This is a genomic window from Mesorhizobium sp. M0074 (genome assembly GCF_040322975.1).
GTDB lineage: Bacteria > Pseudomonadota > Alphaproteobacteria > Rhizobiales > Rhizobiaceae > Mesorhizobium.
In genome coordinates this window covers 1-108,470 of record NZ_JAMYUM010000006.1, presented here as the reverse complement: position 1 = coordinate 108,470, position 108,470 = coordinate 1, and the positions used below count along the sequence as shown (strand labels likewise).

The window sequence follows — 108,470 nt, the reverse complement described above, 5'->3', positions numbered from 1 at the left end:
CTTGAGCGTCAGCGAATAACGGTCGCCATCCGGCCGCGTGACGTAGCCGCGCCGCACCAGCCGGTCCAGCATGCGGTAGAACTCGTTCGGGCTGCGGTCGAGCTTCTTGGCGATTTCCGCCTGCGTCAGGCCGCCGTCGACGCCGGCCAGCAGCTCGAGAATGTCGAGCCCCTTGTCCAACGCCGGCGCTCGATAGCGGTCGTCTTCCTCGTCCTCTGCCATTGGGCTTCTCCAGTGAATTTCACCTTTCATATACGCATAACGGCATTGCTTCCGGAAGAACTTTCGGCTTGACGATGCTATAAATGTTTTGTTTGTATATGAATGAAGCTGCCGATCAGCCCTCGCTATGGATCGACGCAGACTCTTGGGAGGATACCAATGACGAAACTGTTTTGCGGCCTGTCGGCCGGCGTAACGCTGCTCGCACTGGGTGCGAGTGCCCTTGCTGCCGACCTGCCCGGCAAATTCGACGGCGTCACCATCGACGCCAAGCTGATCGGCGGCCAGCAATATGAAGGGCTGTACGCACGCATCGGCGAATGGGAAAAACTGACCGGCGCCAAGGTCAACGTGATCTCGAAGAAAAATCACTTCGAGCTCGACAAGGAAATCAAATCGGACATCGCCTCCGGCAGCATCAACTGGTGCGTTGGGTCGAACCACTCGTCCTTCGCGCCGCAATATCCTGATATCTACACCGACCTCTACAAGCTGCTGCCGAAGGAGGAGATCGACGCCTTCGTGCCGTCGACGATCAAGGCCTCGACGCTCGACGGCAAGCTGGTGATGCTGCCGCGCGCGCAGTTCGACGTGTCGGCGCTCTATTACCAGAAGAGCCTCTACCAGGACGAAGCCAAGAAGGCCGCCTACAAGGCCAAATACGGCAAGGAACTGACACCGCCCGACACCTGGGACGAGGTCGCCCAGCAGGCGGAATTCTTCGCCAGCCCGCCCGATTTCTACGGTACCCAGTTCGCCGGCAAGGAAGAGGCGATCAACGGCCGCTTTTACGAGATGCTCATCGCCGACGGCGGCGAATACCTCGACAAGGATGGCAAGCCGGCCTTCAACTCGGAAGCCGGCGTGCACGCGCTCGACTGGTTCGTCAATCTCTACAAGGCCAAGGCGGTGCCGGCCGGCACCACCAACTATCTGTGGGACGATCTCGGCCAGGGCTTTGCCTCGGGCACCGTCGCCATCAACCTCGACTGGCCGGGCTGGGCAGGCTTCTTCAACGATCCGAAGTCGTCGAAGGTCGCCGGCAATGTCGGCGTGAAGGTGGCGCCGAAGGGATCGGCCGGCATTCGCACCGGCTGGTCGGGGCACCACGGATTTTCGGTCACCGAAAACTGCGCCAGCAAGGAAGCCGCGGCGTCGCTGGTCTGGTTCCTGACCAATGAGGACAGCCAGAAGCTCGAGGCGGCAAGCGGCCCACTGCCGACCCGCACGGCGGTGTGGGACTGGGACATCCAGCAGGCGGCCAACGATCCTTACAAGAAGGAAGTGCTGGCGGCTTTCCAGGAAGAGGCAAAGCACGCTTTTGCCGTGCCGCAGACACCTGAATGGATCGAAATCTCCAACGCCGTTTATCCCGAATTGCAGGCCGCCATCCTTGGCGACAAGACCTCCAAGCAGGCGCTGGACGACGCTGCCGCCAAGGCCACCCAGATCCTCGAGGACGCCGGCAAGCTTTGACCATTCTCCCAAGGGGGCGCCGCGCTCATCGAAGAGCGGCGCCCCCGAACTTTTTGCGAACCATGCGCAACACGCTTTGTCTTGATCCCAGCTCGCCGATGGCGGCCTTCGGTGTCCGGGCACCAACCAGAACCGGATCGCCATGAAAGGCTGGAGACCTTCGCCGCCATTGCTGCTCCTGCTGCCGGCGGTGATCGTTCTGGCGGCGGTGGTGGTGGTGCCGCTGCTGCTTTCGCTCTATTCCAGCTTCACGCCGTTCCGGCTGACCAGGCCGGAGACGTTCTGGGTCTTCATCGGCGCGCGCAACTACGTCACCATCTTGACCAGCCGCGCTTTCTGGGTCGCTTTTGCCCGCACCGTGGTGCTGCTGACGGTGGCGCTCAACCTGGAAATGCTGATCGGGCTCGGGCTGGCGCTGCTGGTGGAGAAGGCATCGCGCGGCCAGCGGATCCTGCGCACCATCATGATGTTTCCGATGATGTTTTCGCCGATCCTCGTCGGCTTCCAGTTCAAATTCATGTTCAACGACAATATCGGCCTGGTGAACAACGCCCTGCAGGGGCTCGGCCTGACTGACCGCGCCATCCCGTGGCTGATCGACGGCAATCTCGCCTTCATCGCCATCCTGACCGCCGAGATCTGGTCGTCGACTTCGGTGTTCGCGATCCTGATCCTGGCCGGGCTGCTGGCGATGCCGCGCGAACCGGTCGAGGCAGCCCGCGTCGACGGCTGCACGCCGTGGCAGACATTCCGCTATGTCACCTGGCCGTTCATCATGCCGTTTGCTTTCATTGCCATGACCATCCGCTCACTCGACGTCGCGCGCGCCTATGACATCGTCAAGATCATGACCGACGGCGGCCCCGCCGGCCGCACTGAACTGGTCTGGACGCTGGTCGCCCGCACCGCCTATGGCGATGCCAGGATGGGCCTGGCCAATGCCATGGCCTATTTCTCGATCCTGCTGTCGATCCTGTTCACCGTCTATTTCTACCGCAAGCTCGCCGCGGCGCGGACGCAGATCGCGGCGGAGTGGTGAGGATGGACCAGAACAGCCTGCATCGCGTCGGCAACAAAGCGCTCGGCATCGTTCACGGCATCGGACTGTTCCTGGCCATGCTGGTCATCTGCCTGCCCGGCATCTGGATCGTGCTGTCGTCGCTGCGGCCGACCGTCGAAATCATGGCCAAGCCGCCGGTGTGGATTCCGCAGCAACTCTCGCTCGACGCCTACATCGCCATGTTCAGCGGCGTCGGCCAGGGCGGCATTCCGGTGCTCGACTACTTCCGCAATTCGCTGATCATCTCGGTGACCTCGACGGTGATCGCCATCGTCATCGGCATGGCCGGCGGCTACGCCTTTGCGCGCTACCGCTTTCGCGCCAAGTCGGCGATGTTCCTCGGCCTGATGCTGACGCGCACGGTGCCCGGCATCGCGCTGTCGCTGCCGCTGTTCTTCGTCTTTGCGCGGCTCGGCATCATCGACACGCATTTCGGGCTGATCCTGGTCTATGTCGCGCTCAACGTGCCGTTCACCGTCTGGCTGATCGACGGCTTTTTCCGCCAGGTGCCGAAAGACCTCGCCGAAGCCGCTCAGATCGACGGCTGCACGCGCTGGCAGGCCTTCTGGCAGGTCGAGTTTCCGTTGGCCGGGCCCGGCATCGCCTCGGCCGGCATCTTTGCCTTCCTCACCTCCTGGAACGAGTTCGCGCTCGCCTCGCAGCTGACGCGCTCGATCAATTCCAAGACCCTGCCGGTCGGCCTGCTCGACTATACGGCCGAATTCACCATCGACTGGCGCGGCATGTGCGCGCTCGCCGTGGTCATGGTCATACCGGCGCTCACGCTTACCTTCATCGTCCAGAAACACCTCGTCGGCGGCCTCACTTCCGGCGCGGTGAAAGGCTGACATGGCAACCGTATCGCTCAAGAACCTCACCAAAAGCTACGGCCCGGTGGCGGTGGTGCACGGCATCGATCTCGAGGTCGCCGACCGCGAATTCATCGCGCTGGTCGGGCCGTCCGGCTGCGGCAAGTCGACAACCCTGCGCATGATCGCCGGCCTCGAGGCGATCAGCGACGGGATCATCGAGATCGGCGGCCGCATGGTCAACGACCTGCCGCCGCGCTCGCGCAACATCTCGATGGTGTTCCAGTCCTACGCGCTCTACCCGCATATGACCGTGCGCGAAAATCTCGGCTTCTCGCTCAAGATAGCCGGCGCCGCGAAGGAAGAAATGGACCGTCGCGTCGCCGAAGCATCCGGCATTCTCGGCCTCGACCAGTTGCTCGACCGCCGGCCGTCGCAGCTGTCGGGCGGACAGCGCCAGCGCGTCGCCATGGGCCGCGCCATCGTGCGCGATCCCGACGTCTTCCTGTTCGACGAGCCGCTTTCCAATCTCGACGCAAAGCTTCGGACGCAGATGCGCACCGAGATCAAGAAGCTGCACGCCAAGGTCAAGTCGACAGTGATCTACGTCACCCATGACCAGGTCGAAGCGATGACATTGGCGGACCGCATCGTCATCATGCGTGACGGTTTCATCGAGCAGGTCGGCACACCCGACGAGGTCTTCCGCCGGCCGCAGACACGCTTCGTCGCGGGCTTCATCGGCTCGCCGCCGATGAATCTGCATGAGGCGGTTGTCGACGACGGACAACTGCTGTTCGCCAGCGGCGAGAGGCTGCCTTTGCCCAGCCAGTTCAAGGCCAATATCGAGGCCGGCGACAAAGTCGTGTTCGGCCTCAGGCCCGACGACATCTATCCGACCGGGCATGGCATCAGCTCCGGCGAAGACGTCGACGTCCACCAGGTGGAGTTGCCGGTGACCGTCACCGAGCCGCTCGGCAACGAGACGCTGGTGTTCGCCGAATTCAACGGCAGCGACTGGGTATCGCGGATGCTCAATCCAAAGCCGCTGAAGGCCGGCGACCGGGTCAAGATGAGCCTGGACCTGTCGCAGGCCCATCTGTTTTCCGCCGAAACAGGCAGGACATTGCGAGGTTAACATCATGGCAAAAATCGAGAAAGTCGAACTGCGGATGGTCGACCTGGTGCCGAAGGTCAAGCGCACCGATGCCATCCAGAGTTTTGTCAGCCAGGAAACACCGATCGTCACCATCACCGACGCCGACGGCGCGGTCGGCACCGGCTACAGCTATACGATCGGCACGGGCGGCTCCTCGGTGATGCGGCTGCTGGCCGACCACCTTGCGCCGCGGCTGATCGGCCGCGACGCCGACATGATCGAGGCGATCTGGCACGAGCTGGAGTTCGCCACCCATGCCACGACGATCGGCGCGATCACGGCAATCGCGCTCGCGGCCATCGACACTGCCCTTTGGGACCTGCGGGCCAAGAAACAGAGGCTGCCGCTGTGGAAGCTGGCCGGCGGCGCCAAGGACCGCTGCCCGCTCTACACGACCGAAGGCGGCTGGCTGCATATCGAAACCGAGGCGCTGGTCGCGGATGCGCTGGCCGCCAAGGGCAAGGGGTTTCGCGGCTCGAAGGTCAAGATCGGCAAGCCGCACGGCTCTGAGGATCTTGCCCGGCTGACGGCGGTGCGCCGGGCGGTTGGAGACTCCTACGAAATCATGACCGACTGCAACCAGGGCTTTTCGGTCGACGAGGCGATCCGCCGGGCCGAGCGCTTGCGTGAACTCGACCTCGCCTGGATCGAGGAACCGCTGCCGGCCGACGACATTGACGGCCATATCCGCCTGTCGAATGCGACGTCGACGCCGATCGCCGTCGGCGAGTCGCTCTACTCGATCCGGCATTTCCGCGAATATATGCAGAAGGGCGCGTGCTCGATCGTGCAGGTCGATGTCGGCCGCATCGGCGGCATCACGCCGTGGCTGAAGGTGGCGCATGCAGCCGAGGCGTTCGACATACCGGTCTGCCCGCATTTCCTGATGGAATTGCATGTCAGCCTGACATGCGCCGTTCAGAACGGCAGATATGTCGAGTATATTCCCCAGCTCGACGAGCTGACCGGCAAGAAAATGCGTATCGAGGACGGGCACGCGCTGGCGCCGGACGAACCCGGCATCGGCATCGACTGGGACTGGGATGCGATCAAGGCGAAGAGCATCGCGGAATTCACCATGGTGATAGAAAAATAGGAGGCGGACATGCAGCGAATGGGAATGGTGCTCGGCCTCAAGCCGGAGAAAGTCGCCGAGTATGTGCGGCTTCACGCTGCCGTGTGGCCGGACGTCCTCAAGATGATTTCCGCCTGCAACATCAAGAATTATTCGATTTATCTGAGGGAGCCGGAGCACCTTTTGTTCAGCACCTTCGAGTACCACGGCACCGACTATGCCGCCGACATGGCGAAGATGGCCGCCGATCCCACGACGCAGGAATGGTGGGCGCTGTGCATGCCATGCCAGGAGCCGCTGCCGACCCGCAAGGAGGGCGAGTGGTGGGCGTCGATGGACGAAGTCTTCCATTATGACTGATGACATTTTCGATCCTGCCTCGCTTTCCCAGGCCTGGCTACAGCCGTCAAAGCCCAGGCCGATCGTGATTTTCGGCGCCGGCTCGATCGTCGGCGATGCGCATTTCCCGGCCTATGGGAAAGCCGGTTTCCCGGTTGCCGGGCTTTTCGACCCCGACCTGCCCAAGGCGGAAAAACTGGCGCAGAAATGGGGCGTCACCGCTTACCGGTCGGTCGAGGAAGCTGCGTCCATCAAGGGCGCCGTCTTCGATCTGGCGACACCGCCGGCCTATCATGCCGGCGTGCTCAGGGCGCTGCCCGATGGTGCGGTGGCGCTGATCCAGAAGCCGATGGGCAGCAATCTCACCGAGGCGACCGAGATCCTCGAAATCTGCCGCGCCAAAGATCTGAAGGCGGCGGTGAATTTCCAGCTGCGCTTCGCGCCGATGATGCTGGCGCTCAGGGATGCGATCGCCAAGGGCTGGCTCGGCGACGTGGTCGATTTCGACGCATGGCTGGCGCTGGCGACACCCTGGCAGCTCTGGGAATTCCTGTTGCAGGCGCCGCGCGTCGAGATCACCATGCATTCCATCCATTATCTCGACCTGATCCGGCAATTGCTCGGCGACCCCAAGGGGGTTCATGCCAAGACACTCGGCCATCCCGGCCATAAGGTTGCGCAAACGCGCACCAGCGCGATCCTCGACTATGGCGACACCGTGCGCTGTGCACTGTCGATCAACCACGATCACAAATTCGGTCGAAAACACCAGGCCTGCGAATTCCGCATCTGCGGCACCGAGGGCGCCGCTTACCTCAAATTAGGCGTCAACCTCGACTATCCGCGCGGCGAGCCGGACATTCTCGAAATCTACCCCAAAGGCGGCACGGACTGGATTGCGGTTTCACTCGTCGGCGCATGGTTTCCGGACGCCTTTGCCGGCCGCATGGCCAATGTCCAGCGCTACGCGTCGGGCGAGGACGCCGAGCTTGTCAGTTCCGTCGAGGACGGCTGGAACACCATGGCGCTGGTCGAAGCCGCCTACCGATCGAGCGCGGCGCCGGCAACGCCGATAGCGGCGAGGCCCTGACATGGAGCAGACTGTCTATTTCGAGGACTACCGGATCGGCTCGTCGCGCATGACCAGCGGGCGCACCATCACCGAGACCGATTTCGTCGTCCATGCCGGCCATACCGGTGATTTCTTTCCCCACCACATGGACGCCGAGTTCATGAAGACGACGCCGTTCGGCCAGCGCATCGCCCACGGCACGCTGGTTTTTTCGGTCGGCGTCGGGCTGACGGCCAGCGTCGTCAACCCGGTTGCCTTCTCCTATGGCTACGACCGGCTGCGCTTTATCAAGCCGGTGTTCATCGGCGATACGATCAGGACCCGCACCACCATCTCGGCCAAGGAAGACGACCCGAAGCGACCCGATTCAGGCCGGGTCGTCGAGCGCTGCGAGGTGATCAACCAGCATGGCGACGTGGTGCTGGTCGCCGATCACATCTACATCGTCGAGCGTCGCGACAAGCCGAGTTGAGCCTCGACGGATGGCACTGAAACCTAAAGACAAAAAAAACCGCCTTGCGGCGGTCCTCGGTCCGAATCAGCACCATACGCAAATTACTAGCATAGCTGCCGGCACAAAGCAAGAACAAAATGTGGCAACCGGACAAATCGCGACAGGTTGCGCTGCCCCTTATCGCCCTGCGAACCCCGACTTGCAGGACTTGGGTTCCGCGGAGCAGGCGGATAGAGGTGGTGCCGACATCGGGAATTGGTCATATCCGGTTGACCGGATATACCGGCTTGCCGCCGCGCAGGACCGATGCGACATCGGCAAACACCTTGTTGCGAACCTCCGCGTAAGACTGGGTCGAGTAGTGCGCCGCGTGTGGACTGACCAGGACAGTGTCCAGCGCCAGCAGCGGATTGTCGGGTGAAGGCGGCTCCCGCTCGAACGTGTCGATGCCGGCGCCTGCCAGATGGCCGCGCCGGATCGCGTCCGCCAATGCGACCTCGTCGACCAGGCCGCCGCGGGCCACGTTGATGAGTATCGCCCCTTCCTTCATCCGCGACAGGGCTTGTGCCGACATGATGTTTCTGGTCTCCGGTGTCGCTGGAACGTGCAGCGAGACGATGTCGGCCCTGGCCAGCAGCTCGTCGAAGCCGACCGGTTCGGCACCACCGGCCGCGATGCGCTCGGCCGGCATATGCGGGTCGTGGGCGATGATGTGGTAGCCGAAGACCCGCGCCCGCTCGGCAGTCAGCCGCCCGATCTGGCCGAAGCCGATCAGGCCGAGGATCTGCCTGTCGGGCCGCGTGATGCCGGCGCCGTCGGCCATTGCAGTCCAGCGGCCGGCGCGCACCGCGCTGTCGAACTGTTTCAGCCTGCGCGTCAAGGCCAGGATCAGGGCCATGGCGTGGGTGCTGACTTCAACCAGATTGGCGTCCGGCACGTAGGTTACCTGAACACCGGCACGGCTGGCGGCCTCGACGTCGATCGAGTCGAGCCCTACGCCGAACCGTCCGATGACCTTGAGCCTCTTCAGTTCCGCCAAAACACGAGCCGTGATCGGCTCCCGCAATACCATCAATGCGTCGGCGTCGCGGCAGTGTTCGATCAGGGCATCTTCCGTGAGCAGCGTCTTTTCGACAAATTCGACGTTCAAGCCGTCGAGGTAGCGCAGCTGCTCCTCCTCGACTGACAGCACACCGTCGGTCTTGATGATCTTCATGGCAAACTCTTGCTATGAGGCGCTGCGCGCCGAGGCGACGCCGGCGGCAAGGCCGGCCCCGAGAAACATCGTGTCGCTGGCCAGCATGTAGAAGCTGATGCCGTGCCGCGACCATTTGCCGACATCATCCGCCGAAGGGCGAAAGATGCCGACGGCCTTGCGGGCCGTGCGCGCCGCGGCCGCGATCCTCATAATCGCTGCATTGAGCTTGTCCTGGCCGGCCGGCCCCATGGCGTCGATCGAGACCGACAGGTCGCCGGGGCCAATGAAGACCACGTCGACGCCGTCGACCTGGACGATGTCGTCGATGTTGGCGAACCCTTCGGCCGTCTCGACCTGGATGGCGACCGTCAGGACCTCGTTGGCCGATTTGAGGTAGTCCGGAATCCTGTAGCCATAACCGGCGGCGCGGCCCGGGCCGACACCGCGGGCGCCGACCGGCGGGTACCGGCAGGCCATGACCGCCATGCGCGCTTGTTCGGCCGTGGAGACGCGGGGTACCAGGACACCCGACGCGCCGGCGTCGAGCGCGGCCGCCATCCACTCCGGCGTGTGGCCGGGAACGCGCACCATCGCGGGAATCCTGTGGACATCGGCCGCGCGAATCAGATCCTCGAGCCGTCCGCGGCCGATCTGCGAATGCTCCCAGTCGATGCACAGGAAATCGACCCCGCTGGCGGCGGCCACTTCGACCGCCACAGGGTGCGGGATGGCGCAGAAGGTGCCGATGAGGCGATCGAGAGAGATACATTTCTTGCGAAAGTCGTACATGAAATCTCCAGAAATTTTCGGCGTCGGCAAAAAACCTGTTTGCCTATGTGGCCCTTGACGAAGGATGCACGGCTTCCGTCGACATCGGAAAATGCCGGCTGCCGCCTGAAAACGGCGGAAAAGTCTTGTAGTCGGCGCGCATCTCCAGCCGCGCCGGCGATTGCAGCGCGTGCGTCAATGCCGCGGGACTGTCGAACATGACCCGATTGCGCTGCATATGGTCGATCCGCGGCCAGGGAAGCGAACCGCACCAATCCAGTCGCGACAGAACCTCGATGTGGCGAATGCCGGGAAAGCCCCGCATCAATTGCGGATGATGCGTCACATAGTGGTAGAGCCAGGCATTCATGTCTTCGGCCGGCCCGGGATAGTGGACAAGATAGCTGCAGGGGAGCCCGGACGTCTTGACGCCAGCGTCGTCGACGGGAAACGGACGCACGCACATTGCCTGTTGCGTCGGCCTCGAACCGGCGATGCTCGACAGCATACCAGGTGCGGCAAGCGCCTGCAGATGGCCGGACGGCGCCAGCGCCGCCTCCATGTCCGCCAGTTCGTCGAAATAGAGCTGGAAGCCAAAGACCGGCGGTGGACCATCGTTGTTGAACATGTCCGTCGCCACTTCGGGTAGATAGATGTTTGCAAGCGCAAGGCCCGGCGTTGAAGCAATCACACGCCGCACGGCGTCAACATCTTCGCCGGCGATGGCCAAATTTGCCTCGCGGTCATCGTGGAAGAAAGCAAGATAGGCAAAGCGCATGTGGACACCTGCTGGATCGAGTTCGACTAGATCAAATTCGGAAGAAAGAGAGCGATCTGCGGAAAGAGGACAATCAGCAGGATCAGCAGAAGCGTCAGCGCGATATAAGGCGCCGCAGCCATGGCAACCGTCTTGAGCGATGTGCCTTTCGGCGCAACGCCGATCATGATGAACAGCAGCAGACCAAACGGCGGCGTGGTGAAGCCGACCTCGTAGGCGAGCAGCAGGATCAGCCCGAACCATACCGGCTCGTAGCCGAATTGCTGGGCGATCGGCAGGAAGATCGGCAGCGTGATCAGCATCATCGAGACCTGATCCATGAACATGCCGAGCAGCAGGATGACGAGCACCATCATGAGCAGCATGGGATACGGTCCAAGATCGTAGCCGACGATGAACTGGATAAAGCCGTTGGAGGCGCCGGAGAAGGCAAATATCTGCGAGAACGTCGTCGAAGCCGAGATGATCAGGAAGGTCATGCCGGTGACCTTCATCGCATCGTCCAGCGACTTCCAGACAACCGACCAGCTGAACCGTCGGTAGACAAACAACAAGGCGAAGACGGCGGCACAGCCGAGTCCGGCCGATTCCGTCGGCGTCGCTATCCCAAGGATGATCGTGCCGACCACCATGAATACGATGACGCTCATCGGAATGATGTTTACGGCAACCGCCCTCACCTTCTCGGCCGCAGGGACGGCGGGCACCGGATAATGCGGAGCGGCGTCCGGATCGATCTTTGTCTGCGCGAAGATCAGGGCCGCGTACATGACAACGAGCAGCAGTCCGGGCAGAGCCCCCGCTATGAGCAGCGCGCCGACGTCGATTTGGGCCAGCGAGCCGAGCAAGACGGCCAGCGAGGATGGCGGGATGATGACGGCAAGGCTTCCTGCGCCAAGCACCGGGCCGTAGGCCATATGCGGCTTGTAGCCCCGCTTCAGCATCTCGGGCACCATCAGCGAGCCCATCATGCCGGTGTTGGCAAGGCTGGAACCTGACAGCGCGGAAAAGATCGTGCCGGCGGCGAGGACGACATAGGCAAGACGTCCGCGCAGATTGCCGACGCACAGGTCGAGCGCGTAGATGACCTTCTCGCCGAGGCCGGAGCGGAAGAACAGGCTGCCCATGACAAGAAACATCGGCAGCGGGGCAAGCGCATAGGTCGAGACAGCGTCGGAGAAGTTGGCGACCATCTGCGTCACGCCGATCGAACCGCCGAAGAACAGGTACAGCCCGATCACATTGGTGACGAAGAACGCGAAGGCGACCGGCAGCCCAAGCCCCATCAACAGCAGGATGGTGCCAACGAGCACGGCGAATGGAAACAGCCAGGCCACCGGTCAGAGCCCTTCCATTTCCAGCGGATCGAGAGTGTACAGCGTGTCACGGCCGAGCAGATATCTGAGCCATTCCACCGCCGAGAGATAGAAGGCGAGCATGATGGGCAGAAAGACCAGCCATTTCGGCATATCGAAACTGCGCGTTTCGTATTCGCCGCCCGCAACGGCACTTGTCAGCGAAGACAGAGCGACGCTGCCGAGGTAGAGGCTGACGGCAATGCAGGCGAGATAGACCAGCTTTTCAAGCACCGCCCTTGCCCGCACCGGCAGCGCCTGGCGCAGGAACTCGACGAAGACATGGCCCTTGCTGTGGACCAGCCAGGGCATCGGCAGGAATGCCGCGTAGAGCAGGCCGTATTCCGTCGCGGACACCGCCCAGGCAAGCGGCCTCAGGCCGAGATTGCGGACGCACACATCAGCAACCACCGCGACGATGATCAGGCCAAGCACCACTTTTGCCGCCGCCGCCAACGCAAGGCTCAGCTTCCCGATCGCTGCAAACAATCCGTCCATTTCCGACGACCCTCATGTCCACCTTGATGAAGGGCGCACCAGCGCCCTCCGCTCGGGCTACTGGAAGAATTTCTTCAACTGATCGATGTTGGTGGGATCGCGTTTGGTCATTCTCGCCCAGCTTGCCTGCGTGGCAGCCGCCAGGAATTTGTCGCGGCCGGCGCCGGTCAAGCTGATCACCTTCTGCCCGCCGCCGATCATTGCCTGTGCCTGCTTTTCGGACTCGGCGAGATTGGCGTCATAGCTCACGCGCTCGTATTCGACGGCCGCGTCGGCAAGCAGCTTCTGCGCCTCGGGTGACAGCGTGTCCCATTTCGCCTTGTTGATCGAGATCAGCACGTCGGTTTTGAAGAACTGCGGGTCGACACGGTATTTTGTGAATTTGTCCCAGCCGAAGGACGCATAGCCAAATACGGTATAGGCGTTGGCATTGACGACGCCGCGCTCGAGCGAAGTGTAGACGTCTCCCGGCGCTTGCACGATCACCGTTGCGCCCAAGGATTCAAGGAAATCGCGGTAGAGCGGCGACGAGCGGATCTTCAAACTGCTCCACTCGATGCTGCCTTCATCGTTGAGCTTAGGTTCGTCGACGGTGAAGACGTTGAAGCCCGAGCCCGCGTCGACATGCGCCAGCAGATGGGCATTGGCCTTCTTCTCGAAAATCCCGCTGATGAAATCCCAGCCGCCATTGTCGCGGACCTCCCACGGCGTCTTCGTCGATGCGGAGAAAACCTCGCCTTCGGGCACGAGTTCGAGGAACTGCCCTGCCGGTGTGTCGATCACGTCGATCAGGCCGCTCCTGAGCGCCGCGCCCTGCTGGATCGGCGGAATGACCTCCGGCCCGCCACGCACGTTGATCTGGACCACGCCCTTGCCCTTTTCGTTCACCTTCTGAACGAACTTCAGGAAGCTCTGGGCGTAGCCGTTCTGCGTCGGCGTAAAATGCACGGCGTTGAGGACGACCTCTTCGGCCGTGGCGATACCCGCTACACCCGACATGAGTGCAGCCAGAACAAGGGATTTCCAAATGCGCATTGCCGTACTCCCTCTGATAGTTCGCCCATGATCCGGCCCATGATCGGGCCGATCTGAAATTGCAATCGCCGCGCCGCCACGTGAACGGCGGTTAGTTGGCATCATCTCCTACTGTCAGGAACCGCCCATGCGCGTAGAAGACCGGCGATCGATGAGCGCGGTCCAGCGCAACGCCCGAGACGATGCCGATAACGATCATGTGCGACGCCCGCACAATGATTTCGGCCACCCGGCATTCGAACATTGCCCGCGCGCCGACAAGCAAGGGCGCGCCGGTTTCGCCACGCACCCATGATCCGGACGAGAACCGCGCGGCGCCCTTGGCTTTGGTCATGCCGCCAAAGGCACGCACAACGTTCTCTTGGTCGCCGGCGGGAAGATTGACCGAAAACGGCAAGTCTTCGCGAATGGCCGAGGCAAAGGTGCTGCCGCGGTTGACGCAGGCCAGCAGCGACGGCGGCTCGGCGCTGAACGAGCAGAGAGCCGTCGCCGTGATGCCGCAAAAGCCGATCTCGTGATGTTCCGAGGCAAGGATGGCGACCGAGCCCGCCACCGCCCGCATCGCCTGCTTGAAGGCGCGCGGATTGATGGCGTCGTGCCCATCCACCCACGGGGTCGGAATGGCGGCCGCCGGCATCAATTGACTCGAAGCCCGGCCTGGCGCATCAGCGGCAGCACGCGGTCGCAGAAGAAGGGCAATTCGTAGGTGTAGTTGACGAATGTAAGGGCGGCGCCGGAATAGCCCTGGTCCATGATCTCAGTGAGATCGTCGACGATCTTTTCCGGCGTGCCGATGAGCGGGAACGTTCCGGCACCGCCGGCGAACCTTTGCCGATATTCGGTGAAAGCCTTCGCGTCGTGCGAGTTCGCGAATTCCTTCTTCTTGCGCATGTGCTCGTCGACCGCACCCTCGTCCGCGCATTCCAGCGCGTAATGCCGGTAGTAGTCCTCGGCTTCCTGCTGGGTCTCCCGGCAGACGACGTGACAGACCGTATAGACGCCGACTTCGCGTCCGACTTCGGCCGCTCGGTTGGTGATGTCGACCACATGCGCACGGCCGTCGGCGATTTCGGAAAAAGTCGAAAACAAATAGTCGCAGTGGCGCGCTGCATAGTTGCGCCCTGGCGCGCCGAAGGCGGCGTTCATGGTCACCGGTCGTGGCGCCTGCAGACTTGGTGGGCGGCTGACGACCCCCTTCAGATCATAGAACTCGCCGCCGAAATCGAACGGCTCCCTCGATTGATAGGCACGCACGATGATGTTGATCCATTCCTCGGCTTGATCGTAGGTTCGATCGCCGACCGTCTGCCCGAACATGGCGAACTCGTCGGGGTTCCAGCCGCAGACAATGTTCAAGCCGGCCCGCCCATTGGAGATGTGGTCGACCGTCGCCAGCGCTTTTGCAGCCTGCAGCGGATGAACCAGCGGCACATGCACCGTCATGAACAGGCCGATGTTTTCCGTGGCGACAGCAAGGCCCGCCGCCCAGGTGAAAGTCTCGAACGACCATTCCCGCACATGCGTCAAACCGCCGAAGCCGCGCCAGCGGGCGATCGGCAGCAGAAACTCGAGGCCGGCGCGATCGGCGATGCAGGCGGAGTTGAGGTTGTCTTCCCAGCGGGCATGCCAGCGCTCGAGAACGGTGGTCATTGCCAGGCCGCCATCGGCGTTCATGGAAAAGACGCCGAGCTTGAACCTGTTCGGCCCTTTCAGCGGGTGCTGCTTCCTGATCATGCTTTCCCCTGCCGCGACATGCCCTCACCTTCACCGTTGGAGTCTTGAAACGGTGGGCTAAGCTTCATGAAACGCTCCTCGGCGTTCTGAATGAAGTGGGTCATGCGGTCGTAAGCGGCGACGGCGTCGCGCTTGACGAATGCCTCATAGATTGCGCGCATGCCGGCAACGATAACGGCCTGCGTCGGCTGGTGCGACAGCGTCCTTAAGCGGACGACGAGCACGTGGTCGGCGAACCTTGCAATCGTTTGGGAAAGGCGCTCGTTCTCGACGGCGCCGAGCCAACAATTCCTGAATGCCGAATTGGCCTGGAAAAAGCGGTCGGCATCGCCGGCGGCGGCCGCAGCCTCGGCCTCCCGAAGCGCGGCTGCCAGGGTCTTGAGGCCAGCGGCGTCAAGTGTCCGTGCGGCGTGCGCGGCGGCCCGTGGCTCAAGCAGGCGGCGGACCTCGAAGATGTCGGCGACATCCGTCGCGGTAAGCGTGGGCAGGGTGAAGCCGCGTGTGGTGCCGACGAGATAGCCCTCATGCACCAACTGCATCAAGGCGTCGCGGACAGGCATTCTGGAAATGCCGAGCTGGGCGGCAATATCGACGTCGACGAGCTTCTGGCCAGGCGCCAATTCGCCATGCTGTATCGTCAGCCGGATTTGTTGATAGACCTGGGCACGCAGATTGCCATCGCCAACCCGTTTGAGCTCTATCGTTTCCGTCATCCACGCCTTCCCATGCGAAGATTTCGTATATCGTTTGAGGCTGTGTTCTCGCAGTCGTGCCGTTTGAAATGCAGCCACGTGTCGGCAGAAATCGACCTATCAGCCATGTTCCCGGCTCAAGTGGAGCATAGGCTGGATCACCTGGCAAGATGTTTTAAGTTTATAATGTATACTGTTTGAGTTCGCTGTCCGGAGGGCAATGGATCGCGCCATCCGTGCTGCCGCGCCGCGCGACGGCGGGGACAGCTAACGATCCGCGCGGTTCGGTAAAAAACGTACAGACGTTTTTCCGTGACACATCGAAGTTGACGGATTTAACTAAAATTACTTGCGATCTGCGCGCGCCGGCACGCCCACCCCGATCCCCTCGCCGGTACGCATTACTGGATCGCCCGCCGTATCGAAAGGTGCGGCGGGCTTTTCGTTTCGTTTGGCGGGGAGGCGCTTATGCGAGACTTGCCCAGGAATATCGACGCCGACGTCGTGATCGAAATCAGCAAGCTGCTCGACGACCGGGCAAAGTCCGTGCCGGTGCCGGTGCACAAGCTGGCGGCGATGATCCGGCTGGGCGTCGAGACCCGTCTGACCGATCACTCGATCGAGGAGCTGATCGTGGAAATGGCCGCGACGCGGGGGCTTCCGATGCTGTTCGACTTGCCGGTGGTCGACAACGTCGTGCCGTTTGCCTTGGCGCGCCGTTCCCGCTGACACTTCGCTCGAACCTCACCGATCGTCGCGTCGCCGCCCGATTTCACTTGTCCTGATGCGCGGGCCGAGTGTCGCCTTTCTTTTCGGGGTCGTGGGTATGGTGGCTGTCGCGTTCGCCGCCGCCGCCGGAGACTTTGCTGTGGCTGCGACGGTCGGAGTCGGCCGGCGGCTTTTCGACGCTCAGCGGCTTCTTGGCGTTTTCGTGCGCGGCGCCGGGACCGCCCTGGCGGATGCTGGCAGGAGTCTTCTTCGACGTGGACATGACCTAGCGATCCTGGACGTTGCCTTGATGGGTGGTGTTGACCTTCGTATTGCCTTGCTGGCCCTGCTTGTCGGGATCCGGAACGGCTGATTGCGGTCCCTGTTCGGCTGCTACCGATTTTTTGTCACCGGCGCCCTTTGGGCTCAGATTCTTCGGCGGCACAGGGGGAGGTTTTGTGCTCATGGCGTTTCTCCTTCCGCCACCCAAACAAGCGGCTCGGGAGAAAGGTTCCCGAGGGTCCGACATTAACGGTGATTGCCGCAACGAGCCGGGTCCACAGGCCGTGGCTTGGGGCCGGCGGGATCCAGGATTATTTCTTGATGATGTTTCCGTTGTTCAGATCGAAGGCCTGGGCACCGAACGCCTGCCTGAAGAAATCCTCCTGCAGATCGCCCCATTCGCCGAGATAGGCGCCGCAATTGCTGCAATGGATCGGCGTCGAATCCTTCGGATTGTCGGGAATCTCCATCAGGATCGTCCCGCACGCCTTGCAATCGAGCTTGTCATCCAAACGGCGGCCCATTGGCACATGATCGCGCGTTTTCAGCCGTGCGCCAATTGTCGTTTTCGTACGGGGCTGCGAACGGTACGTTTCCACCTGCAGGCGGGCAGTAGGCTATCGGTCTGCCGGATTTCCGAACGCCGGATCGCGCCGCCTCGAATACGTCCCCACCCGCGGCAGCTCGTCTGGAAAGTCGACCCAGGGAAGCCTCATGTCCCAATATGCGTGGGCCTGCGGCGAAAACCGTTCGGGATGATCGAGGAAGCCGACCGCCAGATAGAGTTCGTCGGGCAGGCCCCGGTCGACATAGCCGATCGATGTTCCGCAATCCGCACAGAAGGACCGAAGCACGCCTGGGGTTTTCGAAAAGGTCTTCGGCGTGCCGGTGAGCAATGTGAATTCGGAAGGCCGATAACCGACCCACACCGACAGAGGGCTTCCTATCGCCTTGCGACAGTCGTCATCGTGATCGGAGCAAATCCAGAAAGGCTCACCGCGCATCTCCGCCGTTATGGCGCCGCAAAAACAGGAACCCGTTTCAGTTCGTGGCATTGCCTTGCTGCTGGATTTCATTGCTGGCCCTACGTCATTGCTGGCCTGGCATTTCGGTATTTTCCTTTGGGTTCTTCTTGATGCCGGCGGCAGGCGAGGTATCGGCCGGAGCATTGCCACCCTGGTTCTGTTCAGGGGCTCTTTTGAGCGGCGAAGTTCGCCAGCCCATATCGCCGTACAAAAAGCCAATCAGAAAGCCGACGATGATGATGGCCGAAATCACCATCGCAATTAACGCGTTACGTCGCTCCATTTCGCGCGGCTCCTTTCTTCGAGCCGAACAAACGATGGCGGAAATGGTTCCGGCGAGACGGACCGGCGTGACGGTACGGACCCAGCCCGGAACATTCAGCCTCACCGCGGGTTCGAATGAGTGCTCTTCCACAGGGAGTGGCTTGCATGAGACCCGCCGTAACCGATCGCATCGAAACCAAGAAATACGACCACCCGACAGGCGGCTGGGGATCGCTCAAATCCCTGGTCCGCAAGGCGCGAGGCGAAGGCCTGCTGTTGTCCGGGATATGGAGCACGCTGCTCAAGCAGAACAAGGCCGACGGCTATATGTGCGTGTCTTGCTCATGGGCAAAGCCAGCCCAGCCGAGGCCTTTCGAATTCTGTGAAAACGGCGCCAAGGCGACGATGTGGGATCAGACCAAGCTGCGCTGCGAACCCGCATTCTTCGCCGAGCACTCGGTGACGGAATTGCTCGATTGGCCGGACCACGATCTGGAGAAGCAGGGCAGGCTTACCGCGCCCATGCGCTACAATGCCGCCACCGACCGTTACGAGCCGGTTTCCTGGGACGATGCATTCCGCGACATAGCTGCCGAACTGCGGCGGCTCGAACCCAAATCGGTGGTGTTCTACACATCCGGCCGCGCCTCGCTCGAGGCCTCGTTCATGTACCAGCTTTTTGCGCGGATCTATGGGTCTTCGAACCTGCCCGATTCATCTAACATGTGTCATGAATCGACGTCGGTCGGCTTGCCGGAATCGATCGGCTCGCCGGTCGGGACCGTGCAGCTCGAAGACTTTGCGAAATGCGACATGATGTTCTTCTTCGGGCACAACACCGGGGTGACGGCGCCGCGCCTGCTGCATCCGCTGCAAGAGGCACGTCAACGCAACGTGCCCGTCTTCACCTTCAATCCCTTGCCCGAGCGGGGACTGAAACGCTTCAAGAACCCGCAAAACCCTGTCGACATGCTGTCGCCCGGGCCTGGCACCAAAATGTCCAGCGACTTCTTCCAGGTTCGTTCCGGCGGCGACATTGCCGCGATAACGGGCATCGGCAAAGCGTTGCTGGCGCTCGACGATGCCGCCCGCGAAAGCGGCAGGACGCGTGTCATCGACACGGCATTCATCGCCGAGCACACGCATGGCTTCGCCGAGTTCGAAGCCTTCCTGCGCAACACCCAGTGGAGCGATATCGTCGCACGATCCGGCATTGCGCAGACCGACCTGGAGCATGTCGCCGAGGTCTACAGCCATGCCAACGCGGTGATCGGCAATTACGGCATGGGCCTGACCCAGCATCGGCACGGCACCGAGAACGTCCAGATGCTGTGCAACCTTTTGATGATGCGCGGCAATATCGGAAAACCCGGCGCCGGCATTTCGCCGCTGCGCGGCCATTCCAACGTCCAGGGGCAGCGCACCGTCGGCATATCGGAAAAACCCGAGCTCGTGCCGCTCGACAAGTTCGCCGAATTCTATGCCTTTGAACCGCCGCGCGAGAAAGGTCGCGATACGGTCGAAACCTGCGAAGGCGTCATCGACGGATCGGTCAAGGGCTTCGTCGGACTGGGCGGCAATTTCGTGCGGGCCGTTCCGGAAACCGGCCTGGTCGAAAAGGCCTGGCGTGGGCTCGACCTGCATGTCGAGATCGCGACCAAACTCAACCGCAGCCACCTGATCGCCGGGCGGACAACCTATTTGCTGCCTTGCCTGTCACGGCTGGAAAGAGATCATCAGGCAAGCGGCGACCAAAGGGTGTCGGTAGAGGATTCCACCGCCTGTATCCACGGCTCGTTCGGATCGCGACCTCCGGCTTCGCCGCATCTGCTTTCCGAGCCCAGGATCGTTGCCGAGCTTGCCAAGGCGACAGTGCCGGGCAGGAGTTCGATCCCATGGGACGAGTGGGTTGGGGATTATTCCCGCATCCGCGACGAAATCGAGCGCTGCTACCCCCAACATTTCCGCGACTTCAACAAGCGTTTCCTGACGCCCGGCGGCTTCCATCGCGACATCAAGGCGAGCAAGCGGGTGTGGGAGACGCCGAACAAAAGGGCAAACTTCAAGCTGCCAAGTGGCCTTGAAACCGATCCCGACATCGATGTCGCCGGCCGCGATGTGCTGACACTGATCACGGTGCGCTCCAACGACCAGTTCAACACGACCGTCTACGGCTACAACGACCGGCTGCGCGGCATCAGCGGCACACGCATGGTGCTGTTGATGAACGAGAAGGATATCCAGCGCCTCGGTTTGAGCGCCGGACAGGAAGTCGATCTCGAAGCCAATGCGCAGGACGGTGTGGAGCGCTGCGTGCACGGGCTGCGCGTTACACCTTACTCGGTGCCGGAGGGAAATTGCGCCGGTTACTACCCCGAGCTCAACCCGCTGGTTCCTTTGTGGCACAGAGCCGAGAAGGCTCATGTTCCGGCGGTCAAATCGGTACCGGTGCGGATATTGCCATAGGCGTTCGTCGTTCGCGGCAGGCACGCACCACGCCGATGTGACCTGGCGCGACTTTCAAATCGCGACCTCAGCCGGCTCGCGCGAGTTCATCCACGGCATTCAGGATCGCACTCTGGCTCGCCGGCTTCTGCACGATCCTGCAAGCGCGGAACCCGGCCGGAATTTCGCGTTCACCAAAGCCTGAGAGGAAGGCGAACGGAACACCACGCGTCCGCAACGCTTCCGCAATCGGATAGCTGGTTTCGTCGTTCAACTGGATATCCAGTAACGCCGCGTCGACGCCGCCTTCGCCAACGAGCCGGAGTGCCGCCGTCACCGACGAAACAGGTCCAACCACCTGATGGCCGGCTTTGCGTAGGTAAGCCGCCGCATCGTCGGCGATCAGCCATTCATCCTCGACGATCAGCACACGCACCTTTCCGGTCACGACGAGCCCTCGCGGGTCAGAGGAAATGCGATTTCCGCCTCCAAACCATTTGAGCGGAAACTTGTTTCAACTCTTCCGCCCAGCCTATAGCCGATTTCTCCGCGCAGAAGGGTAAGGCCGAAGCCGCTGTCGGTTGGCTCCTTGATGCGGGGGCCGCCCTTCTCGCGCCAGACGAGCTTGAAGGTTCCGTCGGCCACCGACCATTTGACAACTATCCGCCCGGCAGGTTTCGACAGTGCGCCATACTTGGCGGCATTCGTCGCCAGTTCATGGATGGCCATGCCGAAGGAAAGCCCTTGTGCCGGCTTGAGATTTACCCTCCTGCCATCGAGCTCAAACCGTTCGGGGCCGAAGGGATCGAGTTCCTGACGCAGCAGTTCCTCGACGGAGGCTTCCGTCCAGCTCTCGCGCGAGAGCAGACTATAGGCTCGTGACATTGCATGCAGGCGCCCGATCAAGGCTTCAGCGAACTCCTCTTTCGATGCCGAGTTTTCACGGGTCCGGTTGGTGATGCTGGCCACGACCGCCAGCATGTTCTTGACGCGATGGTTCAGCTCGGAGATGAGCACCTGCTGACGCTCTTCCGCCTGCGCCAGCGTCGTCACGTCGATCAAGGTCACGACGACGCCCTGGATGCCGCCGCCTTTGTCCCGGCACGGGTTGATGCGAACCAGGTAGAACCGGCCCTTGTCGTCGCGCGCAAGGTGATGGTTCAGGGTCTCTCCCGTCTCGAACACTGCCTCGATGTGAGGCTTCAGCTCGGGATAGTCGAGCTGGCTCGAAAGATCGGTCAGCGGCCGTCCGACATCGGATGGGTGCAGATTGAAGAAGGCCGATGCAGCGGGGGTAAAGGTCCGCACCACAAGGTTGCGGTCGAGGAAGATGGTTGCGATCTCTGTGCTTTCGAACAGGTTTCTGAGATCGCTGTTGGCGCGGTCGAGCTCCTCAATCTTGCTGGTCAGCTCCGCGTTGATGGTGCTGAGCTCTTCGTTGAGCGACTGCTTCTCCTCCTTCGAGGCCTCAAGCTCCTCATTAGTCGACTGCGCCTCTTCATTGGCGGAGAACGTCTTCGTCTTATAGCTGGAAAAGTCGTGACCGGAATGGCCGCGCAGAGTGGGGTCGATTTCATCGGCGGCCCGACCCATGTCAGCCTTGTGCTCGCCACCCCCCTCGGCCAGCCCGTTCAGCACATTGAAGCCGCGGCCAAACGCCTGAAGCTTTGCGCCGATCTCCTCGGCGGGCGCTGCGATATCGATCAGGCCGCTCGAAATCGCGCTTTGCGGCATGTCCGGGTTGCGCGCGCCGGAACCGTTGGAGGCTTGGGCAATCGTCAGTCCGCCATGTTCCTTGATCGCCCGGGCGCCCAGCGTGCCGTCCGAATCGCCCCCCGACAGGATGATGCCTATGGCGTACTCCCCTTGGTCCTCGGCCAGTGCACGGAAGAAGATGTCGATCGGTTTGCGCTCGCGGTTAAGCGTGTTCGGCCGGCGCAGCGAAAGCGCGCCCTTACGGATGGTGAGGACGACGTTTTGCGGCATCACATAGACTTGGTCGGGTTGGACCGCCATGCCCTCCTCGGCGACGATGACCGGCATGCCGGTGTAACGTGCGATAACGTCATGCAGCAGGCTTTCGCGCTCTGGGCTCAGATTAGTGACGACGACGAACGCCATGCCGGTGCCGCCGGTCAGTCCTTTGAACAGGCCCTCCATCGCGGGAATGCCGCCGGCCGATGCGCCGACGCCGACAATGGGAAATCTTCCGTTCTGGAACACCATGCCACGCCTCGGTAACAGCCGCGGCTGCGAAACCGCCAAATCGGACCTCAGACTAATGCATGTCGCGCAAAAGTGTGCAGCGGTTTTGCGATAACGAGATGAATAAAAACAACAGCCTAAAGCGCGTCGCATGAGGCCGGCAAAACGCGACGTGCTTTAGGACCGGACCGAGCCTCAGGCCAGTAAATAGTCCTCGAACGGAACAAAGCACCGCCGGTGGGCATTAACATCCGGTTTTCGAGGCGGTTCCAATGGCAAAACGACCACCTGAGATAAAGCCGGCAAAACAAATCTCGTTACGTTCGCCGGATCTGGCCAAGGTCCCGGTATCCGAAGAAATCCCGCCTCGTCTGCTCGCGCGCGCGGAACGGTTGCAAGAGGCTTTGTCCCGTCATTTTGTACAAGTCCGCGCCGACAGCCGTGACTCCCGCAGAAAGAAGGAACAAAGAGGTGCGCGACCTGCAAGGCTTGCATATCCTGATCGTCGAGGACGAATGGATGCTGGCGGGCGATCTTGCACGTTATTTCAGCAAGATGGGCGCCGTCGTGCTTGGCCCCGTGGCGACGGTCGAACAGGCGTCGAAGCATACCGATGAGGCGGAAGCCGCAATCCTGGACGTCAATCTCAACGGAAGACGGGTATTCCCGATCGCGGACGAACTGATGCGCCGCGGCGTGCCGTTCGTGTTTTTCAGCGGCGACGAAGACATCGTTATTCCTGAGCGCCTTCGGTATGCCAGCAGCCTCAGAAAATCCTCGGACGGCCAGGCTGTTTTCGATGCTCTCTTCCCCTCCGAGCCCAAAGCATCAAGCGGAAATCTGGCGACCGAGCCGTCAGACGACGTATTTTCCCTGCTGCCTAAGCTCAGGCTCGCAGCGCGTCTGCTGCTGGGAGACGTTGACGCTTCCGACCGGCTGGTCGAGCGGACGCTCGAGCAGGCGATCGGCGAGATCGACAGGAGACGATCCGGTTCCTCCACCGAGGACTGGCTTAACGACATCATGCGAAACATCGTCAAGGCACGCGGAGCAAACCTGCTGCACTGACCATGCCCGCCGGCAACTAGTATCTCTGCACATGGATTATGACTCTTTGGCGGTTGGCTTTGGATAGGCCTTGGCCAATTTGAGGCGCGCCTGTTCGGTTGAGAACATCCAGTTGCGGCGGTGCTCCGCCTGGTGTGGCCTTCACCTACGCTCGGGGCATTCATGCCGAACGGATATTGCAGGGCTTCTCCGGCATCCTGCAGGTCGATGGCTATGCCGGATACAACAGACTGATCGCACCTGACCGTGTCGGCTCGGACATCCGGCTTGCCTATTGTTGGGCACACGCTCGCCGCAAGCTGGTGGAGATAACCCGCAACGGAGCAGCACCTATCGCCGAAGAGAGCGTCAAGCGGATCAGCGAACTGGGTCGGATCGAGGCCGAACTGCGTGGCCTTGATCCGGAGGCTCGCCTCGCCGGACGACAGGAACGATCAACACCACTGGTCACCGACATGCAGACCTGGTTCGTCCATCACCGCGCCCGTGTCGCGACCAAGTCTCCACTCGGCGAGGCCTTGGCGTACATCGCCAAATATTGGGATGGTTTGAAGCTCTTCCTGACCGACGGCCGCATCGAGATCGACAACAACAGCGTCGAGCGAACCATCCGGCCGATAGCCCTCAATCGCAAGAATGCACTCTTTGCGGGGCACGACGCTGGAGCCGAGAACTGGGCCACCATCGCATCGCTCATCGAGACCTGCAAACTCAACGCCGTCGATCCGCAGGCCTACCTGACCAATACGCTCACCGCCATCGTCAACGGTCACAAGCAGAGCCGGATCGATGAGCTGCTGCCTTGGGCTTACAAGGGGAAGTAATGTGGCCCCGAAGACTACAGTCGGCCCAAAGCGGACTTCGGAAGGTACGCAGATAGAGGATCGGCGAATGCCCCAAAGCCCGCACGCAGGGTGTGGACTCAGGGCGTTCCAGCGTCCTCAGTCTATGGCGAGAGAACTCGACAGTTCTCGGTACGCTTCGATCTGCTGCTGCAAGAGAGCAATCTTCTGCTCCGCCACCTGGATAGCGTCAGAGCCAGCGAGGAAGCGCCGTGGCAGTTCGTCCTGCTCAGCGAGCGTGATTAGAGCGCGTGCCAGCTTAGCGGGGTCACCGCCCTGCTTGCCGTTCTGGGACTTCCAGAAGGCAATCTGTGCCGTGCGTCGCTCGTGATAATCTTCGATCGCGATTTCCGCGTAACTGGTGGACTCCTCCGTCAGAAGCTCCGTGCGGAAAAAGCCTGGGTTGACGATCATCGTCTCGATGCCGAACGGACCGACTTCAGTCTGCAGCGCTTCCATCCAGCCATCGAGGCCAAACTTCGAAGCAGAGTAGGCTGTGCAGAATTCAAAGCCCATCAGACCTGCCGTCGAGGAGATCGAGACGATCTGGCCGGAGCGCTGCTTGCGCATGACCGGAAGGAACGCCCGCGTCACGATCATCGGACCGTCAAGGCTCGTGCTTAGCTGCAACTGCATCTGCTTGGGAGACAGTTCCTCGAAATACCCGGCGTAGAAGCTGGCCGCGTTGTTGACCAGCACGTCGATCCGTCCGAACCGCTCAAGGGTCGCCTGCGCGGCGGCGTCGGCGTCAGCGGCCTTGGTGACATCGAGTTTCACGACAAGAAGGTCGTCGGAAGCACCTAGAGCGTTCGCCACCTTGTCTGGATTACGGCCAGTCGCGACCACCTTGTGGCCGGCTGCCAGGGCCGCCTTGGCAATGTCCAGGCCGAGGCCACGTCCTGCCCCGGTGATGAACCACACTTTGTTACTCATCTCATGTGTCCTTTCATGTTGTCAGCCCTTCACCGATCTTGCGGCGCATGGGGCTGTAAGACAGTTGTTCACATCGCCTGCACGGTCGGGCGGACCAGGATCTCGTTGAGGGACGTCCGCTTCGGCCGGCTGAGAGCAAAGGCTATGATTTCGGCGATGTCCTGAGCCGGAATTGCAACATTGTCGCGGTAGTCCTGAGCAGACTTTTTGCTTTCCTCGTGTGTGATGTGGTCGGATAATTCTGTCGCCACCGCACCAGGCTCGATGACTATCACGCGGATGTCTGGCTGGAGTTCGACGCGAAGCGCCTCGGACCAGCCGTTGATCCCCCATTTGGTTGCCGAATAGGCAGCGAACCCGGCTGGAGCTACGCGACCTGCCACAGAAGAGATGTTCACCAGATCTCCCTTCTTGGCGCGGAGTTGGTCAAGGAAAACCTCAGTCACAGTCATGACACCCAGGAGATTGGTTTCGACCATCTGCCGATGCTCGGATCGCTTGGCCGATCCAAACGGCGCTGTGAGCATCACGCCTGCGTTGTTGACTAGAACATCGGCGCCGCCGAACTCCTGGACGCGCGCGGCGGCTCCAGCGATGGAGTCCCGGTCGGTCACGTCAGCCTGGATCGCGATAGCGCCTTCGCCGAGTTCGTCTGCGAGTGCCGCGACACGCTCGAGGCGCCGCCCTAGAAGGGCTACGCGATATCCTTCTGAAAGAAGCTCACGTGCCAGCGCCTCACCGATTCCGGAGGATGCACCAGTGATTACAGCGACCCGATTGTTGTTATTCATGGTAGTCCCCTTCGTTGTGCTCTCTGGCTGGCCCTACCGATCCGGAAAGACCGGAGCGAGGACCACAGAGGTGGCAGCGCCTCGGACAAGAAGCGCCGCCGGTACCCGGCTAGACTTCAGCCCGTCGGTTCTTGTGGGTTGGTCACCTGACCGGTGACATGCCGGTTCCGCCCTTGGAACTCGTTCCAAGTTTTGCGCCGGTATCGATCATCGCGAGCATTGGTGGGCTCAGACGCGCGCCCTGGACCGTGATCCGGGCAAAGCCGTCATCGATCTCCTTGACATCGGCCGCACTCAACTGGACCTGCAGCGCGTCCATGTTCTGGTCCATCTGGTCCTCCGTTATCGGGCCGGGAATGGGCACGATCCACGGCTTGCGGGCGAGCAACCAGCCAAGGGCGACCTGGCCGGGCGCAGCCTGATGACGTGCGCCTACACGCTGTAGCAGTTCGACCACCGGCCAGTTGGCGCGGCGGGCTTCAGGCGTGAAGCGCGGCAGGTTGGCCCGTAGGTCGGCAGGGCCATGCACGAACATGGGGGTGACAGTACCGGTCAGGTATCCCATGCCGAGCGGGCTCCATGGCACGAACCCGATGCCAAGCTCCTCGCAGGTCGCCAGAACCTCCACCTCCGGATCGCGGGTCCAGACAGAGTATTCATTCTGCACCGCCGTGACTGGCTGCACTTTGTGGGCGCGGCGGATGGTCGCTTCGCCTGCAGCGGACAGGCCGAAGTGGCGGACCTTGCCTTCACGGATCAATTCCTGCACCGCTCCGGCCACGTCTTCGACGGGCACGGTCGGATCGACACGGTGTTGGTATTGAAGATCAATGTAGTCCGTCTTCAAGCGGCGGAGCTGTTGCTCGGTCACCCGCTTGATATTGTCAGGGCGGCTGTTGACGCCTGTGACCTGGCCTTCGGGCGTGATGTCGAAGCCGAACTTGGTCGCGATGATCACCTGGTCGCGGATCGGCGAAAGCGCCTCGCCAACAATATCCTCGCCCAGGAAGGGTCCATAGACTTCAGCGACGTCGAAAAAGGTCACGCCCCGGTCATGCGCCGCCCGGATGATCCGCACGGCCTCCTGCCTGTTCGTGGGCGGGCTGTACATCCCGGCAAAGTTTTGGCAGCCCATCCCCATGGCAGAGACTTCCAGCGAGCCGAGCATGCGACGCTGAAGGTTCGATGACCTTGCACCTGTGGCTGCGGCACCCGATGTTGCCGTTTGAGCTCTCGACTCGGAAAGAGGCAGCAGCGACGCTGCGGCGATGCCTAGCCCAGCGGCGAACAATTTACGGCGGCTTGGCATCTCGGGAGCGCCTGTTTCGAAATCGTCTGCATAGTTCTTCATGGTGCTGCACCTCCACTGGGTTTGATCAACCTCCGAAACACATCAGCGTTTGCGGCTGTGTCTTCGTGAGTGAGCGCAGAATACGATGGCCGTTCCTTTCAAAAAATGGCATTCGGGTTGATGCGACATTAACCAGAGGTTCATAATGGACAAGGATCAGCTTGATGGGCTTGTGGCGTTTGCGCTTGTCGCCGAGAAGCGGAACTTCACGGCGGCGGCAGAAGCACTCAGGGTTTCGCCGCCTGCGATAAGCAAGATGATCAGACACCTCGAAACTCGCCTGGGCGTCACCCTGCTTACAAGAACGACACGAGCTACGAGCTTGACCGAAGCCGGGGAGAAATTCCTGCAACAGGCGGGACCGGCGCTGGATGCGATCCTTTCCGCTATGAAGGACGCGGGAAGCGCAGCGGACAAGCCTGCCGGTCGTCTGCGCTTGAATGTCCCGCAGACCGTCTATCCGAACTTCCTTAGGCCGCTGATCGCGACCTTTATCGAAAAGTACCCGGATGTGACGGTTGAGATCTTCTTCGAGAACGCGGCCACCAACATATTCGAGCGCGGGTTTGATGCAGGAATACGGGTGTCGGACATCCTTGCCAAAGATGTCGTGGCGCTCAAACTCTTCGGTCCCGTCCGATGGGTTGTGGCTGCTGCACCGGCCTACCTTGACAAGCATGGGCACCCTGAACATCCAAAAGACCTGTTGGCCCATCCTTGCATCTGCGCGGGAGCTGGCAATCGTGTGTACGATCGGTGGGAGTTCGAGAGCGACGGCAAGGAATTTGAGGTTCAGGTAAAGGGGCCGCTGATCCTCAATGATGTTCTGCTGGCGATCGATGCGGCCGTCGACGGCTTAGGGGTCGTTTACAGCCCTGAAGAAGCGATCAGCGACAAGTTGACGAGCGGCAAGCTCGAAGTCGTTCTGGACCACTTCACCGGGACAAGCTCGGGTGTGTACCTCTACTACCCGCAGCGGTCTCAAGTTCACCCCAAACTGCGGGCCTTCATCGAACATCTCAAAGGCCTGGAGAAGAGGTAGCGCGAGCTTCCTATTGGACGCAGCTTTCGCGTCCCACAGAACCGCTGTCAACGCGAAGAATATTGACGGCCTTCGTCACCTTGGTGCTGCGGATCGCAATCCAACAACGTCCGCTGTTGGCGCATTTGTTGCCATCTCCGTCACAGCGGCAGTCTTCGAAACGGCACAACGGCGTCGTGGTCAAGGTGCGAGGCAAACAGCGCTTACGATGCGCGTCGAGGAAGACGAACAGGTTTGCGGTGCGGTTGCGTTTGTACTCGCAGTCGTAGCGCTCCAGCCTTCCCGGCGCGGCCGGGATTGGCTGACGCACCTCGCCGATGAGTTGGGTCGGGCTTTCGTCGAAGCACACCACCGGCCGCTTCGGGTCCGGTGCCTCGGCATAGAGGTCGAGCACATCCTCCATGCGCGCGACATACTCCGCGTCAACCTTTGGAATGCACCACATGTCCTTGCGCCACGGCTTGAGATCGTTCTCGGCCAGGCGCCGGCGCACCGTCTCGCGCGCCAGCTGTTCGTGCTCGGTCAGCTTGACGAACGCATCGGCCAGCAGATCCAGTGTCCAACAGGCCCGACCCGGCGGCGGACTGGAGCAGGCGGTGGCCACCAGCAGGGCTTCTTCCTTGCCCGTCAGCTTGCGTTGCGCGCCTGCGCGTGGCTCTTCGCTGAGCGCCGCCTCTAGGCCCATCTCCACGAAGCGGCGCTTGGTGCGGTAGACAGTGGAGCCGCCGACCGCCACCGTTGTGGCAATGGTCTCGTCACTGCGGGCGGCATCGGCAGCAAGCAGGATCTGCGCCCGCTTGAGCTTGCGCGCCGGATGCTTGCCGCCTGCCAGCATGGCTGTGAGTTCGTCGCGTTCGGGTTGGTCGAGATCGACGCGATAGCGTACATTCATCCCGGAAGGCCTCCTTCGGTTGCGGAGGTTCCGGAAGAATCAGAAAATGAATCAATTAGGTGACGGACGGCCGCCAGACCGACCCCGCTTCACCGAAAAGCAGGGCCAGTACCTCGCCTTCATCCGGATCTACGGCCTGCTCAACGATCGCGCGCCGGCCGAACGCGACATGCAGCGCTTCTTCGGCGTCACCGCACCTTCCGTCCATCAGATGGTGCTCGCCCTTGAGCGCGCTGGATTGATCCGCAGGCAACCCAGCCTCGCGCACAGCATTGAACTGCTCGTCAAACCCGATATCTTACCCAGGCTACAACCCATCGAACCCGTCATTGCTGTGATATCAGGAGCACCCACTGCCAATGACCGAACAGGAAATGATTATCAACGCGTTGGGTGTCGCTCCCAGTGTTGACGTCGCGCTGGAGGCACGCCGGCGTATCGACTTTCTCGGCACGTATCTGCGTGCATCGGGGCTCAGCACCTATGTACTGGGGATCAGCGGCGGGGTGGATTCACTTGCCGCGGCCCTTCTGGCTCAACGGGCCGTTGAGGAACTGCGAACGGCTGGATACGACGCCAAATTCCTGGCCGTTCGGCTCCCGTATGGCAACCAGGCCGACGAGAGCGACGCCCAGCGGGCTTTGGACACCATAGGGGCGGACGAAGTGCATCGGGTCGACATCAAGCCGGCTGCCGACGCAATGCTAGATTCGATCAAGCGGGCTGGTGTCGAGTTCGGCGACGCAGGCCGCGAGGATTTCTTGCTTGGCAACATCAAGGCGCGTCAGCGCATGATTGCCCAGTTCGCGCTCGCCGGCGCCAGCCGAGGACTGGTCATCGGCACCGACCATGCGGCCGAGGCACTGATGGGCTTCTTCACCAAGTTCGGCGACGGCGCCGCCGATATCCTTCCTCTTTCGGGGCTAAACAAACGCAGGGTGCGAGCCTTGGCCGCGCATCTGGGCGCTCCGCCCGAACTCGTCGACAAGATCCCGACCGCCGACCTGGAGAACCTTGTCCCGCTTCGTCCTGACGAAGATGCCCATGGCGTCACGTATGAACAGATCGACGATTTCCTCGAAGGCAAGGAAATCGACGAGGCCGCGCGGACGCGGATTCTTCATGTGCATTCCAGCACGGCACATAAGCGCGCGCTTCCGGTGACAGCGATTGCGCTAACACTCTCGCCATGACGGCATTGGCAATAGTTCCATGATACCGTTTCGTGGTCAGCACCTCGTGGAGATTGCTTCTGCCATGTTGGCAACCGCATCGATGAGCACTTTGACGGCATGAACAGCCGGACCCTCGATAGCATTCCGCACTCTGGTTTGCTGCCTTCGAGCGCCTGAGCAGGTTGGCCGATCCGACGTAGGCGGCGACGCTATCTGCAAGCACGATCCTCACGTGAAAGGGTTCTTGCGTGAGGTCGCCGCCGCCATAGTCGATGATGCGCGTCGTCGCCTTTTCCAGGCGAAGTCTAGCCTCGGCGCACCCCGAGAGTTGGGAGGCATCCCTTATGACGAGGACGCGCTCGATCGCTTCCGTCGTCTCGAATAGTTCTGCGGCCAACGCGACATGCAACGCTTCTTCAGCGTCACCGCGCCTTCCGTCCATCAGATTGTGCTCACCCTCGAGCGGGCCGGATTGATCCGCAGGCAACCGGGCCTCGCGCGCAGCATTGAACTGCTCGTCAAACCCGATATCCTACCCAGGCTACAACCCATCGAACCCGTCGAATCCTCTATGCAGGGGTACTAGACGATGTTAGCCTTTCCGGCTGCGCTCGACGAACTTGTTGAAGCGGCTAGTCTTTCCGCCGCTGGTCTCATCCTGGTAGAGGAACGCCAGTTCGTTCTCATCGAAGATCCTGAAGAACTCGTCCCATTCAACGGGCTCGAACGTCTCTTCAGGCTCGCCGAAGTCGATGCGCAGTATGCCGCCCTCGCCCTTGGTGCGCACCACCGCCGGCCGCCCGTCGCGATCCTCGGCCCAACGGCGGATTTCGTCGTGATCGGTGGTCGTCTTCGATTCAGACATCGCAATCTCCCTTCGATTCCACCGCAGACCGCGAGACCCCCGCGTTGCCGGTCTGCCTCCACACAACCTGCAGATGCATCGCTGCCCGGCATGTGCGCGCGGTTGGTCGAACATGGCTCCTAACACCAAGCAGCCTTCGATGTTCCCACGCCTGGTTGAACCTACCCCGGCGAGCCTCCTGAACTTTGTTGAAGCAAGGGAACAAACCTTTCGCCCGGAAGTTTGGGGCGGCAAAGCCATTCGTATGAGGAGTTGTCGTGAAACGTATACTGGTCACGGGAGGCTGCGGTTTTATCGGCCGCCACGTCGCCCAGGAACTCGTTGAACATGGCTATGGGGTTTCAATTCTCGATGCGCTGCTGGATCAGGTGCATGGCGGCGAGGCAATCAGCCTGCCGGCAGGCGCCAAGCTGATCAAGGGCGACGTTCGCGATCGCGACGCCGTCACAGAGGCGGTCGAAGATGTCGACGCGATCATTCACCTGGCGGCTGAAGTGGGCGTCGGCCAGTCCATGTACGAGATCGCCCGCTATGTCGGCGCCAACGACCTCGGCACCGCCACGTTGCTGGAGGCACTGATCAAACGCCCGATCGAACGGATCGTCGTTGCTTCGTCGATGAGCGTCTATGGCGAGGGTCTCTATGCCACGCCGGACGGCCAGCGCATCGACAATGCAAGACGGCAGCCGGACGACATCCGCAGCGGCCAATGGAATCCCCTGTCGCCGGAAGGAGAAGTCCTGTTGCCGCTGCCGACCGACGAGCAGAAACCGGTCGACCTCGCCTCGATCTACGCGCTGACGAAATACGCCCAGGAACGAGCCGTGCTGATCTTCGGCGAAGCCTATGGCGTCGACGCGGTGGCGCTGCGCCTGTTCAATGTCTTCGGCGCCGGACAGGCACTCTCCAACCCGTATACCGGCGTGTTGGCGAACTTCGCCTCGCGCATCGCCAATGGCCAGCGGCCGCTGATTTTCGAAGACGGCGAACAGCAGCGCGACTTCGTTCATGTACGCGATGTCGCCCTCGCCTTCCGGCTGGCGCTGGAACAGCCTCAGGCGCGCGGCCACGTCATCAACATCGGCAGCGGGCGGGCCTACGCGGTCAGCGAGCTCGCCCGGCTGCTCGCCGAAGCGATGGGCGTGCCTGGACGCCAGCCGGAAATCCTCGGCAAGGCACGCTCCGGCGATATCCGCAACTGCTTTGCCGACATCTCCAAGGCGCGCGAACTGCTCGGCTTCCAGCCGCAGCACCGGCTGGAGCATTCGCTCGGCGATTTCGTCGCCTGGGTGCGTAACACGGTCGCCATCGATCGCAGCGCCGAGATGAAGCGGGAACTCGAAGCGCGAGGGCTGGTATCATGAGACCGGATTCACGCAATTTTCGCGAAGCGCCCGTCGCCATTATCGGCGGCAGCGGCTTCATCGGCTCGAACCTCGCCGACAGCCTGTTGTCGGACGGCGAGCCGGTGCTGGTCATCGACAATCTGAGCCGTCCCGGCGTCGAGCAGAACCTGGAATGGCTGACGCAAAAGCACGGCAACCGCCTCGCCGTCGAAATCGCCGATGTCCGTGACGCCGAGGCGCTCGCGCCGTTGGTGGCAGGCTCGAGGGCGGTTTTCCACTTTGCCGCGCAGACCGCCGTCACCACGAGCCTGGTTCGGCCGGACGAGGATTTCGACATCAACCTGCGCGGGACGTTCAACGTCCTGGAAGCCGCTCGCCGCAGCGGCAAGCGCATCCCCGTCGTTTTCGCCAGCACCAACAAGGTCTATGGCCGCCTCGCCGACCTTGCTATGCGCGAAGAAGACGGCAGATACGCGCCTCGCGACGCGGGCGTCCGAGCGCACGGCGTCGACGAGACGCGCGGCCTCGATTTCTGCACGCCCTATGGCTGCTCCAAGGGCGCGGCGGACCAGTATGTCCTCGACTACGCCAAGTCATACGACCTGCCGACGGCGGTGCTGCGCATGAGCTGCATCTATGGACCGCGCCAGTTCGGGACGGAGGATCAGGGTTGGGTCGCCCATTTCCTGCTTAACGCGTTCTCCGACCGGCCGATCACCATCTACGGTGATGGCAAGCAGGTGCGCGACATCCTCCATGTTGCCGACGCGGTCGCGGCTTATCGCGCCGTGCTCGACCGCATCGAGGCGATCAAGGGCCAAGCATTCAATCTCGGCGGCGGACCGGAAAACGCCGTCAGCCTGCGCATGCTGCTGAAGGAGATTCGCGACATAACGAAACGGGACGTTCCGATTCGTTACGACCGCGAACGCACCGGCGACCAACCGTTCTTCGTCGCCGACACGCGCGCGATCGAGGCGGCGCTGGGGTGGAAAGCGCACGTCCCGTGGCAAAACGGCATCCGCGACCTCGCCGACTGGCTGCAGCGTCATCGCCTCGACCCGCATCCCGAACCGGCGAGGTACGTGGCATGAGGGTCGCTCTGGTCAATCCGTCCTGGACGTACCAGGACAGCATCTATTTCGGCTGCCGCCAGCCGCATCTGCCGCTCGAACTCGGCTATTCGAAAGCGCTGCTCGAAGCAGCCGGCCACGAGGTGCTGATGCTGGACGGGCAGATCCAGAAGCTCGACAACGCCGCGCTCGCCGATCGCGTCGCCGCATTCGAGCCTGACATGACCGTCGTCAGCACCGCGCCGACCTACCTGTTCTGGCGCTGCGCACCGCCCGAGTTGCGCGTGCCGGCCGATTTCCTCAACCATCTTGCCGGGCGCGGCGGTCGCACCGTCGCCGTCGGGCCGCATGGCTCGGCGACGCCGACGCCGACTTTGCGCAAGCTTGGCGTCGACATCGTCGTGCGCGGCGAATGCGAGGAAGTGGTCGCGGAACTTGCCCGGCGCGACGACTGGAGCGCGGTGCCGTCCACCGCCCACTTCGAGGATGGAGAACTGGTCTCGAACGGCGGCGTCCATGCGAGCTCGTTCATCGATCACCCAGCGCTCGAATGGCCATCGGACTGGATTGCCGCCCATTCGCACCACCATCATCGCTTCGATGATGGTCAGGTCGGTTTCGGAGCGGAGGTCGAAGCGTCACGCGGCTGCCCGTACAATTGCAGCTTCTGCGCCAAGATCGATTTCCGCGATGCCTATCGCCGCCGGAACCACGAAGCAGTGATCGCCGAGATCGACCGGCTGATCGCACAGGGCGTCGGCTACATCTACTTCATCGACGAGATCTTCCTGCCGCAAAAGGCTTTGCTGGAGGCGCTGGTCGATCGCGATGTGAAGTTCGGCGTGCAGACCCGTATCGACCTCTGGAAACCGGAACTGCTGAGAATGCTCGGCGCCGCCGGCTGCGTCTCCATAGAGGCGGGGCTCGAAAGCCTGACTGTGGAAGGCCGCGCCATGCTGGCAAAACGCTGCCGTTTGGGCACCGAGGAGCTGGCCGCGTTGCTGGTCGACGCAAGGCGCCACGTGCCGTTCGTGCAGGCCAATCTGATCGGCGTGGTCGAGGACGATCCCGCGCTCGTCGATTATTGGCGGAAGCACCTGATCGACAACGGCGTTTGGGCCAACGAACCGGTGCCGCTCTATCCTTATCCGAGTTCGCCGAGCTACCGCGAACTTTGGGGCGAGCCGGACGATCTCGCCTGGGAGCGCGCGCATGAACATTACCTCGCATCCTTCCGAACGTTCAGCGACATCCAGGAGAAGCGGCCGCGTCCGCTGGCTGAATTGGAGGCCACATGTTGCGGACGCTGAGCCCGCCGCGTCGCATACTGATGACCGTCGATGCCGTCGGTGGCGTCTGGCGCTATGCGCTCGATCTGGCCAGGCAACTGGTCGCCGGCGGCGACAGCGTCGTGCTTGCCGGGGTTGGTCCGGAACCGTCCAGGCAGCAGGCCGAGGAGGCCCAGTCATTCGCGGCGCTGACATGGCTCAACACGCCGCCCGACTGGATGACCCGCAACGAGCACGACCTCGACACATTGCAGCAGGAGCTGCACCCGCTCATACGTGACTACGCCGTCGAAATCGTCCATCTCAACGCGCCGACGCAGGCCGCGGGGCTCGATGTGCCTTGCCCGGTGATAGCGGTCTCGCATTCCTGCGTGGTGACATGGTTCCACGCCGTCAAGGGACAGGCGGCGGACGGCGAATGGGCCTGGCAGAAGGACCGCAACCGGCGCGGTTTCGACAAAGCAGGCATGGTCGTTGCACCCAGCCGCAGCCATGCCGACATGCTCGAAACCTGCTACGGGCCGATCGCCCGCCTGAGCGTCGTCGGCAACGGGGCGCGGCCCGGCGCGAAGAGCGAAAGACGGGAATCGGTCGTTTTCGCCGCCGCGCGCTGGTGGGACGAAGGAAAGAATGCGGCGGTGCTGGACCAGGCCGCCTCCCTGACGCAATGGCCGGTCTTCGTCGCCGGCTCCTTGCAAGGCCCGGACGGCCAGCATGTTGGCTTCAGTCACGCCGTTCCCGTCGGACCGGTGCCACATGAGGAAGTGCGGTTGCTGATGGCTCGGGCCGGTATCTTCGTATCGCCGTCGCTCTACGAACCGTTCGGCCTGGCCACGCTGGAAGCCGCAATGTCGGCAACGCCCTTGGTGCTTGCCGATATCGCGACCTACCGGGAACTGTGGGACGGCGCGGCCCTGTTCTACGACGTGCGCGATCCGAGTGATCTCGCCAGCTGCATCAATGGCCTTTGCATTGACGCGCAGCGCCGGCGAGAGCTCGGTGAGGCGGCGGCGCGCCGAAGCCGCAGATTTTCACTGGCAAGGCAGGCGACCGCCATGCGCGGCGTCTACGACAAGGCGGCCCTGGCCACCATGGCGGATAACTGATTATGCGATTTTTATTCTACACCCATTCGATCGTTTCCGACTGGAACCACGGCAACGCACATTTCCTGCGCGGCATCATGCGCGAGCTGGTCGCGCGCGGGCACCAGGCGATCGCGCTGGAACCCGCCGACGGTTGGAGCCGGTCGAACCTGGTAGCCGAGAAAGGGTCCTTCGCGATCGAGCGATTCCGGAAGGATTTCCCCGAATTGATGCCGGTGACCTACGATGCCGCTTTCGACCACGAAGCCTGGATATCCGATGCCGATGTGGTGATCGTGCATGAGTGGACCGAGCCGGACCTTGTTGCGCGGCTGGGCAAGGCGAAAGCAACTGGCGGCCGTTTCACGCTGCTGTTCCACGACACGCACCATCGCGCCATCTCGGCCACGCAAGCGATTTCTGCCTTGCAGCTTGAACATTACGACGGCGTGCTCGCCTTCGGCGAGGCGCTGCGGGAAAGCTATCTTCGCGCCGGATGGGGCAAGCGGGTCTTTACCTGGCACGAGGCAGCCGATGACCATCTGTTCGAGCCCCATCCTGAAATCGAGCGCTGCGCCGACCTGATCTGGATCGGCAATTGGGGCGACGACGAGCGCAGCGCCGAAATCAGGGAATTCCTGGTCGAGCCGGTGCGTGACCTCGGATTGAGCGGCACTGTCCACGGCGTTCGCTATCCACGGCAAGCGCTCGCCGACCTTGCGGCCGCCGGCCTGCACTACGAAGGTTGGATCGCCAACGCCGACGTGCCGAAGGCGTTTGCAGCAAACCGCATCACAGTGCACATCCCCAGGCGTCCATACCGCGAAAGCCTGCCAGGCATCCCGACCATCCGTATGTTCGAGGCGCTCGCCTGCGGCATCCCGCTGGTTTCGGCGCCGTGGTCCGATGTCGAACGCCTGTTCAGGCCCGGCGTAGATTTTCTGTTTGCAAACAACGGTTCCGAGATGCGGCGTCATCTTCGCGCCGTGCTGCACGACGCGGATCTCGCCGCTTCTCTGGCGACATCGGGCCTCGAGACCATCCGCTTGCGGCACACATGCCGGCACCGGGCGGATCAATTGTTCGGCGTGCTCGCCGAATGCGGGCGCCGCCAAGCCGCCGACACGATCCTTGCAACGGAGGCCGCCGAATGAAGATTGCATTTTACGGGTCAAGCCTGCTGTCGTCCTACTGGAACGGCGCGGCCACCTATTACCGCGGGCTTCTCAAGGCTCTGGCCAGGCTCGGCTATGACATCACCTTCTATGAGCCCGATGTCTACGATCGCCAGAAGAACCGCGACATCGAGGCGCCGGACTGGTGTGCCGTCGTCGTCTATGAGGCGACCCCACAGGCGCTGATGCAGGTGGCGGCGCGGGCGGCGGAGGCAGATATCGTCGTCAAGGCGAGCGGCGTCGGTTTCGCCGACGACGCGCTGTTGCGGGCGGTGCTCGATCACGCCCGTGCCGATGCGCTCACCGTATTCTGGGATGTCGATGCGCCGGCGACGCTTGGCCAGTTGCGCGACGAGCCCGACCATCCGCTGCATCGCGCGCTGCAGGAAATCGACCTCGTGCTGACCTATGGCGGCGGCGACCCGGTGGTCTGGGCCTATCGGGCAATGGGGGCGGCCGAATGCGCGCCGATCTACAACGCGCTCGATCCGGAAACGCATCATCCGGTCGGCAAGGACATGCGCTTTGCCTGCGATCTCGCCTTTCTCGGCAACCGGCTGCCGGACCGCGAGGCGCGCGTCGAGGCCTTCTTCCTCGACCCGGCCGGCCTCTCCGCCGATCAGCGCTTCCTGCTCGGCGGATCGGGCTGGGGCGACAAGCAGATGCCCGCCAATGTCCGATGGCTCGGCCATGTCGGCACGCGCGACCACAATGCATTGAACGTCACGGCCAAGGCGGTGCTGAACATCAGCCGCGACAGCATGGCGGCCAATGGCTTTTCACCTGCGACGCGCGTTTTTGAGGCGGCGGGCGCCGGCGCATGCCTCATCACCGACGCCTGGCTCGGCGTCGACCTGTTCCTGAAACCCGGCGAGGAAATCCTGGTCGCGCGCGATGGCGAGGACGTCGCCGAGATCATGCAAAGCCTTAGTGCCGAACGGGCCAAGGCGATCGGGACATCGGCGCTTCGGCGCGTGCTTGGCGAACATACCTATACGACACGTGCCGTTTTAGCCGACGCCATCTTCAGGCGCCATTTCGAGCGTCCGACCGTGGAGGCGGCCGAATGACAAAGCCGCTCGACATCGTCTTTCTTGGCCTGTCGCTCTCCTCATCCTGGGGAAACGGCCACGCCACCACCTTTCGGGGGCTGCTTAAAGGTCTCCACGAACTCGGCCACCGCGTCACTTTTCTCGAACGCGACGTGCCGTGGTACGCAAGTCACCGGGATCTGCGCGATCCCGATTTCTGCGCCTTGCGCTACTATGAGACGACCGATGATCTTCGCCGCAATTTTGCGCGCTGCCTGCGCGATGCCGATATCGTGGTCGTCGGCTCCTTCGTTCCCGAAGGCCCTGAAATCATCGACGTCGTGGCATCGCTGTGCACGGGTCAGTTCTGCTTCTACGACATCGACACGCCGATCACGCTGGCAAAGCTTTCGACCGATGATTGCGAGTACATTGCCAGGCGGCAGGTCCCGTATTTCGACGTCTATTTCTCCTTCACCGGCGGGCCGACGCTTGCCCGTCTGACGGCGGAATTCGGCGCGAGGCGGGCCGAGCCGCTCTACTGCTCCGTCGACCCGGAACGGCATCACGGAACCGGTCATCCAATCCGCTGGGATCTCGGCTATCTCGGCACCTACAGCCCCGACCGCCAGGCGACGCTGGAGGCCCTGCTGTTCGAACCGGCGCGTCGCATGCCGGAGCGCCGCTTCGTCGTGGCAGGCTCGCAGTATCCGCGCGAAATCGCCTGGCTGGACAATGTGGATCGCATCGAACACCTGCCGCCGGCAGATCACGCCGCCTTTTACAGCCGCCAACGCTACACGTTGAACGTCACGCGCAGTTCCATGATCGCGGCCGGATGGTCGCCCAGCGTGCGCCTCTTCGAGGCAGCCGCCTGCGGCACGGCGATCATCAGCGATAGCTGGGCCGGACTGGACAGCCTGTTTCCAGAGTGGACGATCCACACGGCGCGCAGGACCGAGGACGTAATCGGTATCCTGTCCGGGGAATCCGACGGCGCCCGGCTTGCCATGGCCAAGCAGGCGCGCGTGCTCATCCTCGCAGCTCACACAAGCATCGCAAGAGCCCGCGAATTCGTTTCGCTGCTGGCGCAGGCCAAATCGCCACGTTCTGTTCTCGATCTCGACGTCGAGAGCGCAGCATGACCCGCAGACGGGAGAAGATAGAGATGCAGCTATCAAGAAAGGCGCAACGGACCAAGACCGTGCTTGTCGCCGGCGGCGCAGGTTTCCTCGGTTCGCATCTTTGCGAGACAATGCTCCAGGCCGGCTGGCGCGTGATCTGCGTCGACAATTTCCTTACCGGCCGCATGGAGAACATAGCATCGATCGCCGATCGTCCGGATTTTCGGCTGATCAAGCAAGACATTTGCCGACCGTTGGAGCTTGGCGAACCGGTTGACCGCATCTTCAACATGGCGTGCGCGGCCTCGCCGCCGCGTTACCAGGCCGACCCGGTCCATACGACGCGGACTTGCGTCATCGGAACGCTCAATCTGCTGGAGCTCGCCGCCCGCAATGGCGCCCGGTTCCTGCAGGCGTCCACCAGCGAAATTTATGGCGATCCCGAACAGCATCCGCAGAAGGAAGACTATGTCGGCCACGTGAACTGCATCGGCCCCCGGGCCTGCTATGACGAAGGCAAGCGCACCGCCGAAACCTTGTGCTTCGATTATTTGAGAATGGGAAAGGCCGATATCCGTGTCGCGCGCATCTTCAACACCTATGGTCCCAGGATGGATCCTGCGGATGGACGGATCGTTTCCAATCTGATCATGCAGGCACTCGAGAGACGGCCGCTGACGATATTCGGCGACGGGCTGCAGACCAGGTCGTTCTGCTACGTTTCCGATCTGGTCGACGGCTTAATCCGGTTGATGGAGGTCGATCCCAATCCGCGCCAGCCTGTCAATCTGGGCAATCCGGGGGAGTTCACCATCCTGCAACTGGCGAGCCTGGTGAGAGGCATGACCGCAACCAAATCGGACTTGAAATTCCTGCCGCTGCCGCAAGACGATCCTCGCCGTCGGCAACCCGACATTTCCCGCGCAAGGAAGCTTCTCGGCTGGTCGCCAAAAGTGCCGCTCAGGCAGGGTTTGGTGCGCACAATCGGCTATTTTGCCGAGCTTGAGACGGCGCAGATGATCGACAGAAGACGTCGAATTGCCGCCACCGTGCGTGCTGCATCAGGCCGGCTGCAAAACCTGCCGGCCTGAAGGCGGGGAGCGTCTGGCCGCTGCTTGGTCACGACGGAAAGCGCCGTCGTCTCGGATTTGGTCACTTTTTCTCGTCGCGGGAACAACCCGTCCAGCTTCTGGTTCTGTCAAGGTACCGGCATGGAGACGATTGTGCATCCGAAGCGATCCGCCAAAGACATCGAACAAATGGCCGCAAAGGAGACGGCTGCCTTCCTGCGGCGCGCCTCCATCACCTATCTGGAATGTTGTGTGAGCCTGATGATGACGCATCTTCAGCGCGAGGAGGTAGCGGCCATCCTCGAAAAGGAAGCGGATATGCTGCGCCGGCTGGACTGATCCCGCTCGAGCGGCGGCAGGTCGCCTTGGCTTTCCAGGAAACGAAGCAGCGCGGCAGCGTAACGTCTTGCCGCGGCCGCCAGCCGGATCTGTTCCCGATCATCGCCCGATCGCTCAGCCATGCTCCACAAGCCAAGCTGGAAGGCGAGATAGCAGGGCTCGTAGTAGTGGACCAGATTGGCATCGACGGGACGAGAGGTAGTCGCCTCGACAGCTTTGCACAGTGCCGCAGTCGCCGCGTCGGCGAGGCTGTACTCGACACGGGCGCCAGCAATGTCCCAGGCGATGTCCTGGCAGCCGACCAGATCGTGCGACCGACAATGGTCGAGGGCGTCCGTCTTGATCAGCGTTCCGCCGCGCGAAAGGATGAACTCCCACGGATGAAGCCGCCCGTCGATTTCGACCCGCTGCATGGTCTTTGGTGGAGCCTGTTTCGAGAACCAGTTCCGCAGCTCCGCTGCGCGGCTTTCGCCCAAAGCCTCGCTTGTATTCTGCACGGCCATGTCGGCAAGCGCCTCCAGCGAGGCGCCCGGTTCGGAGGCGGGCAGATTGGCTGCGCGCCAGGCCAGATAGCGCGCGAGATGAGCGACCATTTTTTCTTTCGAATGCCTTGCCCGCTCCAGCGTTGTACCGTCGATCCAGCGTTCAACGAGAAAGCCATGGCACAGCCCGGCGATGTCCGGGCCAAAGCCTGCATCGTGCAGCTTCCTGGCGGTCTCGGCCTTTTGCATTCCGATTTCGCCGAGGCCAACGAATTTGACCGACCATTTTCCCCGGCCCGCAAAAGCGAGGAACTTTCGCCGCTCGAAGCCGCGGTGAACAGGTGGCCAATGATCCAGCGAGCCATAGTGCAAGCGACGCCACTCTCCGGCGGATGTTTCGGTCAGGCTGGCCGCTGTGCGGCCGATCGTCCTGGCCACCCAATCCCGCAACGTCGGGACAGCGGATCCAGCAGGGAAAGTCCGTTCGAAATCCACGCTGTGTTTTTGGCAAACCGTCCATGCCTCCCGACTGTTCGTCGATGCCTCGGGGCCCGGCCCACCCGAATGGCTGGGGAACAGATGGATGCGCCCGGCATCGATATCCAGCGCTTGCAGCCATGCGACGACTGCGTGAAACGAGCTGCCGGACAGGCCCGGGCCCTCATCGACGACAGCGAAATGGGCCGATGGCCTTGTCCTCCAGCCGCCGATCAGTTCCGGATCGGCGGCAAGCCGCCTGCGAAACGGATGACCGGTCGGACGGACGCTGACGGGTGCCGGTGCGCCGATGGCTGCAGCCACCATCGCTGCAAGCCCCAGGCCGATGCTGCGGATGCCGATTACGCATGTGTTCGCATCGAGACCCGACTGCCGCGCGGCGACGAAATAGCTCTCCGGATAGAGCGCGTAATGGGCGTAGCCCTCGGCCGTGCCGATGAGGATTTCGCCATCGCAATCGAGTTCGGCCAGCATTCGCGGCACTTCGGCATCGACCGGGCCGTCGATGGCGAATCCGGCCGCCCACGATCTGCCCACGTCCCGGGCCAAGCCGACCAGGAGATTTGCGCCCGCGATCCGCTGTCGGGAATTCCTGTCCATGCCGTTGGCCTCGAATTCAGCATCGGCAAGGCCCTGGACCAATTCCGAGATCTTGATGAACAGGCCGACCAGGGCTGCGTGCCGTCCGATCCCGCTTGGCATATCCGCAATGTGCCCGGCCGCTTTGCAGGCCGAGCCGCGAACATATCGCGCGCTCTCAATTCGCTTGTGGTCGCCATAGACGATCATTGTCCCGTCCCGGTTGGCCTCACTGCACAACTCGGCGAGCGCTACTTTGATCCACCATCGGTTGCACGATTTTTGCAGCCGGCAAGGAACAATCAGCGAGGCAGGCGGTTTGGCACGAAGAACTTACCTTCAACAGCATAGGCAGCGGTTTCGTGGGATCGAAGAAAGTTCGGATCGGAATAGTCGGCGTCGGCAACTGCGCCTCCTCCCTTGTTCAGGGCATCACCTATTACCGCGACGCAAGGAGCAATGAGCCCATACCCGGGCTGATGCATGCCGATCTTGGCGGCTATCATGTCAAGGACATCGAAGTGGTCTGCGCTTTCGACGTCGCCAACGGCAAGGTCGGACGCGATGTGGCAGACGCGATCTACAGCGCGCCGAACAATACTTTCCGCTTTGCCAATGTAGCGCCTACCGGCGCCCGCGTCGAACGCGGACCGACGCTGGATGGCATCGGCAAATATCTGCGCGACGAGATCGTGGAGGCCGACGAGCCGGTCGCCAACATCGGCAAGATCCTCGCCGAAAGCGGCGCCGAAATCCTGGTGTCCTATCTGCCTGTCGGTTCGGAGGAGGCAACGCGCTTTTATGCCGAGTGCGCGCTCGAGGCGGGCTGTGCCTTCGTCAACTGCATACCCGTCTTCATCGCCTCGCGGCCGGAGTGGCGCCGGCGCTTCGAGCAGCACGGCCTGCCGCTGATCGGCGACGACATCAAGAGCCAGGTCGGTGCGACGATCGTCCACCGGCTGCTCGCCAACCTGTTCCGCGAGCGCGGCGTGCGCATCGATCGCACCTATCAGCTCAATTTCGGCGGCAACACCGACTTCCTCAACATGCTGGAACGCGAGCGGCTGGAATCGAAGAAGATCTCAAAGACGCAATCCGTCACCAGCCAGATCGACGTTCCCCTGGAGCCCGGCAACATTCACGTCGGGCCGAGCGACCATGTCCCGTGGCTGACCGATCGCAAGTGGGCCTATATCCGGGTCGAAGGCACAACCTTCGGCGGTGTGCCGCTGAATGCCGAGCTCAAGCTGGAAGTGTGGGATTCGCCCAATTCGGCCGGCGTCGTCATCGATGCGGTGCGTTGCGCCAAGCTGGCGCTCGACCGCGGTATCGCGGGCGCGCTGACCGGTCCCTGCAGCTATTTCATGAAATCGCCGCCCGAGCAGTTCACCGACGCGGAAGCCCGCCAGCGCACGCTCTCGTTCATCGCCGGCAAGGACGAGCCGATGCTCGATGCCGCGGAATGACGACGACGTTCTTTCTGGTGCGCCACGCCGCGCACGACAATGTCGGCTGTTATCTTGCCGGACGGATGGCCGGCGTTTGCCTCGGCGAAGCCGGCAAGGCACAGGCCTCGCATCTGGCAGACCGCATGGCACGCGACGCGATAGCGGCAATCTTCTGCAGCCCGCGCGAACGCACGCAGGAGACTGCCAATCCGATCGCGCTCGCCTGCAATGCCGGTGAGATCGTGATCCGCGAGGAACTCGATGAGATCGACTTCGGCACCTGGTCGGGAAAGACCTTCGAAGAGCTGAACCAGGATGCCGACTGGCGAGTGTGGAACGACCAGCGTCAGCAGGCGAGAACACCGAGCGGCGAGACCATGCTGGACGTGCAGCAACGCGTCGTCTCATTGATCGAGCAGGTCCGCGGCACCTACCAGAACCAGGGCGTCGCACTGGTCAGCCATGCCGACGTCATCAAGGCCGCCGTGTGCAAGGTGCTCGGCCTGTCGCTGGGAAACTGCTTTCGCTTCGATATCGACCCAGCGTCGATCACCACGGTTGTTTGGGGGGACTGGGGGTCGAAGCTGATCAGACTCAACGAAGCTGCCTGACGAGGAATTGCCGGATGCGCATGGTCATTTTCGGTCTTACCGTGACATCGTCGTGGGGCAATGGGCACGCTACGCTGTGGCGCGGATTGATCCGGGCGATGGCCGGGCTGGGCTGGTCTATCACCTTCTTCGAACGCAACACTCCCTATTATGCCGGGACGCGCGACCTCGACCAGTTGGATGGCGGCAACCTCGTCCTTTATCAGGATTGGGAGGACATCCAGCGCGTTGCCGAGCAGGCGATGAATGAGGCCGATGTGGTCATCGTCACCTCCTATTGCCCCGATGCCGTGAGCGCGTCGCGCCTTGCCCTCCAGGCCTGTCGCGGGCTGAAGGTGTTCTACGATCTGGATACGCCGGTGACACTGGCGCGGATCGAACAAGGTGAGCCTCCGGCCTATTTCGGGCCGGAAGGGCTTCGCGATTTCGATCTCGTGCTGAGCTACACGGGAGGCACCGCGATCGACGCATTGAAGTCGATGCTGGGTGCACGCCGCGTCATGCCGCTCTACGGCCATGTCGATCCAGAGCGACACCGGCCGGCTCCGCCCAGGCCGGAGTTTGCCGGCGACCTTTCCTATCTCGGGACCTATGCGGCAGACCGCCAGGTCGGGGTCGAGAGGCTGCTGGTCAGTCCGGCTGCGCGCCTGCCGGAGCGCCGCTTCATCATTGGCGGCGCACAATATCCGCAGGAATTCCCGTGGAGCGACAATATTTTCTTCGTCCGGCATCTGCCGCCGGCCGACCACCCCGCCTTCTTTTCATCATCACGGCTGACCCTGAACGTGACCCGCGAGGCGATGGCCGAAAGGGGCTGGTGTCCTTCCGGCCGGCTGTTCGAAGCCGCCGCTTGCGGTGCCGCGATGGTGAGCGACACATGGCCGGGACTGGAGGCCTTTTTCCGGCCCGGCGAAGAGATCGTCGTGGCGAACAGCACCGACGACGTGGTCGCCGCGCTCGACCTGTCCGACGCCGAGCTTGACGCTATCCGCCGCCGAGCGCGCGAGCGGGTGCTGGACGAACACACCTCGGCGCGGCGCGCGAAGGAATTCGACCGCATCCTGTCCGATGCACTGCACGGCTCCACGCATGGCGAGCCGTTGAAGGAGGCAGTTTGATGTTGGGCATCGTGCCCGCAGCCGGACGGGGAAGCCGCATCCAGCCGCTCGGCTTTTCGAAGGAGCTTCTGCCGGTCGGCAGCCGCATCGACGGCAACACCGAGCGGCCTTGCGCGGTCAGCGAATACCTGGTGCGCCGCATGGTGCGCGCGGGGGCCGACAAGATCTGCTTCGTCATCGGCTCGGGTAAGTCGGATATCCTCGAATATTATTCTGCCGGCTATGCCGACGCGACTGCGCTGTTTGTGGTGCAGCCCTCTCCGGTCGGCCTTTGCGACGCCATCTTCCGTGCCGCACCGCTCGTCACAGCCGATGAGACCGTTCTGGTCGGGTTGCCCGATACAATCTGGTTTCCCGAAGACGGCTTCCTGGCCCTCCCGGACGACGGCCTGTCCTTCCTGCTGTTTCCGGTGGACCAGCCGGAGTTCTTCGATGCCGTCGTTGTCGACCAGGACGACCGGGTGAAGCAAATCCAGGTCAAGCAGCAGAATGCCCAATCGAACTGGATCTGGGGTGCGTTCAAGATGCCCGGCCGCACCCTTCACCAGCTCGCCGCGCTGTGGCGGGAACGGGACCGGTGCGACGAATATATCGGCACGCTGGTCAATGCCTATCTCGCCGCCGGAGGCGATGCCTATGGCATCAAGGCTGGCACCGCCTATGTCGACGTCGGCACCTTCAACGGCTACCGCACCGCACTTCGCCTGCTTGAAAGCGCCGGCGGTACCAAGGACGACCAAGTCGCCATTACGCTGCCCGGCCACCAGCACGTCCCTGTCCTCGCAGGCGAAGGAGGCTAGCCATGCTGCATTCCGATGCCGAAATCCGCCGCCGTATCGATGCGCTCGGCCCATGGTTCCACAACATGGAATTGGCCGGCGTCGAAACGGCTCCCGATCATTTCCTCGGCAATTACCCCCTGATCAAATGGCGCAAATTCGCCGACGCCATCCCCGCCGATCTTTCCGGCAAGGCGGTGCTCGACATAGGCTGCAATGCGGGTTTCTATTCGATCGAGATGAAACGCCGCGGCGCCGGCCGCGTGCTTGGCATCGATTTCGATGAGGCTTACCTGGCGCAGGCGCGCTTTGCCGCTGAGGTAGCAGACTGCGACATCGAATTCCGGCAGCTCTCGGTCTACGACGTTGGCGCCCTGCATGAGCGGTTCGACATCGTGCTGTTCATGGGCGTGCTCTACCATTTGCGCCATCCCTTGCTCGCACTCGATCTGATCCGGGAGCACGTCGCCCGGGACCTGATGATCTTCCAGTCGATGCAGCGCGGCAGCACCAACGTGCCGGCGCTCGAGCAGAATTATCATTTCTGGACCCACGACCTGTTCGACCGGCCGGAGTTCCCAAAGCTGCATTTCATCGAGCATCGCTATGCCGACGACCCGACCAACTGGTGGATTCCCAATCGCGCCTGCACCGAAGCCATGCTGCGCAGCGCCGGCTTCGAGATCGTGCTGCAACCGGAGCAGGAGGTCTATTTCTGCCGCACCGGCGACGTGCCGGCCGGCGGCGCCGCCGTCTACCCGTCGAAAGGACCGATAAATGATTGAAGCCGCGATGATCTGGAACGAGCCCAACAACAAATCCCACTGGGATCCCGAGCTCGACCCCGACTGGAGCCGCTTCGCCAACATGGCAATCCTGGCCGCCGACGCGATCGCGTCGGAGAATCCGGCCTTGACCAAGGTTCTTGGCGGCATCTCGCCGATCGATGCCGGTTTCATGACACGGATGAAGGAGTTCGACGTGCTCGATCATGTCGATGCTGTCGCCGTGCACGGTTTCCCGCTCGACTGGAACCTCTGGCAGATCCACGAATGGCCGCAGAAGATCGGGGAGATTTCGGCTGTCACCGATCTTCCGGTATGGGTCAGCGAGGTCGGCGTGTCGACCTTCGGCGCCGAGGAGGTGCAGGTCTGGGGCCTGCGCCGGACCGCGGAACTGCTGATCGGCAACGCACCGCGCATCCAATGGTATAGCCTCTACGACCTGCCGCGAGAATGGGAAGCGACGACGCGCCATCGCGAGGCGGAAGGCTCTTCCTACTACCGCCATTTCTACATGGGCCTGCTGCGCCAGGACGGCACGCCAAAGCCCGCGCTCGAGGAATTCCTGCGCCACGCGCCGGCAATGGGACTGGTGCAGTGGTTCCATTTCGAAGATCACCGGCTGGGTGACGCCGTCGCCTGGATGAAACGGCTCGGCGTCACCAATCTGCGCACCGGGCTTTCCTGGGCCGACAGCTTCAGGCCGAACGCACTTGACTGGTTCGACAGGCAGATGGAGGCGTTGGCCGACTTCGACGTGACGGTCACCTTCTGCTTCACGCCGGAACACCGCGGAATGATGCCGCACCACAGCAGTCCGCCGCTGGTGCCGGAGGAATTCGCCGACTTCTGCGCGGCAATGACGCGCCGATATGCCGGCAGCATCGCTGCCCCTTCGGTCGGCAGGCTGCGCGCCTCCGCAGCGTGAGGAGCTTCGGCTCTCCAGCCATGACGCTCACCGTCCTCAACGTCGCCTATCCCCTCGCCCCGGTCGGGCCGGATGCGGTCGGTGGTGCCGAGCAGGTGCTGTCGATGCTCGACCAGGCGCTCGTACAGGCCGGACACCGCTCGATCGTGATCGGCTGCCAGGGCTCGAGCGCTGCGGGTGTCCTCATCGAGACGCCGGCCGAACCGGGCGTGCTCGATGAAGCGGCGAGGCACCGGGCACAGCGTGCTCATCGCGCCGCAATTGCTACCGCGCGCGCCCGTTGGCCAATCGACGTGGTTCATTTGCACGGCATCGATTTCGACGCCTATCTGCCGGGCGACGGGCCGACATTGGTGACCTTGCATTTGCCGCTCGACTGGTATCCGGCCGACGCTCTGCGTCCGGCGCGAAACGATCTGTGGCTGCATGCCGTATCGGCGGCTCAGCAAAGAACCGCACCACCGGGAGCCAGGCTGATCGGGCCGATTCCCAACGGAGTGGACGTCGACGCGCTGAGCGAACCGCAGGCCAAACACGACTTTGCGCTCGTGCTCAGCCGCGTCTGCCCGGAAAAGGGCATCCATCTGGCGCTGGACGCAGCCAAGAAGGCCAGAGTGCCGCTGGTCATCGGTGGCAAGGTCTACCCCTATGAAACGCACACAGCGTATTTTCGCGACGAGGTCGAACCCCGGCTGGACGACCGGCGCCGCTTCCTTGGTCCGCTCGGCTTTGTCGCCAAGCGGCGCCTGCTGAACACAGCCCGCTGCCTAGTCATCCCGAGCCTTGCCGCGGAAACCAGTTCGCTCGTCGCCATGGAGGCGCTCGCCTGCGGCACCCCCGTGGTGGCCTTCCCGAATGGCGCACTGCCGGATGTGGTCGAGCACGGCAAGACCGGGTATCTGGTCGGGGATGTCGACGAGATGGCCGAAGCCATCGCTGCCGCACCCAGCCTGGACCCCGAGACCTGCCGGGCCGAGGCGCGGCGGCGCTTTTCACTCGACCGCATGGTTTCCTCCTACATGGACGCCTATCGGGCGCTGGCACGGCTCGGCACAGACAGCGGGCAGCTCGCGACGGCAAAGTGAGCGCGACATGCTCCGCAGTGAGACCATCGACGATCCGGCGGACCTCGAAGCCCTCGAGCCGCACTGGTGGGAACTCTGGTCGCGCAGTCCCTCGGCGACGCCGTTCCAGTCTCCCGCATGGTTGCTGCCATGGTGGCGGACATTTGCTCCCGGCGAGCTAGCGACGGTCGCCATCTGGCGTGGCGACGATCTGGTCGGCCTGGCGCCACTCTATCTGGAACGCCACGACGCCGGCGCGCGATTGCTTCCGCTCGGCATTTCGTTGAGCGACTATCTGGATGTCCTTTGTCTTCCCGAGATCGCCGAACCGGTCGGCGCAGTCATCGGTGGCGCCGTTCTTTCCGTCGGCTGGTCACAGTGGATCTTGCAGGATCTGCCTCCCGGCGGCGCCGGCCTTGCCATCAGGCATGCCGCGCTCGAATCGTGCCAAGCCGTCGGTCACGCCGCTTGCCCGGTGCTCGCCCTCGCCGGCGACCAGACGCTTGAAGGCTGTGTTCCGGCGCGGCGGAGGCGCCAATTGCGCCGCGCCCACAGGGCCGCGTCGAGACGCGGCAGTGTCTCCATCGAACCCGTGTCCGATCCGCAGACATTCCTCGACCACCTGATCCGCCTTCACCGCGCGCGCTGGGCCGGACACGGCGACGGCGTGCTGTCCGATTCCCGCGTGGAAGAATTCCACCGTCAGGCGCTGCCGCAAATGGCTGCCCAAGCGCTTGCCCGATGCTGGCTTATCACGATCGGTAACGCGATCGTGGGCGCCTATTACGGGTTCCATCATCGTGGCCGCGCTTGCGCTTATCTCGGTGGCTTCGATCCGGCCTATGCCGAGGAAAGTCCCGGCGCGCTGCTCATCGGCCAAGCGATAAGGCAGGCGATCTGCGAAGGCGCGGAAGAGTTCGATTTTCTGCGCGGGCAAGAGGCCTACAAGTACAGCTGGGGCGCCGTAGACCGGTGGACGATGCGCAAGATCTGGACGCGGAGCAAAGGGCGATGAGCGCGACGCAGCCAGGATCTCGGCGGTCGACATCAGCAAGGCGGGTGCTGGAGGACTGCATGGCAGACGGTGCCGGCGTCGAAGCCGTCATCGCCAGGCTGGCTCTCCGTTTCGAGACAGGAATCGAAGCCGCAGAACTGGCGAAGATTGCACAAAACACACATTCGGCCGATGCGCGAAAGACGGCAAAACTACGACGGATTGCCGACCTGCTTCAGCGCAGGCCCGAGATCTTCGCCACGCTGCGCAAAATAGGTGCTGCCGTTCGGCACGAGCGTGGCGAGGGCGAGACCGACGATGCGGTCGTCAAGCGGCTGGCGGCCGGGTTTGACGCGGCGGCGGCGATCTCCCCGGCGGCGAGCATCCAGCTGTCATCGCTGGGCAATGAGGAAAAGCTCTCTGCCGCTACGGCTGAGATCGTTGCATGGCTGGAGAGGCGAGGCTTTACCGGCACTGACCGCGACATACTGGATATCGGCTGTGGTATCGGTCGGTTCGAACAGGCGCTCTCCGCTCTGTCGCACCGGATCGTCGGCAGCGATATATCCCCAGCGATGATCTCGATCGCCCGCCGGCGATGCGCCGGGCTCGGCAATGTAGAATTCCGCCCTACGCGCGGTTTCGATCTTGCCGATTTTTGCGATGCCAGCTTCGACCGCGTGCTGGCCGTCGACAGCTTTCCCTATCTGGTGCTGGCCGGCCTTGCGGAGCGACATTTCGTGGAAATCGCGCGCGTGCTGAAGAGGCCGGGCATGGCCGCGCTTTTGAATTATTCATATCGCGGATCGCCGGCGCTGGATCGCGCCGATGTCCATAACTTCGCCAACGCAAATGGCATGCAAGTCCTCGTCGACGGCGAAAAGCCGTTCCGGCACTGGGACGGCGATGCCTTCCTGCTTACGATTTCCGGCGGAACATTGCGGCCCAACGATGGTTCGGATGCCGAACGGGAAAAGCCGCTATTCGACAGTATGAAGGAGGACAAGATGGCGTCCGGCAGCAAGAAGCACATCGGTCGCGGCAGTCACGGCAAAGGCGCTGGCGCTGGCGCGATGACCGATCTTCCCAAGGACAAGATCGGAGAGAACGCCGTTCTGTCCAACAGAGACAAGAAGCAGCACACCAAGGAGCGTGGGCTCGACGGCAATCGGGTCAAGTCCGAGCAGTACCAGGATCATTCAGCGGATCGGCGGCCTGAAGACTGATCGTTGCGGCAGCATGTGGCTTGCAGCCGGTGAGCAATTGAAAGGCGGCGAGAGCCCAACCGCTGACGAAGCTGTGCAAGGACCGATGCCGGTCGCATGGACGCCCTGCAAATTCTTGCAAACTCGCACTGTTGCCACCAGAGTGAGGTGAAGGAACCAACATTTGCCAAGAGAACGCGATGTCTCGCTCAAGGGAAGATTCCGGCAGCAGGCGTGCCGATCTGACGATAGATCGGGAAATCGCTTCCTTGCTTGCGGCCATCGAGCAGGAAAGGGTTCCTGACCGGCTGACCAAACTTGCGATCGAATTGCAGCATGCGCTTATCGAAAGGCGCTTGCGCGAAGCCAGTAACTAACGTGACGTGTATTAGCGGCGCCTCTCGGCTTCGAAGTCCAGTTGTCCTTCGGACAGATAGCTGCGCCTTTCCATCAGGGTTTGCGAGGAACTTTCGCCAAGGTATTCCAGCACGCCGGCGCGTGCCCTGTTGAGCCGGCTCTTCACGGTTCCCACCGCGCAACCGCATATTTCGGCCGTTTCCTCATAGCTGATGCCCAGAACGCCTATCAACATCAGAACCTCGCGCTGGTGCTCAGGAAGACTCTGGATGGCCTGGTGGACCTCCTTGCCCTGTACGGACCATTCCTGCGTCGCTTCCGAGATCGGCCGCAGCGAAGCGCAGTCGAGCAGGCCGGGCGCTTCCCTCACCGCGGCCCTGACACGCGTGTAGTAGGTGTTGCGCATGATCGTGAAGAGCCATGACTTCATGCGCGTTCCAGCTTCGAACTTGTCAATGTTGGCCAAGCCCTTGGTCAGCGTCTCCTGGACCAGGTCGTCGGCATCATCGGGAGTGCGGCAGAAGGTGCGGGCGAAAGCCCTCAAAGCGGGTATGAGGTCGACGATGGAAACTTCTTCGGTTTCGCGAGTCGCCAAGGCGTAGGCTGTAGGTGGCAATGGTCCAGCTCCCGTCCAGAATGAGTTCGTGAGCGCAGACCAGTTAAATGCATTGGGCGAAAGATCGTTCCGGCTGGCGAAAATCACCCGGATCGGGAACCGGAGCGGCTTGGCTGGGCAACCCAGCCGGCGGTGATATTTTTGACGGAACAACCACCGGTATCGCGGAGTTGGAATCCAGGCCGTCCGAAAATCCGGGGCGCCGCCATTGGCGTGTCGAAACGCGATTTTCGCAGCGAGCCTGGGCCGCCACCTTAAGGACAGTCCGCCACCTCAAAACAGGAGGAACCCATGACAGGAAACAAGCACGCCAAAGGCAAAACGCCGGCCGATAGCGACCTTGCCAACGATCCCGGCATCGGCAGTTCCAAGGGCACGATCAAGGAGGGCGACCGGCTCGATCAGGGCGACAACACGTTCGAAGGCGATGTCGAGAACGACACCACGCCTCAAGGCGGTATCAATCCCCGGCAAAAGATGCGGACCAACAAATGACGCCAGCATCGGCCGGCGCACGATCGAACAAACCCGCTGCAACCCGTGCAGCAATCCCGCGTTAAAGAGCATGGGCCTCGCGTCCGCCCAGCGTTGATGCGACAGGCTCTTTCGCGGAGACACAGATGACAAAAAAATCGTTTGGCCGCCCCGTTCCAATTCTCGTCGGCCTTGGTTTCCCTCGCCATGTCGAAAATATCTGGCAGGCCTATGACGTCTTGAACGAATGGCCGAGTCGCGGCCCGGCGCACAAGGCGGCGTTCGACGCCTGTCGCGCCGGGCTGGCTGACGAGGTCGATGCCGAGACCGTGCGCGCGGCGTTCGAAGCATTCGCCCGCAAGGCGGGCATTCTGGCGCACGATGTCGCCGCCGAAATACCAGCAGGCACCAATCCCACTGCGGTTCGCGACGTCGGCTAAAATGCCCAGCAGGCCATGTGACCCGCTGAGGCTAATTTATATCAAGGGTGGTTAAATCGGGAGGACCGCCATGCTGGAGATAAAGTTCGATGCTCCGGTTTGCATCTACTTCGGCAAACCGGGACGATCGCGAATGGTCAGCTCCGTTTTCGAGGCTTCTTACTGCCTCAAAAGCGAGAAATGGCCTGCCCGCAATGCCCCGTTGTCGCTGATGGCGGGAGATGCATTGGATGGCGCCCAGATCGGCCAGATTACGGCAGCGGAAGCCCGCGAAGCATTTATCGACGCGGCTTTGGAAGCGAAGATTCTTGTCGAAGGCGAGCCGCATGACACACATGCCCGGACAGCCTTCATGCCGGACGGCGGGTGAACCGGCAGGCTGCTTCCCCGCAGAGCCGTTTATCGCGAATGGCTGGCTTCCTCGGCCTTTTTCTCCTGCTGCTGTCTGAGGACCTCGTCGGTTCCGACCAGCTTCTTCGATCCGCCGGGGATCGCGGTGGAAACAACAGCCGGCGGGTCGCTTGCGGGGAAAGAATCCTCCAGACCCGCCTGCAGCTGGTCTTCCAGCGTCTGCGGCTCTTCCGAGCGGCCAGCGGTCCTTCGGGTGTCTACATTCTCCAGCGGCTGTGTCATGTCCGGTGAAGACCTGACTTCTCGAATCCAGCCATAGAGCTGTTCGATGGCAAATTCCTTCATTGTGTCGAAATCGGCCTTTTCGTCACGCGATGCCTCGATTTGGTCAACCATGGTCTTCTCGAACCGTTCGAGGCTCTCGCTTCCACACGCTCGGCAGAGACGCACCAGCGCCTCGCGCAGTATGAGCGGCGCAAAGTGCGCTGTCGCCTCGAGCCTGAGCTGCTGCAAACGCTCCGGAGTAGCGGCTTGGAACTTCGACATGTTCGACCTCTCGCCTTGTGGAGCATGTCAACGAAAATTGTCGGCGGATGTTCCATCGGTGGTGGCCGGTGCATCGCTTGATCCTCAGCGGTGCGCGCCACCACCGACTGCAATGCGGATACCGAGACCGACGACGAAGCAGCTGTGCCGGATGACCGTCCCGGCCGCCCGCTATGTAGAATCCATGCGGCTACTTCGGCCCGGATTCGCCAGATGCCTTGGTTCCATCGTTGGACCTGCCGGCATTTTGCATCATCTTGAGTGCTTCGTCCCTGGTCAGACCGCACCTGCGGGCAAAACAATCGATCTCATAGGCAACTCGGCCGACAGGTCGTGTTTGGCATGCATTTTTCGCTGGTGTTTGCGTGCGCCCATTCAGACTCGGTCCCGGATCAGCCGGTTCCCAGCGCCTGGCCAATCCGTTTCGGCAAGTTTTCTCACGCGCCGTCTGGCCGGCCCACCCTGTCCTCGAGTTCGTTAAGGAACGCGAGCAGCGCGTCCTCAGGATCGTCTGCCTCTTCGGTCAGCATATCGATGCCCCAGTGGCCGAGGACAGCCTCCTGGACGATGCTCGGCTGCGACATGAAGATGAAGGATTTCGGGCGATTCTTGTCATAGCCGGAGCGGCGCCAGGTCTGCCAAAGCCGGTGCAGCAGCAGACGGATGTTCATGTCGGACATGCTGTAGCCGATGAACAGGATGGTGCGCCCGAGCGCGTCGGCCCGAAATTTCACGTCGAGCGGCGAATCGAACGACAGCCGGTCGAAATAGTCGGTCTCCGCCAGGACCAAAGATTTATCGTCGTCGAAATCGCCGTGGAATTTGATGATCTGCGTCACCTCGCCAGTGGCCTTGGGCAAATCCTTCGCATTGGCCACTTTCACAAAGGGCCGGCTATGGATCTCGAAGGCAACTTCGAGATTTCGGTCGTAGTTTGTCGTGTAGATGATCGGAAAATCGAGCGACACGATGAGCTTGTGGATCGCCGAGCCCTGCACTTTCTCCCGCGAGACGCTCCATTCACGATCCATCCAGCTGCGCAAGGGGCCGAGGCTCCCCTGCTTCAGCCGGTAGTATTCGGCAAGCGCCTGATAGCTGGCCTCCGGCGCACCGATCGTATCCTCGTCCAGACCGAGTTCTTTTTGCATGTGTTCGATGAGCTTTTGCCAGGACGGCAAGCCGACGCTCATCGACACCCCGGCTCCAACGAACAAGATCGCTCGCCGCTCTTTTACCGATTGAGCCAGTTGCTCGACTGCAGACAGCATTCGACACAACTGCGAAAAGCGCCGCTCCGTTCCAGCCGAACCCGGACCACCGGGAATAGATTTACTTCCGACTTGAGTGCTAACATTCGGATCGGCTGTCCCGAGCGCCCGGCCGCCGACTTTGGCCAACCGAATCCGACATTTATTTCGTTGCATTTGGCACTTCTGCGCCGCTCACGCGTTGGAGAGTGTTCAACAAACACGGCGCAGCTGCAGCTAATGGAGCTCTGCGCCAATGTCGGCAAACTCGACAGCCAATGAGGCAAGCGCGACTGGTGGCGGCGAAAAATAGGGTGCCTGGCAAAAGGGGAAAGAGGCCATTGGCTGCGATGCTGGGATGGACGCTGCTGGCAGGCTTCGCGCTGACTACCGCGGCGGTTGCTCAGTCAACGTCAAGCTTTGCGATAAATCCGCCTGCCGCAGCTGCTCCGCCCGACGACGGCCAATGGGCGATGCCGGCAAAGAACTACGCCTCGACCCGCTACAGCGAACTTGCGGAGATCACCGAAGACAACGTCAAAAACCTGCAAGTGGCCTTCACCTTCTCGACCGGCGTCAACAAGGGTCAGGAGGCTGCGCCCCTGGTCGTCGGCAACACGATGTACATCGTGACGCCCTTCCCCAACATCCTCTATGCGCTTGACCTTACCAAGCCCGGCGCGCCGATGAAGTGGAAATTCGAGCCCAACCCCGAGCCCGCCGCGCAGGGAGTTGCCTGTTGCGACGTGGTCAACCGCGGTGCAGCCTTCTTCGAAGGGCGCATCTATTTCAACACGCTCGATGGCCATGCCATCGCCGTCGATGCGGCCACCGGCAAACCGGTCTGGAACACCCATATCGGCAACATCAATATCGGCGAGACCATCACCATGGCGCCGCTGGTGGTGAAGGGCAAAGTGCTGGTCGGCAATTCCGGCGGCGAAATGGGCGTACGCGGCTGGATCAAGGCGCTCGACGCCGGCGACGGGCATGTCGTCTGGACGGCCTACAATACCGGCCCTGACGCCGAGGTGCTGATCGGCCCCGATTTCAAGCCGCATTACGACATGGACAAGGGCAAGGATCTCGGCGTGACGTCGTGGCCGCCCGACGCCTGGAAGATCGGCGGCGGCAATGTGTGGGGCTGGATCTCCTATGACCCGGACCTAAACCTGATCTTCCATGGCACCGGAAATCCCGGTCCGTGGAATCCGGATCTGCGGCCCGGCGACAACAAATGGACCGCCGGAATCTTTGCCCGCGATCCCGACACCGGCGCAGCCAAATGGTTCTATCAATGGACCCCGCACGATTTGCACGACTACGACGGCATCAACGAACAGGTGCTGCTCGACATGACCTGGCAGGGCAAGCCCCGCAAGGTGCTGGTCCGACCGGAACGCAACGGCTACGTCTATCTGTTGGATCGCACCACAGGCGAGGTCCTGTCGGCAGTCCCGTTCGGGCCAGTCAATTCCAGCACGGGCGTCGACCTCAAGACCGGCCGGCTGATTGTAAATCCGGACAAGAAGACCGGCACCGGCAAGGTCGTGCGCGACATCTGCCCGACCGCGTCCGGCCTCAAGGACTGGCAGCCTTCGGCGTTCTCGCCCAAGACCGGCCTGCTCTACATCCCGCACAACAATCTCTGCATGGACGAAGAGGGCGTCGAGGTAAATTACATCGCCGGCACGCCCTATGTCGGCATGAACGTGCGCATGATCCCCGGACCAGGCGGCGATCGCGGTGCTTTTACCGCCTGGGATGTCGCCGCCGCCAAGCCGGCGTGGAGCCTGAAGGAGAACTTTCCGGTGTGGAGCGGCGCCGTCGCCACCGCCGGCAACGTCGTGTTCTATGGCACTATGGAAGGCTGGTTCAAGGCGGTCAGCGCCAGGACCGGCGAACTGCTGTGGCAGTTCAAGACGTCGTCCGGCATCATCGGCCAGCCGATCACCTATCGCGGCCCGGACGGGCACCAATATGTCGCGATTCTTTCGGGCGTCGGCGGCTGGGCCGGCGCGATCGTATCCAGCGATCTCGATCCGCGCGACGCCACCGCCGCGCTCGGCTTCGTCAACGTCATGAAGGATCTGAAGGATGTAACCACGCCGGGAGGTACGCTGTATGTGTTCCGGCTCCCTTGAGACGACCGGCCGAGTTGCGCGCGCACGGAGAAAATCTTCCCGGCGGTTTGGCGCCGCGGTCGGCGCACTGGCGCTCTCGCTCGTCGCCGCCGTTGCCGATGCGCGCGAATTGAGGATCTGCGCCGATCCCAACAACATGCCGTTCTCCAATGCCGCCAGGCAGGGCTTTGAAAACAAGATCGCCGAACTCGTCGCGACGGAGCTTGGCGCAACGGTTTCCTACACATGGTGGGCACAGCGCCGTGGCTTCGTCCGCAACACGCTGAAGGCCGGCCTGTGCGATCTTGTGCCCGGCACGCCCGCCAATCTCGAGATGCTGCGCACCACCGCGCCCTACTACCGGTCTTCCTATGTCTTCGTGACACGCAGGGATGCGCCGGAAATCGCGTCCTTCAACGATCCTCGCCTGCGCGATCTGCACATCGGCGTCCAGCTGATCGGCGACGACGGCGCCAACTCGCCACCCGTCCTGGCGCTTGGCAGTCGCGGCATCGTCGGCCATCTCGTCGGTTTCCCCGTCTATGGCGACTATTCGGCGCCGAACCCGCCAGCGCGCATCATTGAGGCGGTCGCGAATGGCGACATCGATATGGCCGTCGTCTGGGGGCCGTTGGCCGGCTACTTCGGTGCCAGGCAAAAAGTACCGTTGCGGATTACGCCGGTTGCGCCGCGCATGGACGGTCCGCTGCTGCCGATGATCTACGACATCTCGATGGGCGTGCGCCACGACGACGATGCGCTGCGCAGCGAGGTAGACGCAGCGCTCGCCAAACACCGCGCCGAGATCGATGCAACCCTGGCGGCATATGACGTGCCTCGCCTCGACGTCGCCGGGGCGGCAGCGCGATGAACCGCGGCCTTCCATGCGTGCTGTCGGCGATGCTCGTTCTTGCCGCTTGCCAGCGTGAGGAACGCGACACGCGTCCACAGTCGGCGCTCGGCTCGGGCGATCAACCGGCAGCCGTCACGGCCCTCGAGCCGGGCGGCCAGCGGCCAACCTCGTCCAACAACAAGGCCGGAGTGTTCGAGGCCAACGCCTTCCACCTCAGCGAGGGCAAGCGTCTGTTCAACTGGTTCAACTGTTCCGGCTGCCATGCCAACGGCGGTGGCGGCATGGGCCCGGCGCTCATGGACCAGAAGTGGCTCTATGGCAGCTCGATCGAAAGCATCCACGCCACGATCGGGGACGGTCGGCCAAACGGCATGCCGAGCTTCCGCGACAAGATCCCGGACGACCAGATCTGGGAGCTTGCTGCCTTCGTCCGGGCACTGAGCGGCAACGCACCGTCCTCCGCCGCGCCGGGCCGCGACGACGACATGATGCCCCATCCATCCGAGAATCGCCTGCCGGACGCCGCGACGCTGGGGAAGTCGCCGTGAGCCGCGGTGTCTGGACGGTGTGCGGGTGCACGGCCTGCATCCTGCTCCTTGCAGGATGCAGCGGCTGGCAATCCGCGCTCGACCCAAAGGGCCCGGCCGCGGGCGAACTCGCATGGCTGATCTGGTTGTTCACCGCGCTGTGCACGGTGGTCTGGCTTCTGGTGATGGCCGTGCTGATCGTGCCATTGGCCCGGCGCGCGGCGCCGCTCGGCGACCCGCTTGTCCTCGACGCTGCGGCCGAGCGCAGCAAGATGCGAATTGTCGTCGCCGCACTCGCCGCTACCGCCCTGATCCTGGTCGGCCTGACGCTGCTGAGCTACTTCGCTAACGGGACGCTCGCCGCCATCGGCTCGGATGCGGCGCTGACGATCCGGGTGACCGGGCATCAATGGTGGTGGGAGGTGCGCTACGAAAACGACCAGCCGAACCGCATCCTGACGACCGCCAATGAAATCCACATCCCGGCGGGCGAGCCGGTGCGGCTTGTGGTGACCTCGACCGACGTTATCCATTCCTTCTGGGTGCCGAACCTCTCGGGCAAGTTGGACGTCATTCCAGGCCACGAGAACGTTCTCGATCTGAAGGCGGACAAGCCCGGCGTCTATCGCGGGCAATGCGCCGAGTTCTGCGGCGCGCAGCATGCCAATATGAGCACCTTCATCATCGCCGAACCTCGGCCCGTCTTCGATGCCTGGCTGAACGATCAGCTGCGGCCGGCAGCCGCCCCCGTGTCGGCCGAGGCCAAAACCGGCCACGACCTGTTCCTCAAACGGCCATGCGTGATGTGCCACAAGATCGGCGGCACCATCGCCGGCGGCACGGTCGCCCCAAACCTCACCCATATCGCAAGCCGGCAAACGCTCGCTGCCGGCACGCTGACAATGAGCCGCGGCAATCTCGCAGCCTGGATAGCCAATCCGCAGGGGATCAAGCCAGGCGCCCACATGCCGGTGGTGCGACTGGACGGGGACGAACTGAATGCGATCGTCGCCTATCTCGAGGGCCTGAAATGAGCAGCGCCGACGTGGCCCGTGAGCGTCGGCTCGCCGGCGAGCGAGCAGCGGCCGGCAAAGGAGACCTGGCCCCCGAGCGCGACGGTCCTCGCGATACCAGCCTCGACGACTCCAGCCTTGACCGCTGGCTGGCGCGGACATGGCAGACGGCGCCGGGCATCATCGGTGCGCTCTCGAGCGTCGACCACAAGATTGTCGCGCGGCGCTACCTGATCACCGCTTTCGCCTTCCTGTGCCTCGGTGGCCTCAGCGCCGTTGCCATGCGCATCCAACTGTCGGGGCCGGAGCGCGGGCTGATCGGGCCCGACCGCTACAACCAGCTGTTCACCATGCATGGCGTGACCATGATGTTCCTGTTTGCGGTGCCGATCGTCCAGGCGACCGGCATCTACCTCGTGCCGCTGATGGTCGGCACCCGCAACATCGCCTTTCCGCGCCTCAATGCATTCAGCTTCTGGATTTATCTCTCCGGTGGCCTCTTCGCCTGGGTCTCGTTTGCACTCGACATGGCGCCCGACGTCGGCTGGTTCTCCTACGTGCCGCTGTCCGGTCCTGAATTCGGGCCAGGCAAGCGTTCCGACGTGTGGGCGCAGATGATCACCTATACCGAAGTGTCATCGTTGGCGGTCGCGGTTGCCACCATCGTCACCGTGCTGAAGCAGCGTGCGCCGGGCATGTCGCTGGACAAGATTCCGCTCTATGTCTGGGCGATGCTGGTCACCTCCTTCGTCATCGTGTTCGCGATGCCGGCGGTCATGATCACGTCGACGTTCCTGATCCTCGACCGCCTGGTCGGCACCCATATCTTCAATCCCGCCGAGGGCGGCGACGTATTGCTGTTCCAGCACCTGTTCTGGTTCTTCGGCCACCCCGAAGTCTACATCATATTCCTGCCGGCTACCGGCATGGTGTCCTCGATCATCGCCGCTTTCGCCCGGCGTCCGGTTTTCGGCTATCTGGGCATGGTACTGGCCTTGATCGCGGTCGGCTTTCTGTCGTTCGGCCTGTGGGTTCACCACATGTTCGCAACCGGTCTGCCCAAGCTCGGCGCGAGCTTCTTCACCGCCTCGAGCATGCTGATCGCCATCCCGAACGGGCTGCAGATCTTCTGCTGGCTGGCGACATTGTGGGACGGACGCCCGATAATCAGAACGCCGCTGCTGTTCGTGTTCGGCTTCTTCTTCACGTTCGTCGCGGGCGGCCTGACTGGGGTGATGCTGGCGTCGGTGCCATTGGACCTGCAAGTGCACGACACCTATTTCGTGGTCGCGCATTTCCATTACGTGCTGATCGGCGGGTCGGTGTTCCCGCTGCTCGGCGCGACCTATTTCTGGTTCCCCAAGATCACCGGCCGGATGATGAGCGAACGTCTCGGACGCTGGCACTTCTGGCTTGCCTTCCTAGGCTTCAATGCGGCGTTCTTTCCGATGCACATTGTCGGCCTGTGGGGCATGCCGCGGCGGGTCTACACCTATCCGGTGGAACTCGGCTGGGGCAACATCAACCTGTTCATCACAGCCGGCGCGGTCATCCTGTTCCTAAGCTTCGTTCTGTTCACTATAAACCTGGTGTACAGCGCCTCGAGGGGCGCCCCGGCCGGGGACAATCCCTGGAATGCCGGCACGCTGGAATGGGCGACGAGATCTCCACCGCCGAGCTATAATTTCGCTCGGATCCCGGTGGTTACCCACGCCGAGCCGCTCTGGGCCGAACGTGACACGCTGCCTGTCGCGACCGGGCTTCGCGTCGACGCGCGCGAACTTGTCATTTCGACCGTGGCAGAGGCGCATCCAGATGTGCGCGAGAAATCGGCGACGCCGTCGATCTGGCCATTGTTCGCCGCGCTCACCGTCGGCGCCACCTTTCTCTATTCGATCTTCAGCCCGTGGGCGGTGGTCTGGGGAGCCGGACCGATCGCCATCACTTTGATCGCTTGGTTCTGGCCGAAAGGCGATCCGGAGGATGAGGAATGAAACAGCGTCCTGCCGCCGATCTTTCCAAACTCCCGACCTTCGGGATCGGACCGCGCAGCCCGACCTGGTGGGGCACTCTCGCCTTCATGGCGCTGGAAGGCACCGGCTTCGCGCTCGCCGCAGGCACCTATCTTTACCTCGCCTATCTGTCGCCCAAATGGCCATTGGGCGTGCCGCCGCCCAACCATTGGCCGGGCACCATCGTCACGCTGTTGCTGCTCGCCAGCGTGGTGCCCAATCACATACTGAACCGCTACGCCGAAGCCTGTGCCATGGTGCCCGTGCGCATCGGCCTGATCGTCATGTCGCTGCTCGGTATCGCACCGCTTGTCGTGCGGTGGTTCGAATTTCCGGCCCTCAACATTTATTGGGATACCAATGCGTACGGCTCGATGCTGTGGGTCCTGCTCGGCCTTCACACAACGCACCTGATTACCGACGTCGGCGACACGCTGGTGCTGACGGTCCTGATGTTAACGCGCCATGGCTATAGCGGCCGGCGTTTCGGGGACGTTGGCGACAACGTCTTCTACTGGGATTTCGTGGTCGCGACCTGGATCCCAATCTATCTGTTGATCTACTGGATGCCGAGGCTTGACTGAGATGCGTGCGCTTCGCTTGGGCACATCATGGGGCGGGCTGTTGTCCGGGCCTTTGGCTTGGGCGGTGTCGACGCAGCTGAATTATGCGTTCGTGGAGTGGCAGTGCGCCCACGGTATTCCCGTCATACCGGTCATTGCGCTGGTGCTGACAGTGCTGGCGTTGCTCGGCGGCGGGCTTTCGTGGCGGGCGCGACAGCAAGGTGGCGCCGCCTTTAAACCGGATCGTACGCGCGGCACCGAGCATTTCGTCGCCAAGATCGGCATTCTCAGCGCGGTGCTGTTTGCGCTGGTAATCGTCATGCAAGGCGCGGCTTCGCTCATTGTTGACGGCTGCCTACGATGAGCTTCGACGCGCTCTTCTCGACCTCGATCTGCTACGGTGCCGGCGCCCCGCAGGCCGGCTGGACGCTGGCGTTGCCGATCACGCTGCCGCTAACCATGGTCGCACTGCTTTACGCGGCAGGCGCCTTTCGGCTGTGGCGGCGGAGTGCCCGCAGCCGCCCGTTGCGGTTGCGGCAAGCCCTGCTGTTTGCGACCGGCTGGGCCATTTTGGCGGCAGCACTGGTCAGTCCGCTCCATGCATTGGGTGAGCGCGTTTTCACCGCCCACATGATCGAGCACGAGCTGTTGATGGCGGTGGCGGCACCCCTGCTGGTCGCCTCCCGTCCGGCGGCGGCGATGATGTGGGCATTGCCGACCAAGCTGCGGCTGGCATTTGGCGCAGCCGGGCAGGCGAAGGTGCTTCGAACCGTTTGGGCCGCCGTCAGCCGCCCTCTAGCCGCGACCTTCCTGCACGGCGTCGCGATTTGGGCGTGGCACGTTCCGGCGCTGTTCGAGGCGGCGCTTGCACAGGGTATCCTGCATTATGCGCAACATGCCAGCTTCTTTGGTACGGGGCTGCTGTTCTGGTGGGTGCTGCTGCCGCGTTCAGGCCGCGAACAAGCCTACGGCAGCGCAGTCATGCACCTCTTTTTCACCTCGCTGCACACCGGCCTGCTCGGGGTGCTGCTGCTGGTCTCGCCAAGGCTGTGGTACCCGGTAAACGCAGCCGGCGCGGAATTGTGGAGCCTTAGCCCGCTCGAGGACCAGCAGCTCGCCGGCTTGGTGATGTGGGTTCCGGCCGGCCTGATTTATGGCGGAGCCGCGTTGCTGCTGGCCGGTCTGTGGATTCGCTCAAGTGGACAGAGAAGATGGGAGGCGTCGCATGCGCTCCAGGCTGTCTAAGCTGGTCATTGGTGCCGGGACGGCAATTGCCGTGCTGGCCGCAGCTTGGGCGGCGCTGACGTTGTGGCCGGAGCGGCTCGTCAGGGTCGCGCATAAGACGGACAATGCCCCTGGCAGCATCGGCGTGCGCGCAACATCGCGCTTCACTCCGTCCGGACCCATCCTCGGCGCCGCGGCAATTGTCGTGCTTGTTGCAGCCCTGGCCGGGATCGCGTTGTACTTCGAGCAAAGCCGTCGAGTGGAGCAGAAGGCCGACAATGCAACCGGCGGTGTTGGCGCCCGCGCCATACCAATCATCATGGCCAATGGCTGTGCCGGATGCCACACGATCACCGGCGTGCCCGGCGCGCAGGGACTGGTCGGTCCACGCCTCGACGCCAGCTTGGCCACCCGGGTCTATATCGGCGGCGTATTGTCCAACAACCCGCGAAACATGGTCCGTTGGATACGCGCCGCAAGAGAGATCAATCCGCACACGGCAATGCCTTCGACCAGAATTTCCGAGCAGGAGGCGCGGGATATCGCGGCCTATCTCTATTCGCTGAAATGAAAGTCATCGCTCATCCCGGCAGCTGCACGCGGCCTGTCTTCACCAGTCGATCGCAGGCCGAGTGATCATCAGCCAGAAAATCCCGAGTACCGCAGCGAAGGCGGGGAAGCCGAAGGCGAACCACAGCCAGAAGAGCCGATGATAGCGCGGCGGCAACGGCGCGCTATCAGCGGCGGCTTGCGATGCCAGCTTGCGCAACTCCATTTGCATCCAGACGACCGGGAGCCAGAACATTCCGGTGAAGATATAGAGCGCGATCGAAAGTACGATCCAGCCCTCCGACAGCGAGTAGCCTGCCTGCCAGGCGAGCGCGGCTCCGGTCAAAGGCTGCGCGACCACGGCCGTCGCGGTGAAAAGGAAGTCGGCGACGACGACGATACGCGCCACCGCCGCAACCGTCGTGGCATTGCCGGTCCTGTGGGCGAGCAGCATGAAGAAAGCGATACCGGCGCCGGTACCAAGCAGCACGGATGCGCCGATGACATGCAGAAATTTCAGCAGGAAATAGAGCATCAACGCTCCTCCAGCACTGCCAAGGCCACAAAGTGCAGCACCAGGATCGGCAACACCTTGAGGAACGGCCCAAGCGGGTCGTTCCACAGATCGGGGCTCAGGAAGCTTCCGACGACCAGGTAGAAGAGCGAGAGCGCGATGCCGCCATAGAGGCCTTTTCGCGTCGCTGGCCGCCAGGCTAGGAGCGCGCCGACGGCGATGTCGGCAAGGGCACCGGCTATCACGGTCGGCGCCGACAAGATGCCAGCCCCCGTGCTTTGCATCAGCTCGATGCCACCGTTATAGCCGGTGGTCAACGACACAATACCCGTCACGATCCAGAAGAAGGGCAGGACGACGAAGATCGCAGGCTTGATGAAATACAGCCGGGCAAACCATTTTTCCTGCACCGTTGCCGGATTGAGCGCGAGGAAGCCCGCCAGGGTTTGCGGGCGTATGCCGGTCGCTGCGGTCCAGTCCGAGGGATCTCCAACCGCTCCTCGGGCGATCTCTCTGGCCGCGTTGGTGCGCATCGGTGGACGCCAGCCGAACATCGCGGCAAGGTCGCCGAGGCGGTAGAGAAGCCTTGCAACAGCCGCCGGCAAGACAAACCTGGCTGCAGAAGCCCAGCCGAGCCATCGGCGATAGCTGCCGACGACCTCGTCCATGCTCAGCTGTTCGGGACCGACAAGTTCCAACACGACGCGAGACGGACTGTCGGGATCGAGAAGGAAGACGACTGTTGAGACCACATCGTCGAGTAGTACCACCTGGAGCCGGCCGGTGCCGGGCATGGACGGCAGCACCGGCAGCGAGGCGAGACCCCTAAACAATGCGCTGGCCCCAAACACCGGCCGGCCGAGCACCACGGACGGGCGCAGGATCACCCAATCCAGATCAAGCGCCATAAGCGCTTGGTCGCCGGCCAGTTTCGTCGCCGAGAATGCCGAAGGCTGCGCCCGATCGACGCCTATCGCCGAGAAGTGGATTACCCGGGCAACCCCTGCCCGCGCACAGGCGAGGAAGAGTGCTGCCGCCGCATCGCGATGGACTTCGCGCGTCTTTTCGCGAGGGCTGTCCTGCAGGACGCCGGCACAATTCACGACGGCGTCGACACCCCTGAGATGCGGTAGCCAGTCTTCGGGCTGCAGCGCCACCGCCATGTCCAGCACCAGCAACTGATAATTGCCGGCCCGGTTTGCGCCGGGGTTGCGGACCAATCCGATCACCTCATGCCCTTCGGAAAGAAGGCGTGCGACGACCGAGGCACCGATCAGGCCGGTGGCGCCGGTAACCAGGACTTTCACTGGACCCCATTCTCCGACGGCGGGAAAGTATCGTTCATTCCGGTTTATCGCCCTCGATACTCCCCTTCATACCGGAAAGTTCTTCTGTCGTGCATAACAACCGCGGCCGCGCCGGGTCGGAGATGTCGAGCTTGTCCCAGGGAATGCGGTACACGCTGTCGCGACTGCGCAATCGAAAGGCGTCGAGGACCGAAATGCCGATGGCCGAAGCGGACAGACGCTCGAAGGCCGCGTAGATGCCGACATGGTACTCGGTAACCACCAGGTCGTCGCCATCCGGTTCGGCGCGTATCTCCTCGATACGGCCGATGCTTTTGCCGTGCGAAAGCACATTCCTGCCAGCCAATTGCTCAAGATTGACGGTGGCCATCATCCAGCTCCCGGAATACGCCCAATGACATGATCGCGCAGCCAGTCCTGCCAGTCGAAAATCGCCGTTTCGCGGACGTCGATATCGAACTCGATGTTGACGCCGATGTCGCGCACCTTGTTCCAGGCGATGCGGTGCGGCTCGGCATGGCGCTTGCCGCCGAGCCTTGCCGCAACCCGCGCCATCCAGCGCCCGGGTCGCTCGCCAAGCCGACGCCCCAGCGTGATCGAGCCGAGCTCGACCGCAACGATTTTAGGCGGCTCGCCTGGCCTGAGCTCGGCCACCAGCCCGTCGACCTTGCCGATCTTGACCTGCTCGCGGTCGACTACTTGCTTGTCCAGGATGTCGCGCAGCAACTTCATCACGTGCCTCCGAATATCTGCAAAGGAATGGTCACGATCGCGAGCACGAAACCGAGCGCGATGATGAAGATGACCGCGGCATTCGCTATCATGCCATTGCGGTGCTCGCCGACATAACGCTCGTCATTCAGCAGGAAGAGGAACGGCACCACGGTCAGCGGCAGGCTGGCGGCCGTCAGCGCCATGGAAAAGATGGTGAGCTTCAGCGGATCGAGGCCCAGTGCGATCGGAATGGCGGCGAGAACCAACAAGATCGTATAGACGGTGCTGAAACCCGGGTCGTCGCGCGGTTTCAGGTTCTCGCCCCAAGTCCAGCCGAAACCCTGCGCCACAAGGTAGGCTTGCTGCAGGCCGATTTCGAGCGCGGCACCGAAGCAGGCAATGCCTAGTGAAGCAACGAACAGGACAAATCCCCAGAAACCGAAGATCGGAATCAGCATCAGTGGCAGTTGGTGGTAGTCATCGACCTGCTCTATGCCGTGCGCGGCCAGCACGAGCGCCGCCACAATCAGCACACCGATAGCGATTGTGCCGCCAAAACTCATGCCCAGGCCGGCAATGGCCCGATTGGCTCCGAGATAGCTCTTGTCCCACTCGTCCTCGATCGCTCCCGACGAATAGAACATGAACAGATAGGGCGAGATCGACGCACCAAGAATGCTGACCGCCATGAACCAGTAGTTGGCCGCGTCGTGATCCGGCAGTGTGGGCACGGCCCCGGCCGCGACCTGCTCCCAATCGGGCTTCAGCATGACTGCGCCAACCACGAAGCACAGCGTGACCAGCCCGAGGATCGCGACGCCTTTTTCGATGAATCCGAACGTGCCTTTCCAAAGGAACAGCCATGCCAGAAAAGCGACCGGCAGCGCCCACCACTGAAAGCCGATGCCGGTGGCGAGCTCGAGCGCAATGGCAACACCGCCGATTTCGGCTGCCATGACCAGGAAGTTGACCAGCAAGGTCGCAAGCAACGGCCACAGAAAGGCGTTGAAGCCAAACCGTTCCCGGATCCCGTCGGCGATGGTGTGATGGCTAACTGCGGCGAAGCGTCCGGCCATTTCGACCAGGAAGATGATGCAGAACGTGCCCAGGACGACGGCCCATATCAGCTGAAACCTGAACGCCGCGCCGGCCTGAGCGGCGGTCGCCACTGATCCGACCTCAAGAAAGCCGCCAACGCTGGTGACGACGCCGAGCGATATTTCGAGCAGCTTCTTCATGATTTCGGCGCGAAATATTTCGCGTAGGACGTGCTCAGATCGGCGGCGGCGGCCCGCAGATCCTGCTGCGCGTGTTCCACTTCCGAGCGGTTGCCGTTCTGCACGGCCGTCGCCGCGCGAATTACCGCTGCCGAAAGCCGTCCAACCGCCATCGTCAGACCGGCTTGCCCGCTGGGCTCAGGCGACTTGGCGGACTGGATTTGCGCACCGGCATCGGCGAGCGCCTTGCCGGCCGATTGCAAAGTGCGCGACGTGTATTCCGACGGGGCTCCCCCAGCGATCCAGCTCTCCAGGACCAGCGATGCAGTCTGTGTGGCGGAAGCCGCGGTTTTCGACTGCTGCTCGACCTGGTCGGAAGGCGAGCATGCCGTCAATACAAATATTATCAGCAGCAAGCACGGGCGGTCTGGTCGAAGACCGACGGCTGTAACGGCATTTACAATACGTGCTTGTAGCGTTGCTGCCACACGATTGTTCTCCCCGCACCAAGCGACTTCGGCGCGAAGTTTGATCTAGAGCGCTGGGTGATCAGGTCAACTGAACCGCGATGAACGGCGCTGGCACCGCGGAACAAACCAGCGATCGCCGGATTAGGGGCTGAGGAGGCAAAGGCCATGGATAGGGAAGAGCGTATCAGGCAGCGAGCCCATGAGATCTGGGAGCGCGAAGGCCGTCCGCAAGGACGCGAGCGCGAGCACTGGGATCAGGCCGTGCAGGAGATCGAAGCTGAGGGTTCCGAGGCCGAACGCGGCCCGGTCGTGCCCGATCCAACGGTCGAGGCCGGCTCCGATCCGGAGGCACGCGGCAGCAAGCGGCGGCGAGGGACATGAGGCCGATGCCTCGTTTCGTCGCCTGGATCGTGGTCGTACTGGTCGTGCTGTTCGCCGCCTGGCTGATGATCGGGCGCGACAGAACCGGCGGCGGAGGTCAGCCCACGCCGCACGCAATTGATCAAAATGGATAGGAGCCGACATGACGGGAACCGATACTCATCCTGAACAAGACCCGGCGGAAGGATCGCGATCGGTAGTGGAAAATCAGCTCCGCAAGGAGCAAGGCGGCGAGGGTCAAGATCGCAAAGCCGAGCCAGCTTCCGACAAATCCGGCAGCAAGACCAAGACGCCTTCGGAAGCGCGCAAGAAAGGCTCAGGCTTGGATTGAGCCGGCCGAAAGCAGGCTCACACTGCCGTTTGCCGCGAAATAATAGGGATAGCGCTCCTGGACGATTTCGAGCACCTCGAAGATGCGGCGAAGATGCGTTCGCATCGCCTCTTCCGCCGCAAACGCGTCGGCCTGCTCAAGCGCATCGACAATCCGCCGATGCTGGCCGAGGACCACCGACATGCTGTCGAGGCGCGGAAAAGACAGGAAGCGGAAGCGGTCCATGTGCAGCTTCGCCGCGCTGATGTCGGCCCAGATTCCGGGAAACCCGGCATGACTGGCGATATGCTGGTGGAACAGCTCGTCCGACTTGAAGAAGCGCCTGTCGTCCGCGATGGAGGCGAACGTCTCCTGGACGGCCAGTTCGCCTTTTAGCACGGCAAGCAGGTCAGCACGGCGCGGGCTCTCGACCGCGCGCTTGATCAGGCCGACTTCGAGCGCTTCGCGCAGGAACTGCGATTTCTCGAGATCGGCAATCCGGAGCGGCGCCACCATGCTGCCGCGCTGCGGATAAATGTCGATCAAGCCAAGACCGGCCAGCCGGGCGAGCGCCTCCCTGACCGGCGTGCGGCTCACGCCGAGGGCTTCCGACATCGCCTTTTCAGAAATCAGCTCGTGCGGCTTCAGGCGGAAGGTCAGGATCTGGTCGAGCAGAACCTCGAACGTCCTCGCCGCGACCGATACGCCGGGGCCGGTTTCGCCCAACCGCCCCTCGGTGATGGTCCGCATTCCCAAAAGCCCTGCCATCGGCGACCCCTTATTGGCTCTGCAGCTTCAAGCCGTTCATGAAATGCCTGCGCAAGCAGCAGCGCCGACGTTATTCCTTGCGCGGAGAACCGCCGATGCGCGCCAGCAGGCCGCCATCGACGCGTACGACCTCGCCGGTGACGAAGGAGGCATCGTCGGACAGCAGGAAGGCGACGACTGCGGCAATCTCTTGCGGCCGGGCGGTACGGCCGAGCGGATGCATATTGTCGAGGATGCGCAGGATCTCGTCGGGCTTATCGTTGAGTTTCACCGCATCCCGCAGCATCGGCGTGTCGACCGCACCCGGAGCGACGGCATTGACGCGCACGCCGAGCGGCGCATAGTCGACGGCCATCGATTTGACCAGGCCGATCAGGCCGTGCTTGGCCGTGCTGTAGGCCAGAACCCCTTCCTGGCTGGCCAGACCCTGCACCGAGCTCATATGGACGATGGCGCCGCGGCTTTGCCGCAGCAGCGGCATCGCCGCGCGGGAGAGCAGGTAGGCAGCCTTGAGGTTGACGTTCATCACCTCGTCCCAAAGCGCCTCGTCCGTGGTCTCCACCGTTCCGTAACGCTGGATGCCGGCATTGTGGGAGAGCATGTCGAGCCCGCCGAACGCGGACCGGGCAAGCTCGACGGCGCGGCCACAGGCCTCAGTGTCGGCGGTCGAGCCAAGCACGGTGTGCACGGTCACGCCGCGCGCCGAAAGCTGCGCCGCTACCTCATCCAACTGATCGCCCGCCCGGTCGAACAGGATCAGGTCGACGCCTTGCTCGGCCAGTCTTTCGGCGACAGCACGGCCAATGCCCATGGCCGCCCCGGTGACCAGTGCGCGTTTTTTGAACTCAGCCATTTATCCTCCCTCGAACAGTTGCGCAGCGACTGCCATGGTAGTCGACGGGCGCCACTTGACGTGCTCTTTCCACCGAGCCGGCCCAAGCGTGTTCGGCATCATGTCGATCCTTGCATGAAAGCCAGCGTTTCCGCGCGCGTCGGTGCGCCAAGACGTCCGCCAAAGCGCAGGCATTTCAGGGCGGCGGCGGCGCTGGCCACTGCTATCGCCCGCTCTTCGTCCCAACCTTCGGCCAGGCCGAGAGCGAAGGTGCCGTGGAACACGTCGCCTGCCGCCAGAGTGTCGACGGCTTCGACCCGCGGCGACGGCAGATGACGGACGTCATTGCTGCCCGAGTAGCGGAACACGGTGCCGTTCGCCCCATCGGTGACCGCCACGAAGGCGCCGGTCCGTTCGCCGAGAATGGCGACGGCAGAACCGGCGGATATCTCCGGACCGCAAAGGATGCGTGCCGCCGGCAGCGAAGCAACGACATGCGAGGCGAGCGGCAGCAGCCGGTCGAGCACCGGTCGCGACGCGACATCGGCGTCAAGGATCGCCGGGATGCCGCACTCGCGAGCCTTCGCCAGCGCCAGGGCCGCGGCTCCGGGCCAGCGGACATCAACCAGCACGGCGTCGAAGCGGGAAAAATCCGCGGGCGGAAGACGGTCAGGATCGGCTTGCGTGACTGCATCGTAGAAGGGCACAATCATACGCTCGCCGGCGGCATCGACCAGGATGGTGGCAATGGCCGAGCGGCCACCTTCAACCCTGCGCACCAGCGAACAGTCGACCCGCTCCGCCTCCATCTGGCCGATGACATCGCGGCCGACAGCATCGTCGCCGACGCTTGCCCATAGCCAGACCTGCCCGCCCTGGCGGCTGGCCGACGCGGCCGCGCTTGCTGCCATGCCGGCCGCGATCTGCACGGCCTCGCTTGGCAGGAACTTGCCGGCGCCGGAGGGCAGGACATCGAGGCGCAAGATCGTGTCGTAGGTGAGCGCGCCGACGCAGAGCAGGCGGGGCGCCGTCATTGCAGCCGGTAGCCGCGCTGATGGGCAATCGCCGTCATCACGCCTCTCAATTCGGCAAGGCCGCGAAGACGGCCGATCACGGGGTAGCCGGGATGGGTGTGCCGCGCGGCGTCATCGATCAGCTCGTGGCCATGATCCGGGCGAAAGGGCAGCAGCGCCGCCGGTTCCCCGGCGTCGCGGCGGCGTTGCTGCTCGTCGAGCAAGATCGAAACCACCGACACCATGTCCACATCGCCGCTCAGATGCTCGGATTCCATGAACGAGCCGTCCGGGTCCTTGCTGACGTTGCGCAGATGCACGAAGTTGATCTTGTGCGCAAAGCGGCTGGCGATGGCGGGCACGTCATTGGCCGGGTTGGCGCCCAGCGACCCCGTGCACAAGGTAAGGCCGCTATGGGCCGATGGCACTGCGTCCAGGATAAAGGCGATGTCGTCCGCGTTCTTGACGATCCGGCACAGGCCGACGAGATCGCGCGGCGGATCGTCCGGGTGGATCGCCAACGTGACGCCCGCCTCTTCGGCCGCCGGCAGCACGTTTTCGAGAAAACGGACGACGTTCTCGCGCAGCCGGTCGTGCGACAGGCCCGATTGCTCGGCCACCACTTCGCGCAATTCCGCTATGTTATAGCGCTTGAAGGCGCCCGGCAGGCCGGCCATGATGTTGGCAAGCAGACGCTCTTTTGACGCATCCGGCGTCGCCTCGAACCATTCGCTTGCCCGCTGGAGAACATCGGACGCATAGTCGCGCTCAGATCCCTTGCGCTGCAGCATGTAGCAATCGAACGCGGCAAGCTCGTGCATGTTCATGCGGAGCGCCCGTCCGCCGCCCGGCAGCGGCGCAGCCAGGTCGGTCCGGGTCCAGTCGAGGATCAGCATGAAGTTATAGCAGACCGTGCGCACACCGCAGGCGCCGAGATTGCGTAAGGTCTGCCCGAAATTGTCGTAGAGCCGGTCGAGATCGCCGCGGCCGAGCTTGATGTCCTCGTGCACGGGCACACTCTCGACGACGCTCCATTTGAGGCCCATCGCCGGATCCGCCTCGATAAGCGCCTGGCGCTGCCTGATAGCGTGGATCGGCCAGACTTCGCCGTAAGGGATGTCGTGCAGTGCCGTCACGATACCGGTCGCGCCGGCCTGCCTGGCATGGGCAAGCGTTGCTGCGTCGCTCGGCCCAAACCATCGCCACGTCTGCTCCATTCGACCTCCAGCGACGGAATTTTCGATGAGCCCCCGGTGTATTGGATGCTACCATGGCAGTCAATTGCCGCAGTCCAGTGCCTGTGTCCGCGTTCGGGCGGCCGCCCCATGAGAGATTACAACGATACGTGGCGTTCAGATTGAACGGCTATCCAAGGTCCGAGTTTCGGCTGGCCCAAATCGCGCCGCGTTCGAACATCGTGCGCATTTGCGGCACGGCGAACTCGTCGGCGGTGTGCCCGAGCGCGCTGTAGAAGACGCGGCCCTTGCCGTAGCGGCGCTTCCAGACAACCGGCATGACGACGCCGGCGATGAAATCGAGATGCTCGCCGGTGAAAGTAGTCGTCGCCAGCACCTCGTTGGTCGGATCGACATGCATGTAATACTGCTCTGAACGGTAGGCGAAGTCGTCGATGCCCTGCATGACCGGATCGCCTGGCCTGGTGATGTCGACGTGATAGTCGATGATGTTGCCGGGATGGGCGACCCACTGGCCGCCGGTCATGAACTGGTATTCCGGCTCGTTGCGGAAGCTGTCGCACATCGTGCCGTGAAAGCCCGCAAGGCCGGTGCCGGCCCCGACGGCGCTGGTCAGGTTTTGCAGCTCCGGCTTTTCGATCGTCGACATGGTGATCACCGGGACAATGAGATCGAGCATGCCCAGCTGCGGATCGGCAAGCGCCGAAGTCCCCTGCTCCAGCTGCACGTCGAAGCCGTTGCCGGCCAGCATCTCCTTGACGATTTCGGCGCTCCGGGCCGGGGTGTGACCTTCCCAGCCGCCCCAGAAAATCAGTGCCGTCTTGCTCATCGCATTATTCCCTATTCCAGAATTCCGAAAGGCAGGTCGGCCTGCATCGGCGCCGGCCGGGCGCAGCCATATCTCAGGTCGATACGCTGGCCTATCTCTGCTGAAGAGATGATCGATTCCATGATTTCCAGGACATGGAGGGAAAGATCGAGGCTGGCGCGGTGTTGCCTGCCCGAGACGACCGCCTGCGCCATGTCGGCAAGGCCGAGGCCCCGGTAATTGCCGTCGCCATACGAATGGATCTGATCGGCCACCGTCCAGTCGCCCTTGCGCTGGCTGGTCCTGATGTCGCCCTGAAACTGGTTGGGATCGGAGACGATCATCGAGCCCTTGGTTCCGTAAAGTTCGATGTGATTGTGTTCATGCTTCCAGACGTCGAAGCTGGTGGTGATCGAGACCGCGGCGCCATTCTCGAATGCGAGCAGGCCGGAAATATGGGTCGGCACCTCGACCCGGATGGTTTCGCCCTGGCGCGGTCCAGAACCGATGGTGCGGGTGGCGTAGGAAGACTTCGCCTGCCCGGTCACGGATTTTACCGGACCCAGGAGATTGACCAGGCAGGTCAGATAGTACGGTCCCATGTCGAGCATTGGCCCACCGCCGGGCTGATAGTAGAAATCCGGATTGGGATGCCAGAGCTCGTGGCCGGGCACCTGCATGAAGGCAGAGCCGGCGACAATGGTCCCAGCCGTATCCTCATCGACCAGCCGCCGCGCCGTCTGGTGGGAGCCGCCAAGAAAGGTGTCGGGTGCGCAGCCGACGCGCACGCCCTGTTCGCGCGCCGCCGCGACCAGCCGCTCGGCGTCGCTGAGCGTCGTTGCCAGCGGCTTCTCGGAATAGACGTGCTTGCCTTGCCCGACAGCCTGCAGGCCGACCGGCACATGATGCTGCGGCGTCGTCAGATTGAGCACGATCTCGACGCGCGGATCGGCCAACAGCGCGTCGACCGGCATGGCAGCCAGGCCGTAGGCCGCTGCCTTCGCCTCGGCTGCCGCCCGGTTGATGTCGGCGACGCCGACAATGTCGAGCACCGGGAATTGTGGCGATGCCTTCAGATAGGCATCCGAAATGTTGCCGCAGCCGATAATGCCGACACCGATCCTCCGCATGGGCTTCTCCTCAAAAGGCGGCATTGATGAAACAGCAGAACTCGTTTGTCACCCCCCTTTCGGCCAGACGACGTTATCCCGTGACAAGGATATACCTCGAGAGCCTCAGAACCGCCGCCCGATCACAATCGCGCGCCTATGCGCGAGCCGCTTGCTTTCGAGGTCGAACGGCCGGTACTCAGCAACATTGCTTCATGTAGCTTGCTCGACATTTTTGATGCCGGCTTTAGAAGGACGCAAATGATCCGCCCACAAGGAACCATCGCACCGATCCTGACGCCGTTCGAAAACGACGGCCGGATCGCCCGCGATCTCTGGATATCCCACGCCAAATGGGTGCTGGATCAGGGAGCGCATTTCCTGTCGCCGTTCGGTACCACGGGCGAGGCCTTGTCCGTCTCGTTGCGCGAGCGCATGCAAGCGCTGGAGTGGCTGGTCGAGGCCGGCATTTCGCCAAGCCATCTGATGCCCGGCACCGGTGTCACAGCACTTGCCGAGACCGTCGAGCTGACGGCGCATGCCGTCGGGCTCGGCTGTGCCGGGGTGATGGTGCTGCCGTCGTTCTTCTATACGGCCGCCGGCGACAACGGACAGGCCCGCTACTATGGCGAGCTGATCGAACGGGTGGCGAACCCGGCGATGAGGATGATCCTCTACCACATCCCGCAGAATTCCGGCGTACCGGTGAGCCCGCCGCTGACCGCCCGCTTGAGCCAAGCGTTTCCGGATGTCGTGGTGGCTTACAAGGACAGCGCCGGCGATTGGAACAACACCGCGGCGGTCATTGCGGCAGCCCCAAGGGTCGCGGTGTTCCCGAGCTCGGAAGCACAGCTGACGAAAGGCCTCGCCAACGGTGCTGCGGGATGCATCTCGGCGACGGTCAATCTAAATGCCGCAGCGATCCGGGCCCTCTACGACGCAGCACTGGCGGGAGAGGACATTACTGACGCGGATGCCGCCATCAAGGCGTTCCGCAAAATCATCCAGGACGCCGGCCTCATCTCCGCGATGAAGGCAGTGCTGGCGGTACGGGCCGGCGACAGACGCTGGCTGAACCTGCGCGCGCCGCATGAGAACGCGACGCAAGCCACCGGCGAAGCTTTGCTCGCCGCTCTCGGCCCGCTAGCCGACCATATCGGCCGGAGCTGACTATCGGGCCGTGTTCAGGGCGGCAGCAGCGCGTATCAGCGCCTTGAACGCATTCTCATCTATGTCTTCGCCCTCACGGATATCGATGGCGCGCCTGGTGTTGCCTTCGAGACTGGAGTTGAACAGGCCTGAAGGATCCGGCAGGGAGGCGCCCTTTGCGAAGGTCACCTTCACGACGTTGTTGTAGGTCTCGCCGGTGCAGATTATTCCGGCGTGCGACCACACCGGAACGCCTCGCCACTTCCACTCCTCGACCACTTCCGGGTCAGCCTGCTTGACGAGAGCGCGGACATGGGAAAGCGTCTTGCCTCGCCAATCGCCCAGCTCACTGATCCTCGCATCTATCAGCTGAGAGGGGGAGCTCTCTGCATTTCCTTCCATAGAGCCACTCTTCATCACCATTGTCGCTTTCCCTAGGGTTGTTGCCGCTCGCCCGTCACATGAATACCGCTAGTCGGCACCGGGTTTGCGGGAATGACTGGCATTCCACTCACATTCGCTCGCCAGGCAACTGGCTGGCTTGCTTTACCCAGTCGGTGAGTTGAGCTTCGTCGAGCTGGTCGTCCTCGCGGATGTCGAGGTAGCGCACGTCCTTGTGCTTGGACTCGCCTGGAGGGAAAGGATGCAGCGACGTGCCGCGGAAGAAAGCCAGCTTGATGTACTTTGTGAAGCAATGGAAGTTGAGGAACCAGCCTTGACCCTCTACGCCATAGAAGGGCGAGTTCCATTTGACGGCCTTGCGCAGGTTGGGAACGTTGCGCTCGATGAGTGCGTCGAGGCGGCGGCCGACGTCGCGTTTCCAGCCCGGCATGGCCGCGATGTAGGCCTGCACAGGAGCGTCACCATCACCCTTCGGGATCTGCGGGTTGCCGCCTGCGAGGAGGACCGGCTTGGCGGCTGCAGGCTTGGCGGCGGGCTTCTTCGCGACCGCCGCTGACTTGATGGACGTCTTGTTGGCCATGCGTTCACTCCAATGCGCCGGTGCCCCCTGCGTTGCGCCACTTGGGAGCGTAAGGCAGCACGAACATGTACAGTCCGGTAAGCAGGAGCAAGCCGAGTGGAAACAGCGGCAAGAGGTATACCCAGTAGGCGGGTTCCTTGCCTGCTCCCAGGCTGATGAAGATGGCGGCGACGACCGCCGCAAAGATGATCGACAGCCAGCGGTGGATCTGCCGAACCCATTTGTTCCAATCCATTGAGACCTCCTCTGAAGACGAACCGAAGCGGATCGGGCGGCCCGTTTGGCGACTCCCGCCGGGCAGCCACGCCACTGAACGCATGCTTTACCAGCGCGCCAGTTGGGTGATTTGAACGAGATTGCCGCAGTTGTCGTTCAGCTGGGCGATGGTCGAGCCGGTTACTTCGGTCGGCGGCATCGTGAACTCGGCGCCGCGCGCTTTTATGCGCTCGTAGTCGCCCTTGACGTTATCGGTGAAGAACATGACCGCGGGCTGGCCCTGCTGGAAAATGGCTTGCTGGTAGGCCTTGGCCGCCGGGTTGTCATTGAGCGCGAGTTGCAGCTCGGCACCGTCCGGCTCGTCGGGTGATGCGACGGTCAGCCAGCGAAACGGCCCATTGCTGAAATCGGCCTTCTTGGTAAAGCCGAGCGTTTCGGTGTAAAAGCCCAGTGCCTTTTCCTGGTCGTCCACGTATACTTTGGCCAACTTGATCTTCATTGGCTTGCCTCCATTATCGCCTCGTGATGTCGCTCTGTAACAGAGCCCTTGCTTGGATAGCCCAGCGGATCTCAGTCCGTCCGCGCCAGAACCTGCTCCAGATCGTCAAAGAACCTCGGCCAGCCGACTTTGGCACCCCGGAAGTAAGGCTGCTGATCCGGCCGGAAGCCCGACTGTTCCATGCGCAAGCGGGCTCCGGTGCTCGTGGGGGTGAGGGTCCAGGAGACGACACTCTTGAGATCCTTGGTATCCCACGTGTAAGTCAGTGTTCTGTTCGGCTCGACCGTCTGCACCTGACACTCGACAGAGCCCCAGTCTGCGTGAAGATTGAAGCGGTGGTTCGCGACAGGTTTGAAGTCATTTTTCATGAGCCACTCCTCGATCAAGTGTGGTTGCGTGAGCGCGCGCCAGATCTTCTCGGGCGGATAAGCGATTTCCCGTTCAACAATGACGGAGAGTGTTTCGGTCGACGTTCGGTTCACTGGTCCATCCTTTTGAGCAGGTCTTCGAGGTCGTCGAACCGGCTCTGCCAGAACCCGGTCATCTGGCTTGTCCAGTCAATCAGGGGGGCAAGCGCAGCAAGCTGCGCGCTATAATGGGTCTGTCGCCCTGCATGGCGGTCGCGCACGAGCCCGGCCTGCCTCAAAACGCCGAGATGTTTTGACACGGCCGGTTGCGAGATCCCGGCCTGAGCCGTCAGAGCCCCGACCGTCTGCTCTCCTTCGCGACACAGCCGCTCAAAAATAGCGCGCCGAGTCGGATCGGCAAGCGTTCTGAAGAGTACATCGTGAGCCTTTGGCATTGGGATCGATAACCCTTCGGCTATTGATCGATGTATAACCACCGGGATATGTGTGAGTCAAGCGGGAAGCGGCACAATTCTCGTTGCAGGAGCGATCACCTGCTTCGCTCACACAGCGGTCTGCTTCAAGAAGTGGAACGAGCGCCGCGACGGTCGCTGACCTGGGGGCAGCCTGGTGTGCCAAAGTACTCTGCGCTGGAATCGTCAAGTGTGATGCGCTATATGACTATCTACATGGTCAGGAGCGTGACATGGACGCGGTCAATCTGGCGGACGCCAAGGCACATCTGAGTGAGCTCGTCGACCGGGTTGAAGCTGGAGACTCGATCGACATAACCCGGCGTGGCAAGCCGGTCGCCAGGCTCACGGCCGTGGCCCGCCCTCGCAAACGGATCGACGCCGTCCTGCTCCAATCCCTGACCGCAACCATGCCTCTGCAGGCTCAGGCTGCCACCGATCTGGTGCGATCGATGCGAGATGGCGATCGCTATTGACGTCCTATCTCGATACTTCGCTGATCATCGCGGCGCTATCCAACGAAGCCATGACCGCGCGCGTTCAGGGCTGGCTGGCGGAGCAGGACCCTGCGCAACTTGTGATCAGCGACTGGACCATCACCGAGATGTCCTGCGCCATGGCGATCAAGCTTCGGACCGGACAAATCGACCTGGAGCAACGCGCGGCAGCGCTCGCGATGTTCAATAAGCTTGTCGCTGAGAGCTTCACCGTGCTGCCGGTGACGGGCGGGCATTTTCGGGTCGCCGCGAAATTCGCCGATCAGCATATGCTCGGGCTTCGTGCTGGCGACGCCCTGCACCTCGCGACGGCATCGGAGCATGGCGCCACGGTGTGGACCCTCGACCAGCGGCTCGCCGAGGCAGGACCGATTCTCGGCGTGCCGACGCAGTTGCTGGCATGATCGAGGCCCTCTCCTCCAAAATGAATAAACCGATTGGCTGCAATTCTTGACCTTGACGACTTGTGGATATACATTTCTTCCAGCGTATATCTAAGAGAGGAAGTGGCATGCAGGTCGCCAAATGGGGAAACAGTCTTGCGGTCCGCCTTCCCGCCGCTGTGGTCGAAGCGCTTGAACTCAGGGAAGGCGATGAGATCGAAATCCATGTCGCTGACGCCCGCCAGCTTGGCGTCGCGCGGAAGCCCGGGCGTGAGGAGTTGCTGAAGCGTCTCCGCGCCTTCCGCGGTCGGCTTCCCGCTGACTTCAAATTCGATCGGGACGAGGCAAATGCCCGTTAGTTTTTTCGATACCAATGTCCTTCTTCATATCGCGTCAGGCGACACGGCGAAGGCGGATCGGGCCGAGGCGGTCATCGCCGATGGCGGGGCGATCAGCGTGCAGGTTCTCAATGAACTCACCAATGTCGCGCGTCGGAAGATGCAAATGTCATGGGACGAAACGCATGCGCTGCTGACCACGCTGCGCGGCCTGTTGACGGTTCATCCGCTCACGCTCGAGACCCACGAAACAGGATTGAGGCTCGCCGAGCGGTACGGCCTTTCCACCTATGACGCGATGATCGCCTCCGCGGCGGTTCACGCTGGCTGCGATACACTTTGGTCGGAGGACATGCAGCACGCAATGGCGCTCGACGAAGGCTTGCGCATCGTTAATCCCTTTCGCGTTGCGAGCTGATCACGCTCATTGAAGGGGGCTGGCCGGGAGCGAACTGGCGGCTTTCGATGTTGCCGAGCGGCGCGTCGGGCACGGAGAGCGATGCTGTCAACCACAAGCGTCTGCGCGGGCGAGGAGAAAGGCCGCTTCGCGCACGTTGCGGGTGAGCTTGGCCGCAGCCTCGAATTCGGCGCGGGCCTCGGCCAGCCGGCCGGCCCGAAACAGAAAATCGCCCCTCGCCGCCGGCAATGGCGCATAATTGCGCAAGGCGGCGGCGTCGGCAATCTCGTCTACCAGCCGCAGGCCCGCTTCGGGCCCGAAGGCCATGCTGTGGGCGACCGCTCGATTGAGATCGACCACCGGCGAGGGCATCACTGCACGCAGCCGGTCGTAGAGCGCTGCGATACGGGGCCAGTCGGTATCGGCCGGACTGCGCGCCCGCGCGTGACAGGCTGCAAGCGCGGCCTGCAACACATAGGGGCCATCGCCCCCGAGGGCTTCGGCACGGGCCAGCGCGTCAAGGCCTCGGCGGATCAGCAGCTGGTCCCAGCGCGCGCGGTTTTGCTCGGTCAGGGTCAAGAGGGCGCCGTCCGGCCCGATGCGTGCCGGCAGGCGCGATGCCTGGATTTCCATCAGAGCCAGCAGGCCGAACACCTCGGCATCCTCGGCCATCAACCCCGCCAGCATGCGGCCGAGCCGTTGTGCCTCCAGGCACAGGCTCGGGCGGACAAGGTCGTCGCCTGCCGTGGCAGCATAGCCTTCATTGAAGATGAGATAGATGACCTCCAGCACCGAGGACAGACGCGCCGCACGCTCGGCGCCGCGCGGCACCTCGAAGCTGAGCCCGGCCTTTCCGATCGTCCTCTTTGCGCGGACGATGCGCTGGGCGATCGTCACCTCGCTCGACAGGAAAGCACGGGCGATCTCGTCCGTCGTCAGGCCGCCGATGACACGCAGCGTGAGGGCCGCGCGGGCGTCGGCCGAAAGTATGGGGTGGCAGGCTGTGAAGATGAGGCCCAGCAGCTCGTCGCCAAGATCGTCGTTCATGGCCATTTCGTTTCCCTCGGCCGTACCATCGCAGTCGCCGTCCAGCTCCCGCGCGATCTCCTCATGCTTGCGCTCGCGCATCTTGTCGCGACGGATCGCGTCGATGGCGCGGCGTTTGGCGACCGTCATCAGCCAAGCGCCGGGATTAGCCGGAACGCCGGTCCTGGACCATTCGGATAGGGCTATGACGAGGGCGTCCTGCACCAGTTCCTCTGCAAGATCGACATTGCGCACGAGGCGGGCCAGGCCCGCGATGAGCCGGGCACGTTCAATGCGAAAAATCGCCTCGATCGCCTGCTGCGTCTCGCCTGCCGTCATGCTGCCTTATCGGCCAAAGCCATAACGAAGGCAAAGCAGGTTGCGGCCGACAGGTTCAGTTGCCGCTGAGCTTCTCGCGCGTCCGGTCATGGATTTCCGTGACCTCCGGCGTCAGATTCCCATTGCCAATCAGCCATCTCGTACAGCGGCCGGATTTCAATCTCGCTCGGTCCGGGCATGGGATTGGGGCAGCGCTTCACCCAGGCGACAGCCTCGTCCATGTCCTTGACTTCCCAGAGCCAAAAGCCGGCGACCAGTTCGCGGGTCTCGGCGAAAGGCCCGTCGATGACCGTCCGGCGGGGACCATCGAACGCAACGCGCTTGCCCTGCGAGGAGGGCTTGAGGCCATCGGCGTCGAGCAAGATGCCGGCATTGCGCAGCTCGTCGTTGAACCTGCCCATCGCCTCCATCGCCTCCTTCGCCTCGGGCGTGGGGACAAAGCCCTTTTCGCTGTCCTCGGTAGCCTTCACGAGCACCATCACACGCATCGTCTGTCTCCTTGTTGAGCCGGACTCACCGGCCGGCATCGAAACGACGAACGGAGTTTAGGAAATCGACATTGTCCTGCAAATTTTTTTCGAGGTTGAGGAGAAAGCCGCCGATCGCGGCTCCCCTGGTCAGGAATCGCGATGGCGCGATATCGAGATTGGGCGCAACGGTGGTCGCCGATTGTAAGTAATTGAGTGGCCCGCCTAAACCATTTCGGGACGTTTTGAAGCCTCGCGGATCGCCTTGTGTACGCTGCGCTGCAAATCCATGAAGGCCGGGGTTTCCATGACCTCTTCCCGGCGCGGGCGCTCGATATCGACATTGAAGGTCTGCATGATGCGTCCCGGGCCGATCCCCATCACGACGATGCGGTCCGACAGGTAGACGGCTTCTTCCACATCATGGGTGACGAAGAGCACGGTGAGCCTGTGCTCCTCCCAGATCTGCGTCAGGAGTTCCTGCATCTGATGCCTGGTCAAGGCATCGAGCGCGCCAAAGGGCTCGTCCATCAGAAGCATTTTGGGTCGATAGGAAAGAGCACGCGCTATGGCCACCCGTTGCTTCATGCCGCCCGAAAGCTCAGACGGATAACGATTGGCGCTGTGAGGGAGCTTGACCAGATCGAGATGCTCGCGTGCTATCCTGCGGCAGGTCGCGCGATCATGACCCGCGGCCTTGAGGGCGAACTCGATGTTCTGCTGCGCCGTCAGCCAGGGAAGCAGGGTGTAGGACTGGAAGACGACGCCGCGGTCGAGGCCCGGCTGCAGGATCGGCGCGCCATCGATGGCAAGATCTCCCGCGTCGAAATCCTGCAGTCCGGCAACGATCGACAGCAGCGTGCTCTTGCCGCAACCCGACGTGCCCACCAGCGAGACGAACTCGTTGTCGGCAAGATCGAGATTGATATCGCGCAGCACTTCCGTGCGCCGCGCGCCCGTGCCGAAGCTCTTGTGGAGACCCTCGATCCGCAGTTTGGGCAAACTCATCGGCCCGGCCTCATTGCACGTGGCCCTCCTGCCGGAACAGCACTTTTCCCAGTGCCTTCATGACCTGGTCGGTGATGAGGCCAAGCACGCCCAGCAGCAGGATGTAGCCGATGATGGTGTTTGTCTGGAAATAACGCTGGGACACGGTGATGCGGTAGCCGAGCCCTGATGTCGCCGCGACAAGTTCCGCCAACACCAGCCAGGTCCATGCCCAGCCGAGACTGATGCGCAACGTGTCCCAGATGCCTGGCAAGGCGCTGGGAACCACGATGCGGGTCAGGATCCTGCGATCCGGCAGGCCGAGTGTCCTGCCAAGGCCAATGAAATCAGCGGGAACCCGCTTCACATTGTCCATGATCATCAGCACCTGCTGAAAGAAGGTGCCGATGAAGATGATCAGGAACTTCTGGGCATCGCCCGTCCCCGACCACAGGATGGAGAGGGGCACGAAAGCGACCACCGGCATGTAGCGGATGAAATCCACAAGCGGCTCGATCGCCGCTTCCCAAGTCCTGAAGCTGCCGATCAGCACGCCAATCGGAATCGCCAATGCCGAGGCGATGAGGAAGCCAACAGAAATACGGTATATCGAGGTCCTGAGGTCCAGCCACAGCGTGCCGTCACCCGAGAGCTTGCCGAGCTGGGTCACCACGCTCCCCGGCGAGGGCAGGAAAATCGGCTTTACCAGCCCCAGCCCTGTTGCCGCCCACCAAGCAAGACCGAGGCCGGCAAAAACCGCCACTGCTATCATCAGGAAGCGCGAGCGTGCGATGGGCGCGCCGATCCCGGAGGATCGGCGACGGCGCATCGGCTGTTTGATCACCGGCCCCGGCGCTGCGTGAGACGGGCTTGGCTTGGTCGCACGCTGCTCGGACATTTGCGTCACCACCGCGAGCCGGCCCTCGTCATTTCGCGGCCTTGACGAATGACGGGTCGATCATCTGCTCCGGCGTCACGTCCGCCTGAAGCAGCCCGGCGTTCTTGGCGGCTGCCTCGACATCGGCGAATGTCTTGGTGGAAAATTCGCCCGTCAGCGCATCCTTGTTTTCGGCGAGAGTATAGTAACGCACGCCATCAAAGGCGGTGTTGAGGTCTTCGACGCTCGAACCGACTGCCTTGGAGATGATCGCCCGGCCGTCGGGCGTGTCGGCATTGTAAGCCTTCAGGGCCGCATCCCAGGTCTTGATCATGGCAAGCACCTGGCCGGGACGCGACTTGATCACCTCATCCCGCACCACGAACACGTCACTGATCAGGCCGGGATCTTCGCCTGCGGTGAAGAGCAGCTTGACGTCCTTGTTCTGTGCCCTGGCCGCGGTGAGATAAGGCTCATAGGTAACCGCGACCGGAACCTGGCCAGCGATCAACGCGCTGCCGGCATCCGCCGCCGGCATGGGAACCGGCTGGACATCGGCGATGGACATGCCGTTCTTGGCGAGCGCGTATTTGAGCAGGATGTCGCTCGTCGTGCCTTCCTCAAAAGCCACCTGTTTGCCCTTGAGGTCGGCGACGGAGGCGATGTCCTTGCCGGCGATCATGGCGTCCGCCGTCATGCTGACGTCGAGCAGAAGCACGATCTTCACCGGCAGGCCGGCCGCAACCATTCCCATAGCCGTGTGGGTCGCGATGTTGGCGGCATCGAGCTGGCCGCTCGCCAGGGCGGCGTTGATGTCCTTGTCCTCGGCGAAGTTCACGATCTGCACGTCGGACAGCCCGTTTGCCTTGAACAGACCTTTGGCTTCGGCGACGTGCCACTGGCCGTAGCCAAGCCATGGCTCGATGCCGATCTTGAATGTTCCTGCCTCAGGCGTCGCCGGAATTGTCGTGTCGGCCGCGCAGACCGCCGGGGCAAACCCGACGGCAGCAGCCATAACGAGTGCCCGAAATTGTCCTGCTAGGTTACGCATCATCTTGTTCCCCTTGATGATCAGGCCGCTTTTTTGAACCAAACATCCGGCCTGGTGAGAATGCGGGCTTCTGCTCTTGCGGCACCGTGCCTCGGCATCTTAGCTGTTCGTTCAACGAAAGTGCGACGACACTTCAACGTCAGCAACAGCGGATGTCAAGGCTAAATACATACATGCATATACAAGTTAGCCCCTCCTTCCGACTCTGATTCGCTTCACTGCGATCAGGGTTTTTTGGATGGAGAATATCGACTGCCAAGCGAGTAGCGGCTGCCAACGTAAGTCAGCTTACTGATCGTGGCAACGACGGCGCCCGTCCATGTCCGGCGATGCAGAAACAGGCAGCAGCTGCCGACGTCGATGCCCAGATACCGCGCCGTCTCGGCATCGGCAGGGGTCGCCGAGATGATGTGCTCGACCTCCGTCACCGGGGTTTTCTGCATGAGGTAGTCGTAGGTCGCTGTCCTGGAAAAATCCTGCTTGTCATAGTCGGGTATCAGGCCCGGGTTGACGAAGCGCTCTTCCAGTTGCACAGGCAGGTCGTTCTCGAAGTTGACGACGATGGAATGATAGACCGACACGCGCTTTGCAAACTCGAACGAAAGCGCGAGCTCCTTTGTCGGCATGATCTTTTCGAGGACGATAACCTCGGAGCGATGCCTGTTTCCCCGCGCGACAATTTCCGCCGCGATGTTGTTGATCTCGATCAGTGCGGATTGCGGTCGAGGTGGCGCGATGAATGTGCCGACGCCCTGGAGCCGGATCAGAAAACCCGCAGAGGTCAACTCCCGCAAGGCACGATGGACCGTCATCCGAGACACGCCGAGTGTCGCCACGAATTCATTTTCGGACGGCAGCTTGCGGTCCTTGCTCCATCGCCCCGTTCCGATGTTCGTCAGGATGTAGTCCTTGACCTTCTCGTAAAGAGGGCTGGCGGTGTCGGGCAAAGTGATCATTTCAAAAATCCTTTCCGGCAAGGTTCGGAAATCACACGCGCCCGGCAGACCGCATCCGGATGATTGTTTTCAAACCATCGCCCTGCCCCGCCAACAGCCGCTCATAGGCTGCGGGAACATCATCCAGGCCGATCTCGCGGTCGATCAGTTCGACCATGGGCTCGGTCAATTCGCCGAGCATCCGGATGGCGTCGGGAAGCTCATCGGCAAAGGCGTGGCATCCCAGCAATGCGATTTCGCGTTCAACCAGGATGTTGGGATCGATATCGAGGCGGCCGTGGAATATGCCGACCATCGCAACGGTGCCGCCGGCATCGAGAACGCCGAGCAACTGGCCGAGTGCTGCGACGCTGCCGGTTGCTTCGACGGCAGCGAGCAAGGGGGCATCCGCGGTGGCGGCGGCAATGGCGTCCCGGTTCAAATCGACGATGCTGGCGCCGGTCACACGCGCCACGCGGGCGCAGCGGCCAGGGTTGCGATCGGCGACGAGCACGGTACCTGCGAATGTCCGGGAAAGCAGCAGTGCGGCAAGCCCGCCGATAGTCCCGCAGCCGACGACAAGAACGGAGCCGGCCGTTTTCGGCAGACGCCGCACTGCGTGCAACGCTACAGCCAGCGGCTCGGCCATCGCCGCGACCCGTTCGTCAAGCACGGCATCGACGACGTGCAGCAGGCGTGCGGGCAGGACCGCCTGTTCGGCAAATCCGCCGTCGCATATCTCGCCGACAAAGCCCAGCGACGTGCAAAGATGCCGCCTGCCTGCATGGCATTGCGCGCATTCTCCACACCAGAAACGGGAATCGGCGACCACGCGGTCGCCAACAGCGACGGTGTCCACGCCCTCGCCGATGGCGATCACCGTGCCTGTCAGCTCATGGCCAGCCGTCGAAGGCGACCGGCTTATCCATTGGCCGGTGCGGAAGTTGTGGAGATCGGAACCGCAAATGCCTGCGGCATCGACCCTCAGCTTCACCCAGCCTGGCTCGGGAGCGCCTGGCGCGGCGATATCCTCGACGCGCAAGTCGCCGGGTCCATGGAGTCGCGCCGCCCTCATCGTCATCGTTTCCGCTCAGCCGGCGAGATAGCGATCGCGGATCTCCGAAACCGCGTTCTCATGCGAGCTGAATCCTTCGTAGCGGGCGAGCCTGCGGGCATGCAGGGCGAGTTCCGGATAGGCCGCCGAGGTCACATAGCCGACCGACGATCTCTTGACGAAATCCGTCACGGAAAGCGGTCCAAAGGTTCGCGCCCACCGGCTGGTCGGCAGCACCGCATTGGGTCCCAGGACGAAGTTGGCGAGGGTCACCGGCGTATGCGGACCCATGAGGATCTCGGCAGCTTCCGTGATACGTCCGAGATGCGCAAATGGCTCCGTTGACAGAATCTCGAGGTGCTCCGGCGCATAGTCGTTGATGAAGCGGTAGCTGTCCTCCAGCGACTCGGTCAGCACGATGCCGCCGCGCTTCCCAGTCAGCACCGCGCGTGAGAACTCCACACGCTGTTCGCTCATCCGGGACCAGTGTTCCGGTATCGCAATCAACGCGGCTTCGGCGACCTTGCGGCTGTGCGTCACCAGGTAGGCCGAGGAATCCGGCCCGTGCTCGGCCTCGATCAACAGGTCAAGAGCAGCCAGGCCGCCGTCGACGCTGTGATCGGCAAAAATGATCGCTTCGGACGGACCGGCGGGGAGACCTGTGTTGATGATCGGGGACAACACGCTCTTTGCCGCCACCACCCACGGGCTCCCCGGCCCGACGATCTTGACGGCAGGCTTCACGGTCTCGGTCCCATAGGCGACGGCGGCGACCGCATGGGCGCCGCCGCACTTGTAGACGGTCTCCACGCCGGCGAGGCGGGCAGCAACCAGCGTCGCGGCGTCGACGGAACCATCCGAAGTCGCAGGCGTCACGATCGCGATCTGGGGAACCCCGGCAATCACCGCCGGAACCGAGGTCATCATCGTCACCGAGGGGAAGGCGCCTTTGCCGCGCGGAACATAAAGCGCGACCGAAGCAATCGGTGTGTATCGGTCACCCGCATAGGCGCCCGGCCGAACTTCCTTGAGCCACATCGTTTCCGGGCGCTGCTCCTCGTGGAAATGCCGGATGTTCTCAATGCCGAACCGGATACTCTCCACGACATCCTTCTCGACCTTGTCGAATGCCGCGTCGAACTCCGCTTCCGAAACTTTCAGTCCACCGTCGGCAACATCGGCTTTGTCGAGTTCGCGTGCAAACCGGAGCAGTGCCGCGTCACCTTCATCCTTGACGGCCTGGATGATTGGACGGACCTTTTCGATGAAGGAAGACAGATCTCCTTCGGCGCGTTTCAGTAAACTGGCCCGCTGATCGACACTGAGGGATGACAGGCGGTGGAAGCTGACGTCAGACATGGCGGCTCCTTTTCTTAGAACGCAATTACGATTAGCGCTTGTCGATCACTTCTGGGACACGTCTCCGGCTCCTGAAGCCTTCAAATCGATGCGAGAAAGCCTCCATCCACGGGAATGGACTGGCCGGTTATGTAGGCTGCCGCATCCGAAGCGAGGAACACCGCGATTCCGTGCAGGTCCGAGAGATCACCAAAACGGCGCTGCGGAATCTTGGCGAGCATCGATTGCTGCCATGCCTCGTTGCTGTAGAACACGTCTGTCATCGCTGTCCTGAAATAGCCAGGCGCAATGGCGTTGACCCGGATCCCGAGATCGGCCCACTCCGCTGCAAGCGCCCGCGTCATGCCGAGGAGGCCTGATTTCGACGAGCCGTACGGCACCGCCGTGGGAACCCCAACCTCGGAGGTCAGCGAGCAGAGATTGATAATGACGCCGGGCCGTCCGGCGTCTCTCATCTGCCGCGCGGCGGCTTGGGCGCAGAAGAAGGCGCCTTTGAGATTCGTATCGATAATCCTGTCCCACAAGACCTCGTCGACATCGAGTGAAGGCCGGACCTCTTCCGTACCTGCATTGTTGACGAGAATATCGAGACCTCCGAGCAGGCTGCTGGCCTCGGCTGTCGCCGCTAGGCAGCGGTCGACATCGGTGACGTCCAGGGCGATGGCGTGCGCGACCCCGCCGGCGGTGCGGATGGCGGCCATCGTCTTCTCGAGCGAGGCCACGCTGCGCGCCGTGACCGCGACGTCGGCGCCGGCCGCGCTGAGCGCCTCGGCGATGCTGCGCCCGATGCCACGGCTTGCGCCGGTTACAAGCGCCTTCCTGCCTGACAGATCGAAGAGAGATGCGTTGCGCATGTCATCCTCCTTGGTAATGTCGCGCTTGGACCGATCGCGTCGAGACTATCCGAATGCAGCTTATCTATACAAGCATGTACATCATGGCTGTAGTGCGCCATGCGGAACTTTGCTTGTCAGAGCGGCAGCGCATTGGCCGACATCGGACCGGTCTACGCGGTTCGCCCCAGCCCATCTGGAGTTCATCGGGAGGGATAGATGAAGCGCGCAGTAGACCACGACGCGATGAGCGTGGTCGGCTATACCACCCCCTGGAGTGCCAAAGCAGGCCAGCGGATCAACCTCAGCCTGTCATGCGATCGGCCGATAAAGGCCACACGAATTTGCCGGCTCGACAAGCCGGCTCCGGAACTTCTCGCCTGGCCCATCGAAACGATAGGTGAAGCACGGCGTCGGCATTTCGACCAGGGGTCGTTCCTGTTCGTGCGAGCCGGCGAACTGGTCAAAGTACAAGCCGTCCACGGCATTCGTTTCGAGCTGTTCCTCACGCGCAACGAAGGTGCGCGCACGATCCTGGAAGCAGGCGCCCTCGGGCTGCGCCTCCGCGACGGCGCATTTGTCGTGGAAATCGGCGGCGAAACCCCTGTCGAGAAGAAGGCGCCAACTGGTGTGTGGCTCACTCTCGAGTTGGATCTGCGGCAGGAACAATCGCGTCTGCGCATCAAATCCCATGATCTTCTCGCGCCTTACGAACTCCATGAAGGTTTTGGCGGCCCGGCGCGGAACCTCCAGGCGCACGGCATCCATTTCGGCGCAAGTGCCACCAACCACGAACCTACCCTCAACGCGAAATTTGCCGCGATCCGGCTCGACACCCCACACGGGACTGTTGCCTGGGATTTCCCGACGCTGTTACCAACGCAGCCGATACTGTCGTCGGGCGGAGCAGATCCGCTGCTCCTCGACGTGATCAACCAGCCAGCCTTCTGCGTGACTTCGGCACGCTGGGACGGATCGAGCTTCGAGCCTCGCTTGGTGCCGTCGCACTACGACGCTATCCATTGCCACGACGACGACATCGGCCCGCTTGCATGGCCGGCATCGCACCGCGCGACGATCCCTGAAAACGCACACCCTGGCGTCTACGCGTTCCAGGTCGAATGGGAGGGTGGCTACGAACGCGTGGTGTTCTTCGTAACCTCGTCACAGGTTTCGTCGCCGCTGTTATATCTCGTGCCGACGGCCACCTATCTCGCTTATGCGGACGAATATCTCCCGGATCATCTTTATGAATGGAAAGGCGACGACCGGGGACATCGCTTCGCGATCGCCAACAATCTGAAATCTCTTTACGACTATCATTCCGACCTTAGCGGTGTTTCCATCTGTTCCTACAAAAAGCCGAAAGTGACGCTCAGGGACGATTACGATTATCCGCTCTGCGGCTGCCCACACAATTTGCCGGTCGATCTGCACTTCCTCCGATTCTGCCACCACAATGGAATCGTGTTTGACGTCCTGACCGATCACGATTTGCACGAATGCGGCATAGACGGTTTGCGTCGACATCAAGCCGTCGTCACCGGCAGTCATCCCGAATATATGTCGATCGAGATGGAGCAGGCGCTGCGGCAGTTTGTAGCCGAAGGCGGCAGCATCGCCTATCTCGGCGGAAACGGCTTTGCTGCCACTGTGGCTTTCAAGGACGATCTGATGGAGTTGCGGCGCTCGCCGCTGGAGGCCGGCCGCACCTGGGACAGCCCGGTCGCCGAACAGGCGCTGTCGATCACCAACGAACCAGGCGGCTATCTCCGCTGCCGCGGCCGAGGCGAATTCTCGCTGATCGGCGGTGCAATCTCATTGATGGGTTTCGATGGCGCACGCCCCTTCACGCGCACTGAGGAGAGCCATGAGGCAGGATGCGCATGGCTGTTCGAAGGCGTTGAAAATGCGACCTTCGGCACCGACGGCATGGTGCTGGGCGGTGCCGCGGGCTACGAAGTGGATGCGACGGATTCAGCCCTCGGCACTTCCGGTGACACCGTCGTGATCGCGCGTGCGACGGGATTTCCCGACAGCTTCTTCCAGGATCCGACGCGCTGGTATGAGGGCGGGGATAGGCAACGCATCGCCCGCCGCTGCGCCGAAATGACCCTGCGAAAGCTCGCAGCAGGCGGCTTGATCTTTTCCGCAAGCTCGGTTGCCTGGTGCGGCGCGCTGCCAGCCGCAGGCGCCATGAACGATGTCGGCAGGATCACGCTCAATCTGCTTACCCGCCTCGGCGCCACGAAAGGAGAACCCGGCCGAGAAAAATCGATAAGCTGATTGGCGCCGTTACGGAAAGACCCGTATCCGGTTTTGGGAATCAAATCAGTCGGCGTGCACCGGCTTCGTCTCACATGCCTCTCGCCACCTGGCGGACGGCAGTTGCCTCAGCCGCAACCTTCAGGTGCGCTGCTTTGACAAACGGCGCTGAACCAGAATTTGGCGCGGCATCAACGACACCCTCGCCGACTAGGCAAGGAAGCTCGGTATCCCTTCTTCGGCGGCGTGCAAGCGTTGTCGGACTATCCCGCAACGAATTGTCGGAACTGACCGATCTGGCCCGTCCTTGGGTCTCACCAGGGCAAGGAAGACGCGATGAGAGACCTGATCTTGAAGATGTCCATATCAATCGACGGCTTCGTGAGTGACCTGGAAGGCCGAAACACATGGATGTTCGGCGCCGATCAAGAGGCGAAGGCCTGGGGCGTAGAGTTCATATGGAACTCGAGCCTGCACATCATGGGCAGCCGCAGCTTCCGTGACATGGCCGCCTGGTGGCCGATCTCCTGCGACCAGTTCGCGGCGCCGATGAACCAGATCCCCAAGGCCGTCTTCTCACGACGGGGACCGGAGATCCTGAGGGAGGTGAGCAAGTCGGCGGCGCTCGATGAGGGTCGCGCCGTCAACGCGGGAACCGGACAGCCGGCGAAGTTGCAGCCCGGTGGTGAAAGTTGGGCGGAGGCCTATGTGGCGAGCGGTGACTTGGCGGAGGAAGTCGCGAAGTTGAAAGCCCAAGAGGGCAAGCCGATCATCGCCCACGGCGGAGTGAGCTTCGCCCGCAGTCTCGTCGCCCAAGGACTGGTCGACCAGCTCGCCCTGATGGTGGCCCCCGTGGCGCTGGGCAAAGGCCTGCCGCTGTTCTCCGAACTCGCCGCGCCGATGTCTCTCAAGCTGGTGAGCTCGAAAGCCTTTCCGGGGGGCGCAGTGGCGCAGATTTATCGGCCAATGTGAACACGTCAGAGAATGTGTGCAGCCAACGAACCGACGAAGTAAGGGCGAGGTATAAATGAATGCGATCCCTTCGGATCGTCGTCGATCGATAGGAGCCTGTGCATGGCGAAGCTTGTGTTCGGAATGATGCAGTCGCTCGACGGCTATGTCGCTGGCGCCGAGGGCGGGCCCGGGCTGCCGATGCCGGGCGAGGCGCTCCATCGCCACTTCAACGCCCATGTGCGCGGGATCGCCGGCAGCCTCTACGGCCGGCGCATGTACGAGGTGATGCGCTATTGGGACGAGGATCAGCCGGGACAGGACCAGGTCGGGCGCGACTTTGCGGCAGCCTGGCGGGCGCAGCCGAAATGGGTCGTCTCTCGCACCCTGAAGTCGGTCGGGCCGAACGCCACGCTGGTGGACGACGATCTCAAAGGGTTCGTTAGGGCGCTTAAAGCCGAACACGAGGGCGAGATCGAAGTCGCCGGACCGGAGCTTGCGGGTAGTCTGACCGAGCTTGGCCTTATTGATGAGTACCGGCTCTACTTCCGTCCCATCGTGCTTGGTCGCGGCAAGGCATTCTTCGCCGGCCCGCGGCCACCGCTGCGTCTCGTGGCCAGCGACCGGGTTGGCGAGGACGCCATCAGGTTGACGTACGTTCCCGCCTGATGACAACCCACCCGACACCCTAACGTCCGTCGGACCGAATTTGAGCTCATTCCCACTCGATCGTTTTGAGCCATGGTAACGCGTTGACGCGGCAGCACAAACTTTTCTGCACGCCCTAAAGAACCGACTCTGCGATCCGTCAGAAATCTGCGCTCTTGATTTCAAAAGGGAATTTCGGCGATTCGGGATCGGCTCGGTTTCGGCGACTATCGACAACAATCGGTCGATTTTCGACAGCCGCGCCGCAACAAGCCGCGACCCACTGGGGACCAAAAAAGGACCGTCAAACACGGCCGAACGGTCCGCACGGTAGCGCCCGGCATTCGCTCGTCGCCGTGGCGTGCCTCACTTGCCGTATGACGCAAGGAACACCCGTACGCCGGCCGCGGCGTGCCGTCGAAGCTTCGCCGGTTTCGGAATCGACTCGTCACCCAACAGCATGGCCCTGTTCAATGGCTCGCCCATAATCAACCAATTGAACTGGGAAGCGGCGACGGCCGGATCATCGATCGCAAGCAGGCCGCGATCAGCCAAGCGCTCGAACAACACTGCCATCGCCGCAATTGCGCGCCCGGGTCCGCCATCGAAGAGCGCCTTTGCCAGTTCTGGGAAGCGGCCGACCTCGCCGATCACCAGACGGCGCAGCTGCATGACGCGCGGCGTGAGTACAGTGGTAAGCTGTCGGTACGCATAGCGCTGAAGATAATCGGCAATATCTTCGCCCTCGGCGAGTTCGGGCATTTTACTGTGGACCCTATCGCTGGCTCGATTGGTCACGCTGCTCACGATCTCCACGAACAGCATCTCCTTGTTCGGAAAATTCTTGTAGACGGTCTGTTTCGACACCGCCGCAAGCGCCGCGATCTCGTCCATATTGGTGGCCAGATAGCCCTTTTGCAGAAACACTTCTGTCGCCGCCTCGAGGATGGCCCGCCGCTTTTTCGCCGACCGGCCGTGCGGTTCGAGTTCTTCTGAAACACCTGCTGAACGCGTCGTGGTCATGCTCCTGGCGTGTCCGCTGCCGATTGACTCATGGTACTGGACCGTCTAGTTTGATTTGGACCGAGATGCAATGGGGAGAGATCGACAATGCACATCCAGTTCGCGGAGCTTCCGGTGTTCGACCAGGAACGCGCCAAGGCGTTCTGCATCGATCACCTGAACTGCCGCGTCGTCGCCGATCAGCCAATGGGCAATGATGGGTGGCGATGGATCGAACTCGGATTTCCAGGTGCCGAAACCACCCTCCACTTCCTAAGGCGCAAGGACGAAACACCATCTGAGGGGCCCGTCCTCGTGCTGGTTGACAACGAAATCGAAGTCACCGTTCAGAGACTCAAATCGCGAGGCGCCGAGATCATAGCAGAACCGCGCCCCGCGCCATGGCAACCGGGGCGCACGATCGCGGAATTTCGGGACAGCGAGGGCAATCGCATGATGATCACCAGCAGATGACGCACTCACCTATCATGACCGCAACTTGCTCTTGCGGTGGCGTCGAACTCAAAGCCTTTGGCAGGCCGATCGTGAGCAGTGCCTGCTACTGCGACGACTGCCGGAAGGGAGCTGATCAGATCGAAGCTTTGCCAGGTGCTGGCGCCATACGCGATCCCGATGGCGGCACCGCATACATCCTCTATCGAAAGGACCGCATCGAGTGCTCCAAGGGGGCCGAATTGCTGAGGGGTTACAAGCTTAAGGAAACTTCAGCCACGAATAGGGTCATCGCCATGTGCTGCAATTCAGCGATGTTAATGAACTTCGATAGAGGTCCGCATTGGGTCTCGGCATACAGAGCGCGGTTTCACGGAGAACTCCCGCCACTGCAGCTGCGGATTTGCACTAAGTTCAAGTCGGACAGCGATGTCATTCCTGACGACGTGCCGAGCCACCGGGGTTATCCTCTAGGGTTCGTCGTTAAACTTTTGGCATCGCGCGTGGCGATGTTGCTAGGTCGATAAACCGGCCGCCAGCCTGCGCGATAAGACATTCAGATAGGTGCGCAAATCGGATACAGCCTTGCCGCTCAGGGTTCAGGCCTGAACGAATTTCTGTAGGCGATCCGCCACGATCAGCCCTGCCCGGCTGTTCAAGTGCACGCCGTCGGTGTGAAATAGCCAGCCATTTACGCGGGCGACATCATCCGGACGCTGCCGCAGCACCAGTACGCGAAAAGCATCGCGATAGAATGGAAGAAAGTTGAACGCCGTGTAGGCCCGGCCAGGGCGAGGCGCGAACCGCCTCGGTGAGCGCCTCATGGAGCGGGACATAGCCGCAGCGTTCCTCGTGCGCGATGGCCGCCACGATCGCAGAATATTCCTTGATCCGCCGGTTGAACTCGCTCTGGAACGGGTCGTCCGAATCCGGCGCTTCTCCTATCGGAGGGAGCGAGCAAAGGCCGATGTCCGCCGCCGTCTCGCGCTTCAGCCTGCGTGCTATCTCGGCCAGATTCTCGTGGAACCAATCGGGCGAAGGCGTGCGGGGCAGACGCTTCCAAAACGTAAAGAACCGCTGCACTTTGCGTGACACGAGCGTGAGAACATCATTCCCGCCGACCCAGACGATGACCTTGTCGGGACGACAGGCGAGCACATCCGGCAACCGCTGCAGCGCGTTGTAGGCCAAGTCGCCGCCGACGCCAAAATTCCGGAACTCAAATTGCCCGTTGCCCGGCCGCCGGCGGAGCTCCGCCAGGCCAGAAGTGAGAAATCGTCGCCTTATGCTCTTCCCAAAACGGCTGGCCCAGTCATGAGTTTCAGGTCGGATTCCGCGGCGTTTTCCAACATCCATGGGCAGGCATAATAATCTTCGATGCGATCGATGACGCGACCGGCGACATGGACACGAACCGGCCACGCGACCTGCCACCGGTCGCCTCGCTGGAAGAGCACGATCAGGACAGGCTGTCCGTCGATCGCCCCCAACTCCATGGTCCACGTCTCCGGGTTTCGCTCGTATTCGACGAAATAGGGAGAACTTCTGAGCAGGCCGTCGAAGCAGTCGGCGACCCGCAACCGAGCATCGGCGCTGGTGAGGCTCCGCACGCCATCCCAGTCATGGCGGTTGAAGAGGTCAACATAGCGCTGCAAGAGCCGCGCGGTGTCGGGATCAAGCGGACGGTTCGGTTCACCGGCAGGTTCAGGGGGCAAGTCGGCGAGCTTCGCCCGTCCGCGGGAGAGCGCGGATTTGACGCCCCCAACCGTCGAGTCCACGAGTTCTGCGGTCTCTTCCAGCGAATAGTCGAACACGTCCTTCAGGAGGATGCAGGCGCGCTCCTTGGGCGGCAAGCGGCCAACCAGCCGTTCGATGGCGCGGCGTGCATCGGTCGCTGCCGGCTCTGCAGAGACAACGCCGACGTCGTCCGAATAGGCGTGCTCCGCGCGCTCGCGCACATCGCGTCGCCTCAGAAAGTCGATGCAGCGATTGTGAGCGATGCGAAACAGCCAGGGCTTCAGCCGGCGGGCATCGTCGAGGGTCTCAATCTTCGTGTAGGCCTCGAACAGCGTCTCCTGCACGAGATCCTCACCGTCGAGGCGTGAGCCCGTCATGCGGGCGCAGTAGCGATGCAGTTGGGCGCGGACGCCTGACACCGTCTCGAGGAAGGCGCGATATCGCGCATCGAACAGGCCGGTCGGTCGCTCGGGCATGTCCTTCAGCTGCCACATCTTGGTTTCAATTTGCCAGTCATGCGACCTCCTGACCTTCAGCGCGTATTGCCGCGGTTGCGGCCAGACCAAGCTTGGGGCGAACCCATTGTGCCAACCGCGCGATCGCGTCGTCGGCTTCGGGAGCGCGGCCGGCCATCATCTGGAACGAGTGCAGCATCCCCGGAAATACGTCTAAGCGCACCTCGACGCCGGCGGCCTTTGCACGCTCGGCGAGCGCTCGGCTGTCGTCGAGCAGGGTTTCCTCTTCGCCCGCCTGCAAATAGATCGGCGGCAGGCCCTTGAGATCGGCAAAGATCGGGCTGGCCAAGGGATGTCGGATATCGACCTCACCGAGGACTTGCGACGCGAGCATGTCCACGCTGGCCTTCTGGAAGAAGGCGTCCTTCTCACGGTTCGCTTCGTAGGAGAGTCCGCTCGCGGACATATCATGCCAGCCGGAGATACTGAGGATCGCCGCCGGCAGCGGACGTCCAGCGTCGCGGCGCTTAATCGAGGCCGCGAGGATCAGGCCCGCGCCAGCGGAATCGCCTGCAGCTATGGTGTGCTTCGGCGCGACACCCTGCTCGAGCAGCCATTCGAACGCGGTCAGGGTCTGCTCGATCTGGCGCGGAAACTTGCTCTGGAAAACGTAGTCGTACGTAGCGAGCAGAGCGTAACAGCCGATCGCCTTAGCAAGGTGTCCGACCATCTTGCGATGGGTCCAGATCGATCCGCCAACATAACCACCGCCGTGCGCGTAGAGCATGACCCGATCCTTGGCCGCCAGTTTTGGCTGAACCCACAGCGCGGTCGTGTCGCCGAGGGTCGTCTCGACGTAATCGACGCCGCCCGGTTCTGCCGTCAAAACGGACCACTCGGATGCTTCCTGTGGCGATTCTCGACCGCTGCGAAAAGCCTCCGCGAGCGTTTCGTAGTGTATCTTGTTCGCTAGGCTCTGCTTGCTGTTCATTTGTCACGCTCCAATTCGTCCAGGAGGGCGATGTCAAGGATGACCGTGCCCATGAACAGCTAAGACGGATGAACCCAGCGAAAGGATACGTGGCCGGCAGATGCAACGCCTCGCCGGTGGCAGTTGCCGCGGACCCCGGTTGTCAAACCCAGCAAGGCTAGGCTGCTCCACCCTTCTCTGTGGGACGTTCGTTCCAGACATTCGCCGATCGGCCGGATGCTTCGTCTATGCCGTCGCCGGGTGGCCGGGGGCTGGGACTATTGACTATTATCGCCGAGCCAACATCGCCTTAAACATGCTGCTCTATCCTCTTCTACTCCGCAGTACTCCTCGTCACTCCCACTCGATTGTGCCTGGCGGTTTGCTCGTCACGTCATAGACGACGCGGTTGATGCCGCGCACCTCGTTGATGATGCCGGTGGCGGCGGCGCCCAGGAATGCCAGGTCGTGACGGTAGATATCCGCGGTGCTGCCATCTACCGATGGTGACGCTTTCGGCGCGTATGCGCGTACATACCGATAAGGGCAGCGGTCACGAGCCGCGCTGTCCCCACGGGCATTGCTCTACCTGCGCCCTTCAAAGAAAAGGAGCATTGTGACGGGGCTTAGCTATAGATGCTGTAGCATTGATCTAATGCGATTTATCGCAGCATCGACACCTTGCCTAGGCAGACTTTCAACCTTGTAAAATGAAAGGAACGTAAGCGAGGCTTGAGGAGCACAGGTATTCAGAATAGCTGTCTTGAGAACACGCCGCACTGGCCGCCTGAGGATCAGCCAATCGACCCACCAAGGTGAGCCCAAAGTGGTTATTGCAACCACCTTCCTTAACTGGCGAAGTCGCGGTTGTATGGCACCAAGATCGGCTGCGTGATCGTATGCAATACCAGGCACCCATACCCTGTCGAACCAGCCCTTCAATATAGCTGGAGGTCCGAACCACCACGTGGGAAAAATCAAGACGATAGTCTCGGCCCAGAGAAGATCCTCAATCTCTTTAGCTACCTCTGTAGTCTCGAATCCGGAATAGTAGCTCGCGCGCTCCGCCGGTGTAAGAGCCGGGAAGAAGCCAGATCGATACAGATCAACATGTCGGCACTGGTGCTTCGCATCCATCAGGGTGTCGATAGCTGCGTTCGAAAGCGTTTGGCAAAGGCTTGGATTGAGTGGATGAGCCGTGACAATCAAACATCGCATACCAATATTTTGAATCCTCCCCAATTTGGTTGCGCTGCGCGTCATCATTCGTGCGGCGCGGTGCTCGGGCAAAGCTTCTCATACCAATCATGGATTTCGAAATAGCTGTACGCGCCACAGTCTTCAAAGAGCAATTGTTTTTCAACGCCGAGAATGGCCCTTCTCGTCGCCTTCAGAGACTAGAGGCCACTACGCCTACATCTGCCGGAGTATTATCGCTTCCGCCACTCTGCTCTCGGCTGCTCGCTAAGACTCCCCCTCATTCCCACTCAATGGTTCATAGGTATGGTAACTCGCTGATTTCGCATCGCAAATCCTTTGCGCACGACGAAGAACCCTCTTGCGATCCGTCAGAAATTTGCGCTCTTGAATTCAAACACCAATTTCGACGGTCCACGTTTTGCTCGGTTTCGGCGACTATCAGTATCAATAGGTCGATTTCTTTCTGACGGCCGCCGACCGAGCCGTAACGGCAGTTCCCAAAAAAGACCGTCACGAGGCGGTCTACGACCAGAGTCCGTCGCGAGATTACATCGGGCTGCGTCGTTGATACAGCGGTACGCTCGAGACAGCGCCATCGGTGACCTGCCAGGCGTCAGTCGCGCGATATGGACAGCCCCGCGAGAAGCGGCGCGTACGCGGCGAGCCTGTGGGATACGAACTCCGTGAAGAGCCGCACGCGCTTCGTCTTGCGTGTCTCCCCCTGTGTGAGAAGCCAGAGCGTTCCGTACATGTGCAGCTCGGTGCCCGGCACCCTCACCAGTAGGGGGTCGGCATCGCCGACGAAGCAGGGCAGTGTCGTGATCCCGAGCCCTTGCCGTACAGCAACGATCTGCGCCTCGGCGTCCGTGGTCCTGAAGGGAACCCCCGTGGTGCGAACCTCACCCTCGCTGGCCCATTCCGGAATTCCATGAATGCTTATGACGATCCACCGGATGGGATCAGGCGCGCCCGCACGCCACGCGGCTAGTCGATCACAGGACATATAGACGCCGCCGAACACCTCCGGTCCCTTCAGGCCATGAAGATTGAGCGGCAGGGTTTTGCGGTCGTAGACGACGCGGATCGCGACGTCGGCCTCTCGGTTGGTCAGATTTGCCAGCTCGCCGGACGACAAGATTTCCATCTCGATGTCCGGATGCAGACGCGCGAAATCGGCGAAGTCCGGCATGAGCAGGTGTGTCGCGAGGGGCGGTGCCAGCGTCACCCGCAGAAGCCCGCGCACGCTCTGGTCGCGCCCGAAGACGCGCGTCTCCAGCAGGTGCGACGACACTTCCATCTGGTCCGCGAACTCGAGGACCTCCTCGCCCGCAGCCGTCAGGCGGTAGCCCGAAGGCAGCTTTTCGAACATCTGCACCCCGAGGCGTTCCTCGAGCTGGGCGACGCGTCGCAGCACGGTCGAGTGGTTCACACCGAGGCGCTCGGCGGCGGCCCGCACCGAGCCTCCGCGCGCGACGGAAAGAAAGTAGCGAACGTCATCCCAGTCGATCATGGTGCAATCCGGCACCGCGCGGTGCGCCTTCCAAGGCCCGTATCTAACACATCGAACAGCAGTACGGGCGGTCATCATAGCCTATGTCGACGAGTGCGGCTCAATTCCGAACGGCGGACGCCGATCGTCGCGGCTGGCGTCAGGCGTCCAGCCGGATCGATTTCGCACCACCGATGTGCGCGCTTCCGCACTCAACAACTGACGCCGGCGGACCCATTTCGAGGCTCTCGGGGGCAGATGCTGTCCCGACACCACGAAAAGGAGAAGTCATGGGAAAGCTTGAGGGTAAGGTTGCGGTCATCACGGGTGGATCGAGCGGCATGGCGCTGGCGAGCGCCAGGCGGTTCGTTGAAGAAGGCGCCTATGTTTTCATCACGGGCCGGAGACAGGAGGCGCTGGACGAGGCCGTCAAGCTGATCGGCCGGAACGTGACCGGCGTGCGCGGCGACGCGGCCAATCTCGACGACCTCGACCGCCTGTTCGATACAGTCAAGCGGGAAAAGGGCAGGATCGACGTCCTGTACGCGAGCGCCGGCACAGGCGAAGCCGTCCCACTGGGCGAGATTACCGAGCAGCACTTCGATGCGGCCTTCGGCCTGAATACGCGCGGCACGCTGTTTACGGTTCAGAAGGCGTTGCCGCTGTTCAACGATGGCGGATCGATCTTCATGACCGGGTCAGTTGCTTCGGTGAAAGGTTTTCCTGGTTACAGCGTGTATGCGGCGAGCAAGGCGGCGCTGCACGCATTCGCACGCGGGTGGCTCAACGAACTCAAGGGCAGGAATATCCGGGTGAACGTGCTGCACCCGGGGCCGATCGCCACACCGATGCAGGACCAAGTCCTCACCGAGGAGGCGAAGCAGATGTTCGAATCCCTGATCCCGCGGGGAAAGATGGGGCGTCCTGAGGAAATTGCGACGGCCGCGCTGTTTCTTGCTTCCGACGATTCGAGCTTCGTGAATGGGGTGGAGTTGTCTGTCGATGGCGGCTTCTCGGCCATCTGAAATCGCGCCGGATCGCGGGAAGCGGCTGACCGGCGGGAACTAGCGTGTCCATGGTGGAACGACCACGCAAAGGTCGCCACACAGCGCAACGAATAACCCAGCGCCGTTGAAGGCCGGGGAAATCAATACCAACACGGATCGGAGAAGCATCATGAGCTACGCAATTGTAGGATTCGGTAAGATAGGCCAGGCCCTCGCCCACGCCTTCGCCCGTAAAAACATCGACGTGGCCGTCGCGAGCCGCCGGCCGCCCGAGGCGTTGGCGCCGCAGGCTCGGGCGATTGGACCCACGGTCGTCGCCAAGTCGCTGCGGGATGCACTCGAGGCCGACACAATCATCTTGGCAGTCCCGTTCGGAGAGCACCGCGAAGTTGCGAAGGCTCTGCCGAACTGGGAAGGCAAGACAGTCATCGACGCGACGAACGTGTTTCCAGTGCCTGAAGAGCTGGACGGTCTCCCGTCCTCCGCCTTCGTCGCGAAGGCGTTCACCGGCGCCAAGTTCGTCAAAGGGTTCAATCACCTGGTTGCGGCCACCCTGGCTGCCGATCCGATCGTCGAGGGCGGGCACCGTGTCGTCTTTCTGTCGAGCGACGACGAGGACGCGACCGCTCCCGTGGCGGCCTTGGCCAAACAACTCGGGTTCGCACCCGTCAAGCTGGGAAAGCTCAACGAGGGTGGCGCGCTGGTGCACGCGCGCGGCCGCACTTGGGGCCAGCTCATCTTCCAGGATTTGTTCAAGAAGGAGCAGTAATCGATGTACGACCATGTGACCTGGCCCGAGCGATATGATCCGAAAACGTCGGCCATCTACGCACTCAACGACATTGACGTGAAGGCGCCGCCTGAAGCGGTCTGGAAGCTGCTCGTCGAAGCCGAGAATTGGTCGAGCTACTTTCCCGCCGAGGATCAGGTCAAGATTCTGACGGGGGAGCCGGAACTGGCGCTCGGAACGCGATACAGCCGTGTGACGGTTGGATTTCCGATGAGTCTGGTCGTGACGGAATGCGAGCCCCTTCGTAGGCTCGCATGGGCGACGACAGTTGATGGCGACGAGACCGGCTCAACCGCATACCATGGCTGGGTCATCACGCCTACGGACCATGGCTGCCATGTGCTGACCGAGGAAACGCAGCAGGGCCCCTTCTTCCTCGATGAGCTCGGGCGCAAACATCCCGGCGCACTCTACCGGTATCACCAAGACTGGGTCGAAAGCCTCGCCCGCGCAGCGGAGGCGGAAACAGCGAAGACGACAGTGGATTGATTGCGCTTCCTATTTAATTTTGGAGATGAATGAGATGAATATCGAACTCAAAGGCCGCAAGGCCATTGTTACCGGATCCACCGCCGGTATCGGCCGCGCGACGGCGGAGGGGTTGGCGCGTGCCGGTGCATCGGTCGTCGTCAACGGCCGTGGAAACGCTCGGGTCGATGAGGCGGTGCGGCAGATGCGGCAGGCCTTCCCCGGCAGCGACATCTCGGGTATCGCCGCTGATCTTGCGACAGCGGAGGGGGCAAAGGCCTTGATCGCGCATGCGCCGGACGCCGATATCCTTGTGAACAACGTCGGTACAGCACACATCCGGAGCTACAACGGCGTCGAGGATATCGCAAATATCCCCGATGAGGACTGGCTTGACCTCTTCCAGTTGAACGTAATGAGTGGCGTGCGCGCGAGCCGTCATTACCTGCCGCGGATGGTGGCGAAAGGCTGGGGCCGCGTCGTGTTCATAAGTAGCGAATCCGCAGTCAACATCCCTAAGGAAATGCTCGACTATGGCATGACCAAGACCGCTCAACTCGCGGTCTCACGCGGGCTTGCCGAGGCGGTCGCGGGCACGGGCGTCACCGTCAACGCCGTCCTGCCGGGACCTACCCGCTCTGAGATCCTGGGCAACTTCATGGCGAAACAGGCTGACGCAAATGGAATCACGCAGCACGAAGCCGAGCAGGGCTTCCTGCAGGCGATGCGTCCGACGAGCCTCATCCACCGCTTCGCGACCACCGATGAGGTGGCCAACATGATCATCTACACATGCTCGGAGCAGGCTTCGGCGACCACCGGCGCGGCTTTGCGGGTGGATGGTGGCGTGGTCCGCTTCGTCGCGTAGCAGGACGACCAAATTGTTCCGTTCGCCAACTCGGGTCCGCTGTCGGCCAAGCTGCTGAAGCATGGCACGCTTAAGTCTACAGGGATCTGCCGCACGGCATGCGCACGATCCACGCATTGCGGGGGCACTCTGAAACTATGCGAGGCACGAGAACGTATTCAGCTACGGCGCCGTCCCCGCTGTGCTCGGCGGCCGTGCGCCCGTCTCGTTGGTCCCGCCCCGGGGGCTTAGACCATGATACAAATCCGCGGAACATAATGTCTATTGTCCGAGGAATTGGATCGGCGCTCCGATCCCAATCCAAAGCATGTGCTGTGAACGGCGCGGTGTATCGATCCCTTTGAGCATCTCTACACATAATCGAAGGTCTATCGCCGACCTGCAAAACGGCTGCTTGTTCTTGCAGAATCGCCCGCGAACTATCGCCTCCTATCGTTGACCAACAATTTCCGAATATATCCGACAGTACTCCAACCTACGCCCCCTCATTCCCACTCGATTGTTTTAAGTGATCGTAACGCATTGAATTCCACGCACAAATTCTTTCTGCACGCAATGAAGAACCGTCTCCCCGATCCGTCAGAAATTTGCGCTCTTGAATTCAAAGGAGAATTTCGGCGATTCAAAATCTGCTCGGTTTCAGCGACTATCGGCATCGATTGGTCGATTTTCGACATTCTTTAGCTGTGCCTTCACGATCCCGTCGGCAAAAAGACCGTCACGGCTCGCAAGAGCCTGAACGACACGCAGTTCCTCTCATGCCTTGATCCGTCCCGGACTTACGCCTTGGCGGCGTTCTGTGCAGCCTCGAATACATCGCGTGCGGACGTCGTACCCGCTACGTGCTCCGTAAGCACGTGCACCAACGTTTTCGAGTGTCGTGCAAACGCTGTACCCCGCCATCAAAGCCTCTAGCTCGCTAATGGCGGCTTCCAAGCCAGAAGGGACATCAATCTGACCGGCCAAAGACGCCCCGCTCCACCGAGCGGGGGCGTCTCCCCTGTTAATCCCTGTCAGCTTGCCGGATTGCGTGCCATGACGATCCACGCCGCGCCGTCGATCATCACCGACCGCTCGCCGGGGAGGCCCGCGAAGGCGGCACGAACCGCGGCCGAGGCGCGGGCGCGGATGTCGTCGGGCTGATCAGCGAGAGCGCGCGACAGCGGGCCGACCTCGAGTGTCATCTCCACCGCGTCGTCGATCGCCGCGTCCCGCGTCCCCCCCTCGCCGAACGGGATGGAGGCATCGAATGGCGCGATAGCGACATCGGTGAAGCCAGCCGCCGTTAAAATACGCGCCACCCGCCCCTGGTCGCCAAACGAGAACGGGCCGGGCGCTTCGGGATCGGGCGGCGCCGTCGGCGGGACGATGCCCTTGATCGCGCCCATCGGCAAGCGCACCCAATCGTTCTCGGCCATGCCGCGCCAGCAGACGAAAGCGACCCGCGCGCCCGGCTTGAGCGCACGGCGCATATGAGCGAACGCCGCCGTAGGATCGTCAAAGAACATCACTCCGAAGCGCGAGAACAGGATGTCGAACGCGCCCTCGGGCAACGCGGTGCTGCTGGCGTCGGCCACCTGGAACAGGGCCGGCGTATCCTGCGGCGCTAGCGCGCGCGCTCTGCCGATCAGCGGTTCGGATATGTCCACGCCTAGCACATGGCCCCCCGCGCCGACGCGGGCGGCCAGATCCAGACTAGACGCCCCCGCGCCGCAGCCGACGTCCAGCACGCGTTCGCCCGTGGCGGGCGCGGCGGCTTCGATCGCGGCCTGGCCGAACACCGCCATCATGGCATCGAGCCGGGCCTGGTAAGCGACCCAGCGCTCCCCGCTTTGGCCATTCCAGTCGGCTACCTGATAAACATTTTTCTCTGCCATGCCATATCCTTGTTCTGATTCTTTCTTTGCTAGGCTCTCCCCTCAGGCGAGAGGGGGCCCGCGTTCCGTGACACCGGCCCGCAACCTTCTGAATTTGATAGCCCGCGGCAACCGGAGAAGGGAATCTGTGCTCTCAAACCAGCATCGACTGCTGGGCGAAGATGCCCGCCATCGCGCCGTGCGATGATGCCGTGGTGACCGAGGCCATGAGGGGGTTGGCGAGGTCGCCGGCGGCGTAGATGCCGGGAATGCTGGCTTCGCGGCGCTCATCGACCTTGAGGGCGATGCCGCCGGGCGTATCGACCGTGGCGAGGCCCAGTGATTCATGCAGGCTTGCGGACGGCTTATTGCGCGGATGGGCGAACAGGATGTCGACCGCGACATTGCGGCCGGTCTCGAGATTGACGGTGGCGATATGGCCCCCGCGATGGGCGATCTCGATGATCCGGCCATCGACGACAGGAATGTTGCGGCGCGCGAGATCGGCCCGGATATCGGGCGGAATGTCGTGACCATCGGCGAAGAGCGTCAACCTGTCGGTCCAATCGTGGAACAGCCTGACAGACTGGTGCGACTGCGGGCCGGACCAGACGAGGCCCCAATGCTGGCCGGCGACTTCAAAGCCGTCGCAATAGGGGCAGGGCACGATGGACGTGCCCCAGCCTTCGGCAAAGCCCGGAACATCAGGCATCTGGTCGGCGACGCCATAGCTCAGGATCAGGCGGCGCGCCCCAAGGCTTTCGCCATCGCCAGTGAGGACGGAGAAATCGTCGACGGCGCCGGAGACGCTGTCGGCCCGGGCATTGACCAGCCTGATCGTGGGATAACGCGCCAGCTGCTGCCGCGCCTCGGCCAGGATGTCCAGCGGTGGCTTGTGATCGTGGCCGAGCAGGCCATGCGAGTGGCCGGCGAAGCGGTTGCGCGGCAGGCCGGTATCGAGAACGGTGACCTTGCGGCGGGCACGGCCGAGCTGCAGGGCACCGGCGAGACCGGCAAAGCTGCCGCCGATGATGATGACGTCATCCATGGTGATAAGCTCCGTGTTGTGGATGGAGAGGGTTGGGCTGGGCCTGGCGCGAAATATCGTCCAGCGATACGCGCTTGAGACGGGCAGCGAGCAGGGCTTCGGCATCGACGAGAAAGTCGCCCATCACTGTGTTGACCGGCCGGACAATGCCGCATTCGATATCGCCGGGCGGCCCGGGGAAACTTGATTTGGAGGACAGGTTGAAACCTATCCATTGGCTTGCACATTTCAGATACTAAATGGTATCGTAATGCAAGAATTAGGATACTGTCAAGTACTGGAATTGTCGTGACCGAAAACAGCCAGGGCCGGCGCGGCCGGCCCGCCAACGAGGCGCTTGGCCAAACGATAGTCGACGCCGCGTGCGAACTCTTTGTGGAATTGGGTTTTCAAGCGACGACATTAGACAAGGTCGCCCAGCGGGCGAAGATATCCAAGCTCAGCATCTATCGGCACTTCGAGAACAAGGAGGCGCTGTTCAGCGCGGCCATCGCGGCCCGCTGCCATCAGTTTGCACCACAGGCCCTTTTTGAAGGCGTCGACGGTTCGGCCGAAGATCAGCTCATGGCGGTGGGATCATCCCTGCTTCGCACGCTGTTGAGCTCGGACGTCCGCAGTGTCGAAGCCATGATCATGGCCGACAAGACGAATCAAAAGTCGTTAAGCAAGCTCCAATACGAAGCCGGCCCCGCCCATGTCATCGCCCAAATCGAGGCCCTGTTGCGTCAGTTGCACGCGAAGGCGGTTCTGAACGTGCCCGATCCTCTCCGGTCCGCCCGCTTGTTTGCCGCGCTTTTCAAAGGATCCGATCTCCTGATTATCGCACGCTTCGATGAGGCGAGAGCAGAGGACGACAACGAAATCGAATCCTATTGCCGGTCGGCCGTCGCCATGTTCATCGCCGCGCACGGTGGCAACGACCACGCGGGCGGATAAGCATTTGATTGCTCCGGGCAGCTTGGCCGGGACCGTCGTCCAGGCGCTTCGTCATATTGGGCCGGCGCGCGCGGCCGAGCTTGCACAGATCGCGGCACCTCATCTTTCTCCCAACGATAAAAAGACGCTCGCATCTACCGCGGTCCAAGCTCCCGCCTGGATGCGGTCGACGCTTCTCTCCATCGCAGATCCGGCAGCAGTCGGGACAACATTTGATAGGTGATGCGAAGGTGCCATCCGACGATATGCGATCGGGTCCGGAACATCGATCGGTACCGCAGCCAAAGCTGAAACTATGTATGTCGATAACTAAAGTACCGTCAGCGCGGAAATGTCATGCTACGGGTAATTTTCGTTATATATTTCAAAGCGTTGACACACAGAAAAGTACCGTCAAACCCTAAAAAGGAATGACGGTACTTTTTAGAATGCTCTGTCGGATACGAAAAGCACCGTCAAAAGTACCGTCAGAGTGATCTGCTACAAGCTGCGAGCCGCGCCAAGCGCTCCGATAAACTTAACGATTTCAATGACTTGATAGGTTTGTCAATTCCATTGACAATGTGCCCTGGCTAGCAGTCTGCCCTGCCCGCAAATCATTGTATTTTCTGCGAAATTCTACGTTAGAGCCGCCTATCATCGCCGTTTCCCTCACTCCCACTCGATGGTGCCGGGCGGCTTGCTCGTAACGTCGTAGACGACGCGGTTGATGCCGCGTACCTCGTTGATGATGCGGGTGGCGGCTGCTCCCAGGAATGCCATGTCGTAATGGTAGAAGTCGGCCGTCATGCCGTCGACCGAGGTGACGGCTCGCAGCGCGCAGACGAATTCATAGGTGCGGCCGTCGCCCATCACGCCGACGGTCTTCACCGGCAGCAGCACGGCGAAGGCCTGCCAGATGGCGTCGTAGAGGCCGGCCTTGCGGATCTCGTCGAGATAGATGGCGTCGGCC

At 62.3% G+C, this 108,470-nt stretch carries 126 protein-coding genes and 6 pseudogenes (1 of these 132 running past the window's edge); 68 read left to right on the top strand and 64 right to left on the bottom strand.

All coding sequences use genetic code 11. The features are described from left to right. Positions 1–222 carry the 5' portion of an IclR family transcriptional regulator gene (locus NKJ73_RS10505; RefSeq protein WP_352569285.1) on the bottom strand. 543 nt of this gene lie to the left of the window's left edge, so only the first 222 of its 765 coding nucleotides appear in the window; it begins with the start codon at positions 220–222; the stop codon falls past the left edge of the window. A gap of 159 nt (positions 223–381) precedes the next feature. Between NKJ73_RS10505 and NKJ73_RS10500 the strand changes: the two genes are divergently transcribed. From NKJ73_RS10500 to NKJ73_RS10465, 8 genes are all read left to right on the top strand, one after another. Further along, the gene (locus NKJ73_RS10500) at positions 382–1,698 is read left to right on the top strand and encodes a type 2 periplasmic-binding domain-containing protein (RefSeq protein ID WP_352569283.1); all 1,317 of its coding nucleotides are present in this window, start codon (positions 382–384) and stop codon (positions 1,696–1,698) included. Positions 1,699–1,840: 142 nt separating this feature from the next. Next, on the top strand, positions 1,841–2,737 hold the full coding sequence (locus tag NKJ73_RS10495) for a carbohydrate ABC transporter permease (protein WP_352569280.1): 897 nt from the start codon (positions 1,841–1,843) through the stop codon (positions 2,735–2,737). Positions 2,738–2,739: 2 nt separating this feature from the next. Beyond that, a complete protein-coding gene (locus tag NKJ73_RS10490; protein WP_352451567.1) occupies positions 2,740–3,606 on the top strand; it encodes a carbohydrate ABC transporter permease in 867 nt (288 codons plus the stop codon). A gap of 1 nt (position 3,607) precedes the next feature. Then, positions 3,608–4,705, top strand: coding sequence for an ABC transporter ATP-binding protein (locus tag NKJ73_RS10485; RefSeq protein WP_352455292.1), 1,098 nt, complete (start codon positions 3,608–3,610; stop codon positions 4,703–4,705). 4 nt (positions 4,706–4,709) lie between these two features. Continuing rightward, positions 4,710–5,822, top strand: a complete 1,113-nt coding sequence (locus tag NKJ73_RS10480) for a mandelate racemase/muconate lactonizing enzyme family protein (protein ID WP_352569278.1) — start codon at positions 4,710–4,712, stop codon at positions 5,820–5,822. Between the two features lie 9 nt (positions 5,823–5,831). Next, a complete protein-coding gene (locus NKJ73_RS10475) occupies positions 5,832–6,161 on the top strand; it encodes an L-rhamnose mutarotase (RefSeq protein WP_023676093.1) in 330 nt (109 codons plus the stop codon). Beyond that, positions 6,154–7,230 (top strand): Gfo/Idh/MocA family protein, encoded by a 1,077-nt coding sequence (locus tag NKJ73_RS10470; RefSeq protein ID WP_352569276.1) that lies wholly within the window; start codon positions 6,154–6,156, stop codon positions 7,228–7,230. The genes NKJ73_RS10475 and NKJ73_RS10470 overlap by 8 nt, the downstream gene beginning before the upstream one ends. 1 nt (position 7,231) lies before the next feature. Further along, positions 7,232–7,684, top strand: a complete 453-nt coding sequence (locus NKJ73_RS10465; RefSeq protein ID WP_352569274.1) for a MaoC/PaaZ C-terminal domain-containing protein — start codon at positions 7,232–7,234, stop codon at positions 7,682–7,684. Between the two features lie 241 nt (positions 7,685–7,925). Here the strand turns inward: NKJ73_RS10465 and NKJ73_RS10460 are convergent, their stop codons facing one another. From NKJ73_RS10460 to NKJ73_RS10420, 9 genes are all read right to left on the bottom strand, one after another. Continuing rightward, complete coding sequence (locus tag NKJ73_RS10460; RefSeq protein ID WP_352569272.1) at positions 7,926–8,882, bottom strand: C-terminal binding protein; 957 nt, start codon at positions 8,880–8,882, stop codon at positions 7,926–7,928. 12 nt (positions 8,883–8,894) lie between these two features. Continuing rightward, positions 8,895–9,653: an HpcH/HpaI aldolase family protein gene (locus NKJ73_RS10455; RefSeq protein ID WP_352569270.1), complete on the bottom strand. Its 759-nt coding sequence runs from the start codon at positions 9,651–9,653 to the stop codon at positions 8,895–8,897. Positions 9,654–9,696: 43 nt separating this feature from the next. Beyond that, positions 9,697–10,410 (bottom strand): hypothetical protein, encoded by a 714-nt coding sequence (locus NKJ73_RS10450; RefSeq protein WP_352569268.1) that lies wholly within the window; start codon positions 10,408–10,410, stop codon positions 9,697–9,699. A gap of 26 nt (positions 10,411–10,436) precedes the next feature. Continuing rightward, complete coding sequence (locus tag NKJ73_RS10445) at positions 10,437–11,747, bottom strand: TRAP transporter large permease (protein WP_352569267.1); 1,311 nt, start codon at positions 11,745–11,747, stop codon at positions 10,437–10,439. Positions 11,748–11,750: 3 nt separating this feature from the next. Continuing rightward, the gene (locus NKJ73_RS10440) at positions 11,751–12,263 is read right to left on the bottom strand and encodes a TRAP transporter small permease (RefSeq protein ID WP_352569266.1); all 513 of its coding nucleotides are present in this window, start codon (positions 12,261–12,263) and stop codon (positions 11,751–11,753) included. A gap of 57 nt (positions 12,264–12,320) precedes the next feature. Beyond that, positions 12,321–13,298 carry a TRAP transporter substrate-binding protein DctP gene (gene dctP, locus NKJ73_RS10435; RefSeq protein WP_352569265.1) on the bottom strand — a complete coding sequence of 326 codons (978 nt, stop codon included), beginning with the start codon at positions 13,296–13,298 and terminating at the stop codon, positions 12,321–12,323. A gap of 91 nt (positions 13,299–13,389) precedes the next feature. After that, complete coding sequence (locus NKJ73_RS10430; protein WP_352569264.1) at positions 13,390–13,935, bottom strand: flavin reductase family protein; 546 nt, start codon at positions 13,933–13,935, stop codon at positions 13,390–13,392. Beyond that, a complete protein-coding gene (locus tag NKJ73_RS10425; RefSeq protein WP_023676103.1) occupies positions 13,935–15,029 on the bottom strand; it encodes an LLM class flavin-dependent oxidoreductase in 1,095 nt (364 codons plus the stop codon). Before NKJ73_RS10425 ends, NKJ73_RS10430 begins: the two co-directional genes overlap by 1 nt. After that, positions 15,029–15,745, bottom strand: a complete 717-nt coding sequence (locus NKJ73_RS10420; protein WP_352569263.1) for a GntR family transcriptional regulator — start codon at positions 15,743–15,745, stop codon at positions 15,029–15,031. Before NKJ73_RS10420 ends, NKJ73_RS10425 begins: the two co-directional genes overlap by 1 nt. 447 nt (positions 15,746–16,192) lie before the next feature. Between NKJ73_RS10420 and NKJ73_RS10415 the strand changes: the two genes are divergently transcribed. Then, positions 16,193–16,453, top strand: a complete 261-nt coding sequence (locus NKJ73_RS10415; RefSeq protein ID WP_023676105.1) for a hypothetical protein — start codon at positions 16,193–16,195, stop codon at positions 16,451–16,453. 43 nt (positions 16,454–16,496) lie between these two features. Here the strand turns inward: NKJ73_RS10415 and NKJ73_RS10410 are convergent, their stop codons facing one another. The 5 genes from NKJ73_RS10410 to NKJ73_RS10390 all read right to left on the bottom strand — a co-directional run bounded on the left by NKJ73_RS10410 (position 16,497) and on the right by NKJ73_RS10390 (position 18,022). Further along, positions 16,497–16,715 (bottom strand): hypothetical protein, encoded by a 219-nt coding sequence (locus NKJ73_RS10410; RefSeq protein ID WP_023676106.1) that lies wholly within the window; start codon positions 16,713–16,715, stop codon positions 16,497–16,499. Between the two features lie 3 nt (positions 16,716–16,718). Continuing rightward, positions 16,719–16,898, bottom strand: coding sequence for a hypothetical protein (locus tag NKJ73_RS10405; protein ID WP_023676107.1), 180 nt, complete (start codon positions 16,896–16,898; stop codon positions 16,719–16,721). Between the two features lie 127 nt (positions 16,899–17,025). Continuing rightward, complete coding sequence (locus NKJ73_RS10400) at positions 17,026–17,238, bottom strand: hypothetical protein (RefSeq protein ID WP_036238316.1); 213 nt, start codon at positions 17,236–17,238, stop codon at positions 17,026–17,028. 93 nt (positions 17,239–17,331) lie between these two features. Beyond that, complete coding sequence (locus NKJ73_RS10395; RefSeq protein WP_502905369.1) at positions 17,332–17,769, bottom strand: GFA family protein; 438 nt, start codon at positions 17,767–17,769, stop codon at positions 17,332–17,334. A 34-nt stretch (positions 17,770–17,803) separates the two neighbouring features. Further along, on the bottom strand, positions 17,804–18,022 hold the full coding sequence (locus tag NKJ73_RS10390; RefSeq protein ID WP_352472892.1) for a hypothetical protein: 219 nt from the start codon (positions 18,020–18,022) through the stop codon (positions 17,804–17,806). A gap of 146 nt (positions 18,023–18,168) precedes the next feature. On the opposite strand from NKJ73_RS10390, the gene NKJ73_RS10385 reads away from it, so the two are divergent. Next, positions 18,169–20,469, top strand: a complete 2,301-nt coding sequence (locus NKJ73_RS10385) for an FdhF/YdeP family oxidoreductase (protein ID WP_352569262.1) — start codon at positions 18,169–18,171, stop codon at positions 20,467–20,469. Between the two features lie 67 nt (positions 20,470–20,536). Here the strand turns inward: NKJ73_RS10385 and NKJ73_RS10380 are convergent, their stop codons facing one another. Together NKJ73_RS10380 and NKJ73_RS10375 are read right to left on the bottom strand one after the other, a co-directional pair. Next, positions 20,537–20,878: a response regulator gene (locus tag NKJ73_RS10380; RefSeq protein WP_245274673.1), complete on the bottom strand. Its 342-nt coding sequence runs from the start codon at positions 20,876–20,878 to the stop codon at positions 20,537–20,539. Positions 20,879–20,892: 14 nt separating this feature from the next. Beyond that, positions 20,893–22,674: a chemotaxis protein CheB gene (locus NKJ73_RS10375; RefSeq protein WP_352569261.1), complete on the bottom strand. Its 1,782-nt coding sequence runs from the start codon at positions 22,672–22,674 to the stop codon at positions 20,893–20,895. 450 nt (positions 22,675–23,124) lie between these two features. Here NKJ73_RS10375 and NKJ73_RS10370 point away from each other — a divergent pair, with 450 nt between their 5' ends. Continuing rightward, complete coding sequence (locus NKJ73_RS10370) at positions 23,125–23,721, top strand: response regulator (protein ID WP_352569260.1); 597 nt, start codon at positions 23,125–23,127, stop codon at positions 23,719–23,721. Positions 23,722–23,837: 116 nt separating this feature from the next. Then, positions 23,838–24,545 (top strand): annotated as a pseudogene (gene tnpC / locus NKJ73_RS10365) (IS66 family transposase); the annotation flags it as partial. Between the two features lie 117 nt (positions 24,546–24,662). On the opposite strand, the gene NKJ73_RS10360 reads toward tnpC, so the two are convergent. From NKJ73_RS10360 to NKJ73_RS10350, 3 genes are all read right to left on the bottom strand, one after another. Further along, positions 24,663–25,496, bottom strand: coding sequence for an SDR family NAD(P)-dependent oxidoreductase (locus NKJ73_RS10360; protein ID WP_352569259.1), 834 nt, complete (start codon positions 25,494–25,496; stop codon positions 24,663–24,665). 68 nt (positions 25,497–25,564) lie between these two features. Beyond that, positions 25,565–26,287: an SDR family oxidoreductase gene (locus tag NKJ73_RS10355; RefSeq protein ID WP_352569258.1), complete on the bottom strand. Its 723-nt coding sequence runs from the start codon at positions 26,285–26,287 to the stop codon at positions 25,565–25,567. Positions 26,288–26,429: 142 nt separating this feature from the next. Beyond that, positions 26,430–27,455 carry an aldo/keto reductase gene (locus NKJ73_RS10350; protein WP_352569440.1) on the bottom strand — a complete coding sequence of 342 codons (1,026 nt, stop codon included), beginning with the start codon at positions 27,453–27,455 and terminating at the stop codon, positions 26,430–26,432. A gap of 328 nt (positions 27,456–27,783) precedes the next feature. Between NKJ73_RS10350 and NKJ73_RS10345 the strand changes: the two genes are divergently transcribed. Then, on the top strand, positions 27,784–28,680 hold the full coding sequence (locus tag NKJ73_RS10345) for a LysR substrate-binding domain-containing protein (protein WP_023676118.1): 897 nt from the start codon (positions 27,784–27,786) through the stop codon (positions 28,678–28,680). Between the two features lie 205 nt (positions 28,681–28,885). Here the strand turns inward: NKJ73_RS10345 and NKJ73_RS10340 are convergent. Next, a pseudogene (locus NKJ73_RS10340) lies at positions 28,886–29,572 on the bottom strand (IS630 family transposase); the annotation flags it as partial. Positions 29,573–29,618: 46 nt separating this feature from the next. Between NKJ73_RS10340 and NKJ73_RS10335 the strand changes: the two are divergent. The 3 genes from NKJ73_RS10335 to NKJ73_RS10325 all read left to right on the top strand — a co-directional run bounded on the left by NKJ73_RS10335 (position 29,619) and on the right by NKJ73_RS10325 (position 31,333). Next, positions 29,619–29,984 carry a LexA family protein gene (locus tag NKJ73_RS10335; RefSeq protein ID WP_352569257.1) on the top strand — a complete coding sequence of 122 codons (366 nt, stop codon included), beginning with the start codon at positions 29,619–29,621 and terminating at the stop codon, positions 29,982–29,984. Continuing rightward, on the top strand, positions 29,932–30,765 hold the full coding sequence (nadE, locus tag NKJ73_RS10330; RefSeq protein ID WP_023676120.1) for an NAD(+) synthase: 834 nt from the start codon (positions 29,932–29,934) through the stop codon (positions 30,763–30,765). Before NKJ73_RS10335 ends, nadE begins: the two co-directional genes overlap by 53 nt. A gap of 385 nt (positions 30,766–31,150) precedes the next feature. Beyond that, positions 31,151–31,333, top strand: coding sequence for a LexA family transcriptional regulator (locus tag NKJ73_RS10325; RefSeq protein WP_352569256.1), 183 nt, complete (start codon positions 31,151–31,153; stop codon positions 31,331–31,333). 6 nt (positions 31,334–31,339) lie between these two features. Here NKJ73_RS10325 and NKJ73_RS10320 read toward each other — a convergent pair whose 3' ends face one another. Continuing rightward, the gene (locus tag NKJ73_RS10320) at positions 31,340–31,612 is read right to left on the bottom strand and encodes a hypothetical protein (protein WP_023676123.1); all 273 of its coding nucleotides are present in this window, start codon (positions 31,610–31,612) and stop codon (positions 31,340–31,342) included. A gap of 257 nt (positions 31,613–31,869) precedes the next feature. Here NKJ73_RS10320 and NKJ73_RS10315 point away from each other — a divergent pair, with 257 nt between their 5' ends. The 9 genes from NKJ73_RS10315 to NKJ73_RS10275 are packed head-to-tail and all read left to right on the top strand — an operon-like array spanning position 31,870 to position 41,144. Then, on the top strand, positions 31,870–32,976 hold the full coding sequence (locus NKJ73_RS10315) for an NAD-dependent epimerase/dehydratase family protein (protein WP_352569255.1): 1,107 nt from the start codon (positions 31,870–31,872) through the stop codon (positions 32,974–32,976). Continuing rightward, positions 32,973–34,052 (top strand): NAD-dependent epimerase/dehydratase family protein, encoded by a 1,080-nt coding sequence (locus NKJ73_RS10310; protein WP_352569254.1) that lies wholly within the window; start codon positions 32,973–32,975, stop codon positions 34,050–34,052. The genes NKJ73_RS10315 and NKJ73_RS10310 overlap by 4 nt, the downstream gene beginning before the upstream one ends. After that, positions 34,049–35,341, top strand: a complete 1,293-nt coding sequence (locus tag NKJ73_RS10305; RefSeq protein WP_352569253.1) for a TIGR04295 family B12-binding domain-containing radical SAM protein — start codon at positions 34,049–34,051, stop codon at positions 35,339–35,341. The genes NKJ73_RS10310 and NKJ73_RS10305 overlap by 4 nt, the downstream gene beginning before the upstream one ends. After that, positions 35,326–36,426 carry a glycosyltransferase family 4 protein gene (locus NKJ73_RS10300; protein ID WP_352569252.1) on the top strand — a complete coding sequence of 367 codons (1,101 nt, stop codon included), beginning with the start codon at positions 35,326–35,328 and terminating at the stop codon, positions 36,424–36,426. Before NKJ73_RS10305 ends, NKJ73_RS10300 begins: the two co-directional genes overlap by 16 nt. A gap of 2 nt (positions 36,427–36,428) precedes the next feature. Further along, positions 36,429–37,559 (top strand): CgeB family protein, encoded by a 1,131-nt coding sequence (locus NKJ73_RS10295; protein ID WP_352569251.1) that lies wholly within the window; start codon positions 36,429–36,431, stop codon positions 37,557–37,559. Then, positions 37,556–38,650, top strand: coding sequence for a CgeB family protein (locus tag NKJ73_RS10290; protein ID WP_352569250.1), 1,095 nt, complete (start codon positions 37,556–37,558; stop codon positions 38,648–38,650). Before NKJ73_RS10295 ends, NKJ73_RS10290 begins: the two co-directional genes overlap by 4 nt. Continuing rightward, positions 38,647–39,756 carry a CgeB family protein gene (locus NKJ73_RS10285; RefSeq protein ID WP_352569249.1) on the top strand — a complete coding sequence of 370 codons (1,110 nt, stop codon included), beginning with the start codon at positions 38,647–38,649 and terminating at the stop codon, positions 39,754–39,756. Before NKJ73_RS10290 ends, NKJ73_RS10285 begins: the two co-directional genes overlap by 4 nt. 23 nt (positions 39,757–39,779) lie before the next feature. After that, entirely contained in the window at positions 39,780–40,826 is a 1,047-nt protein-coding gene (locus NKJ73_RS10280) for a UDP-glucuronic acid decarboxylase family protein (RefSeq protein ID WP_352569247.1), read from the top strand. 24 nt (positions 40,827–40,850) lie between these two features. Beyond that, positions 40,851–41,144, top strand: coding sequence for a hypothetical protein (locus tag NKJ73_RS10275; RefSeq protein WP_031211608.1), 294 nt, complete (start codon positions 40,851–40,853; stop codon positions 41,142–41,144). Here NKJ73_RS10275 and NKJ73_RS10270 read toward each other — a convergent pair. Further along, the gene (locus NKJ73_RS10270) at positions 41,081–42,826 is read right to left on the bottom strand and encodes a hypothetical protein (RefSeq protein ID WP_352569246.1); all 1,746 of its coding nucleotides are present in this window, start codon (positions 42,824–42,826) and stop codon (positions 41,081–41,083) included. The two genes, NKJ73_RS10275 and NKJ73_RS10270, sit on opposite strands and share 64 nt — an antisense overlap. Before the next feature lie 239 nt (positions 42,827–43,065). On the opposite strand from NKJ73_RS10270, the gene NKJ73_RS10265 reads away from it, so the two are divergent. The 10 genes and pseudogenes from NKJ73_RS10265 to NKJ73_RS10220 all read left to right on the top strand — a co-directional run bounded on the left by NKJ73_RS10265 (position 43,066) and on the right by NKJ73_RS10220 (position 51,653). Beyond that, the gene (locus NKJ73_RS10265) at positions 43,066–44,169 is read left to right on the top strand and encodes an inositol-3-phosphate synthase (protein ID WP_352569245.1); all 1,104 of its coding nucleotides are present in this window, start codon (positions 43,066–43,068) and stop codon (positions 44,167–44,169) included. Continuing rightward, positions 44,166–44,762 (top strand): histidine phosphatase family protein, encoded by a 597-nt coding sequence (locus NKJ73_RS10260; RefSeq protein ID WP_352569244.1) that lies wholly within the window; start codon positions 44,166–44,168, stop codon positions 44,760–44,762. Before NKJ73_RS10265 ends, NKJ73_RS10260 begins: the two co-directional genes overlap by 4 nt. 14 nt (positions 44,763–44,776) lie before the next feature. After that, positions 44,777–45,880, top strand: coding sequence for a CgeB family protein (locus NKJ73_RS10255; RefSeq protein WP_352569243.1), 1,104 nt, complete (start codon positions 44,777–44,779; stop codon positions 45,878–45,880). Continuing rightward, positions 45,880–46,680: a nucleotidyltransferase family protein gene (locus tag NKJ73_RS10250; protein ID WP_352569242.1), complete on the top strand. Its 801-nt coding sequence runs from the start codon at positions 45,880–45,882 to the stop codon at positions 46,678–46,680. Before NKJ73_RS10255 ends, NKJ73_RS10250 begins: the two co-directional genes overlap by 1 nt. A gap of 2 nt (positions 46,681–46,682) precedes the next feature. Beyond that, positions 46,683–47,444: a TIGR04290 family methyltransferase gene (locus NKJ73_RS10245; protein WP_352569241.1), complete on the top strand. Its 762-nt coding sequence runs from the start codon at positions 46,683–46,685 to the stop codon at positions 47,442–47,444. After that, positions 47,437–48,369 (top strand): glycoside hydrolase 5 family protein, encoded by a 933-nt coding sequence (locus tag NKJ73_RS10240; RefSeq protein ID WP_352569240.1) that lies wholly within the window; start codon positions 47,437–47,439, stop codon positions 48,367–48,369. The genes NKJ73_RS10245 and NKJ73_RS10240 overlap by 8 nt, the downstream gene beginning before the upstream one ends. Positions 48,370–48,389: 20 nt before the next feature. Further along, on the top strand, positions 48,390–49,454 hold the full coding sequence (locus NKJ73_RS10235; protein ID WP_352569239.1) for a glycosyltransferase family 4 protein: 1,065 nt from the start codon (positions 48,390–48,392) through the stop codon (positions 49,452–49,454). Between the two features lie 7 nt (positions 49,455–49,461). Then, entirely contained in the window at positions 49,462–50,448 is a 987-nt protein-coding gene (locus NKJ73_RS10230) for a GNAT family N-acetyltransferase (RefSeq protein ID WP_352569238.1), read from the top strand. Beyond that, positions 50,445–51,209 (top strand): annotated as a pseudogene (locus tag NKJ73_RS10225) (class I SAM-dependent methyltransferase); the annotation flags it as partial. The gene NKJ73_RS10230 and the pseudogene NKJ73_RS10225, both read left to right, overlap by 4 nt. A 225-nt stretch (positions 51,210–51,434) precedes the next feature. Continuing rightward, a complete protein-coding gene (locus tag NKJ73_RS10220) occupies positions 51,435–51,653 on the top strand; it encodes a hypothetical protein (RefSeq protein WP_023676213.1) in 219 nt (72 codons plus the stop codon). Positions 51,654–51,841: 188 nt separating this feature from the next. Here NKJ73_RS10220 and NKJ73_RS10215 read toward each other — a convergent pair whose 3' ends face one another. Beyond that, on the bottom strand, positions 51,842–51,970 hold the full coding sequence (locus tag NKJ73_RS10215) for a hypothetical protein (RefSeq protein WP_352569237.1): 129 nt from the start codon (positions 51,968–51,970) through the stop codon (positions 51,842–51,844). A gap of 50 nt (positions 51,971–52,020) precedes the next feature. Then, a complete protein-coding gene (locus NKJ73_RS10210) occupies positions 52,021–52,584 on the bottom strand; it encodes a sigma-70 family RNA polymerase sigma factor (protein WP_023676143.1) in 564 nt (187 codons plus the stop codon). A 312-nt stretch (positions 52,585–52,896) separates the two neighbouring features. Between NKJ73_RS10210 and NKJ73_RS10205 the strand changes: the two genes are divergently transcribed. The 3 genes from NKJ73_RS10205 to NKJ73_RS10195 all read left to right on the top strand — a co-directional run bounded on the left by NKJ73_RS10205 (position 52,897) and on the right by NKJ73_RS10195 (position 53,889). Next, positions 52,897–53,100: a hypothetical protein gene (locus NKJ73_RS10205; protein WP_023676144.1), complete on the top strand. Its 204-nt coding sequence runs from the start codon at positions 52,897–52,899 to the stop codon at positions 53,098–53,100. 125 nt (positions 53,101–53,225) lie between these two features. After that, the gene (locus NKJ73_RS10200; protein ID WP_023676145.1) at positions 53,226–53,519 is read left to right on the top strand and encodes a DUF982 domain-containing protein; all 294 of its coding nucleotides are present in this window, start codon (positions 53,226–53,228) and stop codon (positions 53,517–53,519) included. Positions 53,520–53,589: 70 nt separating this feature from the next. Continuing rightward, the gene (locus NKJ73_RS10195; RefSeq protein WP_023676146.1) at positions 53,590–53,889 is read left to right on the top strand and encodes a DUF982 domain-containing protein; all 300 of its coding nucleotides are present in this window, start codon (positions 53,590–53,592) and stop codon (positions 53,887–53,889) included. 29 nt (positions 53,890–53,918) lie between these two features. Here NKJ73_RS10195 and NKJ73_RS10190 read toward each other — a convergent pair whose 3' ends face one another. Both NKJ73_RS10190 and NKJ73_RS10185 read right to left on the bottom strand, forming a co-directional pair. Beyond that, entirely contained in the window at positions 53,919–54,416 is a 498-nt protein-coding gene (locus NKJ73_RS10190) for a hypothetical protein (protein WP_352569236.1), read from the bottom strand. Between the two features lie 437 nt (positions 54,417–54,853). Further along, positions 54,854–55,684 (bottom strand): SIR2 family NAD-dependent protein deacylase, encoded by an 831-nt coding sequence (locus NKJ73_RS10185; protein WP_352796248.1) that lies wholly within the window; start codon positions 55,682–55,684, stop codon positions 54,854–54,856. 329 nt (positions 55,685–56,013) lie between these two features. Between NKJ73_RS10185 and NKJ73_RS10180 the strand changes: the two genes are divergently transcribed. Genes NKJ73_RS10180 through NKJ73_RS10140 form a run of 9 tightly spaced genes read left to right on the top strand, consistent with a single transcriptional unit; the run spans position 56,014 to position 64,549 of the window. Beyond that, positions 56,014–57,807: a methanol/ethanol family PQQ-dependent dehydrogenase gene (locus NKJ73_RS10180; RefSeq protein WP_352569439.1), complete on the top strand. Its 1,794-nt coding sequence runs from the start codon at positions 56,014–56,016 to the stop codon at positions 57,805–57,807. Then, positions 57,788–58,657 (top strand): substrate-binding domain-containing protein, encoded by an 870-nt coding sequence (locus NKJ73_RS10175; RefSeq protein ID WP_352569234.1) that lies wholly within the window; start codon positions 57,788–57,790, stop codon positions 58,655–58,657. The genes NKJ73_RS10180 and NKJ73_RS10175 overlap by 20 nt, the downstream gene beginning before the upstream one ends. Next, positions 58,654–59,187, top strand: coding sequence for a c-type cytochrome (locus NKJ73_RS10170; RefSeq protein WP_352569233.1), 534 nt, complete (start codon positions 58,654–58,656; stop codon positions 59,185–59,187). The genes NKJ73_RS10175 and NKJ73_RS10170 overlap by 4 nt, the downstream gene beginning before the upstream one ends. Next, positions 59,184–60,200 (top strand): cytochrome c oxidase subunit II, encoded by a 1,017-nt coding sequence (coxB, locus tag NKJ73_RS10165; protein WP_352569232.1) that lies wholly within the window; start codon positions 59,184–59,186, stop codon positions 60,198–60,200. The genes NKJ73_RS10170 and coxB overlap by 4 nt, the downstream gene beginning before the upstream one ends. Further along, positions 60,197–62,173, top strand: coding sequence for a cytochrome c oxidase subunit I (gene ctaD, locus NKJ73_RS10160; protein WP_352569231.1), 1,977 nt, complete (start codon positions 60,197–60,199; stop codon positions 62,171–62,173). Before coxB ends, ctaD begins: the two co-directional genes overlap by 4 nt. Then, the gene (locus tag NKJ73_RS10155) at positions 62,170–62,775 is read left to right on the top strand and encodes a cytochrome c oxidase subunit 3 (protein ID WP_352569230.1); all 606 of its coding nucleotides are present in this window, start codon (positions 62,170–62,172) and stop codon (positions 62,773–62,775) included. The genes ctaD and NKJ73_RS10155 overlap by 4 nt, the downstream gene beginning before the upstream one ends. 1 nt (position 62,776) lies before the next feature. After that, positions 62,777–63,118, top strand: coding sequence for a hypothetical protein (locus tag NKJ73_RS10150; protein WP_352569438.1), 342 nt, complete (start codon positions 62,777–62,779; stop codon positions 63,116–63,118). After that, on the top strand, positions 63,115–63,999 hold the full coding sequence (locus NKJ73_RS10145) for a cytochrome c oxidase assembly protein (protein WP_352569229.1): 885 nt from the start codon (positions 63,115–63,117) through the stop codon (positions 63,997–63,999). Before NKJ73_RS10150 ends, NKJ73_RS10145 begins: the two co-directional genes overlap by 4 nt. Beyond that, on the top strand, positions 63,980–64,549 hold the full coding sequence (locus NKJ73_RS10140) for a c-type cytochrome (protein WP_023676158.1): 570 nt from the start codon (positions 63,980–63,982) through the stop codon (positions 64,547–64,549). Before NKJ73_RS10145 ends, NKJ73_RS10140 begins: the two co-directional genes overlap by 20 nt. Before the next feature lie 39 nt (positions 64,550–64,588). On the opposite strand, the gene NKJ73_RS10135 is transcribed toward NKJ73_RS10140, so the two are convergent. The 6 genes from NKJ73_RS10135 to NKJ73_RS10110 are packed head-to-tail and all read right to left on the bottom strand — an operon-like array spanning position 64,589 to position 68,674. Beyond that, positions 64,589–65,062, bottom strand: coding sequence for a DUF2269 family protein (locus NKJ73_RS10135; protein ID WP_352569228.1), 474 nt, complete (start codon positions 65,060–65,062; stop codon positions 64,589–64,591). Beyond that, positions 65,062–66,348 carry an SDR family oxidoreductase gene (locus NKJ73_RS10130; RefSeq protein ID WP_352569227.1) on the bottom strand — a complete coding sequence of 429 codons (1,287 nt, stop codon included), beginning with the start codon at positions 66,346–66,348 and terminating at the stop codon, positions 65,062–65,064. The genes NKJ73_RS10135 and NKJ73_RS10130 overlap by 1 nt, the downstream gene beginning before the upstream one ends. A gap of 34 nt (positions 66,349–66,382) precedes the next feature. After that, complete coding sequence (locus NKJ73_RS10125) at positions 66,383–66,718, bottom strand: hypothetical protein (RefSeq protein WP_352569226.1); 336 nt, start codon at positions 66,716–66,718, stop codon at positions 66,383–66,385. After that, positions 66,718–67,080, bottom strand: coding sequence for a hypothetical protein (locus NKJ73_RS10120; RefSeq protein ID WP_352569224.1), 363 nt, complete (start codon positions 67,078–67,080; stop codon positions 66,718–66,720). The genes NKJ73_RS10125 and NKJ73_RS10120 overlap by 1 nt, the downstream gene beginning before the upstream one ends. Then, positions 67,080–68,300: an NRAMP family divalent metal transporter gene (locus tag NKJ73_RS10115; RefSeq protein WP_023676163.1), complete on the bottom strand. Its 1,221-nt coding sequence runs from the start codon at positions 68,298–68,300 to the stop codon at positions 67,080–67,082. The genes NKJ73_RS10120 and NKJ73_RS10115 overlap by 1 nt, the downstream gene beginning before the upstream one ends. Next, positions 68,297–68,674, bottom strand: coding sequence for a hypothetical protein (locus tag NKJ73_RS10110; protein ID WP_352569223.1), 378 nt, complete (start codon positions 68,672–68,674; stop codon positions 68,297–68,299). Before NKJ73_RS10110 ends, NKJ73_RS10115 begins: the two co-directional genes overlap by 4 nt. A gap of 240 nt (positions 68,675–68,914) precedes the next feature. On the opposite strand from NKJ73_RS10110, the gene NKJ73_RS10105 reads away from it, so the two are divergent. The 3 genes from NKJ73_RS10105 to NKJ73_RS10095 are packed head-to-tail and all read left to right on the top strand — an operon-like array spanning position 68,915 to position 69,461. Next, complete coding sequence (locus tag NKJ73_RS10105) at positions 68,915–69,130, top strand: DUF2934 domain-containing protein (protein ID WP_023676165.1); 216 nt, start codon at positions 68,915–68,917, stop codon at positions 69,128–69,130. A gap of 5 nt (positions 69,131–69,135) precedes the next feature. Beyond that, positions 69,136–69,264 carry a hypothetical protein gene (locus NKJ73_RS10100; protein WP_280952094.1) on the top strand — a complete coding sequence of 43 codons (129 nt, stop codon included), beginning with the start codon at positions 69,136–69,138 and terminating at the stop codon, positions 69,262–69,264. Between the two features lie 8 nt (positions 69,265–69,272). Beyond that, entirely contained in the window at positions 69,273–69,461 is a 189-nt protein-coding gene (locus NKJ73_RS10095) for a hypothetical protein (protein WP_156937321.1), read from the top strand. On the opposite strand, the gene NKJ73_RS10090 is transcribed toward NKJ73_RS10095, so the two are convergent. The 6 genes from NKJ73_RS10090 to NKJ73_RS10065 all read right to left on the bottom strand — a co-directional run bounded on the left by NKJ73_RS10090 (position 69,447) and on the right by NKJ73_RS10065 (position 75,187). Beyond that, complete coding sequence (locus NKJ73_RS10090) at positions 69,447–70,208, bottom strand: GntR family transcriptional regulator (RefSeq protein ID WP_352569222.1); 762 nt, start codon at positions 70,206–70,208, stop codon at positions 69,447–69,449. The two genes, NKJ73_RS10095 and NKJ73_RS10090, sit on opposite strands and share 15 nt — an antisense overlap. A 70-nt stretch (positions 70,209–70,278) precedes the next feature. Further along, entirely contained in the window at positions 70,279–71,061 is a 783-nt protein-coding gene (locus NKJ73_RS10085) for an SDR family NAD(P)-dependent oxidoreductase (protein WP_023676169.1), read from the bottom strand. A 98-nt stretch (positions 71,062–71,159) separates the two neighbouring features. After that, positions 71,160–72,074, bottom strand: coding sequence for a PfkB family carbohydrate kinase (locus NKJ73_RS10080; protein WP_023676170.1), 915 nt, complete (start codon positions 72,072–72,074; stop codon positions 71,160–71,162). Beyond that, positions 72,071–73,270, bottom strand: a complete 1,200-nt coding sequence (gene uxuA / locus NKJ73_RS10075; protein WP_352457403.1) for a mannonate dehydratase — start codon at positions 73,268–73,270, stop codon at positions 72,071–72,073. Before uxuA ends, NKJ73_RS10080 begins: the two co-directional genes overlap by 4 nt. 148 nt (positions 73,271–73,418) lie before the next feature. Further along, on the bottom strand, positions 73,419–74,078 hold the full coding sequence (locus tag NKJ73_RS10070; protein ID WP_352457402.1) for a ThuA domain-containing protein: 660 nt from the start codon (positions 74,076–74,078) through the stop codon (positions 73,419–73,421). An 11-nt stretch (positions 74,079–74,089) separates the two neighbouring features. After that, positions 74,090–75,187 carry a Gfo/Idh/MocA family protein gene (locus tag NKJ73_RS10065; RefSeq protein WP_352457401.1) on the bottom strand — a complete coding sequence of 366 codons (1,098 nt, stop codon included), beginning with the start codon at positions 75,185–75,187 and terminating at the stop codon, positions 74,090–74,092. Positions 75,188–75,427: 240 nt separating this feature from the next. Between NKJ73_RS10065 and NKJ73_RS10060 the strand changes: the two genes are divergently transcribed. Next, a complete protein-coding gene (locus NKJ73_RS10060) occupies positions 75,428–76,336 on the top strand; it encodes a dihydrodipicolinate synthase family protein (RefSeq protein WP_352457400.1) in 909 nt (302 codons plus the stop codon). Here the strand turns inward: NKJ73_RS10060 and NKJ73_RS10055 are convergent, their stop codons facing one another. From NKJ73_RS10055 to NKJ73_RS10030, 6 genes are all read right to left on the bottom strand, one after another. Further along, entirely contained in the window at positions 76,337–76,717 is a 381-nt protein-coding gene (locus tag NKJ73_RS10055) for a DUF1801 domain-containing protein (RefSeq protein WP_352457399.1), read from the bottom strand. Positions 76,718–76,826: 109 nt separating this feature from the next. Continuing rightward, positions 76,827–77,297 carry a DUF1801 domain-containing protein gene (locus NKJ73_RS10050; protein WP_352569221.1) on the bottom strand — a complete coding sequence of 157 codons (471 nt, stop codon included), beginning with the start codon at positions 77,295–77,297 and terminating at the stop codon, positions 76,827–76,829. Positions 77,298–77,301: 4 nt separating this feature from the next. Continuing rightward, on the bottom strand, positions 77,302–77,532 hold the full coding sequence (locus NKJ73_RS10045; RefSeq protein WP_023716563.1) for a hypothetical protein: 231 nt from the start codon (positions 77,530–77,532) through the stop codon (positions 77,302–77,304). 87 nt (positions 77,533–77,619) lie between these two features. Next, positions 77,620–78,012, bottom strand: coding sequence for a VOC family protein (locus NKJ73_RS10040; protein ID WP_352451012.1), 393 nt, complete (start codon positions 78,010–78,012; stop codon positions 77,620–77,622). Between the two features lie 71 nt (positions 78,013–78,083). Next, complete coding sequence (locus NKJ73_RS10035; RefSeq protein ID WP_023676179.1) at positions 78,084–78,494, bottom strand: SRPBCC family protein; 411 nt, start codon at positions 78,492–78,494, stop codon at positions 78,084–78,086. Beyond that, positions 78,491–78,814, bottom strand: coding sequence for an ArsR/SmtB family transcription factor (locus NKJ73_RS10030; protein WP_023676180.1), 324 nt, complete (start codon positions 78,812–78,814; stop codon positions 78,491–78,493). The genes NKJ73_RS10035 and NKJ73_RS10030 overlap by 4 nt, the downstream gene beginning before the upstream one ends. Before the next feature lie 251 nt (positions 78,815–79,065). Between NKJ73_RS10030 and NKJ73_RS10025 the strand changes: the two genes are divergently transcribed. The 4 genes from NKJ73_RS10025 to NKJ73_RS10010 all read left to right on the top strand — a co-directional run bounded on the left by NKJ73_RS10025 (position 79,066) and on the right by NKJ73_RS10010 (position 80,468). Then, a complete protein-coding gene (locus tag NKJ73_RS10025) occupies positions 79,066–79,308 on the top strand; it encodes a type II toxin-antitoxin system Phd/YefM family antitoxin (RefSeq protein ID WP_023676181.1) in 243 nt (80 codons plus the stop codon). Then, positions 79,305–79,733 carry a type II toxin-antitoxin system VapC family toxin gene (locus NKJ73_RS10020; protein WP_352457397.1) on the top strand — a complete coding sequence of 143 codons (429 nt, stop codon included), beginning with the start codon at positions 79,305–79,307 and terminating at the stop codon, positions 79,731–79,733. The genes NKJ73_RS10025 and NKJ73_RS10020 overlap by 4 nt, the downstream gene beginning before the upstream one ends. Positions 79,734–79,840: 107 nt before the next feature. Beyond that, positions 79,841–80,071: an AbrB/MazE/SpoVT family DNA-binding domain-containing protein gene (locus NKJ73_RS10015; RefSeq protein WP_023676182.1), complete on the top strand. Its 231-nt coding sequence runs from the start codon at positions 79,841–79,843 to the stop codon at positions 80,069–80,071. Continuing rightward, a complete protein-coding gene (locus NKJ73_RS10010) occupies positions 80,061–80,468 on the top strand; it encodes a PIN domain-containing protein (protein ID WP_023676183.1) in 408 nt (135 codons plus the stop codon). The genes NKJ73_RS10015 and NKJ73_RS10010 overlap by 11 nt, the downstream gene beginning before the upstream one ends. An 87-nt stretch (positions 80,469–80,555) precedes the next feature. Here NKJ73_RS10010 and NKJ73_RS10005 read toward each other — a convergent pair whose 3' ends face one another. From NKJ73_RS10005 to NKJ73_RS09965, 9 genes are all read right to left on the bottom strand, one after another. Continuing rightward, entirely contained in the window at positions 80,556–81,812 is a 1,257-nt protein-coding gene (locus NKJ73_RS10005; RefSeq protein ID WP_023676184.1) for an RNA polymerase sigma factor, read from the bottom strand. 86 nt (positions 81,813–81,898) lie between these two features. After that, on the bottom strand, positions 81,899–82,300 hold the full coding sequence (locus NKJ73_RS10000) for a YciI family protein (protein ID WP_051406115.1): 402 nt from the start codon (positions 82,298–82,300) through the stop codon (positions 81,899–81,901). 204 nt (positions 82,301–82,504) lie between these two features. After that, entirely contained in the window at positions 82,505–83,287 is a 783-nt protein-coding gene (locus NKJ73_RS09995) for an ABC transporter ATP-binding protein (RefSeq protein WP_352451005.1), read from the bottom strand. A gap of 10 nt (positions 83,288–83,297) precedes the next feature. Beyond that, entirely contained in the window at positions 83,298–84,095 is a 798-nt protein-coding gene (locus NKJ73_RS09990; RefSeq protein WP_352569437.1) for an ABC transporter permease, read from the bottom strand. A 97-nt stretch (positions 84,096–84,192) separates the two neighbouring features. Next, positions 84,193–85,194, bottom strand: coding sequence for an ABC transporter substrate-binding protein (locus NKJ73_RS09985; RefSeq protein ID WP_502896672.1), 1,002 nt, complete (start codon positions 85,192–85,194; stop codon positions 84,193–84,195). 224 nt (positions 85,195–85,418) lie between these two features. After that, a complete protein-coding gene (hutC, locus tag NKJ73_RS09980) occupies positions 85,419–86,150 on the bottom strand; it encodes a histidine utilization transcriptional repressor HutC (protein WP_352457599.1) in 732 nt (243 codons plus the stop codon). A 31-nt stretch (positions 86,151–86,181) separates the two neighbouring features. Continuing rightward, positions 86,182–87,204, bottom strand: a complete 1,023-nt coding sequence (locus NKJ73_RS09975) for a zinc-dependent alcohol dehydrogenase (RefSeq protein WP_352569219.1) — start codon at positions 87,202–87,204, stop codon at positions 86,182–86,184. 15 nt (positions 87,205–87,219) lie between these two features. Beyond that, on the bottom strand, positions 87,220–88,542 hold the full coding sequence (hisD, locus tag NKJ73_RS09970; RefSeq protein WP_352569218.1) for a histidinol dehydrogenase: 1,323 nt from the start codon (positions 88,540–88,542) through the stop codon (positions 87,220–87,222). Between the two features lie 80 nt (positions 88,543–88,622). Further along, positions 88,623–89,396: an SDR family NAD(P)-dependent oxidoreductase gene (locus tag NKJ73_RS09965; protein WP_352569217.1), complete on the bottom strand. Its 774-nt coding sequence runs from the start codon at positions 89,394–89,396 to the stop codon at positions 88,623–88,625. 198 nt (positions 89,397–89,594) lie between these two features. On the opposite strand from NKJ73_RS09965, the gene NKJ73_RS09960 reads away from it, so the two are divergent. From NKJ73_RS09960 to NKJ73_RS09950, 3 genes are all read left to right on the top strand, one after another. Then, positions 89,595–91,661, top strand: coding sequence for a N,N-dimethylformamidase beta subunit family domain-containing protein (locus NKJ73_RS09960; protein WP_352569216.1), 2,067 nt, complete (start codon positions 89,595–89,597; stop codon positions 91,659–91,661). 315 nt (positions 91,662–91,976) lie between these two features. Beyond that, positions 91,977–92,612, top strand: a complete 636-nt coding sequence (locus NKJ73_RS09955; RefSeq protein WP_352569215.1) for a dihydrofolate reductase family protein — start codon at positions 91,977–91,979, stop codon at positions 92,610–92,612. A gap of 102 nt (positions 92,613–92,714) precedes the next feature. Then, positions 92,715–93,260 (top strand): dihydrofolate reductase family protein, encoded by a 546-nt coding sequence (locus NKJ73_RS09950; protein ID WP_352569214.1) that lies wholly within the window; start codon positions 92,715–92,717, stop codon positions 93,258–93,260. A 345-nt stretch (positions 93,261–93,605) separates the two neighbouring features. On the opposite strand, the gene NKJ73_RS09945 is transcribed toward NKJ73_RS09950, so the two are convergent. Further along, a complete protein-coding gene (locus NKJ73_RS09945) occupies positions 93,606–94,262 on the bottom strand; it encodes a TetR/AcrR family transcriptional regulator (protein ID WP_023676206.1) in 657 nt (218 codons plus the stop codon). A gap of 87 nt (positions 94,263–94,349) precedes the next feature. Here NKJ73_RS09945 and NKJ73_RS09940 point away from each other — a divergent pair, with 87 nt between their 5' ends. Together NKJ73_RS09940 and NKJ73_RS34225 are read left to right on the top strand one after the other, a co-directional pair. After that, the gene (locus NKJ73_RS09940; RefSeq protein WP_352569213.1) at positions 94,350–94,715 is read left to right on the top strand and encodes a VOC family protein; all 366 of its coding nucleotides are present in this window, start codon (positions 94,350–94,352) and stop codon (positions 94,713–94,715) included. Beyond that, positions 94,643–95,221, top strand: coding sequence for a GFA family protein (locus NKJ73_RS34225; RefSeq protein ID WP_502897618.1), 579 nt, complete (start codon positions 94,643–94,645; stop codon positions 95,219–95,221). Before NKJ73_RS09940 ends, NKJ73_RS34225 begins: the two co-directional genes overlap by 73 nt. 178 nt (positions 95,222–95,399) lie before the next feature. Here the strand turns inward: NKJ73_RS34225 and NKJ73_RS09935 are convergent, their stop codons facing one another. The 6 genes and pseudogenes from NKJ73_RS09935 to NKJ73_RS09910 form a co-directional block, all read right to left on the bottom strand. Then, positions 95,400–96,050: an SGNH/GDSL hydrolase family protein gene (locus NKJ73_RS09935; protein ID WP_352569212.1), complete on the bottom strand. Its 651-nt coding sequence runs from the start codon at positions 96,048–96,050 to the stop codon at positions 95,400–95,402. Further along, a complete protein-coding gene (locus NKJ73_RS09930) occupies positions 95,978–96,925 on the bottom strand; it encodes a sigma-70 family RNA polymerase sigma factor (protein ID WP_352569211.1) in 948 nt (315 codons plus the stop codon). The genes NKJ73_RS09935 and NKJ73_RS09930 overlap by 73 nt, the downstream gene beginning before the upstream one ends. Positions 96,926–96,944: 19 nt before the next feature. Beyond that, positions 96,945–97,877 carry an alpha/beta hydrolase gene (locus NKJ73_RS09925; RefSeq protein ID WP_352569210.1) on the bottom strand — a complete coding sequence of 311 codons (933 nt, stop codon included), beginning with the start codon at positions 97,875–97,877 and terminating at the stop codon, positions 96,945–96,947. A 333-nt stretch (positions 97,878–98,210) separates the two neighbouring features. Further along, positions 98,211–98,378: pseudogene (locus NKJ73_RS09920) on the bottom strand (GMP synthase (glutamine-hydrolyzing)); the annotation flags it as partial. Positions 98,379–98,486: 108 nt separating this feature from the next. Beyond that, positions 98,487–99,074 carry an NAD(P)H-dependent oxidoreductase gene (locus tag NKJ73_RS09915; RefSeq protein WP_352451024.1) on the bottom strand — a complete coding sequence of 196 codons (588 nt, stop codon included), beginning with the start codon at positions 99,072–99,074 and terminating at the stop codon, positions 98,487–98,489. Positions 99,075–99,669: 595 nt separating this feature from the next. Continuing rightward, positions 99,670–100,566, bottom strand: coding sequence for a LysR family transcriptional regulator (locus tag NKJ73_RS09910; RefSeq protein WP_352569208.1), 897 nt, complete (start codon positions 100,564–100,566; stop codon positions 99,670–99,672). A 269-nt stretch (positions 100,567–100,835) separates the two neighbouring features. Between NKJ73_RS09910 and NKJ73_RS09905 the strand changes: the two genes are divergently transcribed. The 5 genes and pseudogenes from NKJ73_RS09905 to NKJ73_RS09885 form a co-directional block, all read left to right on the top strand. Beyond that, complete coding sequence (locus NKJ73_RS09905; RefSeq protein WP_352569207.1) at positions 100,836–101,570, top strand: SDR family NAD(P)-dependent oxidoreductase; 735 nt, start codon at positions 100,836–100,838, stop codon at positions 101,568–101,570. Between the two features lie 151 nt (positions 101,571–101,721). Continuing rightward, positions 101,722–102,321: an NADPH-dependent F420 reductase gene (locus NKJ73_RS09900; protein ID WP_352569206.1), complete on the top strand. Its 600-nt coding sequence runs from the start codon at positions 101,722–101,724 to the stop codon at positions 102,319–102,321. 3 nt (positions 102,322–102,324) lie between these two features. Beyond that, positions 102,325–102,831 (top strand): SRPBCC domain-containing protein, encoded by a 507-nt coding sequence (locus tag NKJ73_RS09895; protein ID WP_352569205.1) that lies wholly within the window; start codon positions 102,325–102,327, stop codon positions 102,829–102,831. A gap of 34 nt (positions 102,832–102,865) precedes the next feature. Next, positions 102,866–103,678 carry an SDR family NAD(P)-dependent oxidoreductase gene (locus NKJ73_RS09890; RefSeq protein WP_352569204.1) on the top strand — a complete coding sequence of 271 codons (813 nt, stop codon included), beginning with the start codon at positions 102,866–102,868 and terminating at the stop codon, positions 103,676–103,678. Positions 103,679–103,681: 3 nt separating this feature from the next. Further along, positions 103,682–103,794 (top strand): annotated as a pseudogene (locus tag NKJ73_RS09885) (alpha/beta fold hydrolase); the annotation flags it as partial. An 897-nt stretch (positions 103,795–104,691) separates the two neighbouring features. On the opposite strand, the gene NKJ73_RS09880 reads toward NKJ73_RS09885, so the two are convergent. Further along, complete coding sequence (locus tag NKJ73_RS09880; RefSeq protein ID WP_023676202.1) at positions 104,692–105,555, bottom strand: class I SAM-dependent methyltransferase; 864 nt, start codon at positions 105,553–105,555, stop codon at positions 104,692–104,694. A gap of 133 nt (positions 105,556–105,688) precedes the next feature. Next, positions 105,689–106,582: an NAD(P)/FAD-dependent oxidoreductase gene (locus tag NKJ73_RS09875; protein ID WP_352569203.1), complete on the bottom strand. Its 894-nt coding sequence runs from the start codon at positions 106,580–106,582 to the stop codon at positions 105,689–105,691. On the opposite strand from NKJ73_RS09875, the gene NKJ73_RS09870 reads away from it, so the two are divergent. The 3 genes and pseudogenes from NKJ73_RS09870 to NKJ73_RS09860 form a co-directional block, all read left to right on the top strand. Next, complete coding sequence (locus NKJ73_RS09870) at positions 106,581–106,769, top strand: hypothetical protein (protein WP_352569202.1); 189 nt, start codon at positions 106,581–106,583, stop codon at positions 106,767–106,769. The two genes, NKJ73_RS09875 and NKJ73_RS09870, sit on opposite strands and share 2 nt — an antisense overlap. 101 nt (positions 106,770–106,870) lie before the next feature. Further along, positions 106,871–107,518, top strand: coding sequence for a TetR/AcrR family transcriptional regulator (locus tag NKJ73_RS09865; RefSeq protein WP_352569201.1), 648 nt, complete (start codon positions 106,871–106,873; stop codon positions 107,516–107,518). Continuing rightward, positions 107,514–107,741 (top strand): annotated as a pseudogene (locus NKJ73_RS09860) (hypothetical protein); the annotation flags it as partial. The gene NKJ73_RS09865 and the pseudogene NKJ73_RS09860, both read left to right, overlap by 5 nt. A 428-nt stretch (positions 107,742–108,169) precedes the next feature. Here the strand turns inward: NKJ73_RS09860 and NKJ73_RS09855 are convergent. Continuing rightward, on the bottom strand, positions 108,170–108,470 hold a 301-nt coding region (locus tag NKJ73_RS09855; RefSeq protein WP_502899024.1), incomplete at its 5' end, for a GMP synthase (glutamine-hydrolyzing).

Coding starts and splice junctions, on each gene's coding strand:
- NKJ73_RS10040 (WP_352451012.1), bottom strand. CDS start 78,012: ATGAAGATCAAGTTGGCCAAAGTATACGTGGACGACCAGGAAAAGGCA.
- NKJ73_RS09935 (WP_352569212.1), bottom strand. CDS start 96,050: ATGGATGTTGGAAAACGCCGCGGAATCCGACCTGAAACTCATGACTGG.
- NKJ73_RS10285 (WP_352569249.1), top strand. CDS start 38,647: ATGACAAAGCCGCTCGACATCGTCTTTCTTGGCCTGTCGCTCTCCTCA.
- NKJ73_RS10400 (WP_036238316.1), bottom strand. CDS start 17,238: ATGGGCCGCCGTTTGGATGACAAGCTCGATTGCAAGGCGTGCGGGACG.
- NKJ73_RS34225 (WP_502897618.1), top strand. CDS start 94,643: ATGGCAACCGGGGCGCACGATCGCGGAATTTCGGGACAGCGAGGGCAA.
- NKJ73_RS09940 (WP_352569213.1), top strand. CDS start 94,350: ATGCACATCCAGTTCGCGGAGCTTCCGGTGTTCGACCAGGAACGCGCC.
- NKJ73_RS10430 (WP_352569264.1), bottom strand. CDS start 13,935: ATGCCGGCGGCCGCCATTCCGACCCCGTGGGTGGATGGGCACGACGCC.
- NKJ73_RS10480 (WP_352569278.1), top strand. CDS start 4,710: ATGGCAAAAATCGAGAAAGTCGAACTGCGGATGGTCGACCTGGTGCCG.
- NKJ73_RS10320 (WP_023676123.1), bottom strand. CDS start 31,612: ATGTCTGAATCGAAGACGACCACCGATCACGACGAAATCCGCCGTTGG.
- NKJ73_RS09950 (WP_352569214.1), top strand. CDS start 92,715: ATGGCGAAGCTTGTGTTCGGAATGATGCAGTCGCTCGACGGCTATGTC.
- NKJ73_RS10465 (WP_352569274.1), top strand. CDS start 7,232: ATGGAGCAGACTGTCTATTTCGAGGACTACCGGATCGGCTCGTCGCGC.
- NKJ73_RS10190 (WP_352569236.1), bottom strand. CDS start 54,416: ATGTCGAAGTTCCAAGCCGCTACTCCGGAGCGTTTGCAGCAGCTCAGG.
- NKJ73_RS09990 (WP_352569437.1), bottom strand. CDS start 84,095: ATGCGCCGTCGCCGATCCTCCGGGATCGGCGCGCCCATCGCACGCTCG.
- NKJ73_RS10475 (WP_023676093.1), top strand. CDS start 5,832: ATGCAGCGAATGGGAATGGTGCTCGGCCTCAAGCCGGAGAAAGTCGCC.
- NKJ73_RS10450 (WP_352569268.1), bottom strand. CDS start 10,410: ATGCGCTTTGCCTATCTTGCTTTCTTCCACGATGACCGCGAGGCAAAT.
- NKJ73_RS10155 (WP_352569230.1), top strand. CDS start 62,170: ATGAAACAGCGTCCTGCCGCCGATCTTTCCAAACTCCCGACCTTCGGG.
- NKJ73_RS10145 (WP_352569229.1), top strand. CDS start 63,115: ATGAGCTTCGACGCGCTCTTCTCGACCTCGATCTGCTACGGTGCCGGC.
- NKJ73_RS10080 (WP_023676170.1), bottom strand. CDS start 72,074: ATGACGGCGCCCCGCCTGCTCTGCGTCGGCGCGCTCACCTACGACACG.
- nadE (WP_023676120.1), top strand. CDS start 29,932: ATGACCGAACAGGAAATGATTATCAACGCGTTGGGTGTCGCTCCCAGT.
- NKJ73_RS10280 (WP_352569247.1), top strand. CDS start 39,780: ATGCAGCTATCAAGAAAGGCGCAACGGACCAAGACCGTGCTTGTCGCC.
- NKJ73_RS10200 (WP_023676145.1), top strand. CDS start 53,226: ATGACAAAAAAATCGTTTGGCCGCCCCGTTCCAATTCTCGTCGGCCTT.
- NKJ73_RS10115 (WP_023676163.1), bottom strand. CDS start 68,300: ATGAAGAAGCTGCTCGAAATATCGCTCGGCGTCGTCACCAGCGTTGGC.
- NKJ73_RS09900 (WP_352569206.1), top strand. CDS start 101,722: ATGAGCTACGCAATTGTAGGATTCGGTAAGATAGGCCAGGCCCTCGCC.
- NKJ73_RS09925 (WP_352569210.1), bottom strand. CDS start 97,877: ATGAACAGCAAGCAGAGCCTAGCGAACAAGATACACTACGAAACGCTC.
- NKJ73_RS10260 (WP_352569244.1), top strand. CDS start 44,166: ATGACGACGACGTTCTTTCTGGTGCGCCACGCCGCGCACGACAATGTC.
- NKJ73_RS10390 (WP_352472892.1), bottom strand. CDS start 18,022: ATGGAGCGACGTAACGCGTTAATTGCGATGGTGATTTCGGCCATCATC.
- NKJ73_RS10255 (WP_352569243.1), top strand. CDS start 44,777: ATGCGCATGGTCATTTTCGGTCTTACCGTGACATCGTCGTGGGGCAAT.
- NKJ73_RS10305 (WP_352569253.1), top strand. CDS start 34,049: ATGAGGGTCGCTCTGGTCAATCCGTCCTGGACGTACCAGGACAGCATC.
- NKJ73_RS10375 (WP_352569261.1), bottom strand. CDS start 22,674: ATGGTGTTCCAGAACGGAAGATTTCCCATTGTCGGCGTCGGCGCATCG.
- NKJ73_RS10125 (WP_352569226.1), bottom strand. CDS start 66,718: ATGGCCACCGTCAATCTTGAGCAATTGGCTGGCAGGAATGTGCTTTCG.
- NKJ73_RS10150 (WP_352569438.1), top strand. CDS start 62,777: ATGCGTGCGCTTCGCTTGGGCACATCATGGGGCGGGCTGTTGTCCGGG.
- NKJ73_RS10335 (WP_352569257.1), top strand. CDS start 29,619: ATGAATCAATTAGGTGACGGACGGCCGCCAGACCGACCCCGCTTCACC.
- NKJ73_RS10415 (WP_023676105.1), top strand. CDS start 16,193: ATGCGAGACTTGCCCAGGAATATCGACGCCGACGTCGTGATCGAAATC.
- NKJ73_RS10420 (WP_352569263.1), bottom strand. CDS start 15,745: ATGACGGAAACGATAGAGCTCAAACGGGTTGGCGATGGCAATCTGCGT.
- NKJ73_RS10410 (WP_023676106.1), bottom strand. CDS start 16,715: ATGTCCACGTCGAAGAAGACTCCTGCCAGCATCCGCCAGGGCGGTCCC.
- NKJ73_RS09895 (WP_352569205.1), top strand. CDS start 102,325: ATGTACGACCATGTGACCTGGCCCGAGCGATATGATCCGAAAACGTCG.
- dctP (WP_352569265.1), bottom strand. CDS start 13,298: ATGCGCATTTGGAAATCCCTTGTTCTGGCTGCACTCATGTCGGGTGTA.
- NKJ73_RS10005 (WP_023676184.1), bottom strand. CDS start 81,812: ATGACGGCAGGCGAGACGCAGCAGGCGATCGAGGCGATTTTTCGCATT.
- NKJ73_RS10325 (WP_352569256.1), top strand. CDS start 31,151: ATGCAACGCTTCTTCAGCGTCACCGCGCCTTCCGTCCATCAGATTGTG.
- NKJ73_RS09905 (WP_352569207.1), top strand. CDS start 100,836: ATGGGAAAGCTTGAGGGTAAGGTTGCGGTCATCACGGGTGGATCGAGC.
- NKJ73_RS09995 (WP_352451005.1), bottom strand. CDS start 83,287: ATGAGTTTGCCCAAACTGCGGATCGAGGGTCTCCACAAGAGCTTCGGC.
- NKJ73_RS10245 (WP_352569241.1), top strand. CDS start 46,683: ATGCTGCATTCCGATGCCGAAATCCGCCGCCGTATCGATGCGCTCGGC.
- NKJ73_RS09910 (WP_352569208.1), bottom strand. CDS start 100,566: ATGATCGACTGGGATGACGTTCGCTACTTTCTTTCCGTCGCGCGCGGA.
- NKJ73_RS09870 (WP_352569202.1), top strand. CDS start 106,581: ATGGTGATAAGCTCCGTGTTGTGGATGGAGAGGGTTGGGCTGGGCCTG.
- NKJ73_RS10105 (WP_023676165.1), top strand. CDS start 68,915: ATGGATAGGGAAGAGCGTATCAGGCAGCGAGCCCATGAGATCTGGGAG.
- NKJ73_RS10485 (WP_352455292.1), top strand. CDS start 3,608: ATGGCAACCGTATCGCTCAAGAACCTCACCAAAAGCTACGGCCCGGTG.
- NKJ73_RS09960 (WP_352569216.1), top strand. CDS start 89,595: ATGAAGCGCGCAGTAGACCACGACGCGATGAGCGTGGTCGGCTATACC.
- NKJ73_RS10355 (WP_352569258.1), bottom strand. CDS start 26,287: ATGAATAACAACAATCGGGTCGCTGTAATCACTGGTGCATCCTCCGGA.
- NKJ73_RS10440 (WP_352569266.1), bottom strand. CDS start 12,263: ATGGACGGATTGTTTGCAGCGATCGGGAAGCTGAGCCTTGCGTTGGCG.
- NKJ73_RS09880 (WP_023676202.1), bottom strand. CDS start 105,555: ATGGCAGAGAAAAATGTTTATCAGGTAGCCGACTGGAATGGCCAAAGC.
- NKJ73_RS10295 (WP_352569251.1), top strand. CDS start 36,429: ATGCGATTTTTATTCTACACCCATTCGATCGTTTCCGACTGGAACCAC.
- NKJ73_RS09955 (WP_352569215.1), top strand. CDS start 91,977: ATGAGAGACCTGATCTTGAAGATGTCCATATCAATCGACGGCTTCGTG.
- NKJ73_RS10135 (WP_352569228.1), bottom strand. CDS start 65,062: ATGCTCTATTTCCTGCTGAAATTTCTGCATGTCATCGGCGCATCCGTG.
- NKJ73_RS10015 (WP_023676182.1), top strand. CDS start 79,841: ATGCAGGTCGCCAAATGGGGAAACAGTCTTGCGGTCCGCCTTCCCGCC.
- NKJ73_RS10060 (WP_352457400.1), top strand. CDS start 75,428: ATGATCCGCCCACAAGGAACCATCGCACCGATCCTGACGCCGTTCGAA.
- NKJ73_RS10385 (WP_352569262.1), top strand. CDS start 18,169: ATGAGACCCGCCGTAACCGATCGCATCGAAACCAAGAAATACGACCAC.
- NKJ73_RS10185 (WP_352796248.1), bottom strand. CDS start 55,684: ATGCTGTCTGCAGTCGAGCAACTGGCTCAATCGGTAAAAGAGCGGCGA.
- NKJ73_RS10175 (WP_352569234.1), top strand. CDS start 57,788: ATGTGTTCCGGCTCCCTTGAGACGACCGGCCGAGTTGCGCGCGCACGG.
- NKJ73_RS10500 (WP_352569283.1), top strand. CDS start 382: ATGACGAAACTGTTTTGCGGCCTGTCGGCCGGCGTAACGCTGCTCGCA.
- NKJ73_RS10270 (WP_352569246.1), bottom strand. CDS start 42,826: ATGCCAAGCGGGATCGGACGGCACGCAGCCCTGGTCGGCCTGTTCATC.
- NKJ73_RS10310 (WP_352569254.1), top strand. CDS start 32,973: ATGAGACCGGATTCACGCAATTTTCGCGAAGCGCCCGTCGCCATTATC.
- NKJ73_RS10460 (WP_352569272.1), bottom strand. CDS start 8,882: ATGAAGATCATCAAGACCGACGGTGTGCTGTCAGTCGAGGAGGAGCAG.
- NKJ73_RS10350 (WP_352569440.1), bottom strand. CDS start 27,455: ATGCTCGGCTCGCTGGAAGTCTCTGCCATGGGGATGGGCTGCCAAAAC.
- NKJ73_RS10220 (WP_023676213.1), top strand. CDS start 51,435: ATGGCGTCCGGCAGCAAGAAGCACATCGGTCGCGGCAGTCACGGCAAA.
- NKJ73_RS10470 (WP_352569276.1), top strand. CDS start 6,154: ATGACTGATGACATTTTCGATCCTGCCTCGCTTTCCCAGGCCTGGCTA.
- ctaD (WP_352569231.1), top strand. CDS start 60,197: ATGAGCAGCGCCGACGTGGCCCGTGAGCGTCGGCTCGCCGGCGAGCGA.
- NKJ73_RS10215 (WP_352569237.1), bottom strand. CDS start 51,970: ATGCTGCAATTCGATCGCAAGTTTGGTCAGCCGGTCAGGAACCCTTTC.
- NKJ73_RS10140 (WP_023676158.1), top strand. CDS start 63,980: ATGCGCTCCAGGCTGTCTAAGCTGGTCATTGGTGCCGGGACGGCAATT.
- NKJ73_RS09965 (WP_352569217.1), bottom strand. CDS start 89,396: ATGCGCAACGCATCTCTCTTCGATCTGTCAGGCAGGAAGGCGCTTGTA.
- NKJ73_RS09930 (WP_352569211.1), bottom strand. CDS start 96,925: ATGTGGCAGCTGAAGGACATGCCCGAGCGACCGACCGGCCTGTTCGAT.
- NKJ73_RS10170 (WP_352569233.1), top strand. CDS start 58,654: ATGAACCGCGGCCTTCCATGCGTGCTGTCGGCGATGCTCGTTCTTGCC.
- NKJ73_RS10345 (WP_023676118.1), top strand. CDS start 27,784: ATGGACAAGGATCAGCTTGATGGGCTTGTGGCGTTTGCGCTTGTCGCC.
- NKJ73_RS10010 (WP_023676183.1), top strand. CDS start 80,061: ATGCCCGTTAGTTTTTTCGATACCAATGTCCTTCTTCATATCGCGTCA.
- NKJ73_RS10360 (WP_352569259.1), bottom strand. CDS start 25,496: ATGAGTAACAAAGTGTGGTTCATCACCGGGGCAGGACGTGGCCTCGGC.
- NKJ73_RS10240 (WP_352569240.1), top strand. CDS start 47,437: ATGATTGAAGCCGCGATGATCTGGAACGAGCCCAACAACAAATCCCAC.
- NKJ73_RS10300 (WP_352569252.1), top strand. CDS start 35,326: ATGTTGCGGACGCTGAGCCCGCCGCGTCGCATACTGATGACCGTCGAT.
- NKJ73_RS10065 (WP_352457401.1), bottom strand. CDS start 75,187: ATGCGGAGGATCGGTGTCGGCATTATCGGCTGCGGCAACATTTCGGAT.
- NKJ73_RS10495 (WP_352569280.1), top strand. CDS start 1,841: ATGAAAGGCTGGAGACCTTCGCCGCCATTGCTGCTCCTGCTGCCGGCG.
- NKJ73_RS10405 (WP_023676107.1), bottom strand. CDS start 16,898: ATGAGCACAAAACCTCCCCCTGTGCCGCCGAAGAATCTGAGCCCAAAG.
- NKJ73_RS10050 (WP_352569221.1), bottom strand. CDS start 77,297: ATGGCCAACAAGACGTCCATCAAGTCAGCGGCGGTCGCGAAGAAGCCC.
- uxuA (WP_352457403.1), bottom strand. CDS start 73,270: ATGGAGCAGACGTGGCGATGGTTTGGGCCGAGCGACGCAGCAACGCTT.
- NKJ73_RS10205 (WP_023676144.1), top strand. CDS start 52,897: ATGACAGGAAACAAGCACGCCAAAGGCAAAACGCCGGCCGATAGCGAC.
- hisD (WP_352569218.1), bottom strand. CDS start 88,542: ATGTCTGACGTCAGCTTCCACCGCCTGTCATCCCTCAGTGTCGATCAG.
- NKJ73_RS10000 (WP_051406115.1), bottom strand. CDS start 82,300: ATGCGTGTGATGGTGCTCGTGAAGGCTACCGAGGACAGCGAAAAGGGC.
- NKJ73_RS10070 (WP_352457402.1), bottom strand. CDS start 74,078: ATGAGCAAGACGGCACTGATTTTCTGGGGCGGCTGGGAAGGTCACACC.
- NKJ73_RS10235 (WP_352569239.1), top strand. CDS start 48,390: ATGACGCTCACCGTCCTCAACGTCGCCTATCCCCTCGCCCCGGTCGGG.
- NKJ73_RS09890 (WP_352569204.1), top strand. CDS start 102,866: ATGAATATCGAACTCAAAGGCCGCAAGGCCATTGTTACCGGATCCACC.
- NKJ73_RS09875 (WP_352569203.1), bottom strand. CDS start 106,582: ATGGATGACGTCATCATCATCGGCGGCAGCTTTGCCGGTCTCGCCGGT.
- NKJ73_RS10395 (WP_502905369.1), bottom strand. CDS start 17,769: ATGCCACGAACTGAAACGGGTTCCTGTTTTTGCGGCGCCATAACGGCG.
- NKJ73_RS09975 (WP_352569219.1), bottom strand. CDS start 87,204: ATGAGGGCGGCGCGACTCCATGGACCCGGCGACTTGCGCGTCGAGGAT.
- NKJ73_RS10195 (WP_023676146.1), top strand. CDS start 53,590: ATGCTGGAGATAAAGTTCGATGCTCCGGTTTGCATCTACTTCGGCAAA.
- NKJ73_RS09915 (WP_352451024.1), bottom strand. CDS start 99,074: ATGCGATGTTTGATTGTCACGGCTCATCCACTCAATCCAAGCCTTTGC.
- NKJ73_RS10180 (WP_352569439.1), top strand. CDS start 56,014: ATGCTGGGATGGACGCTGCTGGCAGGCTTCGCGCTGACTACCGCGGCG.
- NKJ73_RS09945 (WP_023676206.1), bottom strand. CDS start 94,262: ATGACCACGACGCGTTCAGCAGGTGTTTCAGAAGAACTCGAACCGCAC.
- NKJ73_RS10120 (WP_352569224.1), bottom strand. CDS start 67,080: ATGAAGTTGCTGCGCGACATCCTGGACAAGCAAGTAGTCGACCGCGAG.
- NKJ73_RS10290 (WP_352569250.1), top strand. CDS start 37,556: ATGAAGATTGCATTTTACGGGTCAAGCCTGCTGTCGTCCTACTGGAAC.
- NKJ73_RS10025 (WP_023676181.1), top strand. CDS start 79,066: ATGGACGCGGTCAATCTGGCGGACGCCAAGGCACATCTGAGTGAGCTC.
- NKJ73_RS10250 (WP_352569242.1), top strand. CDS start 45,880: ATGTTGGGCATCGTGCCCGCAGCCGGACGGGGAAGCCGCATCCAGCCG.
- NKJ73_RS10490 (WP_352451567.1), top strand. CDS start 2,740: ATGGACCAGAACAGCCTGCATCGCGTCGGCAACAAAGCGCTCGGCATC.
- NKJ73_RS10090 (WP_352569222.1), bottom strand. CDS start 70,208: ATGGCAGGGCTTTTGGGAATGCGGACCATCACCGAGGGGCGGTTGGGC.
- NKJ73_RS09985 (WP_502896672.1), bottom strand. CDS start 85,194: ATGCGTAACCTAGCAGGACAATTTCGGGCACTCGTTATGGCTGCTGCC.
- NKJ73_RS10085 (WP_023676169.1), bottom strand. CDS start 71,061: ATGGCTGAGTTCAAAAAACGCGCACTGGTCACCGGGGCGGCCATGGGC.
- hutC (WP_352457599.1), bottom strand. CDS start 86,150: ATGATCACTTTGCCCGACACCGCCAGCCCTCTTTACGAGAAGGTCAAG.
- NKJ73_RS10030 (WP_023676180.1), bottom strand. CDS start 78,814: ATGCCAAAGGCTCACGATGTACTCTTCAGAACGCTTGCCGATCCGACT.
- NKJ73_RS10045 (WP_023716563.1), bottom strand. CDS start 77,532: ATGGATTGGAACAAATGGGTTCGGCAGATCCACCGCTGGCTGTCGATC.
- NKJ73_RS10455 (WP_352569270.1), bottom strand. CDS start 9,653: ATGTACGACTTTCGCAAGAAATGTATCTCTCTCGATCGCCTCATCGGC.
- NKJ73_RS10230 (WP_352569238.1), top strand. CDS start 49,462: ATGCTCCGCAGTGAGACCATCGACGATCCGGCGGACCTCGAAGCCCTC.
- NKJ73_RS10055 (WP_352457399.1), bottom strand. CDS start 76,717: ATGGAAGGAAATGCAGAGAGCTCCCCCTCTCAGCTGATAGATGCGAGG.
- NKJ73_RS10095 (WP_156937321.1), top strand. CDS start 69,273: ATGACGGGAACCGATACTCATCCTGAACAAGACCCGGCGGAAGGATCG.
- NKJ73_RS10100 (WP_280952094.1), top strand. CDS start 69,136: ATGCCTCGTTTCGTCGCCTGGATCGTGGTCGTACTGGTCGTGCTGTTC.